Raw genomic sequence first — 115088 nt, 5'->3', positions numbered from 1 at the left:
TGGCACATATATAATAAGTTACTGGCACGTATTTATTATTTAAATGGCGGAACCATCACGCCATTTTTTATTTTGGGGGTGGGGCAATGCGAATTCATCATCTCAACTGTGGCTGCATGTGTCCGCTCGGCGGCGCATTATTCGATGGTTTCAGCAAGGGCCCGTTCGCTGAACTGGTGTGCCACTGCTTACTGCTGGAAACCGATCGTCACGGCCTGATCCTCGTAGATACCGGTCTGGGCAGCCAGGACATGCGGCAACCTGACCGTCGCCTGTCGGGCTTTTTCCGCGCGCTGAATAATATTCGCTATGATGAACAGCTCAGCGCGCTGGCACAGATTCAGCTGCTGGGTTTTCGCCCGGAGGATGTGCGCCATATCATTCTGACCCACCTCGATTTTGACCACGCCGGCGGCATCAGTGATTTTCCGGCCGCCCGCATTCATCTGCTGCAGCGTGAACTGGACTCTGTAACCCAGGCGGACAATAGCAGCTGGCTGGCGCGTCAGCGATTCCGGCCGCAGCAGTGGACGGCGCACGATGGCTGGCGCGGTTACGCCAGTGGCGGCGAGCGCTGGTATGGTTTTGATGCGGTGAAGGCAGTCGACGATCTCAGTGATGAGATCCTGCTGGTGCCGCTGCCCGGACATACGCTGGGTCATGCGGGCGTGGCGATTCGTCATCAGGGCGGCTGGCTGCTGCACGGCGGCGACGCCTGGTTTTATCGCGGTGAAATGTACCACAGCCAGCGCCACTGTACGCCCGGCCTGCGCGCCTATCAGCGCCTGATGTGCAGCGACCGTGCCGCCTGGCACACGAATCAGCAGCGGCTGCGTGCGCTGTCACTGCAGCACCCGCAGGAAGTCCAGCTGTTCTGCAGCCATGACGCGCAGGAACTTCGCCAGTTCCGGCGTCACGGTTAGCTTTTTGTGCGGGCACTGCGCATTACTCTTTATCTTTACTAATATTTCTCAGGCGTGCGAAGCGATGCCTGGCCGGATCGCTCTTGCCTGAAAAAACTGTAAAAGGGAGAGTGCGATGTACCATATCTCGGGACGATCGGTTGTCGGCGTGACGCTGTTTACTCTGCTGGAGCCGCTGCCGCTGGGCTTTTTCTTCGCTGCCTGGCTGTTCGATATCATCTACCTGCAAACCTTCATCGTGATGTGGACCAAAGCCGCCAGCTGGCTCATCGCCATCGGACTGGTGCTGGCAATCCTGCCGCGACTAATCAGCCTGATTCATTTATTCCGCGGCGCGCCGCCGGCCGAGAAAACCCACTTCTGGCTGTCACTGCTGGCGATCGTGCTGGCGATCGTTAACGCGTTCATCCACAGCCGCGATGCGTATGCCGTGGTGCCGATGGGTGTCACGCTGTCCACAGTGGTGGTGGTGCTGTTGCTGGTCGCGAATCTGCAGCTGGCGCTGCGCGAGCGCCGTTTACAGGGAGGTCGCCCATGAAAATTCGTGTAATGAGTGTGCTGGGGCTCGCCGTGCTGCTGAGCGCCTGTGACAGTGGATCGGACCTGGATCCTCAGCGTCAAATCGGTCCTGATCCGGAATTGCCGCAGGCCAAAAACTTCTTCATGCCACCGATGCAGGTGCCGGAAGGCACCGCGTGGAAAGAGGGTGAGAAGCCGAAAGTGGCTGACGGCCTGAAAATCGAGAAAATCCCGGCCAGCCTGATGCATCCGCGACAGCTGTATGTGCTGCCGAACGGTGACGTGCTGGTAGCAGAAGCCAACGGGGTGAAAAACCCGGTGACGGCACCGAAAGAGCTGATCATGAGCCTGGTGCAGAAATCATCCGGCAAAGGTGGCCCGGGCGGTAACCGCATCACGCTGCTGCGCAACGTCAACGGCAAGTGGCAACAGCACCGGTTTATCGAAAATCTCAACGCGCCGTTTGGCATGCAGCTGGTTGGCAATACGCTGTACGTCGCTAACGCCGACAGCCTGGTGAAATTCCCTTATCAGACTGGCGAAACCGAAATCCGCACGCCGCCGGAAGAGGTGACATCGCTGCCGGGCGGTGAGCTGAATCACCACTGGACCAAAGCGCTGCTCGCCAGTCCGGACGGCAGCAAACTGTACGTCGGCGTCGGCTCCAACAGCAACATCACCGAGAACGGCATTGGCGCAGAGTATGGCCGCGCGGCGGTATGGGAAGTGGACGCCGCAACCGGTGCCAGCCGCATCTATGCCAGCGGCATCCGCAATCCCACCGGGCTGCAGTGGGAACCGCAAAGCGGCAAGCTGTGGGCCATCGCCAACGAACGTGACGAGATTGGATCGGATCTGGTGCCGGATTACCTCACCTCGGTGCAGGACAAGGGCTTCTACGGCTGGCCGTACAGTTATTATGGTCAGCACGTCGATCCGCGTGCGCAGCCGCAGCGGCCGGATTTGGTCGCGAAAGCCATCAAGCCGGACTATGCGCTGAGCTCACACGTGGCACCGCTCGGCCTGCTGTTCTACGGTGCGGACAACATGCCGCAGTATCGCGGCGGCGCGTTCATCAGTGAACACGGCAGCTGGAACCGCACGCCGCTTAACGGCTATAAAGTGATCTGGGTGAAATTTGAAAACGGCAAACCGGTCGGGCAACCGCAGACGGTGGTGTCCGGCTTCCTCACCGACGATCAGAAACAGGTGCGTGGCTTGCCGGTTGGACTGGCGACGGATAATCAGGGCGGGGTATTGATTGCGGATGATGCCGGCAACGCGATCTGGCGTATCAGCGCCGCGCAGTAGGGGAATCGCAGGCAATAAAAAAGGATTTGGCGACGTGGCCAAATCCTTTTTTTATGTTCGTCACCCGGCTGGTAACCGCGCTCGGAACGGGGTGCTCAGCACTCCTCACAAAAGGAATGATAAAATGTGCAGCGAAAGATTTCAAGTTTCGCTAAAATACTGTATGGTTATACAGGTGTTGAGCGTGGCGGATGCGCATTGTTTTCTGATGACTCCAGGGGCGCGGATAGTCAAACCCCGGCAGGTTTCAGGTGGTGCTGGCCTGTGGCTTTCACAATGAGTGCCGCTCAGCGCTCCTCACAGATGTGCTTAGGCGGTCGGCGGGTAGAGTCAGGGCCCCGAAAGCTGAACAGCGCGCTCCTGTCAGAGGAGAAGGAAAGTGATGGAACTTGTTCGATTACTCCTGGACCTGGTCCGGGTGATCCTGCAAATCATCGTTGCCCTTTTGCAACTGACCGGTCAGGCGCACTGACCGGAACTTGAAACAAGGCGGAGCTCACCCCTCCGCCTTTTTTCGTCTTTCTGCGTCAGCCGCCGGCACCGCATTTCGGCCTGACGCCTCAGCGTTTAAACGCCCAGCTCAGCTTACCGTTATCGGCGCTAAGCTTTTTCAGCGCCTTCTGGTTCACCACGTCTCTGGCACCGAGCGACTGCGCCGTTAGCGGACCACTATCACTCTGCGCAATCACCGTATCCTTCGGCACGCTCACCATCTTCTCCGCCACCTTTTTCACCGCTGCGGCATAGCCGTCGCGGTCGCGCAGATTAAAATCTTTCAGCGGCAGTTCCCGGCTCAGCCACTGTCCCCAGAAGAACTCCAGGAACGGCGGCGGGTTGTCTGGCTTATCGAAGCCGATGTCGCGCACAAAATAGATCAGCGAACGGTACTCATCATCCTGCAAATGCTGGCGACCCAGCTCCTGCGGCAGCGCCTCGGGGGCGATTTTACCGTTTGGCGTCTCCAGCCACACCAGATGTGCTGCCGCCATTTTCTGCCAGAAAGCAGCCTGGCTTTTCAGCGGGCGGAAATCATCGGTAATGCGTACCTGTACCGGCGTCGACAGGCCGGCAATGTCCGCGAAATTGCTGAACGTATGGTGACCGTCAGTCAGATACAGCTGATTATCCGGGCCAATCACCGCCGTCTTCATCGGGCCGGGTTCGCTACCGACCGGCGCCTTACAGCTGAAACTGGCCGGATCGTGCAGGGTGGAGCGCGGCGTAAAGCTTTTCACCCCTTTTTGCCCCATGCTTTCGCAATAGTCATCGAACAGCTTTTCCGGATCGGCCTCATAACGGTGCTGCTTATAATCCAGCTGGCGATAACCAATGGCCGCCTGAGTCGGATGCAGCTGCGCCAGTTCGACCTGCACAATCTCCCCGGCTTTGATGGCGGGTGGCAGGGCGGCAAAGGCAGAGGATGTGGTGAACAGCAAAGCTAACAATGGCAGGGACGCTTTCATTCCATTTTCTCCTGAAGATCTCCCGGTGGAGCATCACGATAGCATTCCTGTCATCTTCCCGCTCTAGTGTTGTGGCTCGCCGTTGCCTTCAGGCAACCCCTTATCCAGACATCTGACCACATTGGAGCACCGCGTCATGTCCCTCACCGCACAGCATCCCGCTAAACTGCAACACACCGCAATCGATCCCAGTGTGCGCCTGCGCGACACGCAGATTGGCCAGCAGTGTGAAATTCTGGCGCACAGCTACCTGGAATACAGCGAGCTGGGTGATTTTTCTTATCTTGGGGAACACTGCTGCGTGGCGGATGCGCAGATTGGCCGCTTCACCGCCATCGCCAACCAGGTACGCATCGGGGCGCCCAATCATCCGATGGATCGCGCTTCACAGCATCGCTTTACCTACTGCCCGGAGTATTACGACAGCCGCGCGCAGCGCGACGGTGGTTTCTTTGCCGGACGTCGTGCCGATCGGGTGATCATTGGTCATGATGTGTGGATCGGTCACGGCGTAATCGTGCTGCCCGGCGTGACGGTCGGTGACGGCGCGGTGCTGGCGGCCGGTGCGGTGGTGAGTAAAGATGTGCCGCCTTACACCATCGTCGGAGGCGTGCCGGCGAAACCGATACGTGCCCGTTTTAGCTCGGACATTGCCGCCCAGCTGCAGGCGATTGCCTGGTGGAACTGGCCGCTGGAGAAGCTGATGGCGCATCTGGCGGATTTTCAGTCGCCGGACATCGCCGCCTTCTGCCAGCGGCACGGGCGCTAACCCTTAAACAGCCTGCTGCGCGGCGGGCTGCGGCGCATCGGCCTGCAGGCGTTTTTCCGGCTGCAGCAGCGTCATGGCCAGCATGCTGCCAAAGGCGATACACGCCGTAACGGTAAACATGGCGTTATAACCGTAATATTGCGCCAGCCAGCCGCACAGCATCGGTGAAATGATCGAGGCGAGGTTGGCGATGGCCAGCGTCATGCCGCTGAAGGTACCGACCGATGCCTTCGGCGTCACGTCAATCACGACCGACCAGTAAACGTTATTGACCAGCGCATTGAGTGCATTGCCGAGCGTCATCAGCGCGATAATCCCGGCAGCAGATCCAACCCAGGGAATGGCCATAAAGCAGCAGGCGGTGGCGCACAGCGTCACGGCGGCAAACAGGTTGCGCGCCAGCCGCAGATTGTTAAAGCGCGCCAGCAGGCGATCGGCGATGCGGCCACCCAGCAGCACCGTCAGGCAGGCACCGCTCCAGGGAATCATCGCCACATACCACAGCGAGTGCAGGTCGTAGTGAAAGTTATCCTGCAGATATTTCGGCAGCCAGGTCACGAGGGTAAACGTGATGTAGAGGAAACTGAAATAGCCCAGCGCGTTACACACCAGCGTGCGGCTGGTAAAGAAACGCCACCACGGCAGCGCACCGTCTTCCTGCGCCTGCTGACGTTGCCCGGCAATGATCAGCTGACGCTCCGCGGCATTGGTGCGCGGGTGCTGCTGCGGCGTATCGGTAAAGTGACGGGCAAACAGCAGCATCGCCAGCAGCGAAAAGGCACCGAGCAGCATAAACATCATGCGCCAGTCATTGGTGAGCAGCAGCAGCCCGACGGCAATCGGCGCGGTCAGCAGTGAGCCCACCTGGGTGCTCAGCAGGCCAATCCCGAGCGCAAATCCCCGTTCATTATCCGGCGCCCAGTGGGCGATGGTTTTGTTCATCAGCGCATAGGCCGGTCCTTCGCTGAAGCCAAACAGCACGCGCAGCGCGGCAAATCCCATGATCGCCGAGCCGCCAAACAGCGCCATGCCCAGCTCTCCGGCCCACGCGGTGGCGATCTCCAGCAGTGACCACAGGATACCGGCCATCAGCCAGACTTTTTTGGTGCCGAGCCGGTCGGCGAGAAAGCCGCCGCACAGCGACCCGAACAGATAACCAAAGCCGAAGTAGCCGAGTACGGCACCGAGCTGAACCTTCGTGAAGTGAAATTCCTGTGAGATGGCGTTGGCGGCAAACGACAACGCACCGCGATCGATGTAGTTAATCAGTGCGATGAGAAACAGCAGCGAGAAAATGGTGTAGCGGGTTGAGGACGCTTTCATCATGCGACTCCTGAAAATGAACACAGGAATCATTAAGCAAAGGTAATGCCAGATTGCTAAGGCTGCTAACTAATCGTTGTTCGGCGAGGCACTGCGCGCTGGCCATCACCGCGCCAATCATCGCGCTGGCTAATAAATAAACGGCCATCTGAGCGCGCTGCACCAAACCGATCGCCGGCGCGACCGGTTACGGTGCGGCGCATCATACTACCGGCTGAGTCACCACCGCGGCGCTGCGCAGCGGCTCCTGACCTAAACCGACGTGCAGCAGAATCTGGCTACGATAATGCGCATCCATTTCACGCTGCTCGTCACTCTGTAACACGCCGACCTCATTCACATTTTTCCCCGCGACCTGCACTTTGGTGCGCGCCGCGCTGCGCATCCACTCATACTCGATATCGATATGGCCGGTGTCGATGCAGCGAATGCCGTGCTGACTCAGGTCGTAGGCCAGCACGGTGGCCGTCGGGCCCAGCGAGATCAATACCATGTCGAACTCGCAGGCGTGCGTCAGTACGCTGCTGTACAACTCGTTATAAACGGAAAATGCGTTTCGGTTCAGGGTAGTAATACGCTGGATCTGCCGCGCGCCATCCAGCAGGTCGTTACCGATACCGAGGCGCGTGCCGCTGCCTTCCACAATCAGAATTTTTTTATCGTGAAACAGCTGTTTAAATTTGGCAAAAATACGCGCCGCTGGCTGTTTATCTTTGTAATCATGATAAGGCCGCGTCACCGACGTATTGCCATAGCGATAGCCTTTCTTTAATAACTGCTCGTAGTGGCGGAAGAAAAACGCCTTATGAAAAAACCAGAAAAGTGCTGAGCCAAAACGCATATTACCGGTACCACGAAAAGCATCGGGCATACACAGCAGACAGTGATTATCGTCCTGCGTACCCCGGCGCATGATCTCTTTCAGCCGGATAGAAAGGCGTTCATCAAAGGACTGAAAACCAATATTTTTGAATAACGTCATTTCCAGTTCCCCATCGCCATAGCGACACACCGAGAGCCGGTCATTACTGAGCAACAGATCGATGGTTTGCTCCGCTGACAGCACCTGATATTGCCGGGCGTGCGCATTGGCCAGTGGAAATTTAACGGCAGCATGTGTGAGTTTAAACGGAAAACGTAATTTGCGATAAAAAGCGTCTGCGCTGATCATAATAACCTTCTTGTTATAAGCGGCCTCGCCGCAGAGCAGTAAAAGGATTTATATCATCGTTTAATTGCCTATACAGGCTGAGGAAACTCTCAAAATAACAAACGCCGTTTTCTGTTTATCAATTTAATCCAGCTGAATTTAACGCAATTATCACGGCAAAGCGCATCAGCGCCTGTTTTTTCCGCACATGGCGACGTTATTGCCAGGAGAAATCGCAGCCGGATGCAGCGATTCAATTAAATAATTTCACCAGAATAAGCGGTGCTGAAGATTATCCGCTGCGGCGTAGCGATACCGGCCAGAACAAAGCCAGCCTTCAGCGCGTTATCAAAAAATGCGGATTTTCATGATGATTGATTAATTTCCTCTAACAAAATTGAAACGTGATTTTACTCACACTCCGAGCGAAGCGGGGCGCAGCGTGGAGGAGCAGAGCTACATTGATAAGCGGCACTAACGACACGCCGCCAGGCAGATTTTTAACTAACGGTTACGTAAGTTAAGATTTTGTTGAGTTTATGTGTCTTTAGTTTGGGGTGGTTAATAATGATGAGCGTTGAGGGATTCGCATGATAAACAAGCTGACCAGTCTGGTGCTGGCGATTCTGGGTATTGCACTGCTCTATATGGGCGGCAGGCTGCTGATGATGGGCGGCAGCGCATTTTACGCACTGATGGCGGTGGGTTTACTGATTACCGCCATTTTACTGTTCCGCAATCAGCGCAGCGCGCTGAGCCTGTATGCGGTGCTGATGTGGATTACGCTGGCATGGATGATCTGGGAAGTCGGCTTCGACAAGTGGCAGTGGATCCCGCGCGGCGATCTGTTTGGCGTAATTGGCCTGTGGCTGGCGATGCCGTGGGTGGTAAAACCGCTGTATCAGGGACAGCGCCGCTTCCACGGTCTGCTCGGTACTACGGTGGTGCTGATGATCGTGCTGGTGATTGGGTTATGTTTCTACGATCCGCTGCCGCAGGCCGGCACCATCACCAATGCGCGTGAGCAAAACAGCGAGCAGGGCGCGGCCGCCGACTGGACCGCTTACGGCGGCACTGCCGACGGCCAGCGTTTCTCCAGCCTGAAACAGATCACCAAAGATAACGTCAGCAATCTCGAAGTGGCCTGGACCTATCACACCGGCGATCTGCGTCAGGATAACGACGCCACCGAATACACCTTTGAAGCCACGCCGCTGAAAGCCAACGGCATGCTCTATTTCTGTACGCCGCACAACGAAGTGCACGCGCTTGATCCGCAGAGCGGCGCGGTGAAGTGGAAATACACGCCGGCGAAGGATCGTTCTTACCTGCAGCAGCATCAGACCTGCCGTGGCGTTAGCTATTACGCGGGTGCGCCGGTTGCCGCACAGGACACGGCGGCAACGCCAGCGATGTGTCGCAAGCGCATCTTTAATGCCACCACCGATGCGCGGCTGATTGCGCTGGATGCCGACAGCGGCAAACCGTGCGCCGACTTTGGCAACAACGGCGTGGTGGATCTGCATGCCAACATGGGTGACGTCCGTCCGCACGCGCTGATGCAGACCGCCGCGCCGCTGGTGGCAGGCAATCTGGTGATTGTCGGCGGCTCGGTAATGGATAACGGCTTCAACAGCGGCAATCCCTCTGGCGTGATTCGCGCCTATGATGCGCAGAGTGGTCGCCTGGTATGGAATTTTGATCCGGCGAATCCGCAGAACACCGCACCCATTGCCGCCGGTCAGACCTATCCGCAGGATACGCCGGTCGCGTGGGGTACGCTGAGCGCCGACCTGAAAAACGGCCTGGTATATGTGCCGTTTGGCAACGCCTCGCCGGATGAAGTCGGCATTGAGCGTGACGCCAATAGCAATACCGAGAAATTCCGTGATGCGTTAGTGGCGCTCGATCTGCAGACCGGTGCGTTCAAATGGCGTTACCAGAGTTCCCATCACGATCTGTGGGACCGCGATAACCCGTCGCAGCCGTCGCTGGTGGATATCGATTATCAGGGCCAGAAGCAGCCGGTGGTGATCCTTCCGACCAAAACCGGCAACCTGTTTGTGCTCAATCGCCTGACCGGCCAGCCGGTTTATCCGGTTAACGAGGTGAAGGTTTCGACGGAAGGCGGCGTGCCGGGCGAGAAATTTGCTGCCACTCAGCCGGTGTCCAGCCTGAACTTTATTCCGCAGCCGCTGACCGAGAAGTCAATGTGGGGCATCACGCCGTTTGATCAGATGGCCTGCCGCATGGATTTCCGCAGCCTGCGCTATGACGGCAACCCGTGGACGCCAGCAACAGAGGGCGGCTCGCTGGTATTCCCGGGCAATATCGGGGTGTTTAACTGGGGATCGGTAGCGGTTGATCCACAGCGTCAGATGCTGATTGCCGCGCCGGTGCGCCTCGCCTACAAATACAACCTGATCAAGCGCACGCCGGCCACGGCGACGGAGCGCCTGTTTACCAAAGATGGCCAGCCTTACTGGAACGAAAACTTCCACGGTGATTACGCCATCCACATCCAGCAGCTGGCTTCCGGCCTCGGCATTCCGTGCATTGCACCGCCGTGGGGCCGCATGGTCGGCGTGGATTTGAAAACCGGTAAAACTGAATGGCTGCGTCGTGTTGGCACCACGAAAAACCTGAAAACCAGCTTCCTGCCGGGCCGCTTCCCGATTGGCTTCCCGATGGGCATGGTAGCGCACGGCGGGCCACTGCTAACGGCGGGCGATCTGGTGTTCCACGGTGCGACTGCAGACAATTACATTCGCGCCTATGACAGCACCACCGGTAAGCTGCTGTGGCAGCAGGAGCTCAGCGCGGGTGCGCAGGCAACGCCATCCACTTATATGGGCGACGACGGTAAACAATATGTGGTGATTGCCGCTGGTGGTCACGGCTCGCTCGGCACCAAAGCGGGCGACAGCGTAGTGGCGTTCCGTCTGAAATAATCCTGTCGATGCAACAAAGGCGCCCTAGGGCGCCTTTTTTATAGCTCTGATATCAGCGCGTTAACGCTTTGCGCGCTCGGTTTGCACCCGCTGGGCAATGCGATCGCCAATTGTCTGGTCGATGTTGCGCCAGTATTCAAACGCGCGCGACAGCACCGGCTCCTCGACGCCATTCAGCAAATGGCCGCTGACGTTGTTGACCAGCCGGTCACGCGCCGCCTCATCCAGCACTTTATTCACCAGCGTATTGGCCTGGCCGAAGTCATCATCATCCTTACGCAGCGTGTAGGGCGCGCGCACCATGTTGCCGTGCGCTTCCCAGGTGGAGTCCGTGGGATAGCGCTCGCCGTCCGCCACCGGACCGCCTTTGGAGTTGGGCGCATAAACCGGATCGCTCACCGGATTGATGCGCATCGCGCCATCCTTGCTGTAACTGTGCACCGGTGCCTGCGGGGCGTTGACCGGAATCTGCTTGTAGTTGACACCCAGACGGGCACGGTGGGCGTCAGCATAGGCAAACACCCGGCCAATCAGCATCTTGTCCGGGCTCAGCCCGATGCCGGGCACCAGGTTGTTCGGCTCAAACGCGGCCTGTTCAATCTGCGCATGGTTGTCGGTCGGGTTGCGGTTGAGCATCAGTTTGCCGACTTTAATCAGCGGATAATCGCTGTGCGGCCAGACCTTGGTCAGATCGAACGGGTTGAAGCGATAGGTTTCCGCCTCGGCGAACGGCATGATCTGCATGTACAGCGTCCAGCTCGGGAAGTCGCCGTTTTTGATGGCGGTGAACAGATCGCGCGTATGATAATCGCCGTCCTGGCCGGCCAGCAGATCGGCGTTATCCTGCGTCAGGAATTCCACGCCCTGATCGGTTTTGAAGTGGTATTTGACCCAGAATTTTTCCCCGGCAGCATTCACCCACATATAGGTATGGCTGGAATAGCCGTTCATGTGACGCCAGCTTTTGGGAATACCGCGATCGCCCATCAGCCAGGTGACCTGATGCGCCGATTCCGGCGACAGCGTCCAGAAATCCCACTGCATATCGTTATCGCGCAGGTTGTTATCGGCACGACGCTTCTGCGAGCGGATAAAGTGCTGAAACTTCATCGGGTCACGAATAAAGAACACCGGCGTGTTGTTGCCCACCATGTCGTAGTTGCCTTCGCTGGTGTAAAACTTGATCGCGAAGCCGCGCGGATCGCGCCAGGTATCCGGACTGCCACGCTCGCCGGCCACGGTGGAGAAACGCATCACCACATCGGTTTTGGTACCAGGCTGGAATACCGCCGCTTTGGTGTAGCGGCTGACATCTTCTGTCACCTGAAAATAGCCAAACGCACCGCTGCCTTTGGCGTGCGGCTGGCGCTCTGGAATACGTTCGCGGTTAAAGTTGGCCATCTGCTCGATCAGGTAGTGATCGTGCAGCATCAGCGGACCATCAGGACCGACGGACAGCGAATGTTCGTCGCTGGCTACCGGAATGCCAGCATCCGTGGTGGTCGGCTTGCGATCGTCATTGCTCATAATATCTCCAGCTTTTGTAAGGATAATCCAACCACTAAGCGTAGCAGCGAGGCGCAGGCTTGCCGGAATAATTGCGCCTGCATCACGCGCTGCGATGTTAAGCGATGCGGCACAGCTCGCAAATTTGTGGTTTATTTCTGCCACGGACTAAGCAGATTTATCCCGCCGGAAAAAGCGCCATTCTGCGAATTAGCTCGTAAAAGAAAAATTAATTCCTGAATATTTTGAGACAAGTCGCAGAGGATTTTTTTATTCAGGCAAAAAGAGAGGGGCAATTAACGGATCTATTTATAACTTCATGTAAATTATCACTTTTTACATTCATGATATTGATCAAAATAAACCCAAAACAGCTTATTTATGCTCTCGCTGCGTTAACGGTAAATCCGTTATTACACATAAATGGACATAATAAGAGAGATAAATATGGTGATGCATGAGGCAAAAACCACGCGCCTGGCACTGGCTATCGCGTTGGTTATTTTTGGTGGCGGAGCGGTGGCGCAGCCATTGACGCTGGAGCAGCGTCTGGCGCAGCTGGAAGAGAAAATCGCCCGCGATGAGCAGCAGCAAAAGCAGGCCACATCTGACGTCAGCAACACATTTCGTTTTTCCGGCTATGCGCGTTCCGGGCTGCTGATTAACGATAAAGGACGCGGCGGACGAGCCGGTCCGGGTATTTCGCCTGCCAGCTCCATCGGCGGTGATGCGCATATTGGCCGGCTCGGTAATGAAAAGGATCACTATATCGAGCTGGGGTTCCACAATCAGACCCGGTTCAGTAATGGTTCGTGGGCCAATTTCAAAGCGCTGCTGGCGGACGGTTCGTCCAGCCCGGATCCGTGGGTGCAGAATAACGATAACAATCTGAATATCCGCCAGGTGTGTGTGGAGATGGGGGATCTGTCCAGCTTTGGGGGTGCCGCGCAACATGCCTCGCTGTGGGCAGGCAAACGCTTTGACGGCAACAATTTTGACCTGCACTTTACCGATACCGATATCGTGTTTCTCGGCGGCACCGGCGGCGGCATCAGCAACCTGACGTGGAACGATCAATGGCGCAGCGATTTCTCCTTTTACGGCCGCAGCTTTGGCGACCTGGGCAGCAGCCGCTACGACGATAACAACGTGCAAAACCTGCTGCTGACCTCCAACCAGTTTTATGGCAACTGGCAGTGGATGCTGACCGGTATGAGCGCAAACGGTAACGACGAACTGAAAGGGCGCGAATCGACCACCGGTAGCTATGCGCTGCGCAGTGACGATACGGCAAAGCACGGCGTATTTACCATGCTGGCCTGGCACGATAAAAACCGCTTCTACGGTCTGGCTCCGGGCAGCAGCACCCATGCGATTCAATGGGGAAAAGGGCTGGGCGCAGAAACGCGGCAGATCGGCGGCGACGGCGACTTAACCCGCAACGCCAGCGCGCTGCGACTGGCCACCTTCGGCGTGGTGCCACTCAGCGATCGCTGGTCTGTCGCCCCGTCGCTGCTGGCACAGCATAGCGAGGATCGCTACCGCAAAGGCGACCGTTACGACTGGGCAACGATCAACCTGCGCGCTTCCCAGGCAATCACCGAAAACTTTGCGCTGCAGTACGAAGCGTCGTGGCTGTATATGGACCTCAAACCCAATGGCCGCAGCTATCAGGATGGCGGCAGCATCGTGACGTACAACGCGGTGAAGGGCGACGTGTATAAGCTGACCTTTGCGCCCACCTTCAAAGTTGGCAACATCAACGACATGCTGGTGCGGCCGGAGATTCGCCTGTTTGCGACCTGGATGAACTGGTCTAAAGCGCTGGACAATTATGCGCTGAATGATGATTTCGGCAGCGCCGGCTTCACTGCTGGCGGCAACTGGAACTTCGGCGTGCAGGCAGAAGTGTGGTTCTGAGGTCGCGCTTGACGTGGATCGGCTGAAGGAGAGCGGCACGGTGCGAGGCGCTGAAAATGCCTCGCACCGCATCCGGCGAAGCCTGATATGCAGCGCTAAAGCTGCATTCAGCCACCGATTGCGGCTATAGTGCAACGTACTGAACCTGAAGCGATAAGGAATCGTTGTGACCATTGCCTGCCTGCATACCGCCGCCAGTAATATTGCTGTTTTTGATGACGCCGCGCAGTCGCTCGGCATTCCGCCGGAGCAAATCAGCCATCTGGTGATGCCACATCTGCTCGCTGAAGCGGAACGCAGCGGTGGCATGACGCCAGCGCAGCAGCAGCGGCTGGAGCAATGGTTACTCAGCCTGACGCCGTGGTTCGAGGCGATTCTGATTACCTGTTCTACCCTGGGTGCCGCCGCGGATAGCTTTCGCGATCCACAGCAGCGCTGTGCGGTCTATCGCACTGACCGCATGCTGGCAGATGAAGTGCATCGCCGTGGCGGACCGGCGCTGGTGCTGTGTGCCGCGGAGTCCACGCTGCACAGCACGCGCCTGCTGTTTTGCCCGGAGAGTCTGGCACCCGACCAGCGTCCGCAAGTCAGGTTGATCCCCGACGCATGGACCGCCTTCAAAGCTGGCCGGCTGGACGAGTATTACGTGCTGATCGCCGATGCGGTGCGCGCGGGCCAGCAGCAGGGCGCTTGTCAGGTGGCGCTGGCTCAGGTTTCGATGGCCGGCGCAGCTTCACATTTTCCTGAGCAGCAGCGTCCACTTACCAGCCCGCACCTGGCGCTGCGCTTTGTGCAGCAGCAGGCGTAAGTCGCAAACGGCGATCGTTCAAAATCGCTGATTTAAGCCAACAAAAAGGCCTACTGTTACGCAATTTTGCAGCCTTTATGATGGTCATCAGAACCTGATTTTTGAGGAAACCCCTGATGAACGTGATTAAAGCGCAGCGTGACCAGCTGTTTGAATACGGCCCCTTTACCATTCGCCGGCAGCGGCCGGGAGAACAACTGGGCGCGCTGGCGATTGTCGACCAGATGACGCTGAAACCCGGCGCGGTAGTGCCGATGCACCGCCATCAGGATGATGAGATTTTTAGCTACGTCTGGCGCGGCTCGCTGCAGCATCAACGCGACGACGGCGCCACGCTTGCCCTCAATGGCAAGCGCGCGCTGCTGGTGAATGCGGGCAGCGGCGTGCGCCATGAAGAGTCAGCACCGCTGATTGAAAGCGAAATGCTGCAGGCGTACATCCGCCCGGCCCACGGCGGCGGTGAAGGGCAGGTGCAGAGTGTGTACCGCGCAGAGGGCGCAGCGCTTAACCAGTGGACGCTGCTGGCCGGTCCGCAGCACAGCGAGGCGCCGCTGACGCTGCGTCAGGCGGTGTTTATCTATGACATCAAACTGAGCCGCGGTGCGCAGGTGGAAGTCCCGCATCTGCCCGGCTATGCCAGTTGGGTCACGGTGCTGGACGGCATTGTGCGTACCGGCGATGTGCGGTTGCAAAAAGGCGATGCGGTGAGCGATTGCGCTGCCTTGCCGGCGATCAGCGGCGAGCGCGACGCGACACTGGTGGCCTTTCTGGTGCAGCAGGATGCGCCTGCAGTGCTGAGCGGCACGCTAAGCGGCAGTTGACACTGTAAACTGAAACGCCGGATGAGGCGTTTCAGTATTTCACTGATACGTTCACGCGCAAAAGCGGACCGTCCAGCATCCGCGACGCAATCGGCTATTTAGCGTGTGAAACCTGTTCGTAGTAACCGATCTTCTCCACTTTAGCGGTTGAACCGCCGCCTTCAAACTCAGAAGCCAGCCACGCATTGACGATGTTTTTCGCCAGTTCCGGCCCGATCACGCGTGAGCCCATGGTCATGATCTGCGCATTATTACTCTTGCGCGCGCGTTCGGCAGAGAAGGTGTCGTGACACTGCGCGGCGCGCACCCCTTCCACTTTATTCGCCACGATCGCCACGCCGATCCCGGTACCACACAGCAAAATGCCGCGCTCAAACTGTTTTTGCTGCACCGCTGTTGCCAGCGCAAACGCCACGTCCGGGTACATCGGGCGGTCATTGTGGGCATCGTTAGTGTAATCGGTGACCTGGTAATCCTGCTCTTCCAGCAGCTTTTTAATGATATTTTTCAGATCGATAGCCGCATCATCGGCACCAATAGCAATCGTTTTCATCACGTCTCTCCAGCGATACAGGGTCTGCCACCTGCACATATGTTCGGCAGGTGATTAGATGTTCAATGACAGCCTGCCACATAATCAATCATATGTTCAATAGGTGTTCATATGATTTAGCGATCGGCCACGCAATATCCTCTATGCGAAGGCAGCAAAATGCGCTGCGGCTGCGAAAAATCCGGAAAATCACCCTGAAATCAAATCTCATGCGCACAGTCACACTTTTATCAGTTGCGCTTGAGCTCTGTGCAAATATCCGTGTAGTGTTCATATGTTCGCCTGACCCTATCCATGTACAAGAAGACCCATTGAGGACTCGAACATGTGTCATTTCCGTCATACCTCGTACCCCGTCTGCCGTCAGCGCCGGCTTCGCGCCTGGCCAACATCCCTGTGCTGCGCCCGTACTGGAGGTGCGTTATGAGCCACTCTGCCGGCAGCGCGGTTGAGCAGGCCGCGATACGCAAAATCTCCTGGCGTCTGGTGCCGTTTGTGGCGCTGATGTTCTTTATCAATTTCCTCGATCGCACCGCCATCTCGTTTGCTGGTCCTAACGGCATGACGCAGGACCTCGGCCTGAGCGCGCTGCAGTTTGGTCTCGCCTCCGGCATCTTCTTTATTGGCTACATCCTGCTGGAAGTGCCCAGCAACCTGGCGCTGCATAAGTTCGGCGCACGGCGCTGGCTGGCGCGCATCATGATCAGCTGGGGCATCGTCTCGCTGCTGTTTACCTGGGTCAGCAGCGTGGAAGGGCTGTATACGCTGCGCCTGCTGCTGGGCATTGCGGAAGCCGGCTTCTTCCCGGGCGCCATCCTCTATCTCAGCCTGTGGGTGCCAGCGCGCCACCGCAGCAAAATTTTGTCGCTGTTCTACCTGGCGCAGCCGCTGACAGTCGTGTTTGGCGCACCGCTGGCCGCCTCGCTGATTGAGCAGCACGGCCTGTTTGGTCTTGAAGGCTGGCGCGTGATGTTTATGGGCGTGTCGCTGCCGGCGATCCTCATCGGGATTGCGGCGCTGTTCTGGCTGGTCGATTCACCGCGCCAGGCAAAATGGCTGAATGAAGAGGAGAAAAACTGGCTGATGGCCGAGCTGGAAGCGGAACATCAGCACAAGCAGGGGCAGCATCAGCACAGCGTACGTTCGGTGATGGGCAACAGCCGCGTGTGGCTGCTGTGCCTGATCTACTTTGGCTTTATCTACGGTCTGTACGCGCTGGCATTCTTCCTGCCGACCATAATCGCCGGCTTCCAGCAGCAGTTCGGCACTACCTTCAACGTGATGCAGAAAGGGCTGATCACCGGTGTACCGTACCTGATAGCCGCCGTGGTGATGTTTTTCTGGTCACGGGATGCAGCACGGCGCGGGTGTAAAACCTGGCACATCGCCATTCCTGCCGTTGCGGGCGGCGTCAGCGTGCCGCTGGCGCTGTACATGGATTCGCCGCTGACCACCATCATGGTGATTGCGGTAACGGCCAGCGCCATCTTCGCCGCATTACCCAATTTCTGGACGTTGCCGACGCAGTTCCTTACCGGCGCGTCGGCGGCCGCGGCGATTGCGCTTATCAATACCCTCGGCAACGTGGCCGGCTTCTCCGCCGGTTACATCACCGGCGCACTGCATGATGCGACCCAAAGCTACACCTTACCGATGTTCGTGGTTGGCGGCTTCATGCTGCTCTCCGCCGTGCTGATGCTGTTCCTTAATCGCCGTCGCGTGCAGCCTCAGCCAACCTCATTCGTACAGGAGCAAAAACATGACGTACCTGTTTAACCAGCCATCCGCGTTTGCGGCGGAGCTGATCGAAGGTTTTGTGGCCGCCAACGCCGATAAAGTGCGTCAGGTGAGCGGTGGCGTGGTGCGCAGCACGCGCAGCCAGCCGGACACCGTGGCGGTGATTGTCGGTGGCGGTTCCGGTCACTATCCGGCCTTCGCCGGACTGGTCGGCCAGGGCCTGGCGCACGGCGCGGCGATGGGCAACCTGTTCGCCTCGCCGTCGGCGCAGCAGATTTATAAGGTGGCGCGGGCGGCGCATAACGGCGCGGGCGTGCTGCTGCTGTTTGGTAACTATGCCGGTGACGTACTGCATTTTGGTCAGGCGTGCGAGCGACTGCGCGCCGAGGGCATTGCCTGTGAAGTGCTGGCGGTGACGGATGATGTGTCCAGCGCCAGCCACGATGAACGCCTGAAGCGACGCGGTGTCGCCGGCGATCTGTGTGTGTTTAAAGTGGCGGCCGCAGCAGCCGAAGCGGGTGACGATCTGGCTACGGTGCTAAAAAAAGCGCAGCACGCCAACGATCGCACCCGCACCTTTGGCGTGGCATTTTCCGGCTGTACGCTGCCGGGCGCTTCGCATCCGCTGTTTGAGGTAGAGAAAGGGCGCATGGCGCTCGGGCTGGGCATTCACGGCGAGCCGGGTATCAGCGAAACGACGGTGCCACGTGCCGACGAGCTGGCAGAAATCTTTGTCGACAAGTTGCTGAGTGAGCGGCCAGCGGATGTCGCGCAGGTGGCAGGACAGCGCGTGGCAGTGATCCTCAACGGCCTGGGTTCCGTCAAGTATGAAGAGCTGTTTGTGGTGTATCGCCGCATCGCCCAGCTGCTGTCGGCAGCGCAGCTGCAGGTGGTGGAGCCGGACGTCGGTGAATTCGTCACCAGTTTTAATATGGCGGGCGTCTCGCTCACGCTGATGTGGCTGGATGATGAACTGGAAACGCTGTGGCGCGCCCCCGCTAACGCGCCGGCCTACCGCAAGGGCAGCGCGTTGATCGCCGAACCGCTCAGCGCCACCGGGTGTGAAGAGCGTCATGAAGAGACGCTGCCGCAGGCCAGTGCGGAATCACAGCACAGCGCCCGGCGTGTGCTACAGCTGCTGGAAGCAGTAGCGGTGATGCTTCAGCGTCATGCTGGCCAGCTGGGCGACATTGATGCGGTGGCCGGCGACGGCGATCACGGCATCGGCATGGAGCGCGGTGTACTCGGCGCGGTGGAGGAAGCGCGGGACATTGCGGCACGTGGCGCCGGCGCCGGCAGCCTGTTGTGTCGCGCTGCCGATGCCTGGGCAGATAAAGCGGGCGGCACGTCCGGTGCGCTGTGGGGCGTTGCCCTGACGGCGCTCGGCACCGCGCTCGGCGACAGCGCGCCAGCGGATGCGCAGCGCGTTGCCGCCGGGGTCCGTGACGCCAAAGAGGGCATTATGCATTTCGGTAAAGCGCGCGTCGGTGATAAAACCATGGTTGACGTGCTGGTGCCGTTTAGCGACACGCTGAGCGCTGCGGTGGCGCAGGGCGCGTCACTCACCGAAGCCTGGCTGCAGGCGGCCGCAGTGGCGGATCAGGCCGCGCAGGCTACCGCGCAGCTGGTGCCCAAAGTGGGTCGCGCGCGTCCGCTGGCAGAAAAAAGCGTCGGCACGCCGGATGCCGGTGCGGTTTCACTGGCCATGATCGTCAACACCGTTGGCAATCTGTTAAAAGAACACAGTGCATCTGAACAGGGAGCGTAATTATGGCTCAGCCTAAAATCTGGCTTGGCGTCAGCCTGAAAATGTATTTCGGCTATCAGCAAACGCTGGCGTGGTGTCGCGAGGTCGCGACGCTGGCGCAGCATCCGGCGGTGCAGCGCGGTGACGTCGGGCTGTTTGTGCTGCCCGCTTATCCGGCCATCCCGGCGGTGCGGGAGATTTTTGCCGGCACGCCGGTGCGCGTCGGTGCGCAGGACGTGTGTCAGGCGGAAAACGGCGCCTGGACCGGTGAGGTCAGCGCCAGCATGCTGCAGGAACTGGGGTGCTCGCTGGCGGAGATCGGCCACGCCGAACGCCGCCGCCATTTTCATGAAGATAAAACACAGATCGCCGCCAAAGTGGCGATGGCGCTGCGCCACCATCTGACGCCGGTGCTGTGCATCGGTGAACCACAGCAGGGCATGCCGGAGCAGGCAATCGCGCTGTGCCAGCAGCAGCTGCAGGAGGCGCTGGCGGAGGCGGTACAGCACAATCTGCACGGTGACGTGTTGTTTGCCTATGAACCGCAGTGGGCGATCGGTGCGCCGCAGCCAGCACCGGACAGCTATATCCGCGCGGTGTGCAGCGGACTGCAGCAGCTGAAAACGCCTGACGGCATCTCGCTGCGGGTAATCTACGGCGGCAGTGCCGGGCCGGGACTGATTGAGCGCCTCGGCGGTGACGTCAACGGCCTGTTCCTGGGGCGCTTTGCTCACGATCCGCAGGCGCTGGCGCAGATTATACAAGAAGCCAGTGTACTGGCTGAGGAACTGCTGTCATGAGCCGCATCGGACTCAGTACCTACGCGTTTTTCTGGCGCATGTCGCCACAGGTGCCACAGCCGCTGACGCTGGCGCAGATGCTGCAGCACACCGCCGATCTCGACGTGTCAGTATTTCAGATCTGCGACTACCCGGCGATTGAGCAGTGGTCAGATGAACAGCTGCTGGCGCTGCGTCAGCAGGCGGACGCGCTCGGCATTACGCTGGAGCTCGGCACGCGCGGTCTCGGCAGCGCGCACCTGCGCCGCTATCTGCACATCGCCGCTATCCTCGACGCTCGCGTGGTGCGTTCAATGTTCAACACCGCCGATCACCGGCCATCGCTGGATGAAGCGGCCAATCTGATTGCTGCCGTGCTGCCGGATTTTGCCCGCCAGCAGGTGCGGCTGTGCCTGGAAACCTACGAGCAGGTCAGCAGCGCGGCGATGATGTCGGTGATCAACCGCTTTCTCTCGCCGTGGCTGTGCGTCTGTCTCGATCCGGCCAACTGCGTCGCCGGGCTGGAACTGCAGGAGCAGGTGATCGCCAATACCGCTGCGCGCGTCGGCAATCTGCACATCAAAGATTTCGCCTTTACCCGCCGTGCCGGCTGGGTCGGTTTTACCCTGGCCGGCTGTCCGATGGGCGAAGGGAAGCTGGATTATGACCGGCTGATCGCCAGCGTGCGGCCAGCCGATCGCGACATCAACCAAATCATCGAACACTGGTTGCCGTGGCAGGACGATGCCGCGCAGACCTGCGCGCGGGAAGCCGAATGGACCCGCCGCGCCGTTGAATTCCTACGCAGTAAACAAGATCAGGAGTCGTTAACATGAGCAAGGCATTGAAAACCATCACCGTGATCGGCGCAGGCGGCAAAATGGGCATGCGTATTTCCGCTAATTTGCAGCACAGCGCTTATCAGGTGTTTTACTGCGAGAATTCACCGCAGGCGCAGCAGCAGGTGATTGCACAGGGACGCGAGCTGTCGGATGCCGCGTCGGTGGTGCCGCTGAGTGACGTGGTGATCCTCGCCGTGCCGGATATCGTACTGGGCAAAGTCTCGCAAAGCGTGGTGCCACAGATGCAAAGCGGTGCGGTGCTGCTGACGCTCGATCCGGCCGCGGCCTATGCCAACCTGATCGCCCAGCGTGACGGCATTGAATACGCAGTTGCGCATCCGTGCCATCCGTCGGTATTTCTGGCCCGCTACACCAAAGAGGAGCACGCCGATGCGTTTGGTGGCGTCGCTGCCGTTCAGCACGTCGCGGCAGCCTGGGAAAGCGGCAGCGCTGAACAGAAGGCAGAGCTGAGTAAGGTGATCAGCGTGATGTACGGCCCGGTTGAACAGGTGCACTGGGTCACGGTGACGCAGCTGGCGTATCTGGAGCCGACGCTGGTCGAAACCGTCGCCTGCATGGTCGGTGCCTTCATGAAAGAAGCGCTGGATGAAACGGTGAAACACAGCGGCGTTCCGGAAGAGGCAGCGAAGGCCATGCTGTACGGCCATATTCAGATTGCGCTGGCGGTGGCTTTCCGCGCCACCAACCCGTTCTCAGATGCCTGCATGATCGCCATGGAGTATGGCCGCGAGAAGATCATCAAGCCGGACTGGAAACAGATCTTCGATCAGCAAGAGCTGGATACTGTCATTGCCCGCATGCTGAAGATCGACGCCATTCAGCGCTGAGCGTGAGATCAGCCGCGACTCGCGGCGTCGCTGGCTGGCGAAGCGAGTCGCATCAATGATATAACTCCCTGCTGAGCACTCCGCACGACGATACAAGACAGGTAACGGATGGAAAAAAACACGCTTTCTCAGGACTCCGAGCTGCTGACGGAAATTGCCGTCGCCTATTATCAGGACGAAATCACCCAGGAGGAGATTGCGCGTAAGTTTGGAATTTCCCGTATCAAGGTGGGGCGGCTGCTGAAACGCGCGCGCGAAGAGGGCATCGTTGAGATCAACGTGCGCTACCATCCGGTGTTCAGCACGCGGCTGGAACAGCAGCTGCAGGCGCGCTTTCCCCATCTGCAGCGTGCGCTGATTGCGCTTGATTCGCCAGACAGCGACGAGCAACGGCGTCAGGTGGCCGCGCTGGTCTCCGCGCATCTGGCACAGTCGCTGAAAGACAACGCCATTGTCGCTGTCGGCCAGGGGCGCAATGTGGCGGCCGTCGCCGATTATCCCGGCCAGGTGCCAACGCGCAACTGCCTGTTTATCAGCGGGATTGGTGGCACCCATCGCCCGGGCGATGCCATCAACGCGGACCACATCAGCCGCCGGCTGGCGAAGAAGTTTGGCGGCATCAGCGAAACCCTGTACGCCCCGGCTTACGTCGAAAACCGGGCGCTGCGCGACGCCTTCATGCAAAACGGCACCATCAAAGAGACGCTTGACCGCGCGCGCAAAGCGGATGTTGCACTGGTGGGCATTGGTGACATGAACGAAAACAGCTATATGGTGAAGCTCGGCTGGTTCACGCCGCACGAGATCATTGATGCCAGCGTCAATCAGGGCGTAACCGGCGACGTGGCCGGCTATGATTTTTTCAACGCCCAGGGCCAGCACGTGGATACGGTGATGAACGATCGGGTGATTGGCCTGAGTATCGACGAGCTGCGTAAAATTCCCTGCGTGATTGCCATCGCAGCAGAAAACACCAAAGCCATGGCGATCCTCGGCGCGCTGCGCACCGGTGCCATCGACATCATCGCCACCACGGCGCAGAACATCCGCACCATTCTCAGCATGTCGCAGTAACGCATCAACGCCTGCCTGGCGCGGCCTGAAGCTGCGCCGGGCTGCGGATTTTTGCCGCCCATCATTCAACCGTCACGCCAGCGCCATAAATCTTTCATCCGCCTCAGCTAGCTTACCGCCATTCTGATTTCAGGACTGCGGATGCATGAGCCATCTCTCGCTGCAACACATCACGAAAACCTGGGGCGACCACATCGCGCTGCGGGATATCAGCTTCGACGTGGCACAAGGCAGCTTCGTCGCGCTGCTCGGCCCCTCAGGCTGCGGCAAATCGACGCTGCTGCGCACCATCGCCGGGCTCGAAACAGCCGACAGCGGCTGCATCCATTTCAACCATGCCGACGTGACGCAGCTGCCTCCGGCGCAGCGCAAACTGTCGATGGTGTTTCAGTCTTACGCGCTGTTTCCCCACCTGAGCGTGCGGGAAAACCTGCTGTTTGGCCTGAAGGCGCGCGGTGAAGATAAGCAACAGTTTGCCGCCCGGCTGGCGCAGGTCAGCGCGTTACTCGAACTGGAACCGCTGCTGGCGCGACTGCCCGCGCAGCTTTCCGGCGGCCAGCAGCAGCGCGTGGCACTGGGCAGGGCGGTGATCGCCAACAATACGCTGTGCCTGATGGATGAGCCGTTATCCAACCTGGATGCCAAACTGCGTCAGAGCATGCGGCGCGAAATCCGCGCGCTGCAAAAGCAGCTCGGTCTGACCCTGCTGTACGTTACGCACGATCAGACCGAAGCGATGAGCATGGCCGATCACATCATTCTGCTCAACGATGGCCGCATTGAGCAGCACGGCACGCCAGATCAGCTCTATAACCAGCCGGCAAGCTGCTTCGCCGCGCAGTTCATTGGCGCACCGCCGATGAACATCCTGCCGCTGCACAGCAAAGGCGCGCAGCACTATCTCAGCCATCTCAGCACGCCGCTGCTGAGCTACGCCGGCGACACGGCGCTGAGTCTTGGCCTGCGCGCGGAGGATATCCAGCTGGTCGCCCCGCAGCAGGCTGCGCTAAGCGCGCGGGTGGTGAGCTACGAATACATGGGCGCGGATACGCTGCTGGTGTGTCGGCTGCCCGGTATCACGGAATCACTGACCGTCAAAGTGCCCGGGCTGCAGCGCTTCACGGATGACAGCCTGGTCGGCCTGCAGTGGTCCACCAACCGGCAATACCTTTTTTCCACCACCAGCGGCCAGCGCTGTGTCGCGGCTGAAGGCCAGATGCTGCCCGCTGAGAAAAAATACGCTGTTTAACCGTTGTCGTTTATTCAAGGGAAAATCATGTCTGCGATCCGTTTCTCGCCTCTGGCCTGTGCCGTTATGTTGTGCGCCTCCGCGTCGGTGTTTGCTGCCGAGCCGGTGAAGTTACAGATGTACTATCCGATTGCGGTCGGCGGTAAAGTCAGCCACACCGTGGAAGCCCTGGTGGCGGATTTTGAAAAACAGCACCCTGAGATCAGCATTCAGCCGGTCTACACCGGCGATTACGCCACCACCGTGACCAAAGCGCTGACGGCGTTTCGCGGTGGCAACGCGCCGCAGCTGGCGGTGATGGGCGATATCGAAGCCTGGTCGCTAATGGATGCCGGTGCCATTGTCGCCGCCAGTGATTTAGCCACGGGTGAAGAGGGGAAAAAATGGATCGACAGCTTCTATCCGGCCTTTCTGCGCCACATTGATGGCAAAGTGTGGGGTGTGCCATTCCAGCGTTCAACCGTGGTGATGTACTGGAACAAACAGGCGTTTGAGAAAGCCGGTCTGGATCCGAATACGCCGCCCGCCACCTGGCAGCAGGTGGTGGCATTCAGCAAAAAGCTGACGCTGAAACAGGCCAGCGGTGTCAGCCAGTGGGGCATTGAGATCCCGTCCACGCCAAACGGCTACTGGAATTTCCAGGGGCTGGCGGCCACCAATGGCGGACGGCTGGATAACGGCAAGGGCAACGCCGTGTATTTCAACACGCCGGGCAACGTGGAAACTCTGCAGTGGCTGACCGACCTCGGCCAGAAAGAGGAAGTCTCGCCGAAGGGGGCGATTGCCTGGGGCACCACGCCGCAGGATTTCATCAGCGGCAAAACCGCCATGATGGTCACTACCACCGGCAACCTGACCAACGTGCGTGACAACGCGACCTTCCCGTTTGGCGTCGCGATGCTGCCGGAGAAAACCCAGCGCGGCAGCCCGACCGGCGGCGGCAACCTGTACGTATTCAAAAGCGCCTCACCGGCGCAGCAGCAGGCGGCAATGCGCTTTATCCGCTGGGTCACCGCACCGGAACAGGCCGCGCGCTGGAGCATCGCCACCGGCTATGTCGCCACCTCGCCAGCGGCATGGGACACAGCGGCAATGAAAGCCTATGTGCAGCAGGTGCCACAGGCGCTGGTGGCGCGTGAGCAGCTGAAATATGCCCAGCCGGAACTGTCAACCTACAATAGCGTGCAGATTCAGGACGCGCTCAATCACGCCATCGAAGCAGCGGTGACGCAGAGCAAAACCCCGGCTCAGGCGCTGGCCGATGCGCAGAAACAGGCTGACCGCCTGCTGAAAGACTATCAGTAGCGGCCGCGCCATGAGCTCCTTTTCTGTCAGCACCGCCGCGCTGCGCCCGCGGGGGTGGTCGCTGCAGCTTGCCGGTTATTTGCTGTTACTGCCGGCGCTCAGCTTCCTGCTGCTGTTTACCCACTATCCGGCGCTGGCCACGCTGTGGCAGAGCCTGTTCAGCGCCGCGCGCGCCACGCATCCGGCCCATTTTGTCGGGCTGGATAACTATCGCGCGCTGCTGGATGACGACATCTTCATGCAGTCGCTGTGGAATAACCTGCTGTATGCGCTGATCACCATTCCGCTGGCGGTAACGCTGGCGCTGCTGATGGCGCTGGCGGTCAATCGCCGGCTGCGTGGCAACGCACTGGTGCGAGCGGCGTTCTTCATTCCGTCGCTGCTGCCGATGATCGCCATCGCCAACCTGTGGCTGTTTTTCTACACGCCGCAGCTTGGCATCCTGAATAGCCTGCTGGCATGGTTTTCGCTGCCGGCGGTCAACTGGCTTGGCGAGCCGGGCACCACGCTGTACTGCCTGATGGCGGTTTCGGTGTGGCGCGAGGCGGGCTTTTTCATGATCTTTTATCTCGCCGCGCTGCAGCAGATCGATCCGCGCCTCAGCGAAGCCGCCGCCATTGAAGGCGCCTCGCGCAGCTACTTTTTCCGCCGCGTGCAGTGGCCGCTGCTGCTGCCGACCACGCTGTTTGTGCTGATTAACGCCTCGATGAACGCCTTTCGCATTGTCGATCAGGTGATTGCCATGACCAACGGCGGCCCGAACAACAGCAGTAGCCTGCTGCTGTTTTATATCTATCGCACTGCGTTCAGCTTCTGGGACATGCCTGCTGCGGCGGCCATGACGGTGGTGCTGCTGGTGATCCTCGGATCCATTGCGCTGATCAAATTCCACCTGCTGGATAAGCGAGCCCATTACCAATGAAAGCTGCATCCTCACCGGGCCGTTTTGCGCTCAACCTGCTGATTTGGCTGGCTGCGCTGCTGTGGAGCTTACCGATGCTGGTGGCGCTGTGGATTGCAATCCATCCGGCTGCCGGGCAGGGCCACTTTGCGCTGCTGGCACCGCTGACGCTGGAGAACTTTATTACTGCCTGGCACGCGGCACCGTTTGGCCGCTACTTCATTAACACCTCGCTGCTGGTGCTGATGATTGTGGTGGTGCAGCTGGTGCTGGCCACGCTGGCCGCTTACGCGCTGGTGCGCTTTCGCCTGAAATTTTCCGGTTTCCTCTTCGCGCTGATTCTGCTGCAGCTGATGATCAGCCCGGATGTGCTGATCCTGAATAATTACCGCACCATCAGCGCGCTGGGGCTGCGCGACACCCTGACCGGCATTGCGCTGCCGTACTTCGCCTCGGCGTTCGCCATCTTTCTGCTGCGGCAAACCTTTAAAAGCATTCCGCTGGTGCTGGAAGAGGCGGCGACTGTTGAGGGCGCCAGCCGGTTGTACATTCTGCGCCACATCTACATCCCGCTGGCAAAGCCCATCTACGTGGCGTTCGCGCTGGTCTCGATCAGCTTCCACTGGAACGATTTCCTCTGGCCGCTGGTGATCACCGACTCGGTGCAGGTGCGTCCGTTGACCGTCGGGCTGCAGCTGTTTTCTGCGCCGGAGCAGGGCGTGCAGTGGGCGCTGATCGGGGCAGCAACGCTGATGACTACGTTGCCGTTGCTGCTGCTGTTCCTGCTGTTTCAGCGCCAGTTTATTCAGTCGTTTATGCGTGCCGGTATTCGCTAAGGAGGGCTTTTGATGGCTTATGCTCATGCGCTGACGGCGGCGCAGCGCCTGCGGCTGGGGGATGTCGCTGAACTGTATCAGCGGCCGGATTTGCGCGCTGCACCGCTTGACGCGACGCTGCGTTTCGGGCTGATCGCCGATCCGCAATACGCGGACGTTGAGGCCGATGTGGCAGCCAATCTCTTCTATCGCCATGCGCTGCACAAGCTGCCGCAGGCGATCACCGCACTCAATAAGCAGCCGCTGGATTTTGTCGTCACGCTCGGCGATCTGGTGGATCGCCACTGGTCGAGCTATGCCGCGCTGTTGCCGCTTTACGATCGGTTAGTCCATCCGCATGCGGTGGTGCTGGGGAATCACGACGCGCAGACCATCGCGCAGCAGCTGGATGACGCGCTGCCGCTGCCAAAAAGTTACTATGCCTTTCAGCTGGCGGGCTGGCGCTTTATTGTCTACGACGGCAACGATATCAGCCTGTACTGCAATCGACACAACGGCGACGATCGCCAGCGCGCGGCCGCGCTGCTGGCTGAGTTACAGGCGCGCCAGCAACCGCAGGCGCAGCCGTGGAATGGCGCGGTCGGTGCCACGCAGCTGGCGTGGCTGGAAGCGCAGCTTATCGAAGCCCGGACCTGCGGCCAGCAGGTGATTGTGTTCGGGCACTATCCGCTGGCACCGTGTTACAGCCATAGTTTACTTAACGGTGCACAGCTGGCAGAGCTGTTCTGCCGCTACGGCGTGCGCGCCTGTTTTGCCGGTCACGATCATCGCGGCGGCGATCATTACCAGGCTACGACGGCGTTTATTACCCTGCAGGGCATGCTGGATGGCCCATCGCGCGTTCCTTTTGCGGTGGTGGAACTGACGGGCGAGACGCTGCGGCTGCAGGGATGGGGCGGCGAAATCAGCCGCGAACAGCGAAACGCTGCAGCGCCGATCGTTATCCGGCCAGATTAAAACTGTTGTCGATGCGCAATAAAATCTCAGCCGTGGGGATGGAATCATCCAGACAAAGCGTGACCCAATGTTTTTTGTTCATGTGGTAGCCGGGGAATATCGTTTCTCCATCGACCAGGGCCGCCATCTCCTGCGGCGAGACTTTGACATTGACGATTTCAATCGGGCTGCCATCGGTTCGGCCCAGCTTGCTGCTGTCAATGTTCAACAGGGCACCGAACCACTTGTCATTGTCTTTGCGGCGGAAGATGGCGTTTTCAGGAAAGCGTGGCCACAGGAATTCCAGTTCACTGTTGTAGCGCTGTTTTATGTGCTGCACGATCGCATCCGCCTGGCGCGTTTTGAAATGCTTCTGCGGGAAACAGTTTTGCGCGATATCCAGCATCACAGCGTCATGTTCTTCCCGCACCTGACCGACAAAGGCACCGGTGGCAGACGCGATACGATGCAGGATGTACTCTTCTTTTGTCACTTTATCGATGACGCTGGCAGCAATTTCGCCCTGAGAGGAGATTTTTACCTGCAGCGTAAACTGATTATTCATCACATCGCAGCGGTACCAATAATCCTGATCATCCTTGCGGAAACCGTAAGCCAGCAGGGTTTTATCATTGATTTCCCGGCTGGAGAAAAAGTGCGTTACATCGTACATTTTTAGGCCTGGTTTGGGGTGAGATGTTCCCAGTTAACGTGGCGGAATCAGGTGAACGAAGGGATATGTTAACCGACAAGCCAGCAATTTTCGTGTCCTAAATCAGTAATACCGCCGGTGGGTATTTGCTGCCGCCGCTGCGCGTACCCTCTGGCTGAAACACGCGGCGCAGATGTTTAACCGAGCCTTACGCAACGTGCGCACATGCTGTATAGTCCGTTTTTTTTCGGAGGAACCATGCTGCCCAACTCATCCACGCGCCTGAATAAATACATCAGCGAGAGCGGAATCTGCTCGCGCCGTGACGCCGATCGCTACATCGAACAAGGCAACGTTTTCATTAACGGCAAACGCGCCAGCGTCGGTGCGCAGGTGTTCGCCGGGGATGAGGTTAAAGTCAACGGGCGGCTGATTGAACCGCGCAACGAAGACGATCTGGTGTTAATCGCCCTCAACAAGCCGGTGGGCATTGTCACCACCATGGAAGAGGGCGAGCGTGACAACATTGGTGACTTCGTCAACCACAGCAAGCGCGTGTTTCCGATTGGCCGGCTGGATAAAGACTCGCAGGGGCTGATTTTCCTCACTAATCACGGCGATCTGGTGAATAAAATCCTGCGCGCCGGTAACAATCACGAGAAAGAGTACGTGGTCACGGTAGATAAGCCGATCACCGACGAGTTTATTGCCGGTATGGCGGCGGGCGTACCGATGCTCGGCACAGTAACGAAAAAATGCAAAGTGAAGCGGGAGTCGACCTTTGTGTTTCGCATTATCCTGGTGCAGGGACTGAACCGGCAGATTCGCCGCATGGCTAAACACTTCGGCTATGAAGTGACGAAGCTGGAGCGCACGCGGATCATGAACGTGAGCCTGAAAGGCATCCCGCTCGGTGAGTGGCGCGATCTGACGGACGATGAACTGATCGATCTGTTTAAGCTGATTGAGGACTCATCGTCAGAAGATCAGAAAACGCAGCAGGCGCAGGCGAAGAAAAAAGCGGCAACGCCGGCCGCGAAGAAACCGGCCGTCAGCGCGCCCAAACAGAGTGACAAAGCGGGTCAGGGCGCTAATCGCAAGCGCTTTACCCAGCCGGGACGCAAGAAAAAAGGGCGCTGATCGCCCTGACTTGCCGCCGCACCTGAAATGCGGCGGCACAGTGACGTTACGCCACTTTTACCACGGTTTTGCCGAAGTTTTTGCCTTTCAGCATGTCGATAAACGCCTGCGGCGCATGCTCCAGCCCTTCTACCATGTGTTCGCGGTACAACACCTTTTGTTGCTCGACCAGCGGCGTCATCGCCTGCACGAATTCCGGGTAGCGATCGCCATAATCCTGGAAGATGATGAAGCCCTGCATGCGGATGCGGCGTTTTAGAATCCCGCCCATGATCAGCGGCGTGCGATCCGGGCCGGGGGGCAGTTCGCGACTGCTGTAGCCCGACACCAGGCCACACACCGGCACACGCGCGGCGGTGTTGAGCAGCGGGAAGACGGCATCGAACACTTTGCCGCCGACGTTTTCGAAATAGATGTCGATACCGTCCGGGCAGGCGGCCGCCAGCTGTTCTGCGAAATCGTCACGATGATGATCGATACAGGCGGAAAACCCCAGGGTATCAATCGCGTAGCGGCACTTCTCCTCGCCGCCGGCCACGCCGACGACGCGGCAACCATTCAGCTTACCGAGCTGACCGACCGTGGCACCAACCGGTCCGGTGGCGGCGGCGACAACCAGCGTTTCACCAGCTTTGGGCTGACCGATATCCATCAGGCCCATGTAGGCGGTAAAGCCAGGCATACCCAGAATGCCCAGCGCCCAGGATGGATGGGGCAGATGACCGAGTTTAGTCACGCCTGTGCCATCGGACAGGGCATAACTCTGCCAGCCGCTGGCCGCCAGCACCCAGTCGCCGGCGCTGAAATCCGGATGCTGCGATTCTGCCACCTGGCACACGGTGCCGCCGACCATCGGCTGGTCGAGTTGCGCCGGCGGCGCGTAGGATTTGCTGTCATCCATGCGGCCACGCATATACGGGTCGAGCGACAGATAGTGAGTGCGCAGCAGCATCTGTCCCGCCTGCACCTGCGGCAACGGTTGTTCGACAAAGCGGAAGTTCTCTTTCACCGGCTCGCCGTCCGGGCGTGACGCCAGCAGCCAGGCGTGATTGAGTGAAGCGTGTTGAGTCATAGCATTTCCTTGTTTCTGCGCGGGTAAAGCAGCAAGTGTAGCCAATGATCGGGCAGGGAATGGATGATTGATGCGGGGCCGGATGTACTATCGCGCCCTGAGAGGCTTTATCCTGAACGGTGTTTGCGGGCCAACATGCCCGCTCTTTTGCTGGTAACCGTGGATTAAGCAGCGAAAATTTTTTCTTGCTTTCTTGCCTGAAAGGAAACAGCATTGTCCTGCGTCCCGGGACACAGGACAGGGTGAGGTTAGCCGATATGAAAGGTCAAGACATTTTATTGCTGCTAAAACTGGTATCGCTGCAGCGCCAGGAAAAAAATTTAAACGATAGTGAAGGCCTCAAAACGGACGTACTATCGTGGCAGGACTGGGAAATCACGGAAGAAGATGAGTTGAAGCAACAAGGCATCATTGAGTCAGGGGGAATTGAAGCTTATCGGGAAAGCCTTTATACCGTTCGTGGCCTGGAAAGAACCACGGGTATAAGCAAAACCCAAATCGCCGATTCAATCAGGCGATGTACAGATATTGGTCTGGTCCGTAAAGACCGTAAATATGGCGTGCCGAGAACCAATAAGAAATCCCTGCTGGAATTTTTTATCTACGGAATCAAATATGTTTTCCCTGTTAAGATGGGAGAGTTGACACGCGGAATAGCCACCTCTTTCTCTGCACCAGTGTTGAATGAAAAATTATTCAGCGCAGGTGAACTGGTGGCTGTCTGGCCTGATGAACGTGCAAAAAGCAAAGGTTTAAAAGTAACACCTTTGTTTCATTCCGTACCCTATGCTGTCAGGCAGGACGGCGACCTCTATGCAATGCTTGCACTCGTGGATGCTATCCGGCTTGGAAATCCACGTGAAGTGGGGGTTGCCGCCAAAATGCTGGAAAATATGTTTACGGAGATGTGATCATGGAAGCTACCCAACAACATCGTATGCTGGTAGAAGTGGCTCGTGCTCTGGGTGCTGATTTGGTAAATTAGGTCACTTTTGTCGGGGGATGCACTACGGCGCTTTTACTGACAGATGAAGTTACGGCAGAGCAGGTACGGCATACAGACGATGTGGACTTAATTGTTCATGTAATTAGTTATACAAAATATTATGCTCTTCAGGAGGAGTTACAAAGAAGAGGATTTAAAATAACGGCACCGGATCCAGATGAAGACATTCCCATTTGTGCAATGCAACTCAATGAACTGCGTGTGGATATTATGCCGGATGATGAATCTATCCTTGGATTCAGCAACAGGTGGTATAAAAAAGCCATGCAAAACGCCATTGATTATAGGTTATGTGAAGATATCACCATAAAGCTCGTTTCCCCGGATTATTTTGTTGCCACCAAACTCGAAGCCTGGCTTGGCAGGGGTAAGGGAGATGCATTGACCAGTCGCGATATTGAGGACATCATCAATTTGATTGATGGCCGTGAGGAACTTATCGATGAACTGAGCAATACCGCAGATGCGGTTAAAGCATTTATCTCCGAGCAATTTAGCCGACTACTGGAAGATAGTAATTTTGAATATGCAGTAAGCAGCCAAAGCAATAATAACCCTCAGCGTGAGCGTATTATATTTGAACGCATTGAAGAAATAGTTGCCAGGACTTCATGCTAATGCAAATTTCATGGAAAAGTCAGCAAGGCGTCTCTCGTAGTGATAATAATGATTATGTCGCCATCAGTGCTAGTGACGGCCGCTTTATTGCAGTTATCGTCGATGCCTTAGATAAAGGCAGGGCGCCTCGTCGCCTGGCTGAATATTGGGCGAAAGCACTATCAAGGCAGTATACAAAGCACAAACATGCATCAGTTGTGTCGCTTCTGAAAGAGATTCACCGCACACTCATTCCTGACTATCTTACCGAAAGTGCCAGCTATACACTTATTGATTTAGACATAGAAGGGCGAAGCGGAAAGGTCATTTATGTCGGCGATTGCAGGTTAGGTATAAGCAATAATGGCAAAACTAACTGGGTGAATGAGCCCCATATTATGGTTAACACTTTCCCCGGGCTGGGTGACGGCTATGCTAACATTCTCACCCGCGTGCTAAAAGCCCGGCGCTTTACATTACCAAATCAGATAAGTTTTGAATGGCGAGATGGAGAGATGCTACTGCTTTGTACCGATGGTTACTGGCGCTCCGAAAGCGATAATCAAGAATTCGCTCATGATGATACCAGTGTGCTTATAATGAGGCCTGAAAATTCAGATTTAACCATTACTATTGATTCGGATTGTGACAACTTTTCAGTGATCGATTAAAGCTGAAAGCCAGTTGCATTGACCGTTAGTAATTCCCGCTCCTCGTACGCCAACAGAGCAGATGAGCCAGCTCATAAACCCGCAGAAATTGATGCGGGTTGCGCCTACATCAGGATGATGCCAAACCGCTTCAGCAATAACGCCCAAAGGGCGAACAGCACCACGGTAATCACGCAGGAGAGTAGCAGCGTGAGCCAGAAGCCGATGCGCTGGTAAAAAAACGGAAACAGGATAAACATCGGCAGAGTCGGCACCACATACCAGAACGTATACCAGGCGTGGGCGGCAATCTTCTCCTGCGTTTGTCCTTCTATTTTCATCCAGATAAGCACCAGCAGGGTGACCAGAGGTAAAGCGGCGAGCAGGCCGCCCAGACGATCGCTACGTTTCGCTGCTTCAGAGATCAGTACCACCATAAAGGCGGTTAACGCGTATTTTGAGATTAGCCAGAGCATCGTTATTCCCGATAATTATCATCAAGCCGGCTGGGTGCCTGAGGTTCTATTTTAGGTAAGACCGAATGACCGCCACGATCTCTTCCAGATCCTCACTTCGCGCCTGCGGCGTAGCCTCTGCATTCATCAAATGTTCGCGTATATGGCCCTCAAGCAATTCGCTCATCAGGCCATTGATAGCACCGCGCACTGCCGCGACCTGCTGCAGTACCTTGAGGCACTCTTCACCCGATTCGACGGCGGTTTCCAGCGACGCCGCCTGACCTTTTATGCGTCGAATGCGGGTGAGCAAGCTTTTCTGATTTTTCAGGGTATGGGCCATGACTGTCTCCAGTTGATCATGTTCTATACTGGGGTATAGTATAAAACTCACTTTACGGCGCTTTCGGGTTGCCTGCAACTGATTACCCCGCCATCGACATCTGAATCCCAGGAGGCTGGATATGGCCGCAAAATCACCGTGCATTGATCTCTGTGTATTTGATACGAAAACCGGCTGGTGCGAGGGATGCGGACGCACGCGTGGGGAAACCCAAAGCTGGCGCAAGCTGTCGCCTTATCATCGCAAAGCGACAGAGCGGGCGCTTCCGGCGCGCCTGAAAGCGCTTAAAACCAGAGAGGCGTAGTCTTGCCCGTCGGGGTGAGGCGACGCATACATGGAAGGTTGACGCTGCTCCGGAAGACTGAAACCTGACGGTGCAGCGGGACATTTGTGATTAACATCTTACTTACATCATTAACATCCCCTTTTTGCTGGCTATCGGTTATGTGGTGAATCTATAGTCAATTTACTATGTAAAACTGTGTTTTATCTGGTGCAACTCATAGGTTTTACGATGAGGCATGCCAGCAGCGTTTCAGACCTGATTTAAATCAGGCAGTTAAGAGGGGATACTATGGAGATTGTTAACGCACCGCATCTGCCTGTCAGAGAGCACTGGCTGGCACTGCATCATGAACCCGCGTTGATGCCCGACCTGCCGATGGTCGATGCGCATCATCACTTATGGGATCGCCAGTCAGGGCGTTATCTGGCGCCTGAATTCAGCCACGATATCGAAACATCCGGCCACCGGATACTCTCCACCGTCTACATTCAGTGCCGTTCAATGCTGCGCCGCAACGGACCAGAGGCCTTCAAACCTGTCGGTGAAGTGGAGTTTGCCAGCGGCGTTGCGGCGATGTTTGACAGCGGTCATTACGGCGCGGCAGCAGGCTGTGAAGCGATTGTCGGCGGTGCCAGCCTGCTGGCTGGCGATGATCTGCTGCCGGTTATTGAGAGCATGATGGAACGTTCAGGGGGACGATTACGCGGGATGCGTAATCCGCTGGCCTGGCATGATGACCCACGCGTGGTATCCAGCCCCGTGACGCCGCCCGCAGGTCTGGCGGCCAGTGCCGCATTCCGGCGCGGCGCCGCATGCCTGGCCCGCAAAGGACTGTCGCTGGATGTCTGGGTTTATCACACCCAGCTTGATGAAATTGCTGCGCTGGCACGGGCGCTACCCGATCTGCACATCATTGTGGACCATTGCGGCGGGCCGATCGGTACCGGTTCGTATGCCGACAAACGGGATGCCACCTTTCAGGAATGGAAAAAGGCCGTCAGCGCGCTGGCTGCGTTGCCCAACGTCAGCATCAAAATCAGCGGTTTCGGCATGACCGTCATGGGCTATTCCTTCGCTCAGCATGCCATGCCACCGGACTCTCAGACGCTTTCGCAGGCCTGGCGGCCGCAGTTTGAAACCCTGGTTGACGCGTTTGGCGTCGGGCGCTGCATGTTTGCCAGCAACTTTCCGGTCGACAAAGGGATGTTCAGCTACGGCGTATTCTGGAATGCCTGTAAAAGGCTGGCTGCGCAGGCTTCGCTCGCTGAAAGAGAACAGCTGTTCTGGCGCACCGCGGCTGCACGCTATCGCTTATCCTCCCTGGAGAATATGGATGAATATCAAATCAAGACTGCATGAAACGCATTCCCTGGCGCAGGATGAGTCCGCTGCAACGATCTCGTATACATCGGCAGAAAAAAGGACGCTGGCGCTGGGCGGGTTAGGATGGACGTTTGAAAGCTACGACTCGTTTTTGCTCTCGCTGTTATTACCGGTGCTGGGCGTAGTATTTGATGTCAGCAAAACAGAACTTGGCGTGTTTATCAGCACCACGGCTGGCGGGCAGATTATTGGTGGCATTCTGTTTGGGTTGGTTGCCGATAAAATCGGACGCGTCAGAACGGCCTTCATCTGTATCGCGATCTATTCACTTTTCTCCGGACTGCTGGCGTTCTCCCATAATCCTCAGGCGTTTGCTTTGCTGCGCTTCTGCGGTGCGCTGGGTATGGGCGGCATGTGGACGTCAGGAGCGGCACTGATCGCCGAAACATGGCGTCCGGAGCGTCGCGCACGCGGCGGCGCGCTGATGCAAATGGGGTTGCCGGTGGGGGCGATTCTGGCGATTGGCCTGACGGCGCTGGTGACGGCCCTGACCGGCGGACTGGAAAACGGCGGTTGGCGTTATCTTTTCATGATTGGCGCACTGCCGGTATTTATCATGATGGTCATTGCTTATATCACGCCTGAATCACCTGTCTGGCTGGCGCGCCAGCAGGAACGCGCTCACCGCCAGAGCAAAACGGCAGGTACCGGCAAAATCAATCTCAGAGGATTGCTGCTGGCGTTTACCTTTATTTTTTTCATTCAGTACCTGTTCTGGGGCGTATTCACCTGGACGCCAACCTATCTTCGTGAAGTTAAGCATCTCGATTTTCTTCATAGTCTGAAATTTGTGCTGGCGCTGCAAACCGGTGCCATTGCTGGCTTCCTGGTGTTTTCCCTGCTGGCCGATAAGTGGGGGCGCAGGCCGATGTTTCTGCTCTACCTGTTTATCGGTGCGGTGGCGGTCGGCATGTATCTGGCGACCACGCAGCCGCTGATTCTGATGATCGCCATCTTTATGGCAGGTTTTGGCGTAAACGGTATTTTTGCCGGCTCCGGGCCTTTCCTTGCCGAGATCATTGGCGACACGCAGTCACGCGGCTTTTTGATGGGGCTGGCGTATAACGGCGGGCGCCTGGGCGGCTTTATCGCGCCGCTGCTGATTGGCTTTGTCGCCAGCGTTGGAGGATTCACCGCCGGGCTGGCCACCACGGTGATCGCCTTTCTTGCCGCGATGGTGGTGGTCTGGTTAGCGCCAGAAACCAAAGGCGTGAAGTTGCAGTAAGCTTTGCGCCCGTCGCGCAATCGGCAGGCTAAAACCTGTGACACGGCTGAATACCTGACGCGCTGTCAGGTGTTCAGCCGGTTTCATCTTAGGGTTACGATTGAGATACGGAATGTATTTTACGTTGGGTGCTTTTTTGTATTCAGGCGTACTAGCGGCAACCTGAAGCCGATGATTTTGGTTAAGTCATGATTAAGATATGATGCGCTGACTTAATAACCACTTCATTCATGAGGGATTATGGCAACGGGATTTTTTCTGTATCACCTGGATAAAACTACCTGCGGAGGACGGATCCTTTCAGGTGCGTCTGACGACACCTACGAAATCGGTGGCATTGTGCGGCAGCAGGTCAGGGAGGGCGACCCGGTGACGTGCGGGAAGCATGAGGGGCGCTTCCGCGTGTGCGGCGGCACTGGGGACACCTATGAGGTGGGCGGAGAGCTGAAAGAGTGGGCGGGTTCGCTGGACAGCTACAGCTCCTGCCCATGCCGCGCCCGTTTTATTCCATCAGTCCAGACGCACACCTACGAGAGCGACTGCAACGCCGGACGGGTGGCCGAACGGGCCGAGACCGCGAGGAAAAAAGCGCAGGAGTCAGAGCCTGAACAGCGAGCGCAGGCCGCGAAGAAGAAACGGGAAATCACGCTGACCATCGGCGTGTTCTTTGATGGCACAGGCAACAATGCGAATAACAGTGGTGACCGTCAGGCCGCCTGTTCCGGTGAACATTACGGGATGAATGATGCTGATGCTGGATCTGCGTATTCCCAGTGCGTGAGACTAAAACGTGGCTACAGCGGCACTGCTGCAGGGAGCTATATCGGTTACTACAGCAACGTACACTGGTTGAATACACTGTATAGACAGGATATCAGGCCCGATACAGGAGCCGGTCAGTACGCTATTTATATCGAAGGTATCGGTACGGAAGACGGGGCTGGCGACAGCACTTACGGAATGGGAACAGGCCGGGGCGATACTGGCGTAGTGAGAAAAACCGATAAAGCAGTTGCAGCACTGGCTTCCGGTATTCAGGGTTATTTACTCCAGCATGCCAGCACCAGTTCCTGCACCATTAAAGAGCTGCAGTTTGATATTTTTGGCTTCAGCCGGGGAGCAGCGGCGGCACGCCACTTTGCCAATCGGGTGTTCAGCCAGGATCACGCCATTATCACGGCGATTAAAGCAGGTCTGAATGGTATTGAGTTTTCCGGGACGCCCGGAGGAAAAACCCGCTTTCTGGGTATATTCGATACCGTAGCCGCCATCGGGACACCCGTTAACGGCCTAAACCCGCACAGCGCCGACACCGGGGATGTCAATCTGGTGCTGCGTCCGGGTGTGGCAGACAAAGTGTTCCATATCACCGCCCAGCACGAATGCCGCTTTAACTTCGCGCTGAATAGCGTTAAACCGGCGTGGCCGGAGCTGGCGCTGCCCGGTGCACACTCCGACATTGGTGGTGGCTACAACCCCGACGAACACGAAGCATACTTCCTTACCCTACCAGAGTTTGAAACCGTCCCTCACTCCACCCCTGATACGGAAACACGGATTTATCGGCAGGCCTGCGCGCAGCTTACAGCACTCGACGGCTATCCGGCGATAGCGCCCTTGTTGAATGCGGTAGAGGTGAATGTTGCTACCTGGTATGACGACAGAATGCCCGCCGACCGTTACGGAACGCTACAGAAACGTAGCGGTGCCGCACTGGTTATCAACCGTCCGACGCGTAACGACTGGTCGAAGGTGGTATTGCGGGTGATGCTCGATGCGGCGCAGGATGCCGGGGTCGAATTTTCCCTTATTTTGCCTAAAGACGACAACCTGTCACTCAAGCCAGAACTGAACAGCCTGTGTGAAAAAGCGATTGTAATGGGCCGTGCCATAAGGAGAGGGCAACCTGCCCCCGGCTTTACCACGCCAGAAATTCTGATGCTGGCCGAAAAATATATTCACTGCTCAGCCAACTGGAATAGCGTGGTGAGAGACGGCCAGGGGAGTATCAGCGGTGCAGTCAAACCAGCGAAGCTGGTAACGTTCACCAACCGGCCAGACGAGCGCTGGCAACGTACAGTTTATGATATGGACGGGAATAAAATATGGAAATAATCCGTGCAGCCTGGTTTTTTCCGTTGCTGATTCTGACGGCCTGTCAGGGGAAATCTTTGTCCGACACCGCCGCGCAAAGCAATGTACCGGCAGAGTGGACTTTTAACTTTTTCACACCTAAAGCGTTGCCAGCAGTGGTGACGTTTGCCGCTATTCTTGACTCTGATGGAAAGGACTATCGCTTTAACACGCTGAACAGTACGCCCGACCTGCCCGAAGTTATCGGCGAGTGGAACGACAAAGACCGTGCGCCTGGTGGCTACTGGAATCACGTTAAACGGCCTCCCAGACATATTATTTTTTGCTGGGACTCCATTATCGATAAAAAAGTGTATGAAACTCACCTGACGATCCCTAAACCTGTACTGGAGAAAATGCTCAGGCCGAGTGAGTACAGGGATTATCGGGGAAGAACTGCGTATTACGACAGAGTACAAATTGGTCTGGCTCCGGAGGGGAAAGTGGCCGTCTGGTTACAGGGAAGTGGTTCTGAGCCTAATTATCGCGTCACCCCGTCAGTCCTGAAAACCGTATCAGGGGATAAATTAGATATTTGCAAAGGAATAACGCGGTTTTCTAATGGCTATGAGTACGGAAAAGATACCGAGGATTTTATCAAAGGGAAAAAATATCCCTACGGTAGTTGGTAAGAAACCTATTTACCCCTGAAGGATCTTCCCAGGATCCTTTGGGATTTGGTGGTCAATTTTTAGTCTTAACGTACAATATTTTCCGTTTACCAAACTGACTCTTTTCATATCCGCACCGGCTGCACCTTTCCCGTCCTGTCCGGGTGTTTGCAGACTGGCTGACCTTACTGCTGCAGGAAAAGGTGCATCTTAGCCCGGAAAAATAGCGCAGCCATCAGCGGCATCACCGCAAAATCCTGCACCACATCGCGGCCACGCCAGGTGAGCCCGCGCACAAACCCGGACAAAACATCAGGTTCGCCGGCGCGCTAGTTGCCTGATTAGCCTGGCTTGCTGGAGAAGTGCCCAGGTGACGTCGGGCAATCTCACATAACAGGCGCGTGCTTTACTGCGTATAACCGGGTCTGATTACCCCTCATCAAGGAGAACGACATGATAAACAGCCTGCGCACCGTTACGCTGCTGGCGGCAATGACGGTGAGTGCGCCACTGCTGGCGCAGACCTTTGTTTACGTATCCGCCGCCGACGACGGCACCATTGCACGCTATACGCTGGACGAGCACAGCGGCGCTTTGCAGTTGCTTGGTCAAACGGAGGCCGGGGGCAAAGTGATGCCGATGGCGCTTAGTGCGGATCACAAAACGCTGTATGCGGCGATTCGCAGTAAACCGCTGCAGCTGGCGAGCTGGCAGATTGACCCGCAGAGCGGCGAGCTGAATAACCGGCGCACCGTGCCGGCTGCGGCCAGTTACCCTTACATCAGCACTGACCGTCAGGGGCGCTTTCTGCTAGGGGCCTCTTATGACGGCGACGTGGTGCAGGTTTACCGTCTGACAGCCGGCGGTACTATCGCTACGCCGCCGGTCAGCAGCTACAAAACCGGCCATGCGGCACATTCGGTGATTGTCGATGCCAGCGGTCGCCACGCTTATGTGGGCAATCTCGGCACCGACCGCGTGCTGCAGCTCAGACTGGGCGCAGACGGCACGCTGAGCGCCCTCGGTAAGGGTGAGGTAGCAACAGCCGCCGATAACGGTCCGCGCCACTCGGTGTTGTCGCCGGATAATCGCTATCTCTACAACGTGGGCGAGATGGGCGGCATCATTACCCAGTTCCGGCGCCAGGCCAGCGGCGAGCTGGTGAAAGTGGCGGAAACGCCCAACGCGGTGGCCGCGCAGTATCATCTGCAACCCGGTCGTGAACGGCCGCCGGGTTACAGCGACAGCACGCCGCGCATCTGGTCAGCGGATATTCAGCTGACGCCAGACGGGCGTTTCCTGTACGTCAGCGAACGCACCAGCAGTACCGTCAGCGGTTATCGTGTTAACCAGCAGGATGGCAAACTGACGCTGATCGGCAGCTGGCCGGTGGAGAAACAGCCGCGCGGCATGGCGATCAGCGCCGATGGCCGCTGGCTGGTGGTGAGCGGTGAGAAAAGTGCGGTGATTGGCAGCTACGCCATTGAGGCGCGCAGCGGGGCGTTGCAGCGGGTGAGCGAAGCGCCAGCCGGTCGTGACGCCAATTGGGTGACTCTCGTCAGCTATTGAAATGATCGGGCGCAGGAAACTGCGCCTTATTGCGCGAAATTATTTTATGGATAGCCAACCCCTGGCGGAAAGTGTGATCTGCGACACATTTCTGCCGCTGAAGGCAGATTGCTGCTTTCTGCGCCAGTGACAGCGCAAATGTCGTGCCGGCATCGTGTCGCTCGCTGCGTTCGATTAATTTATCTAAAGCATTCTGCGCCGGACGTCAGGCGCGTATGAACACGGTTTTCGATTACGAAACAATTTGTCGTAGTTATCGGGATGAGCGCCCGCCAGTTTCTGGCAGGATACGCCGCACTTAGCGCCTTCTGGTCTCCGTGACATGCAGTGGTTTTCAAAAAACGCCGTTTTTTTTGCTGTAAAAACCTGTCTGGCCGCCTTTCTGGCATTGTATCTGGCACTTGAACTGAATCTCGATCGTCCCGCCTGGGCGCTGACCACGGTGTTTGTGGCGTCACAGCTTTATTCGGCCTCCACCATTTCGAAATCGCTGTTCCGCCTGCTGGGCACGCTGCTCGGCGGCGTATTTACTTTTTTTATCTTTCCGCTCACCGTAGCGCATCCGCTGTTGTTCAGCCTGTGTATTTCCCTGTGGGTGAGTCTGTGCCTCTATCTGTCGCTGCATGACCGTACACCCAAAAGCTATGTCTTTATGCTGGCGGGCTACAGCGCCGCGATCATGGGCTTTCCTGAAGTGACGACGCCGCTCGGCATCACCAGCACCGTGCTGTCGCGTATTGAGGAAATTACGTTAGGCATTGTGTGCAGCAGTCTGGTGCACGCGCTGTTGTTTCCGGTCTCGATGCGCAGTCTGCTGGAGCAGAGCGTCAGTCAGTGGTATCTCACCGGGCGCAAGCTGTGCCGCGATTTGCTCTCCGGTATTCCGGCTGACCGCTCGCCGGAGCGCGATGAAATTCTCAGCCGGATGGCCACCAATCCGCAGCAGGTGGAAATTCTGATTACTCACTGCGTGTACGAGGGCGACGCGGCCCGGCGGCTGATTCGCCTGGTCAGCACGCAGTATCAGCATCTCTCTTATCTGATCCCGACGCTGACGGCGATTGAGATGCGCCTGCAGCGGCTGGCGGCGCGCCAGATTGCCTATCCTGCTTATGTTGAGCAGACCCTGCAACAGTTCCTTCTGTGGCTGAATGATGGCGAAGCGGTGGGCGATGTTATCGGCATCCAGCTGGAGCTGAGCCATTGTCAGGATCGGCTGAATGCGGCGTGGCGCAACAACGCGTTATCAACCGAACACTGTCTGCTGTTTACCGGCCTGCTGGAACGGCTGGTGGACTTTGTGCGCATCGCCGGGGCGTATCAGAGCGTGGGCGGGCTGGTAAGCGATCTTTCCGGCGACACGACGCTGGCGCGCGGTAAACGCACGCACCGCTTTTTTGATAAGGGGCTGATTCGGCTGTCCGCGCTGACCGCGTTTTGCGCCACCTTTGGTTCCTGCCTGCTGTGGATGGCAACCGGCTGGCGCGACGGGGCATCAGCGCCAGTGATGGCCGCGATTCTCAGCTCCTTCTTTGCCAGCCTTGATACGCCACTGACCTCCATGAAATTGTTTATTCGCGGCGTGATCGTGGCGATCTTCATCAGCGTAATTTACGTCGCGCTGCTGCTGCCGCAGGCAACGTCATTTGAAGCGTTAATCCTCTGTCTGGCACCGGGCTTGCTGCTGCTCGGGCTGATGATTGCGCGCCCGGCCAGCAACATGATCGGTTTGAGCGTGGCGATTCAGATCCCCGGCTTTATCGGGCTCGGGCATCATCTGAAACCCGATCTGGTGCTGCTGGTGAATAACGCGATTGCTTCAATGACCGGCGTTCTGTTTGCGGTGATCCTGACCGCGCTGATGCGCAACAAGCGTCCGTCATGGACTGCCCGCCGCGCGGTGCGTCACGGCCTGCGAGAACTGCTGCGCTTTATCAAGGAGATTGAGCGTAACGGCTCATCGCTGCTGGGACGCCAGCGCTTTATCAGCCTGATGCTGGATAAAGTTAACGTGGTGCTGCCGCGCCTGCATCTTGATCCGCAGTCCGATATGGCGCCGGCGGGAATGCTGCTGACCGAAGTGTGGCTGGGGGTCAACAGCTTTGACTACTATGCGCGCCATCAGGGGCTTCTTAGTCGCTATCAGCTGGACAGCGGGCAGATGTTCCACGAGCTGGGACTGTTCCTCAAGCGCAAGCTAAAAGCGCTGCAGACGCCGCCGCATGACGATTTGCAGGACGAGATCGATCTGCTGCTGATGCAGCTGGAACAGCTGGCGCAGAGTGATGATGCGCTGCTGCTGCCGCTGTTTCATCTGTTCAGTATCCGGCTGTACCTGTTCCCGCAGCAGGGCTGGCCAGTGGCCACGCCGCGCCAGACGGAACGCCTGCAACAGCATCGTTACCGGCTGCAGACTTAGCCATACCAGCTGTAGCCTTTAGGCACGCGGGAAAAGCCGATGCCCTTCAGGGCCGGCAGCAGCGATGACTGGCTGGCCGGCTGATCGTCCACCCGTTCAAGGATAAAGCTGTGGGTCTTTTCGCGACGTAATGCCTGGCCCAGCGCCATGACCGCCGCCTCACGTTGTTCCGCACTGGTTTCGCCAAAGGTTAACAGCTCTTTGCCGCCCGGCGGCAGCCACAGCATAACGCGCCCATTGCCAATCACCACCAGTGCGCCGCTGCGGCGGGTAGGCCGCACACCACCGATACTGAGCGACCACGCCAGCTGTACGCCAAAAGGATTGGCGGGATCCAGCACCGACAGCGCGATTGGCGGATGCGCGGCTTGCGAACTGCCCAGCTGGCGCAGACGGTCGATGGCTGGATTCTCAGCAAACTGCGCGCCGCCCATCCCGGCAACAAAGCGGCCACGCAGCAGCCGTCCGGCATCTTCCATACCGCGCAACAGCGGCTGTAGCGCCGGAAAGCCGCCGGGAATCTGCTCTGCCACGGCAGCTCCGCGCGTAATGACGCCGAAGCGGTCGAGCATATTTTCAGTCAGCGCCAGCGCGCGTTCGGTATCGGCCAGCGGCTGCCGTACAATCAGCGACCAGCGTCCGGCCATGCTGTTGAGTGAGGGCTGCGCAGTCGAGCCGCGGCTGGCCGCGAAGCTGGCGCGACTGTGGCGGCTACGGGCAGGGCGAACCGGACGCGCACGCGGTGTAACGCTGGTGGCGCTGAGCTGACGCAGCGCAGCCCAGGTATCCATGGTCAGATAGCCGCGCCACACCAGTTCCCACATTGCGGCAAAGACCTCGCCGGGATCGACAGGGTGTTCAGGCTGCGCCATCACGCGCGGCAATAGTTCGCGGGCGAACCAGCCGCCGCCATCCTGCAATTGCGCCACTATCGTCTGCTGCAAAGGTGACAGCGTCACATTATTACCCTCATCAGGCACAGGTAACGTTTCGCTGGCAAACTCACTCAGGTGCAGGGAGACCAGTCCGTCCTGCGCGCCAGGGGCCCGCTGGCCACTCCAGATGACTTCACCGGAAGAGAGCAATTCATCCAGCATCGCCGGCTGATAGTCACGCACCCGCGCTGGCAAAATCTGGCTTTCCCACAGCGAAACCGGCAGCGCCACGCCCGCCAGCTGTTCGATCACCCGCAGCACGCCGTTGATACCGGCAAAGGCGCCCTGTGCCGCGGATGCCGCGACGTCGCTCAGCAATCCCTGACGCTCAAGCAGAAACGCCACGTATGCCGGCGCGTCGACCGGTCGGGTGGCCTCGCGCGCCGCCTGTAGCGAGCGCACGCGCAGACGCCGAAACACGCTTTCTGCTACCCACTGCGTTGACGCATCGGCCGCAGGCGAGAGGAAATCACCTTTCAGTACGCGTTGCTGCTGACGCAGCGCTTCCAGCGTGTCATCGACCACGGCCCGGCCCAGGCCAAAGCGGGCGGCGATTTGCAGACTGGTGGCAACGGCATGGGTGCGCAGGTAACGGTTGAGCAGATCGTGCAGCGGACGGGCCACCGGCGCGCGCAGTGCAGCGGGCAAATCAGCAGGCAGCGCGGTGCCCAGCGCGTCGCGCAGCCGCACGCCATCTTCTGCCACTGCCCAGCGCGGCTCCGCCGCAATCGTAACCTGAATAATGCGTTGCGCCTGCTGCAGCGCCGTGAGCAGCGGCGGTAACGCCGCCTCGCCGCTGTAGCGCGCCGTGATTTCCGGCAAGTTGAGCGGCCCCAGCTCACGCAGCAGATCAACCACGGCTTCCTGCGTGCTGGCCTGATATTCGGGGACGGTGCGCTGCAGCTCCTGCTCAACGCGTGCCACCACCTCGGGCGCCAGCAATTCGTGCATTTCAACCTGGCCCAGCAGATCGCGCAGCAGCGTGCTGTCGAGCGCCAGCATTGAGGCGCGACGCTCCGCCTGCGGTGCATCGCTGGCATACATGAATTCGGCGACATAGCCAAACAGCAGCGGCGCAGCAAAGGGCGAGGGCGTGTCGGTGGTGACTTCAGCCAGCTTCACCTCGCCCTGGTGTATCCGCGCCATCAGCTGATGCAGCGCTGGCAGGTCATACACGTCCTGCAGGCACTCGCGCGCGGTCTCGATCAAAATCGGGAAATCGTCGAACTGACGTGCGACTTCCAGCAGCTGGCCGGCGCGCAGTCGCTGCTGCCACAGCGGCGATCGTTTACCGGGATTACGGCGCGGCAGCAGCAGGGCGCGCGCGGCGCATTCGCGGAAACGGGCGGCAAACAGCGCGGAATGGCCCACGGCTGCGGTAACCAGCCGCTGCAACTCGTCGGGCGGAAACAGAAACAGCTCAGCGCCCGGCACCCGGCCTTCACTGTCGGGGAAACGCGCGACAATGCCATCATCGCTGGCGACCACGGCCGGATCGAGGCCCATCAGGCGGCCAATCCGTTCCGCGATCGCCAGCGCCCACGGCGCATGGACGCGCTGACCATACGGCGAATGCAAAATCACCCGCCAGTCACCGGTTTCATCACGACAGCGCTCAATCAGCAGCGTGCGATCGGTTGGCAATACGCCGGTGGCGGCGATCTGCTCATCGATCAGCGCACGAATGTTGTGTCGGGCATTGGCGTCAAGGTTGTCGCCGCTCAACGACGCATCGCTGGCGGCATGGCGCAAATAACGGCCAATGGCTGCGCCCAGTGTCGCCGATCGCCCGGGACTGTCGCCGTGCCAGAACGGCAGGCGCGCCGAGCGCCCGGGCGCTGGCACCACGACTACCTGATCGTGGGTAATTTGCTGGATACGCCATGAGGTGGCACCGAGGGTGATGATGTCGTTAATCCGCGACTCATACACCATTTCCTCATCCAGCTCGCCAACCCGGCGTGCACCGGACTGTTCTTCGCCCTCCGGCAGCATTACGCTGAACATGCCGCGATCGGGAATGGTGCCGCCGCTGGTGACGGCCAGATGCTGCGCGCCGGGGCGACCACTCAATGTATGGTTGACCCGATCCCAGATAATGCGCGGGCGCAGAGTAGCAAACTCGTCCGAAGGGTAACGGCCAGACAGCATATCGAGCACCGCATCGAAGACGTTACGCGGTAACGTTTTAAAGGGATCGGCACGGCGCACCTGCTGATACCATTCCTCAACCACAAGTGTATCCATGGCCGCCGCCGCCACCGTATGCTGCGCCAGAATATCGAGCGGATTGTGCGGCAGCGCGATGGCATCCAGTTCACCTGCCAGCATCGCATCCACCGTCACGGCGGCATCAACCAGATCGCGGCGCGTGCGTGGCCAGATAATGCCTTTCGGCGTACCGCCGACCTGGTGACCGGCACGGCCGACACGCTGCAGCGCGCTGGCTACCGAAGGCGGCGCACCCACCTGAATCACCAGATCGATATCGCCCATATCAATGCCCAGCTCAAGACTGGATGTCGCCACCACGCAGCGCAGTTCGCCGGCTTTAAGGGCGTTCTCAATCTCCAGCCGCTGCTCTTTCGACACCGAGCCATGATGGGAACGAGCGATATACTCTTCAGCAGGCGTGGCGCGTTTCTCCGTTCCGCCGCTGAAGGAGCCATAGGCCAGCGCCGGTTCGGTCACGCCACTTTCAGGCGCTGAGCGCCGTGCATATAGTTCATTGAGCCGCGCGGTGAGCTTCTCCGCCAGCCCGCGCGAATTGGTAAACACCAACGTCGCGCGGTGGCGCAGCACCTCATCCAGAATGCCGGCTTCGATGTGCGGCCAGATGGAACCGGCGGCAAGGCTGGATTCCTGTGCAGCCCGTGCATCGGGACGCTGCTGGATGTCCGTCATGTCCTCCACCGGCACGGTGATGGTCAGCTGAAGCGGTCGCTGCGCCGGAGGATTGACGATGCGCGTGGTGGCCGCGCCACCGAGGAAGGCGGCGACCGCTTCCGGCGGCCGCACCGTTGCCGACAGGCCAATGCGCTGGGCGGGCTGAGACAGCAAAACATCCAGCCGCTCCAGACTGAGCGCCAGGTGCGCGCCGCGTTTGCTGCCGGCCACCGCATGCACTTCATCGATGATCACGGTTGAGATACCGCGCAGCGTTTCTCGTGCCTTTGAGGTCAGCAGCAGGAAGAGCGATTCCGGGGTCGTGATCAGGATGTCCGGCGGACGGCGCTGCAGCTTTGCCCGTTCGGCGCTGCGCGTGTCGCCGGAACGCATGCCGACCTCGAGGGTGATATCAGCCTCGCCCAGCGCCTGTCGCTGTGCGGCGACACCGGCCAGCGGCAGGGCCAGGTTGCGCTGCACATCCGCTGCGAGCGCTTTCACCGGTGAAATATACAGGATGCGCGTCTTATGCGTACGCGCCACGGGTTCGTCACGGCTGCGCTCGCGGAACAGCGCATCAATGGCGTGCAGGAAGGCTGCCAGCGTTTTGCCGGAGCCGGTCGGCGCAATCACCAGGCAGTGTTGGCCGCTGGCAATCGCGCGCCAGGCTTCCTGCTGCACGGGCGTGGCCGCGCTAAACGTCTGGCGGAACCACTGTTGCGTGGCAGGGGTAAACAGTGAAAGCGCTGAGGCTGGCATCCATGGCTCCTGCATTATCGAAAGGGCGATCAGCAGTGTAGCCTGCCGCAGCGTTTACGGCATTATCAGGATATTACTGCGGTGAGGGCGGCGCAATGTCGCGCCGCCCTCAGCAGGTTAGTGACAACGTCACTCAGGATAGATCGACTGCGCGAGTGCACCACGGCGGTCGAAACGACGCGCCCCCAGCCACAACAGCGCGGTTACGAACCAGCCAATGATCCATGACACATCGTTGCCGGCGAAAATCCACGTCAGGGAGCCGTGATGCAGCGGGTTGTCAATGAAGGGCAGCTGCACCAGCACGCCGAGGAAATACGTGATGATGCCTGCCCAGTTCCAGCGACCGTAGCGGCCATCCGGCTGCGACAGCGCAGGCACATCAACTTTACCTTTGGTAATCAGATAAAAATCCGTCAGGCTAATGGCGCTCCACGGCACAAAAAAGGCCAGCAGAAACAGCAGGAAGTGGGTAAATGATTTGAGAAATGCCGGTTCGCTGAGCAACGCGATGATGCAGGAGAGCGTCACCATCAGCACCACAAACAGGATGCGTCCGCCGCGACTGATCGCGGTTTGCTGACGAAAACCGGACACGATGGTGGTCAGCGACATAAAACTACCGTAGGCATTGAGCGTGGTGAAGGTGATTTTGCCAAAACAGATGGCGAAGTAGATCACCATCGCCATGGTGGCGCTGCTGCCCAGCCCGACGATATAGCCCACTTCGTTGCCGGAGAACGCGTTGCCGGCGATTGCTGCCACGATCACGCCCAGCGTCATCGATGCCTGCGTGCCCAGCACGGTACCAAAAAACACCGAACTGAACAGTTTATTCGCGGAGACATTCACCGGCAGATAGCGCGAGTAGTCTGAAACATAAGGGCAAAACGCAATCTGCCACGACGAGGAGAGCGACACCGCCAGCAGAAAACTGGCAACGCTAAAGTGCTGATTTTGCCAGACTGTCGCTAAATCGTGGCGGGAGAGCAGGGTGATGAACAGGTAAACGAAGGCCAGCACGCCGATCACGCTCGCCACTTTGCCGAGTTTATGAATGACCCGATAGCCGAGCACCGCAATCACAATAATGATGGCGCTGAAGATGATCATGCCGGCCGCGTTGCTGACGTTCACCAGCTTCGCCAGCGCCTGTCCGGCCAGCACCGTGCCGCTGGCCGAAAAGCCCACGTACATAATGCACACCAGCACCAGCGGGATCACCGCGCCAAACACGCCAAACTGCATTCGGCTGGTAATCATTTGCGGCAGGCCGAGGCGCGGTCCCTGAATCGCGTGCAGCGACATGATTGCCGCGCCGACAATCTGACCCACCAGTAAACCCACAATCGACCACACCACGTCGCCGCCCAGAACCACGGCCAGCGCACCGGTAACAATCGCTGTGATTTGCAAATTGCCACCAAACCACAGCGTGAACTGGCTGAACGGCTGCCCATGACGCTCGTTGAGCGGGATGTAATCAATAGAACGTGTTTCTGACAGGCGCTGTTTCTCTGCGCCTGAATACTCTGCGGCAGGTATCTGAGCGGACATAGTTTCCTCGCTGGAACGGCTAAAGGTGGTTAGTCATTGATTTTTCTTGTTAGTCAGTCGTAAATGTCACGAAACATACATGTATATACATGTAGCGATATTGTCACGAGGTTGCTGTGGTTACAAGCTGACCGGTCATTGGAAATTGTGATGACGCTGGCAATGTTGTCCGTTAATGTCAGCAGATTGGCCGACAACGGACGCGCACACAGGTGATGATGTGCTCAATGCCGCGTCACCACCGGTGGCGACCAGGATAACCCGCGGAAGGAGTGATGCAGACAGTGATTGAAACAGAACGCTTACGACTGGAACCGTTCGCGCTGAGCCATCTTGCGGGCTTGCGCGCGATGGATGATGATCCGGAAATTATGCGCTATATCAATGCGGGCCAGGTGAAAAGTGCCGACGAAACGCTGGCGACCATCGAACGCGTGCAGCAGCGCTGGCAGCGCTACGGTTTTTCCTGGTGGGCGCTGCGCGAGAAGAGCAGCGATGAGATCGTCGGCGCAGCCTGTCTGCAGCATCTGGCGAATCAGGAGCAGGCGCCGCTGGAAATTGGCTGGCGCTTGTTGCGCAGCGCGCAGGGCAAAGGCTATGCCACTGAAGCGGCCCGGGCGATTGTACGTTACGCCAGCGAGCAGGTTGGCACTGATTATCTGGTTGCGGTGGCGGATCCGGAAAACCTGCCATCACATCGGGTAATGCAGCGGCTGGGTATGCGCTATCGCGGTATCGAGCAGCATTACGACCAGCCCTGCGTGGTTTATGAGCTGAAAATGAAGAGCGCCCCGGAACATTCGTGATGCAGAGCGCACATCCCTGGTAGCGGCGCGATTAATCGCCGCTACTAAACATGCCATTACGGGTTACCCGGTAAGGGCGCGCTCAATACCCTGGCACCTGCGCGGCTTTCATAATCAGATTCGCCACCGCCTGTGGCTGGGAGATCAGCGACACATGGCTGGCCTTCAGCTCGATGGTCTGTGCATGCATGCGCTTCGCCATGAAGCGCTGCAGATCCGGATTGATAGTCCGATCCTCCGTCGACACCGCATACCAGCTCGGTTTGCTGTGCCAGGCCGCCACGCTGGTTTTCGCCATCGTAATGGCTTTACCCATTGGCTGCTGTACCGCGTAATAAGCCCGGGCTTCGCTTTCCGGCAGGTCGCCGGCAAAGTCGTGGATAAACGCCGGTTCACTGAGCGCCCCAAAGCCGTCGTCACGCCACTGCACGCCAGCGGCAACCGGTGCCGCAGGGAACTTTTTGGTCAGCGCCGGATAATCTTCACCGGCCTCCGGCGCGCGCGCCGCGATATACACCAGCCCCATCACGTCAGGTTCATCGCCCGCCTGGCTGATAACCATGCCGCCGTAAGAGTGCGCAACCAGAATCACCGGTCCGTCCTGCTGTGCCAGCGCGCGTTTCACCGCTGCCACGTCGTCATTCAGCGACGTCGTTGGGTTTTGTACCGCGGTGACGTGCAGACCTTTCGCCTGCAACAGTGGGATGACTTTGCCCCAGCTGGAACCATCAGCGTACAGGCCATGGACCAGCACAATATTTTTTACTTCCTGCGGCGCGGCAGCACTGTCCGCGTGGGCCAGGCTCACGCTCAGGGCAGAAAGCACTAACGCCGTAACGGCAGTGAATTTACGTAATGTCATGATCGGTCCTCATAATTCATTGGGGTTCATGCGCTACTGTAAGCGCCGGGGACCAACAATCCGCTGACGTGGACATGACAAAATAATGACAGCGGCATACTGTCGCTGCAGAAGATTTAAAATTAATAAAAGCAGCGCATTAGCCGACAGTGGGACGACAGCCGCTATGCTTGATACAGACGATGTCCTATCAACCCGTGTGTATCAAACAGGAGTGCTGAATCGACTATGCTGTTGCGCAAAAAGAAAATCCGTTCTCACAGCGAAGACCGACTGCTGGCGTTAACGCTGGCCACCACGGCCGGTATTCTCAACGCTATGGCGTTCGGCGCATTTGGTTTTTTCCCGTCGCACATGACCGGCAACACCTCGCAGATCTCGGCAGAGGTGAACGGGTCGGATCTGCACGACCTGCTATTTCTCGCCGTCCTGATTCTTGCTTTCGTCTGTGGCGCCATGCTGGCGCGATTAACGGTGGCTTATGGGTTAAAGCGCAATCTGCGCACCATTTATTGCCTTGTATTACTGGGTGAGGGCATTTTGCTGCTGCTGACCTCCCTGGTTGAAATCCTGTGGTATTCCGAACGTAACAACGGCGAAATTCTGGTTACGCTGAGTCTGCTGATGGGCATCCATAACTCAACCTCAACCCAGCTTTCTTCCGGTCGCGTTCGCTCCACGCACGTGACCGGCACACTGACCGACGCCGGCATCGCACTGGGATCCTGGCTACGCGCATCCTTCAGTCAAAGCGAGGCCGCCGATCGCGATGGCCACCGCACCGTGCTGTTTACTCACCTGGTCACCATCTTCTCGTTTCTCTCCGGTTGTGTAGTGGGCTATCTGCTGTTCAAACGTTTCGGATTTGAAGCCATGGCCGGGCTGGGCGTGGTGCTGGCGCTGGTTGCCGCCGGCGGCATCGCCAGAACCCTGCATTTAACCGGCATGCGATTTTGGTGAAAGCTGAAGAACAGTTTTCCAATTTGAAGGGGCTAAAGGTACCTCTTTGAGGCTATGTTATGACGGCAATCGGTTTAGCGAGGACCTGGATTTCGCCGACGGCATCAACTTTTCCGGTGCGGATTTAAAAAACATCAAGGTCTGTATCGAAGACTATCTCGGCACGCGTTACGGTTTAGCAGTTACGGTCAAAGAGCCTGCAGAACTTCGCCGCCAGCCCGGCTATGAAGAGATCAGAAGAGCAGGGGACGGGCGCTGTCAAGCGGGCTGCACGCTCAGAGAGCGGATTTTTTTGTTAATTTGCCGTCTGGTTTTCTCACAGACGCTATAACTTACTATTCCTGCTTCAACAAACTGCTGATGAGGTAAAACAATGGATAACACCATGATAACGGATGAATTTTCCAAAGATTTGTCTGCGTTTGTCGGGACGCATTTCGTTTATACCTATGATAATGGCTGGAAATATGAGTGGTACGCGCGCAACGCCACGACCTGTGATTATCGTATCCATCAGGGATTGGTTGGCGGCCGCTGGGTGACCAACCAAAGCATGAATGCGGTGCAGTTCGCACCGGGCATTTATAAAGTTGACTGGCACGAGCCGACCGGCACCTGCGTCAGTCTGCTGTTTGATATCAACCGCGAGGTGATTCACGGCACCATCTTTTTTCCGCAGTGGATTGCTGGCGAAGGACAACATCCGGAAAAAACCATCTGCTATCAGAATGAATTTATCGAAGATATGCATCGTTTCCGTGATGAAGGGCCAGCGTATCCGTACGTGGTGATTCCTGAGTTTGCCAAAGTGACCTACATGAAGAATGAAGGCCCGGATAATGATGCAGTGATCAACATGCCGCCAGGACAAATGCCGGAAGATTATTTTAAAGATAAATAAGGGTGGCAATCCGCAGACGGCGCCGGATTAGGTCGCCATGAATGGCGACCCTACGATTGCGCTACGTGAAATCTGACAAAAGCGCGGAGGGATTCCCGAAAAGTTTTCGCGTAGCGTTGTCATGCTGGATGAGCTAAAGACATGATTAAAGCTGCAAATTGCGAAGCTGACTGTGCAGCCAGTTGTAGGGTGCGCATTGATGCGCACCAGGATAACGCTATGGTGTCCATGAAAAATCGATAGCGTAAGTTTTCGCGTAGCGTTGTCGTGGTGGAATGATGTGGGCGAGTTGAGGGCCGTGAAGGGCGAAGCTGGGAAATTGAGATACGTGATCAGATATCTTATTTAACATAATATACATTATGCGCCATTTGATTGTAATGGCTAAATTCAGATGTCCGCCCCTGGCCAGATGCATGAACTGAATATTCAGGCTATCTGTACCAATACCCGTTCTGCCAAAGGACTCGTGTATCAATTATGGGGCTGAGTTTTAACACGCGTCAGTGTCTCAGCCTGTAATCGATTTACTCATATTGACACCTGTAACCCCGAATCCGCTGGTTTCATAACCCGTAGTTTGATTCGATTTCACAGGCATAATCATTCACAAAGTATTCGACATAAGCAGGATACTCATCTTTTGTCATCGGTCGGAAAGAAATCACATTGGGCCTCTCAGTTTTATAGTAGAAATAGATTCACAGGCACGACGTTATGAGACTTTACGTAGTTAATCCTGCAATGCGCAGAGAACAGCAATATTTGACGGGTAAACGACGTCGCGAGTATTTCTCAGCTCATCCAGATCCCACCACCGATAACTATCAATGACTGACCTCTCATTTTCAGTCCATCCACTGGTACAGATATCTTCATCTCCTGTTTTAATTAAATAAAATCGCTCATTTGCCAAAACCACCTCACCACTGGGAAGCGTCATTTCAAAAATTCGCTCAGTTAACGGTTGACCCACATCATCAACATAAAAGCCTGTTTCCTCTCTGAGTTCTCTGATGGCTGCCTGTTCAAAAGTCTCTCCCGGTTCAACGCCTCCACCGGGAGTAGCCCAATATACTCTGCCTGACAGCGCATTATTTTTATGCTTAAACAAAAATAATAAAACCTGATTAAGGGAATTTATAATTAGCAAACGAGCCGAATTGCGGATGCGCATCTGATAACGCCTTAATGATTTCAAATACAAATTAGCATAACTGATTGGGACCAGAAAAACAAAATAAGCAGAGACAGCGTGTCGGTCATCTCAGGTCTTAGCCTGCACATTGGTTAGCATCACTCAATGCGCTAACGCGTCTATGCGCAGTAAGCGCGCTGTCGAGACAAATTCATTACCCTCAGTGATAGCTTATCGTGAACATCGCCTTGCTATTTGCTTTACCCGGCGTAACAGTTGTGCCTGTCTGGATATAGCGAGCTAATAAGACTATGGCTTGCGTACTTTCACCTGTTGAGAGAAATTCCTGCTTAATAACTTTACTTAGGTCAATCGGCGTCGCTTGCTGTCCCGTTGCCATTTGGATAGCAATACCTGAGGCGGAATTCTCTTCATTACTTAAATTAAAAATACCATTAGCGACATCAACAACCCCAAATGTCGGTAAAATTTGGACTTCAAAATAATTTCGCGCCATAAGTCCAGCCTGTGTGCTTCCACCAATATTGTATAAAGGAGGACTATCGATATTGGTGTAAGTACCGTGAAACACCGGGCAGTCATGTAGATAGATCAAGAAGCCTTTCCATGGAGTATTTGATGTTTTACCATTAAAATACTTATCCAGCCCATAACTCCCCATCGGCACATTTACATCGGAAGTCTTACACGTGCCCGCAACAACGTTAATCGAGCCAGCAAAGTTCTCCCGGAATACTTCTTTCGGTAATCCTGTCACCGGGCGGTTGCTGCTCACATTTAATACCACCGTCGGTAATTGTGTACCGTTGATAATGCCAGGTCCGATTGGCCCGGTTTTAATGAAAGCGAGAGAAAACTGATTTCTGATTAATGTTGCTTTATCACCGTATTCTGTTGAAGGATACTCCCATTTTTGCAGAGGTACGCCATTAATGGCTTTATCTTTGGATTGGTCATAACCATCCTCATTGATTACCGCCACGCCAATTCCCGGTACTGACGTTTGATAGACTGCGCCGGGATAATTTCCCGTCCAGCCAGGAACAAGCGGCTGAGTATTAGTTAAGCTCACAAATTGCTGAACCGGAAATGGATTATTGCTATCTGAAGTATGGCACACCAGTTGAGGTGTGAAACTGTCTGCCGACCTCAGTCTCTGACGATGAATAATGGTACCCACTGGCACATCAGCGCCAACCGTAATATTAGGCGTGATCAGATTGATGGTGAAATTTTTATGCCCGTTGTTTGCAGGAAAATCACAGTCATCCGCCTGCGCCATCCCACTCACTAATCCACTCGCCAGGCTGAGGCTAAGCGTTAATAAGATCTTTTTCATTGTCGGTCGTCTGGAAAGGTTTGCAGTGAAAATGTCACACCTGCACCTTCGCATGAATCAGACACGCCGCCACAGGCTGTAGGAACCGGACGACAGGATAGACATCCCTCCCCGGCTCGCTATATAGTAAACGCGCATCTCACTTCTGATTGCCGTAGGCGTTACCGTCATCCAACGCGCCCTGAACCGGAATGGGCCTCTGCGCAGAGGAAAACCGGAACAGCGCCACGGCATCATTCACTCTTCATACGCATCCTGTCTCACCGGGATCGATTGCAGTGCGTCACCGCACGTGGCCTTTCATTCTCTGATTGATAAGGCACCACCATGAAACTGACCAACAACACCCTGCTCATCACCGGCGCTACCAGCGGTATTGGCCGCCGGCTGGCCGAGGCTTTTCACGATCGCGGTAACCGCGTCATTATCACTGGCAGACGTCAGGCGCTGCTCGATGAAATCACCGCCCAGCGTCCGGCCATTACCGGCTTTGCTCTGGACGTTAACGACGCCAGCGCCCTCGCCCGCTGTTCCGCGGCGATTCACGCGCAGTTCCCGCATGTCAACGTGCTGATCGCCAACGCCGGTATCTCGCAACCGGAAACGGTGACGGCGGACGAATGGACCAGTGATATTGCTGAGCAAATAGTGATGACCAACATCCTCGGCGTGATTCGCATCACCGCCGCTTTTTTACCGCTGCTGCGCCGTCAGCCGCAGGCCACGCTGATGGCAACCAGTTCCGCGCTGGCCTTCCTGCCGCTGGCCAGTTTTCCCACCTACTGCGCCAGCAAAGCTTTTCTGCATTCCTGGCTGGTTTCGCTGCGTCATCAGCTGCGTGACACGTCGGTCGAGGTGCTGGAAATGCTGCCGCCGTATTTACAGACGGCGCTGACCGGTAATCAACAGCTGAGCGATCCGCGTGCCATGCCGCTGGACGACTACATCGGGCAGATCATGCAGATGCTGGAAAATGGTCCGGTTGCGCGCGGTGAACTGCTGCTGGAGCGCGACCATGCGCGGCGCTGGGCCGAACGGGACGGCAATTTTGACGCGATATTTGACATGATGAATCCGCGCTAATCCGCTTTGACCCGGTGCGTCCGGCAGCGCACCGGGTCTATCACGATGTATGTAAAGTCGCGCCGTGGCTGAAGTGCGCCAGCACCCGTTCTACCGCGGGATTGGCCTGCGCCTGAACCGCATAGCAAATGCCAACGCGCCGCATCAGCGTTCGGCCCGGTGGATGCACTGCTTAACATTGCGGGCGTGATGCTGCTGGGCGCGATTGAACAACAGGATGCCGGCGAATGGGATAAGATGTTCGATGTCAACGTGAAGAGCCTGCTCAATGGTATGCATGCGGTCATTTCAGGCATGATTGACCGTAAAAGGGGCACGATCATGAATATCAGCTCAGTGGCCGGACCGAAGACGTTTACTAATTATTTTTGTATGTTGGCACTAAATTCGCTGTACATGTCTTGTCGAAAAAACTGCGCGAAGAGCTGTCGCCGCATAATGTACGCGTGATCGTCATCGCGCCCTGCTTGCCGCAACGCTCTCCAACCTGATGAGTGCCACCATTGCCGGCTTCTTTATCGGTATCGGCTAAAGTGCCATCCGGGCATTACGCCTCTGTGCGTCCCTGCCCGGTTTTCATCGGTGCCACCACCACATTCACGCCCAACTCCTGCATGCGACGCAGCACCGGCACCGGCGTGCCCTGATTCACGATCACCACATCAAACTCACTCAGGTGGGCAAAGCGATGCAGCGCACGCCGCTCAAACTTGGTGTTATCCATCATCAGGATGCGCTTCTGCGCCGCCTCGAACATCGCGCGTTTAGTTTCCACCGTTTCGGCCGACTGATGAAACACCGCATCATCAATGATCGCCGACATGCTGACAAAAAACACATCGGCGCGCAGGCTGGCGATTTCGTCTCGCGTCATGCGCCCCATAAAGGCGTTACACCAGTGATGAAACTGGCCGCCGAGGCCCATCAGGGTAATATCGCGTCCGTTGCGCAGCTCATTCATTAACGTCAGCGAATTGGTGATCACCGTAAGAGGCGCTTTGGCAGCCAGCAGCCGCGCCATCTGCAGCACGGTGGTGGAATCATCCAGAAACAGCGCCTGCCCCGGCTCCAGGTAACTGGCGGCGACGTCGGCGATCGCCTGCTTCTCTTCGAGCTGGCGCGTTGCGCGGTAGAGATCGCTGGATTCCACCAGGCTGGTCGGCGTGGCGGAGACCACACCGCGCGATTTATGCAGCAGCCCGCGCTCAACCATCTCGTCAATATCGCGATGGGCGGTCATCAGGCTGATACCGAAACGCTCGGTAATATCTTCGATCCGCACCGCGCCTTCAGCCATCACGGCTTCGGCGATCAGCTGACGTCGTGCCAGCTGGCGCGCCTGACGGCTGTCGCCCGGTAGGGTTTCATTCAGGAAGTGGCCTGCGGAGGGCTCTTGCGGGTTATGCGCCATGTTTCGTCCGGAAAGTGAAGCGGAGATGCAGTTTCGGCTTTGATTACAGCGCGTAAACGTTCTTTTTGCAAATCAGGCGCGTATCTGGCGCTATAGCAACCGATGACGGCCTCAGCGCCGCCATCGGTGATCTGACTTACTGCTTCAGGACAAACGGCGAGACGAAATCACCGGCGTTGTCTTTGGTGATCAGGATGCAGTCAAACAGCTGCTTTTCCTGCGCCACGCCGGTTTTGCCGGTTTTGAGGAAGGTGTCGGCCTGCTCTACCGCTTTCTGCGCAAACTGCGCCACGGGCTGCATCACGGTATAGGCCAGCGTACCGGCTTTGACCGCGTCGACTGCATCCGGCGAACCGTCAAAACCCCCCACTTTCACCTGGCTGAGCTTACCGGCTTCCTTCAGCGCGGCGATAGCCCCCAGCGCCATTTCATCGTTACCGCTGATCACCCCTTTGATGTTGGGATTGGCCTGCAATAGCGACTGCATTTTATTGAAGCCCTGGGTGCGATCCCAGTTCGCCACTTCCTGGCCAACTTTCTTCAGCGTCGGATACTGTGACAGCACGGTATCGAAGCCGTTAGCGCGCGTGGCGGCGTTATTATCCGAAGGCGGCCCCACCAGCTCGACATAGCTGGCGCTGTCACCTACCTGCTTCACCCACTCCATCGCGCCCACCGCCGCGCCCTGCGCGTTATTCGATACCAGTTGCGCTTTGGCCAGCCCGCTCTGGTTCAGCTCGGCGTTGATGACAAACACCGGAATGTTGGCGGCGATGGCCTTTTTCACCGAGCCAATTGAGCCGTCGGCGTTAGCCGGATCGAGAATAATGGCTTTGGATTTATTGGTGATCGCCGTGTCGATCAGCTGGCTTTCGGTGTTGGTATCCCCTTTATGCGCGCTGACTTTGGCGCTGTAGCCCAGCTTCTCCGCCGCCTTCTGCGCGACCTGGCCCTCAGTCAGCCAGTAAGGGTTGGAAGGGTCGTTGACGATAATGGTCATCAGGCCGTTATTGGCCCAGCTGGGTAAGGCAAAGGTGGAAATGGCCATAGCGGCGGCGGCGATAAACAGACGTTTAGTGAACATAAGTGCTCCGTTATTATTAGGGTACAGGTTTTACGGTTACTCACGCGCCAGCCTGCCAGCGCGCGCAGGGTTAGCGACCGCGTCGGCCGTATTGCAGGGTGTTGAGCAATACCGCCAGCACAATCACAGCGCCAGTGAACACCGTCTGCCAGTAGGCAGAAACGCCGATAATCACTAGGCCATCCGAGAGAAAGCCAATCACGAACGCGCCGAGCAGCGTGCCGCGCACGTTACCGCGTCCTCCGGTCAGCGCCGCACCGCCGATCACCACCGCAGCGATGGCGGTCAGCTCGTAAGTGGTGCCGGCGGTCGGACCGGCGGAGGTCAGCTGCGATGAGAGCACCAGCCCGGCCATCGCCGCACAGATACCCGACAGCACGTAAACGCTGATCTTGATGCGTTTCACCGGCACGCCGGAGAGATCGGCGGCGCGCTCGTTGCCGCCAGACGCATACAGCCAGCGGCCAAACGCTGAGCGACTGAGCAGGAAACCGCAGGCCAGCGCCACTGCACCCAGCACCAGCACGCCGACCGGAATATTGAACAGGCGGTTAAAGCCGAGCCAGTCGAAGCCGGTATTGCCCAGCGCTTCGCTGCCGGAGAGTTTGTTGTAAGTCAGACCGTTGGTGATCAGTAGCGCAATGCCGCGCGCCACATACATGGTGCCGAGCGTGGCGACAAACGCCGGGACGCGAAAAATCGCTATCAGCACGCCGTTGACCAGCCCCACCAGCGCGCCCAGCACCAGCGTCAGAATCGCCACCGCCCACACCGGCAGATAAAGCACCACGCCGAGCGCTTCAAGGTTGATGCCCTGCATCATGAAGCCGGCCATGACGCCAGCCAGTCCCAGCGTCGAGCCGACTGACAAATCAATTCCGCCGTTGAGGATCACCAGCAGCATGCCGATCGCCGGCAAACCGAAGATCGCCACGTGCGACGCCATGGTAAGGAAGTTCGCGCCGGTAAAATAATTGGGCGACAGCAGCGAAAAGGTGGCGATGATTACCAGCAGCGCGATAAACGCGCGCCCTTCCAGCAGCAGCCGCGCCAGATTAAGGTGCCTGCCGCTGGCCGGCCTGGCCACCACCGGTGCGCTATCCAGCGTTTGAGTTCTGTCTGTCATACCGTTTGCTCCGTTTTTCATGTCATGCCACCAGAGACTCGCCCGAAGCGGCCATAATGCGTTCTTTACTCACGCTGGCGTCGAAAATGGCGGAGATGCGCCCTTTGCTCATCACCACGATGCGATGCGCAATACTCAGGCACTCGCCCACTTCCGAGGTGGTGTAAACCACCGCCAGCCCTTTGCTGGCGTTTTCGGCCAGCAGACGAAACACTTCTGCTTTGGCACCGATATCAATACCGCGGCTCGGTTCATCCAGCAGAATCACTTTGGGTCGGGTGGCGAGCATCTTGCCGATCACCACTTTTTGCTGATTACCGCCGGAGAGCGAACCGATGGCCGCCTCGCCGCCGGCAGTCTTGACCGTCACGTTACGGATGCTGTCGCCAATCAGCTGCTTCTCACGCCGCGTTGACAGCACCAGCCCGCGCACAAACTCGCTGATGCTGGCCAGCGACAGGTTCTCGCCCACCGTCATGGTCTGTACCAGCCCGTCGCGCTGGCGATCTTCAGGGACCAGCGCCAGGCCAATTTTGATGCGCTGCGACAGCGACAACGCAGAGACCTCGGTATCCTGCAGCAGAATCTGTCCGCTGCTCTGCTTCAGCCGCCCGGCGAGACACTCCAGCAGCTCGGTGCGCCCCGCGCCCATCAGGCCATAGATACAGACGATCTCGCCGGCCTTTACCGTCAGCGACAGCTGATCCACCAGCCGGATGCCGGTTTTGCTTTTCACCGTCAAATCCTGCACCGTCAGCGCGTCGCCGCCAAACGGGTAGCCGTCAGGCGGAGAACCAAGATCAAAGTGCTCGCCCACCATATTGCGCACGATCCACTCCAGATCGATTTCGTCGCGCCGGGCATAGGCGGTCATCACACCGTCCCGCAGCACCACCGCACGGTCGGTGATCTCCAGTGCTTCCTCCAGATGGTGTGAGATATACACAATCGCCACGCCCTGACTGGTGAGATCGCGTATCACCTGAAACAGCACCGCCACTTCCGCTGCGCTGAGTGCCGAAGTCGGCTCATCCATGATCAGGATTTGCGAGTTAACCGACAGCGCGCGGGCAATTTCCACAATCTGCTGCTGCCCGAGACGCAGGTTCTCCACCGGCGTCAGCGGATCGATGTCCTCTTCCAGCGCCGCCATCAGATGGCGCGTCAGGCGCGCCTCTTCGGCATAGTCCACCCCGCCGGGCCGCATAATCTCGCGTCCCATGAAGATGTTGTCGCGCACGTTCATGTTGGGCGCGAGATTCAGCTCCTGATGAATAATCGAGATCCCGCAGTCGCGCGCCTCGGTGGCTGAGCGAAACACTTTGGTTTCGCCGTTTAACAGAATTTCCCCGGATGTTGGCGTAATCACGCCAGAAAGAATTTTCATCAGCGTCGATTTACCGGCGCCGTTTTCGCCGAACAGCGTAGTGACTTCGCCACGGCGGATTTCAAAATTGACGCCTTTCAGCGCATGCGTGGAGCCATACACTTTGCTGACGTTGCGCGCCTGCAGAATCACTTCTCCCTTTAGCAGCGCCGGATTGACGTTGAACGGTTTCATTGCACCTCCACGCGCACCGGCGTAATCAACCAGTTGGTCGGACTGAGCAGGCGGAACACGCCGACCACCTGCACGGTTTTGCCCGGCAGCGCGTCGCGATCCAGTTTCTCCAGTACTGCCGCTTTCATGGCGCGGTTAATCGCCGCCCCGGCATTCTGGTATTCGATCTGATTGGTAAAATCACCAAACTGAATTTTGCCGCTGGCGTCACGCAGATCGGTGCCGGTGATCGCCGGACCGGTTTGCAGCCGCAGCTGGGTGCCCGCCGGCAGACCGGCGACCTGTAACGGGAAGATCCCCATCTGACCCGGCTGAACCACGCCCTGCAGTTTGACCGGCAGCACCGGCAGCGGCGAGCCGACACCGTATTTGGCCACCGCCTGCTGCCGATCGCTATTCAGTGCGGCCGCCAGCGTGGCGGCATCCACCGCGCGCGCTTCGACATCCTGCTGGATGCCAGGAAAGGTTTTCTGCCCGTAGCTGTCTGCGGAAAACCCCTGCTGGCGTGCGTCATCCGCCGAACCGATGCGCACCACTTTGGTGTCCAGCGCCATGGCGGCGACCAGCGCCACGATCAGCACGCCGCTGAGCGTGTAGCGTCGCCGACGTTTGCGCGCCAGCTGCTGCGTTAAGATTGAGACCTCGGACATAACGTGACCTCTCAGGGTGAACAGCGACGATCAGCATCGCCCTGCAATGTTATAAATGTGATAACTTGTGTGATGAGGATTGTGCTGTTGTGACTAAATTGTCAACAGGCGGCGCGCAATTTTTCGCACAGCGCGATCTGGATCGCTTATTTGCCCTTCCTGACCAATCAACCGCAGAAAAATCCATTTAATACAATCATTAAAATCCTTTCACTGTTGCAGTTACGCTCTGCATCATGCGCTTTTTTTGTGACCGAACTCGCCATCCGGAGTGAAATTTATTATTTTTATCGAAAAATAATACATCAGATATGTTATCTCCATGAGAAGTGGTGTAAGACATTAATTAGCAAATTCATCACAGCTAATTAACACGGCTGCAGGTTAACCAAACACGGGTTCCCGGCGGGAGCAGCGAACGGAGGTGTATGTGGAGAGTGGCGATATCATTCTGGGTCTGGATTCCGGCACCTCGGTGGTCAAAGCGGTGGCGTTTGACCTGGAAGGCAACCAGCTGGCGTGCGCGTCGGCGCGCAATCGCTATTACCGCAGTGCAGGCGGTGCCGCGCAGCAATCCATGACGCAAACCTGGCAGGATGCGGTCAGCGCGATTCGCAAGCTGAGCGACCGGGTGGAGAACCTGGCGGCGCGCGTGGCGGCCGTGGCGGTGACCGCGCAGGGTGATGGCAGCTGGCTGGTCGGTGCTGATAATCAGCCGGTGGACGATGCGTGGATCTGGCTGGATGCCCGCGCGGCGGCCACGGTGGAAAAACTCAATCAGCAACCGCTGGCCGCTGCACGCTTTCAGGCCACCGGCACCGGCCTTAATACCTGTCAGCAGGGTGCACAGCTGGCGCATATGGACCAGCACTATCCGCAACTGCTGGCGCGCGCCGAAGTGGCGCTGCACTGCAAGGACTGGCTCTATCTCAATCTGACCGGCGTGCGCGCCACCGACCCGTCTGAGGCCAGCTTTACGTTTGGCAACTATCGCCACCAGCGCTATGACGACACGGTGATCGACGCGCTCGGGCTTAACCATCGTCGCCACCTGCTGCCGGAGATCATCGACGGCACGCAGGTCACCCATGGCCTTACCGCTGCCGCCGCCCGGGAAACCGGCCTGCTGGCCGGCACGCCGGTATGCCTCGGCTATGTCGATATGGCGATGACCGCGCTCGGTGCCGGGGTGCACACCGGTGAAGCCAACACCGCCTGCTCGATTGTCGGCTCGACCGGCGTGCATCTGCGCAGCGTCACCATTGACGAGGTATGGCTCAATCCGGCGCAGACCGGCTACGTTATTCCGCTGCCGTGGCCGGGTTATGTCACTCAGGTGCAGACCAACATGGCATCTACCCTCAACCTCGACTGGCTGCTGAACGTGGCCAGCGATCTGCTGAGCAGCTTTGGTTGTGAAACCGATCATGCGCGGCTGGTGCAGCAGATCGACCGCTGGCTCAACGACGCGCAGCCGGGCACCCTGCTGTTCCATCCTTACATTTCACTGGCTGGCGAGCGCGGGCCGTTTGTTAATGCCGACGCGCGCGCCAGTTTCACCGGTCTCAACTACCAGCACAACTTTGGCGATTTGGTGCGCGGCGTGATTGAAGGCATCGGCATGGCGGCTCGCGATTGTTATCAGGCGATGGGCGCCACGCTACCGGGAGAAATCCGGCTTACCGGCGGTGCGGTGCGTTCGCAGCCGCTGCGGCAGATCCTCTCAGCTTGTATCGGCGCGCCGGTGCGCATTAGCCAGCGCGAAGAAGCCGGCGCTGCAGGCGCGGCCATGATGGCGGCGGTGGCGATTGGCGCGTATCCGGACATGGCGCACTGCGTTGAACGCTGGGTGCGTCCGCTACTGGACGACGCCGAAGCGCCATCGCCTGCCCTGATACAGCGCTACCAGCAGCTGTTCCCCCAGTATCAGCAGATCCGCCGCGATCTTCCTGCCGCCTGGCAGGCATTAAACAGTTTTAAGGAGTAACGCATGAGTGACAACACGTTGGATCTGTTTGTGATCGGCGGCGGCATCAACGGTGCCGGTATCGCGCGCGATGCCGCCGGGCGCGGGCTGTCGGTGATGATGTGTGAAAAAGACGATCTCGCCGCAGGGACCTCCTCGCGCTCCGGCAAGCTGGTGCACGGCGGCCTGCGCTATCTGGAGTATTACGAATTCCGCCTGGTGCGTGAGGCGCTGATTGAACGCGAGGTGCTGCTCAATGCCGCGCCGCATATCATCTGGCCGATGCGCTTTGTCCTGCCGCACAGCCCGTCCGATCGCCCGGCGTGGCTGGTGCGGCTCGGCCTGTTTCTGTATGACCACCTTGGCGGACGCAAAAAACTGCCGGGTACGCGCGTGCTCGATCTGACGCGCGACCCTGAAGGCGCGCCACTGCTGGACAGCTACCAGAAGGGCTTTGAGTATTCCGATTGCTGGGTGGACGATGCCCGGCTGGTGACGCTCAATGCACTCGATGCCGCCGAGCGCGGTGCCACTATTCTGCCGCGCACCCGCTGCGTGGCAGCGCAGCGCCTGGCGGGCAAATGGCAGATTACCCTGCAGGATCAGGCCAGCGGCGCACAGCGCATAGTGTTCGCCCGCGCGCTGGTCAATGCTGCCGGGCCGTGGGTGCTGGATATCGTTAATCAGGTCAGCCACACCAAAAGCCAGCGCAGCGTGCGGCTGGTAAAGGGTTCGCACATCATCGTGCCGAAATTCTGGGAAGGCCAGCAGGCCTATCTGGTGCAAAACACCGACAAGCGGGTGATTTTTATCAATCCTTATGAAGGTGATAAAGCGCTAATCGGCACCACCGATATTCCGTGGCAGGGCAAAGCGGAAGATGTCAGCGCAGATGACAGCGAGCAGCAGTATCTGATTGACGTGGTGAATCGCTACTTCAAGGTCAAACTGCGCGCCAGCGATGTGATTACCCGTTTCTCCGGCGTGCGCCCGCTGTTTGACGATGGCAAAGGTAATCCGTCGGCGGTCACGCGTGACTACGTGTTTGAGCTCGATAACCAGCAGGATGCACCGCTGCTGCATGTGTTCGGCGGTAAGATCACCACCTTCCGTAAGCTGGCCGAACATGCGCTGCAACAGCTGGCGCCGTTTTTCCCCACCATGGGCACCGACTGGACGCGCAGCGCCACGCTGCCAGGCGGTGAGATCGCCCACGCCGATTTCGACAGTTTCCTGGAAGAGGTCAAAACGCGCTGGCCGTGGCTGCCGCAGCCGCTGCGCAAGCACTATGCGCGACTGTACGGTGCGCGGATGAGCACGCTGCTGGGCACCGCCAGCGCGCTGAGCGATCTCGGTGAACATTTTGGCGGCCAGCTGTACGAGGCCGAGGTGCGCTATCTGGTGCAGTACGAATGGGCGCAGCAGCCGGAAGATATCCTGTGGCGTCGCACCAAACATCAGCTGCACCTGAGCGCTGCACAGCGCACCGCGTTCAGCCAGTGGTTCGAACAGACTTTCCACCCTGCCGCGCCGCTGCGCGCCCACGCTGGCTGAGAGGTGCCGCATGCCATTAACGCTTTCGCTGAATACCAATCCGCTGGTGAACCGCTTCGCCGATCCCGGCGATCTGATTCTCACCGTGGCGCAGCAGATCCGCATTCGCGATCTGCAGCTGACGCATGAATTTATCAATCCCGGCTGGCCCGCTGCCATCCTCAGCCACATGACGCGCCGCATGCAGCAGGCGCTGCGTGCCACCGGCGTGCGCGTAACCTCCGGCATGACCGGCCCGTATGGCCGCCTCAACCATTTTGGTCACCCGGATGCGGCGGTGCGCCGCTACTACATCGACTGGTTCAAAACCTTTGCCGACATTACCGCAGAACTGGGCGGCGTTGCGGTAGGCTCGCAGTTTGCCATCTTCACCCAGCGGGATTTTAACGATGCGACGCGGCGTGAAGCGCTGATTGAAATCGCCATCGACTGCTGGGCGGAAGTGGCGGAACACGCCAAAGCGGCCGGTCTGCGTTATCTGTTCTGGGAACCGATGAGCGTCGGGCGTGAATTTGGCGAAACCATTCCCGCCTGTATGGCGCTGCAGCAGCGGCTGAGCGCGGCGAATTTTGCCCTGCCGATGTGGATGATGGCGGATATCGATCATGGTGATGTCACCTCGGCCGATCCGCGCGACTACGACCCTTACGCCTGGGCTGAAGCCGTGCCGCGCTTTTCACCCATCATTCATATTAAGCAGAGCATGATGGATAAAGGCGGCCACAGGCCGTTTACATTGCAGTACAATGCCGGCGGTCGCATCCAGCCGCAGCCACTGCTTGAGGCGCTGGCGCGCGGCGGCGCGCAGGATAACGAGATTTGCCTTGAGCTGAGCTTTAAAGAGCGCGAACCCACCGACAGTAACGTGGTGGCGGAAATTGCCGAAAGCGTGGCGTTCTGGGCCGATCATATTGATACCGGGGTGCAGGATTTGCATCTGGCGTAAGCATAACGGGATGCGCGACGTTGCCAGCATCCCTCAACCTGACAGGGACAATCCGATGAAATCCGCACCGACTTCCGCTGAACGCGATGACTCCCTGGCCCTGCGCGCGGCCTGGCTGCACTATGTCGGCGGCCTGACGCAGGCTGAAGTGGCGAAACGGCTGGGGCTGCCGTCGGTGAAAACCCATCGCCTGATTGCGCGCATGGTGGCCGAAGGCGCAGTGAAAGTCAGCATCGACGGCGCTATCGTCGCCTGCGTAACGCTGGAAGAGCAGTTACGCAGCCGCTTTGGCCTCAATTTTTGTCACGTGGCGCCCGATCTTGGTGAAGAAGGCCTGCCGGTGCGCGCGCTGGGCATGGCCGGTGCTGATTATCTGCGTAATCTGCTGGCCTCCACGCCGGCGATCACGCTCGGTCTCGGCCACGGTCGCACGCTGTCGGCAGCAATTCACCAGCTGGCGCGCATCGACGCGCCGCAGCTGCGCTTTGTCTCACTGCTCGGCTGCCTGACGCGCAACTATGCGCTCAATCCGCATGACGTGATGCACCGCATCGCTGAAAAAACCGGCGCGCAGGCCTACATGATGCCGGTGCCGTTTTTTGCCAATACCGAAGAGGATCGCGATGTGCTGCTGGCGCAGCGCGGCGTCAGTGAGGTGTTTAGCATGGCCGCCCACAGTGAAGTGAAGCTGGTGGGCATTGGCACCGTGGAACCGGCCGCTCAGCTGGTGGAAGCCGGGATGATCGATGAAGCCGAGATCCGCGCCCTGTCGGATGCCGGCGCGGTGGGTGAACTGCTGGGGCACTTTTTTGCCGCCGACGGGCAGATGATCCATAACTCACTGACCGCGCGCACGCTGTCGGTGCCGCTGGATCTGGCCCAGCGCGCGGAGATCGTCGCGCTGACCGGCGGGCCGAGCAAAGTGGCGGCGATCCGCGCGGTGCTGGCCAGCGGACTCGTCACCGGTTTGATCACCGACGAGCTGACGGCGCAGGCGCTGCTCAGCGTATGAATCAGGTTAGACCAGACTCAGCTGCACCGCCTGCGCACGCAGCTGCTGCTGCCAGCTGGCGGCGAGTTCTGCGTCGGTGATCACCTGCTTAAACGGCTGTAGCGGTTCCAGCGCATAGGGATGAATCTGGCCAAATTTGGAGGAGTCGGTGAGCGCGATGGTGTGCGTCGGCTTTTCCATGATGGCGTTCACCACATCGCAGCGCAGCATGTCGCGGCTGGTGAAGCCGGTCGCTTCATCCCAGCCGTCAATGCCAATAAACGCCTTATGGAAGTTGAGATGCTGAATGCACAGCCGCGTTAATGGCCCAACCACCGACTCACTGCTTTTCTGAAACAGCCCACCAAGGATAATCACATCGCCGCCCTGCTCGCGCAGCAGTCCGGCGATGTAATGGCTGACGGTAATGATGGTGATGTCCTGACGATGGCTGAGCTCTCGCGCCAGCAGCGCATTGGTGCTACCGCCTTCGATAAACACCGTTTCGCCAGGATTAACCAGCGCGGCAGCGTACTCCGCCAGACGCTTTTTCACCGCAAAGCGGGTTTGCATGCGCGCGCCGACATCATCACTCTCCGCCGCCACGGCGGAACCGTGCACGCGGCGCAGAAAGCCGCCCTTCTCCAGCACATTCAGATCCTGACGCACCGTGACTTCCGAAACGCCGGTGGTGTGCGCCAGCTCGCTGACGCTGACGCTGCCGCGCTCGCTGACCAGTTGAATAATGTGCTGATGCCGTGCGTTCATAGAACCTGCTGTGAAAAAGTTTTTGCCCAGCTTAGCAGAAATCACGCCATTCCCAGACTGCGCCGGCCGTTTTCATTCAGATCCTGTGGCGTAAAGCGCCCGCGCCAGCTGGCTTCATAATCCTCTCTGGGAAAATCGCCCGGCGAGACACCGGTCGCCAGCGCCTGTGCCACCTGCTGCGCATAGTCGGCGTTTTTGTCGCACATCGGCGCGGCGGGAATGTACATCACGTTGCCCCAGCCCTGCTGATTTTCTACCGGCGCCACGGCGTGAATCACGTCGCAGTGCCACCACACCGAATCGCCCGCCTGCAGCGCCGGAATGGAACACAGACCGGCGATCAATTCCGGATGCCAGCGCTCGGATACCGGCAGTACCTTGCCCGGCGCTACGCCGCACAGTTCATCCTCCGGCACATCCTTCAGTAACGGACGCAGCAGCAGATAGGCCATCGCTTCCGGTACCGGCACCACGTGCAGCAATCCCTGGCCAGGCTGCATGTCGGACAGCGCGGTCCAGCCCTGGAAGGTGCGGAACACCGAACATTTGGTGGTGGTGCCAGACTGATACTCCTGCACGGCCGTGCGGTGCGCCGCATCCCACGGATCGTACTGATCAAACTGGTTAGAAAAGATCTTGCTGAACACCTGCTGATAGGCCGGTAACAGCCAGCGCTCCAGCGCGCCGGAATCCGTATGCGCGCCCAGCCCTTTGGAAGTGGTGCCCGGCAGCCGGCGGCGGATGCGATCCGGATAGATAATGCTCACATCGGGATCAAACCAGCGCGTGCCGGCGGATTCGAATTTCCACAGGCGATTGAGGAACGCCTGGGTTTGCGCCATGGCCTCGCTCTGGCGGGCCGACATCTGCGCATCGCTCCAGTAGATGGGATAGATCTCCGGCCGCGAGGCGTCGAGGTTGCCAAAAAAGTTGTCGCCCGGCCCCTGATAGACGCGGTCAAAGTCGTTGTCGTCGAGGTAGTTGAGCATGTCTGCATCCCACGCCAGCGCCTGCTCGCGGCTGAAGGTTTGCTTCACCACCACGCAGCCGCGGCGGCGGATGTGATCTCTGGTCTGCTCGCTGATACGTCCGGCCGCCAGATCCGCGAAGCTGACCTGTGGCCACGCCGTGCCGTGCTGCTTCTCTTCGGCGCGTGCGGCGGCGATTTCACTGACGATCTTGCTTCTGACCTGTTCAAACAGACCTTCGACATCACCGATCTGCGCTCTCAGTACACGCTTCATCAGGCGAACGTGCTGTTTAAAATCGTCGGGTTGTTGTTCTGAAGTAAAAGTCGTGTCCATCTCGCTCTCCGTTCGTTTACGCTTTAGTTTCATTCGAAACACATCACGCATTCATTCATAACATCAGGCGAACAAAAAGACAGCACACATGCAAAGAAGAGCGAGACAGGTCACACTTATTTTTTGCCGTGGTTTTCGTTTGAAAGTGAGCCGGGAGGAAGAGTGGAAACAAAAAAAGTGGGATTGCGGGTGCAGGTTAAGCAGACACGTTGGATCGCCATCCCTGGCGACCCGCAGGAAAATCACGCCTGATCAAGTAAATGACGGTACTGCACAAAGTCGGTTTGTTGCGCCAGCCGGTCATACAGCGCCTGCGCGTGGCTATTAGACGCCTGCGTCAGCCAGTAAACGCGCGAACAACCCAGTTTCTCCGCCTGTTCATAGACCGCCAGAATCAGCGCTTTGCCGGCACCGAGACCGCGCGCGGCTTCGCTGACGTAGAGATCCTGCAAATAGCAGTAGTCGCCCTGAGTCCAGGTGGAGCGATGGGTAAGAAAATGCACCAGCCCGACCATCGCGCCGTCCTGCTCGGCCACCAGACAGTGCATGGGTTCTGCGCGGGACAGCAAGCGGCGAAAGCTCTCGCCGGTGGTGTTATCGTCAATGGTGGTCTGATAAAAGCGCTGATAGCCCTGCCACAGCGCCAGCCACGGCATAAAATCTTCTGCGCGCAGCGCTCTGATGGTGATCATTCGCCCTTCCCGATGTTGCTGATGATTTTTTCCGCAGCCACCACCCGATCGTCATTCGGGAACCACTTATTTGCCAGCATAATCAGCGCAACCCGCTGCGACGGGATAAACACCGCGTAGGTGGAAAATCCGTTGGTGGAGCCGGTTTTGTTGTACCACGCCTGCTGCGGCGCAGCCTGCGGCGGTGAAATCAGCGTGGCTTTCATGCCCTTCATGATGCGCGCGCCGCTGTTGCCGTCCACCAGCTGCTGCGTGGTGACCGGCAGCGGATAATACTCCCACATCATCGCCTGAGTGAACGCCGCCTCGGTGTGGTAATAGCCCTGATGCGTGGCGGCTACCGCCTGCTGCCACGCGGGCGCAACCGGCTGCAGCTGCAGCTGGATCGCCAGCCAGCGGATCAGATCGGCAGAGGTGGATTTCAGGCCATACGATTCCGCATCCAGCGGGCCTGGCGTCACCCGCACCGGACGATCCTGCTTGTTATAACCCTGCGCGTAACGCCCCATCTGCGATGCAGGCACCTGCACATAGCTGTGGGTCATACCCATTGCCGGCAGCAGCTGCTTTTCCATCGCGCTGATGAACGGCTGCTGCAGACTTTTGGCCGCAATCATGCCGAGCATACCGATACCGAGATTGGAATAAACGCGCACCGTGCCCGGCTGTGCCGCTGGCTGCCACTGTTTATACCAGTGCATCAGCTGGCGGGTATTGGTCACCTCATCCGGTACGAACAGCGGCGTGCCGCTGGTGTGCGTCGCCAGATTGAGCAGCGAGACGCGATCAAAAGCGCTGCCTTTCAGCTCCGGCAGCCACTGGCTGGCGCTGTCGCTGAATTTCAGTTTGTTCTGCTGCGCCGCATAGCTGGCTAAGGTGGCGGTAAACGTTTTGCTCAGCGAACCGATTTCAAACAGCGTCTGCTCGTTGATCGGCTGTCCGCTCTCTTTCGATGCCACGCCGTAGTTATAAAATTCGGTTTTACCGTCGTGCAGAATCGCCACCGCCATACCGGGAATCTGATACTGCTGCATCAGCGGTTTGATAATACTGTCTGGTGAGGTTGTTGCCAGCGCACTGCCACTGACCAGCAGCGCCAGAGCGCTAAATTTAGCCCATGAAAACATGAAAATTCCTTTTCCTGCAGGTTAACCATGATGTCTGACCGGCAGTATATCGTTACCCCTGCCAGGCTTCCCGACAATTCTTGTTTGAAGTGAACAAAATCACATCCTGCAGGACCTGATTTGCCGTTTCCGGCGCGCGCTCCTATACCTTTGACCATTACGCGTTCATCGCAAGGAGCTGACAATGGAACAGGTTTTGACCCGCGAACAACGGCTTAGCCGCCTGCGCGCGCGCAGTTCGCTGCCGGTGCTGATCGTCGGCGGCGGCATCAACGGCATCAGCACTTTTCGTGAGCTGGCATTGCAGGGTATTCCTGCGCTGCTGGTGGAGAAAGGCGACTGGTGCCAGGCGGCCAGCGGCGCGCTGTCGCGCATGATTCACGGCGGCCTGCGCTATCTGGAGACCGGCGAGTTTGCGCTGGTGAAGGAGTCGGTGATCGAACGCGATCGTCTGCTGAAAAACGCCGCGCACTATGTGTCACCGCTGCGCACCACGGTCCCAATCGACAATCTTGGCGGTGGACTGGTTAACGCCACGCGCCGCTTTCTGCGCCTGAGCGACCAGCCCACCCGGCGCGGCGCGCTGCTGATCAAAACCGGCCTGAGCCTCTACGATCTTTATACCCGTCAGTACGGTGACATGCCGCGCCATCAGCTGCGCAATGAAGCCGCCACGCGCGATCGCTGGCCTGGCTTCGCGCCCTGGGTGAAATACAGCGCCAGCTATTACGATGCGTGGATCAGCGCACCGGAGCGACTTGGGTTTGAGCTGATTGAAGATGCAGAGCGCGCCTGCCCGGAAGCGCTGGCGCTCAATTATGTGCAGGTGGTTAGCGCCAGCGAGGAAGCAGTGCTGCTGGAGGACACGCTGAGCGGAGAGCGCTTCAGCCTGCAGCCGCACGTGCTGGTGAATGCCGGCGGCGCGTGGATCGATCGGCTGAACCAGCAGCTGGCCCCGCACTCACAACCCGGCAAACTGATCGGCGGCACCAAAGGATCGCACCTGATCCTCGACCATCCGCAGCTGTTGCAGATGCTGGACGGCGAAATGGTCTATTTCGAGAATCAGGAAGGCCGGGTGTGCATCATGTTTCCGTGGTTCGGCAAGGTGCTGGTGGGCTCCACCGATATCCGCGTTGACGATCCCGACAGCGTGGTGTGCGAAGCCGAAGAGCAGGATTACATTCTGGCCTCGCTGCGTTTTGTGTTTCCTGACATCGTGGTGCCGGCATCCGCGGTGGTTTACACCTTCTGCGGCGTGCGCCCGCTGCCGGCCAGCGAGGCCAAAGTCAATGGCCAGATCTCGCGTAACCATTCGCTGGTGATGCTGCCGCCGGATCGCACGCGCGCCTGGAGTACGCTGTGTCTGGTCGGCGGTAAGTGGACCACCTTCCGCCGCTTTGGTGAAGAGGCCGCCGACCGGGTGCTGCGTCTGCTGGGGGAAAAGCGTCGCGTCTCCAGCAGCGATCTGCCGATTGGCGGCGGTCGGGATTTTCCGGCACCTGCCGCGCAGCCCGCCTGGTTCAGTCAGCTGGCGCAGCACTATGATCTTCCGCTGGCGCGCGTCACCCAGTTAGCCAAACGCTACGGCAGCCGTGCCCTGCCGCTGCTGCAGCAGATTCAGCAGCACGGCGAACAGCCGTTACAGCATCATGCCGGTTACAGCGCCACCGAACTGCGCTATCTGATTGCGCATGAGCAGGTGTGCCAGCTGGAAGATGTGCTGGTGCGCCGCACCTCGCTGGCCATCTGCGGCGAAGTAACGCCGCCGCTCATGCAGGAAATTTCGCAGCTGCTGGCCGAATCCCTCGGCTGGCAGGACAGCCAGCGTATTCAGCATCTGCAGCACAGCGCCCTCAGCCTCGCGCAGCGGCATGGGCTGCACGCGCTCGCATCCGCGTTTTCACAGGAGGAAGGTCAGGATGTCACTCACCCCTAAAGTTCGCCTTAACCGGCTTTTTCACCACGGCAAATGTCTGGATGTGGCGATCGACCACGGCATCGCCAACGAACCCGACTTTCTGCTGGGGCTGGAAGATATTGAAAGCGTGATGCGCAACCTGATTGCCGCACAGCCGGATGCGATCCAGGTCAATTACGGGCAGGCCGATCTGCTGCAGCGCGTTGCCGGCCGTAAACCGGCGCTGGTAATGCGCACCGACGTCGGCAATGCCTATAACGCGGCGCGCCATCGCGAGATGTGGGCGGTGCTGCACAATCCTGAAGCACCGATTCTTGCGGCGCTGCAAATGGATGCCGCCGCCGTGGTGGTCAATCTCTACCAGATCCCGGATGAACCGGGCATTTTTCGCATGTGCGTGGAGAACATTGGCCGCCTGCGCCAGGCCTGCGATCGCTATGCCATGCCGCTGATGGTCGAACCGCTGGTGATGGCCCCGGCCGGCCAGGGCGCGGCGTACGGCTCGCTCGGTGACGTCAGACAAATCGTGCCGCTGGTGCGGTTAGCCAGAGAACTGGGTGCGGACATCATCAAAGCCGATCCCACCGATAACACAGAAGATTTCCATCGCGTGGTGGAGGCGGCGCGCTGTCCGACGCTGGTGCGCGGTGGCGGCAAAGGGGAACTGGGCGCGGTGCTGGCGAAAAGCGCTGCGCTGATGGCGCAGGGCGCCAGCGGCATGGTGTACGGCCGTAATGTCTATCAGCACGATAATCCGTCGCGCGTGGTGAAAGCGCTGATGGCGATTATTCATCAGGGTGCCAGTGGCGCGGACGCGCTCGACATCTACCAGCAGGGTTAAGCTTCACCTGCACCGGCGCTTACGCGGTGCGCCGTCTTCGCCTGCAACGGAGTCGGATATGAGCCAGATTCTCGGCATTGATGCCGGAAATACCATGATCAAAGCGGTGCTGTTTGACCTGAGCGGCCGCGTGCTGTCGGTAGCGGAGTGCGCCGGTGAAACGCAGCAGCCGCAGGAAGGCTATGCTGAACGGCCAGTAGAAGATATCTGGCGCGGCGTCAGCAATGCGGTGAGTCGCTGCCTGCAACAGGCCGGCACGCGTGGCAGCGATGTGATTGCCGTCGGGGCCGCCGGACACGGTAACGGGTTGTATGCACTGGACCGTCAGCAGCGCCCGCTGTTTGGTATCCAGTCGATTGATCATCGCGCCAGCACCACGGTGCAGGCGCTGGAGGCCAGCGGTGCGGCGCAGCAGATTTACGCGCTGTCGTTGCAAAAACCGTGGCCCGCCGCCACGCCGGTGCTGATCAGCTGGATGCGTCAGCATCAGCCGGAACGCTGGGCGCAGATCGGCCATCTGCTGTGTGCCAAAGATGTCATCGCCCATTTTCTGTGCGGTAACGTCAGCGCAGACTTCTCAGATGCCGCCGGTGCCGGGCTGATCGATTATCGCCGGCGCGGCTACAGCCGCGACTTACTGGCGCTGTACGGTATCGAAGAAGCGCTCGCCCTGCTGCCACCGCTGCGGGAATCCTGTGAGGTTACCGGCGTTGTCACCGCTCAGGCAGCACAGCTCACTGGTTTACCCGCCGGCATTCCGGTGGTGGCCGGCATGTTTGATGTGGTTGCCAGCGCGGTGGGTTCGGGCGTGGTGAACTGCGGTGACGCCTCCATCGTTGCCGGTACCTGGAGCATCAATCAGGTGGTGGTCGACAAACCCGACTATCTGCGCCCGGTATTTATGAATTCCATCATCGAACATGACCGCTACATGGCGATCGAGGCCAGCGCGACCTCTGCGGCCAATCTCGACTGGTTCCTGCGCGAATTTGACGATGGCCGCACCGGCCTGGGCGCGGCGCGCAGCAGCGACAGCGTGGCGCAGGTGCAGCCTGATGCTCAGCTGCCGCTGTATCACCCTTACCTCTATTCAGGACGAAAATCCGAGCCGGCCAAAGCGGGCTTCTACGGCCTCGGCGGCTGGCACACGCGCGCTGACATGCTGTTTGCGCTGTTCGAAGGCGTAACCTTTGCCCACCGGGCGCACATCGACCGGCTGCGCGCGGCGGGCATTACGGTCGACCAGGCCACGCTCTCCGGCGGCGCGACGCGCAGCAGTGTCTGGCCGCAGATGTTTGCCGATGTGCTGGGGATACCGATTCGTGTCGCCACCTGCCATGAAACCGGTGCGCTCGGTGCCGCGCTGTGTGCGGGCGTTGGCGTCGGCCAGTGGCCGAATCTGGCCGCCGCCGCACAGCAGGCGGTCACTCTTGCGCCGGAGGCGCTGCAGCCCCGCGCGGCGCGCCAGGCGTTTCACGCGCCGCGCTACCGGCTGTTTAAAAAACTCGAACAGGCAATGAGTGACATCTGGCGCAGCGCCAGTTAACCGCGGCGCGGCGCGAACAAACCATGACACCGGCGGGGAAATGCGGTACACTTGATGCATAAAAATGTTCATCTGAACATTATCAGGAGGTTGTGATGTCAACAGCATCGGCTTTTAACCCCGCCAGCGGATCGCGCGTCTTCGATCCATCGCTGATTCCGCACGCCCGGCCCTCTTTTATGGACCAGATGGGGCTGCCGCGTAACCGGCTCAAGGCGCATAAACTGATCACCGACGGCATGGATGTCGGCATTGTTGAACGTGCCGCCACCATCCTGAAAGCCACGCCGATCGATATCGCGCAAATGGTTTCGATTGACCGTAACACCTACCGCCGTCGCGAGAAGTCCGGATCGCAGCTCTCCGTTGAACAGGGCGCGCGCATCTATCAGGTGTTTGAAGTGCTGGATGCGGTGATCCAGCTTTTTGCCGGCGATCCGGAAGTGGCGATGCACTGGATGTATCAGCCCGCGCTGGCGCTCGACAATGCGCAGCCCATCAACATGCTGAGCACGCCCGCCGGCTGTGATGCGGTGCTGACGCTGATTGGCCGCCTGGAGCACGGAGTGATTGTCTGATGACACGACGGAAGGATCCGGCCGCGCCCGTCAGGGTGTTTTATCGTATTGTTAAAGCGGAGTACGCCAGCCAGGCGTTTAACGGTGCTGGCGCAGAAAAATGGGGTGGCCGCTGGAATCCGCCCGGGATGAAAGCGGTTTACCTCAGCAGCTCGAAAGCGCTGGCGATGCTGGAACTGGTGGTGCACGCCGGAAAAACCTTGCTGGAGCAGAGCCGTTTTGTGGTGTTTGCCCTGCCGGTGCCGGAGTCCGATATCATCGCCCTCGACAGCAGTAAACTGCCAGCCGGCTGGGAAAAATATCAACAGCAGGAGGAGACGCAGGCCATCGGCGCGGCGTTTCTCGATCTGCATAACGGCTTTCCCCTGCTGATGACGGTGCCGAGCATCCTCACCGGTGAGGATAACGCGCTGTTTAACCCCGATCACCCGGCCGCTGCCGCGCTGATTGCTCAGGCGACCTCAGCGCCCTTTGCCATCGATCGCCGCATCAAAGACGATCCGTAAACGCTCTAGCGACACTGGCTGGCACAGTTTTGTACGCAAATTTGTGCCAGCGAGCCACAGCCGCCGCCGTTGTCATTTTTGCACTGAGACTGCTGCACATAGCAGTTCTGCTGACAGGAAGAGACATCACACTTCGCCGCAACCGGCGTGAGCTGCGGCACATCCCCTTTTCTCTCCGGCTGCCACGTCGTTTGCGCCGCAGCACTCAGGCTGCCCAGCAGCAATAACATCATCATCCACTTCATCATTCGGTCCTCGCAGGTTGAATGGATAGAGTATGAATGCTGGGCGGATGATTGCCAGCCTGAAACCTTTGGTTCATCTGCCACGCTGTGATGCCCTGTTAAGGTGCAGCCCCTGCGCCTATTGCTGAAGCAGCGCCTGAGCCAATCAGAACAGAAATCATTATTTTCAATATCTTAAATCACTCTCACCTTGCCACTGCAAGCTGGTACAAAAGTTGCAGGGATTTATGTGCACAGTAAAGGAGACAGTAATGAAAGCGATTGTGATTGGAGCGGGTATCGGCGGCATGAGCGCGGCGCTGGCGCTGGAAAAAGCGGGTTTCAGCACCGCGGTGTACGAGGCGGTCAAAGAGATGAAACCGGTGGGCGCCGCCATTTCCATCTGGCCGAACGGCGTGAAATGCCTCAATGCGCTGGGCCTGAAGGCGCCGCTGCGCGCGCTCGGCGGCAATATGGCGTTTATGGCCTATAACGACGGCCACAGCGGCAGCACCCTGACCCGCTTCAGCCTGTCACCGCTGGTGCAGCAGGTCGGTGAATATCCCTATCCGGTCGCACGCGCGGAATTACAGGCGCTGCTGATCGACAGCTACGGCCGCGCGCGCATTAGCTTTGGCAAACGCGTCACGCGGGTCGAGCAGCATGCCAGCGGCGTGACCGCCTGGTTTGATGACGGCAGCCAGGCTGAAGGGGATTTCATGGTGGCCGCCGACGGGACTCACTCGGTGATTCGCCATCACGTACTGGGTGAACACGTTGAGCGCCGCTACGCGGGCTACGTCAACTGGAATGGCCTGGTCACTATCGATGAGAGCATCGCGCCCGCCGACCAGTGGACCACCTTTGTCGGCGAAGGCAAGCGCGTCTCGCTGATGCCGGTGAGCGGTAACCGCTTTTACTTCTTCTTTGATGTGCCGCTGCCGAAAGGGCTGGCGGAAGATCGCGCGACGTTGAAAGACGATCTGCGCGGCTATTTTGCTGGCTGGGCCGCACCGGTTCAGCGCCTGATTGACAGCATTGATGCGCAGACCACCAATCGCGTCGAGATTCATGATATCGAACCCTTCAGCCGCTTTGTTAAAGGACGTGTGGCGCTACTGGGCGATGCGGCGCACAGCACTACGCCGGATATTGGCCAGGGCGGTTGCGCGGCGATGGAAGATGCGGTGGTGCTGGCACAAACCCTGGCCGCCCATTCGCTGGGCATTGAAGACGGGCTGCTGCGCTATGAAGCGCGCCGCGTCGGGCGCACCCGCGATCTGGTGCTGAAAGCGCGCAAGCGTTGTGATGTGACGCACGCCAAAGATGCGGCGGTCACCGCCGAATGGTATGCCGGACTGAAAGAGGAAACCGGCGAGCGCGTGCTGGCCGGCATGTGCGACACCATTGAAGGCGGTCCGCTGGGATAAGCGCTACGTAGCCAGCCAGCGCGCACCCTGCACATCTGGCTGGCCGCATTTACGCCAGCTTATGCGTCGTCGAGGCCGCGATGTTTCAGCATCGGTCCGATATCCGGCGCCTGACCACGCCACGCCAGCCACAGGTGCTGCAGATCGCTGCTGTTACCGCGCGACAGAATCTGTTCGCGGAAGCGCTGGCCATTTTCCCGCGTCAGACCACCCCGCTCGACAAATGCCTGATAACCATCGTCGGCCAGCATCTGCGTCCAGATATAGGCGTAATACCCGGCCGCATAGCCGCCGCCCCAGATATGGCGGAAGTAGCTGGAGCGATAGCGCGGCGGCACCGCGCTCAGGGCAATGTTTTCCGCCGCCAGCGCCTGCTGCTCAAAATGGCTGACATCCTGCGGTTTGTCGTGTACTGACAGCGAATGCCACTGCAGATCGAGCAGCGCCGCCGCCAGCAACTCGGTCATGTCGTAGCCTTTGTTGAATTTTGCGGCACGCACCATTTTGTCGCGCAGCGCGGCGGGCATGGCTTCACCGGTCTGATAATGGCGCGCGTAATGGGCAAACACCTGATCCTGACTGGCCCAGTGTTCGTTGATTTGCGACGGAAACTCGACGAAATCACGCGGCGTGGCGGTGCCGGACAGGCTGGCATAGCGCTGGGTGGCGAACAGGCCGTGCAGCGTATGGCCAAACTCATGAAACAGCGTGATCACTTCATCCCAGCTGAGCAGTGCCGGCTGGCCGGGCTGCGGCTTGCTGTAATTGCAGACGTTGTAAATCACCGGCCGGGTTTCCAGCAGCGTCGACTGGTCGACAAAATTGCCCATCCATGCGCCGCCGCTCTTATTATCCCGCGCGAAGAAATCGGTATAGAACAGCGCTAACGGTGCATCATCGGCATCGAAAATCTCGTAAACGTTGACGTCCGGATGGTAAACCGGCAGATCGTGGCGCTGTTCAAAACGGATGCCATACAGCTGGCTGGCGCACCAGAACACGCCCTTCTCCAGCACATTATTCAGCTCGAAATAGGGGCGAATTTGCCCTTCGTCCAGCGCGTATTGCGCGGTGCGCACCTGCTCTGCATAGTAATTCCAGTCCCAGGCCCGCAGCGGGAAGCTATGGTGTTGATCGGCGATCAGCTGCTGAATATCCGCCGCTTCGCGCTCGGCACGCGCCCGCGCGGCCGGCACGATGTTGCGCATGAAGGTCTGAGCGGCTTCCGGCGTTTTTGCCATCTGATCCTGCAGGCTCCAGGCCGCGTAGCTGCTGAAGCCGAGCAGACTGGCCTGCTGCGCACGCAGTTGCGCCATACGCGAAACGATGGTGCGCGTGTCGTTGTCGTCGCCCTGCTCGCTGCGCGTCAGCGCCTGCTGGAACAGCGCCTCGCGCGTGGCGCGCACCGTCAGCGACTGCAGCACCGACTGCTGAGTGGTATTTTGCAGGGGAATCAGCCATGCGTCGTGCAGCCCGCGCGCCTCGGCAGCGGCCTGCGCCTGTGCCAGCGCCTCCGGCGACAGGCCATCCAGCGCCGCTGCGCTACTGACAGTGTAAGCCGCCGCTTTGGTTGCTGCCAGCAGCCGGTTACCGAAGCGCGTGCCCAGGCTGGCCAGCTCCTGATTACAGGCGCGCAGACGCGCTTTATCGCTCTCATTCAGGCTGGCACCGGCCAGCTGAAAGCGCTGCCAGGTCACTTCCACCAGCCGCATCGCTTCGGCATCCGGGCACTGTGAACCGCGCTGCTGGTACACGCTATCGAGTCGCGCAAACAGCGCAGCATTCAGATAGATTTCGTCATTGAGCGCCGTCAGCTGTGGGGTGATCAGCTCGTCAATTTCCTGCAGCCGATCGCTGGTGTTGGCAGAGGTCATGGCACCAAAAACGTGATAAACGCGGTTTAACAGGCTGCCGCTGCGCTCCAGCGCTTCATAGGTATTGGCAAAGGTGGCCGGCTCAGGGTTGCTGGCAATGGCTGCCACTTCCTTACGCTTTTCGGCAATGCCGGCTTCCAGCGCCGGCAGGAAATGCGCGTCGTCGATCAGATCAAACGGCGGGGTATGGTACGGCAACGGGCTGACGTTAAAAAACGGATTGGCACGTGAAGTCATTATCGCTCCTGATAATCAGCAACGCCGCAGCCACCTGCGGCGGGATGCTTTTATCCTGGCAGCTTCGTCGTCTGGCAACAACCTTGCGTGTGCGGATGACTCTCCCGCTGCCATGCGCATTTGCCGTTGACCCAGGTTTGCGCAATGTTCCGGTCATCGCCCAGCGTCATCAGTACAAACAAACGCTGATGGATATCGTCGCTGTTGGCCATGCGCAGCTGCTGCAGCGGAGAGACGGCGGGATCGAGCACCACAAAATCCGCCTCTTTACCGGGGTTGAAGTTACCGATTTTGTCGTCGAGGTCCAGCGCATGGGCGCCACCCAGCGTGGCGTGATAAATCGCTTCGGCGGCGCTGAGCTTGTACTGCTGCAGCTGGCCCACCTTGTAAGCTTCTCCCAGCGTCTGCAGCAAATTGAAGGTGGTGCCGGCGCCGACATCGGTGCCGATGCCCATGCGCACGCGCTGCTGCCAGCGGCGTTTGAGATTGAACAGTCCGCTGCCGAGAAACAGGTTTGAGGTCGGGCAGAAGGCAATTGACGAATCGGTGTCGTGCAGGCACTGCCATTCATTCTCTTCCAGATGCAGACAGTGAGCGAACACGCTGCGTTTGCCGGTGAGCTGATGCTGATGGTACACATCCAGATAGCCGGCATGGTCGGGAAACAGCGCTTTCACCCAGGCGATCTCCTGCTGGTTTTCGCTGAGATGGGTGTGCAACCAGGTATCAGGAAACTCCGTTTTCAGCTGCTGCACTTTTTCCAGCAGCTGCGGTGACGAGGTGGGCGCAAAGCGCGGCGTCAGCGCATAACCAAGACGCCCGCGCTGGTGCCAGCGCTGAATCAGTTCACGCGTCTGCTGATAACTTTGCGCCGGCGTTTCGGTCAGTTCCGGCGGCGCATGGCGATCCATCATCACCTTGCCGGCGATCAGCCGCATCTCCAGCTGTTCGGCGGCGCTGAACAGCGCGTCTACCGACTGCGGGTGCACCGTGCCAAACACCAGCGCGCTGGTCGTGCCGTTGGCCAGCAGCTGTTGCAGGAAAAACGCCGACATGCGCGCCGCGTGCGCCGCACAGTGATACTGGCTTTCGACCGGAAACGTGTACTGATTGAGCCACTCCAGCAGCTGCTCACCAAACGCACCGATCATTTCAGTCTGCGGATAGTGAATATGGGTATCCACAAACCCCGGCAGGATCAGCTTGCCGCGCAAATCGATAATCGCCGTTGTCGCCTGATGCTGGTGCGCCGGCTGCCAGGGTTCCAGACTGACCACCTTGCCGTCGCGCAGCGTCAGCAGACCATCTTCAATGTAGCGCGCCTGGTCGGCGAGGCCGTCGGGCTGGTCGGCCAGCGCAGGGAAATCAAAAAAGCTGGCGCGCAGCCGGGTGGTAACGGAGTCAGACATGACGCTTCCTTCAGGGTGGTAATGACAGGTGTCAGGGTGTTATAGCAAAGATATTGCAAACCGCATGCCAGCAACCTTACCCAACAATCACTTTAAATTCAGACAAATACAGAAATTCAGTGCAATTATCGCCGCAAAAATTGCAGGCAATCGTGTGCGTAATCGTTTGCTCGCTCGCCAAAATTTGCTAGCACATTGCGCTGACATTTTGCGTCGGAAAAACGCGCTTTATAGGCACGACAACGGTGCAGGCCTGCACCGTGAACGTGCAGGAAAGATTCTGCAACACGCCGCTCACGCTTTTCATGAGCGCCGCTGCAGGGTTAATGCTAAGGTGTGGCAGAGAACCTGAAATCGTATAAGGAACAGTGAGATGATTATTTTTGTTACCGGTGCCACTGCCGGTTTTGGTCAAAGTATCACCCGCCGCTTCATTGCTACAGGTCACAAAGTGATCGCCAGCGGACGCCGTGCTGAGCGTTTGCAGGAATTAAAACAGGAACTGGGCGACAATCTGTATACCGTGCAGCTGGATGTGCGTAATCGCGCGGCCATCGAAGAAGCTATCGCCGCCCTGCCCGCCGAATGGCGTGATATTGATGTGCTGGTTAACAACGCCGGGCTGGCGCTGGGCGTCGAACCGGCGCATAAAGCGAGCGTTGAAGACTGGGAAAACATGATCGATACCAACAACAAAGGGCTGGTGTACATGACGCGCGCGGTGCTGCCTGCCATGGTGGAGCGCAACGTGGGTCACATCGTCAACATTGGCTCTATTGCCGGCAGCTGGCCGTACGCCGGCGGCAACGTGTACGGCGCGACCAAGGCGTTTGTGCGCCAGTTCAGCCTCAATCTGCGTACCGACCTGCACGGCACTGCGCTGCGCGTCACCGATATTGAGCCTGGCCTGGTGGGCGGCACTGAGTTTTCTAACGTGCGCTTCAAAGGTGATGATGGCCGTGCGGATGCAGTGTATGAAGGCACCACCGCGCTGACGGCGGAAGACGTGACGGAAGCGGTTTATTGGGTGACCACATTGCCGAAGCACGTCAACATTAATACGCTGGAAATCATGCCGGTGACGCAAACCACCGCCGGACTGAAAGTGTTTAAAGAATAAGCAAGCGTCTGCAAGCGTCTCGTGGCGGCCCGTCGGGTCGCCGTTTAAGGCCGGTTCAGGCCTTGCCCCAGCCGATCACGATAATCAGCATGCCGCTGAACGCCACCAGCGCACCGACCCAATCCCACGCGCTCAGCCTGACGCCATCCACCAGCCGCAGCCAGATCAGCGCCGTCAGCACATATACGCCGCCATAAGCCGCATACACCCGGCCGCTGGCTGCCGGATGCAGGGTCAGCAGCCAGACAAACAGCGCCAGGCTGGCCGCAGCCGGCAACAACAGCCAGGCACTCATGCCGCGCTTCAGCCACAGCCACGGCAGAAAACAGCCGGTAATCTCGGCGATCGCGGTGATAAAAAACAGCAGCGCGGTTTTCACCAGCATATAAAGTCTCTCAAATATTTAAACAAACGGCTCACCGCTGGTGAGCAAAGAAGCAGCGATGATATACTGACAGACAGTGTTGTGACAGCCGCCCTGCGCGCTGTGCTGGAGTTAACGAAAGGAAATGACGATGAAAAAACTGTTTTCCGCCCTGCTGGCTACCACGCTGACCGCCAGCGTGCTGCTGACTGCCCCGCTGGCTAATGCTAAGACCGATCGCCTGATTATTGAAGATGGCAACAACGCGGCCAGCAACGAGGCGGCGCGTCAGAGCAAAGAGCAGTGGAACGACACGCGCAATCTGCGTAACAAGGTAAATACCCGCGTGGAGAAAGAGTTCGACAAGGCCGACCGCGCGTTTGATACGCGAGACGCCTGCGAAAAAAGTTACAACGTTAACGCGTACTGGGAGCCGAACACCCTGCGCTGCCTCGATCGCCGTACCGGCCGCCCGCTGGCACCGTAACGCGCTGCAGCTGCTATAGTTTTCACGGGAATGACGCAACAAGGAGTAAGTGATGAAAAAACGTAATGCGGTTATGTTGCTGATGGCGCTGGCGTTACCGCTGGCGGTGCAGGCATCCTGCGAAAGTGTGCGCGCCGACATCAGCAAAAAGATCATCAGCAATGGCGTGGCGGAATCGGATTTTACGCTGGATATCGTACCGAATGACCAGGTGGATCAGGCCGGCGGTCAGGTGGTGGGCCACTGTGAAAACGACAGCCAGAAAATCGTTTACAAGAAAAACGGCCACGATGCGGACAGCAGCGTGCCGGACAGCGCGGGCAGTTCACAGGACGCCCCCGCACAGTAACCCTTCGGGCGGCCAGCGTGCCGCCCTGCTTTTACTCCGCCTCCGGCCGCTGACGCGGCATCAGCCACGCAATCCACAACGTCAGCAGCGCAATCAGTAACGCCACCACAAACACCCAGTGCAGCGAATGGGCAATCTGCCCGGTCCAGAAGTGTAACTGCTCCTGCGGCAGCGCCTGACGGCTCTCCGGCGCCATAATTTTCTGCATCGGATCGCTGGCCTGCGGCAAACGCAGCGCCAGGTTGAGGTTGAGCACCGCCCCCATTATCGCCGTGCCGATCGCCGAACCCAGCATGCGGCTAAACATGATCGAGGCAGTACAGATGCCACGAATCTCGTAGTGCGCATGATTTTGCACCGATACCAGAAAGGTGGTGCTGGTCATGCCCATGCCGGTGCCAATGACAAACGCCGTCAGCCCGGCCTGCATGATGCTGCTGTCGGCGCGCAGCAGCAGTAACAGCGCGCTGCCGGCAATCAGTAAAAACGCCCCCAGCTGCGCGGTGAAGCGATACGAGGTGATCAGCATCAGGCGACCGCTCAGGGTGCTGGCCAGCGGCCAGCCAATCGACATCATCGCCAGCGCGCTGCCCGCCTGCAGCGGCGTACCGCCGGTGATGCCCTGAATCCACGTCGGCAGAAACGCGCTGATGCCCATCATGGTGGCCCCGATAATCAGGTTTCCGGCATTACCGGCAACAATCAGGCGGCTGCGCCATAGCGCCAGCGGGAACAGCGGCGCATCGGCGCGCTGCTCGTGGTGTTTCAGCCGCCAGCCGGCCAGCAGCGCCAGCGCCAGGAACGGCACCAGCCAGAAACCCAGCGCTTCCGCCTGTAACAGCGCCACCAGCAGCGCGGTCACGCTGATCATCAACCAGCAGCTGCCGGTCAGATTCAGCGTCGCGCCCTGATGCTGGTCACGTGCCGGCAGGAAACGCGCCAGCAGCAGCATCGAGAGCAGGCCAATCGGCACGTTTACCCAGAAAATCACCGACCAGGTAAAGTGCTGTACCAGCCAGGCACCGCTCAGCGGCCCGATGACGGCCGCCACGCCCCATACGCTGGAGAGCCAGCCCTGCACGCTGGCGCGTTCGCGCGGCGAGTAGATGTCCGCGACGATGGTGGTAGTCAGCGGCATAATCGCCCCGGCGCCCAGCCCCTGAAAAGCGCGAAACACGATCAGCCACGTCATACTGTGGGCAAAACCGCATAGCAAGGATCCCAGCAAGAACAGTGATACGCCGATAAAAAACAGGCGCTTACGTCCCCAGATATCCGCCAGCCTGCCGTACAGCGGCACGCTCACCGCCTGCGTCAGCAGATAGATGGAAAACACCCAGCCAAACTGCGCAAAACCGCCAAGATCGGCAATGATGGTCGGCATCGCCGTGGCGACAATGGTGACCTCAATGGCGGCCATGAACATCGCTAACATGCAGGCGATAAGGATCCAGTGGCGATGTTCCGTGTGTAATTGTGCGCTTTCAGTCATACGTCTCCCTTTTTCTTTCAAGGCTAGTCGAAATTTCACCGACTCAGTTTCCTCTGCGTGCGCCCATTTGTGACAATGTCACCTGTTTTGATGAAAATTTTTTATTGTCGGCCCACACCTTATTTCATGCGGGTTTCGCTTAGTTTTGCTGCTTTTGTATCTCACTGATTTTGCCGTGAAAACTGGCAATGATTATCAAGCGTTGCTATAGCTCTAAAGGCAGTTTCTGGTTTCTCACTGATAAAAAGCCGGGAAACAGTCATTTTAACTGCAATTTGACAGCGTGCTGGATTTTCGTCTGCGTATTGCACCGCACAACGCCGGCGCGCTGAAAATAACGTCATAAAATCAATCGATTTTTTCAATCAGGGAGACGCACGCTATGCACAATGCATCGCTCGCCCGCCGGGCCGGGCTGGCACTGCTCGCCATCATTGTGGTGATTGCCCTGCTGGTATGGGGATTAGGGCTGGATACGCTGCGCGAACGCAAGGTCGATTTACTTTACCTTGGGCAGCAGCATCTGTACTTGGTGTTCTGGTCGATGTTATGCGCGTTACTGGTCGGCATTCCCAGCGGTATCCTGCTCAGCCGTCCCTTCGCCCGCCGCTGGGCAGAATATGTGATGCAAATCTTCAACGTCGGTAACACGCTGCCACCGCTGGCCGTGCTGGCGCTGGCAATGGTAATTGTTGGCATCGGCGACCGTCCGGCGCTAATCGCGCTGTTCCTCGCCTCCCTGCTGCCGATTGTGCGCAATACCTACGCCGGTTTGAGCGCGGTACCGCCGTCGCTGATCGAAGCGGCCAACGGTATCGGCATGACCAAACTGCAGCGCCTGCGTCGCGTCGAGCTGCCGAATGCGCTGCCGGTGATCCTCGCCGGGGTGCGCATTGCAACCGCCATCAACGTCGGCACCGCGCCGCTGGCCTTCTTAATTGGTGCCAGCAGCTACGGCGAGCTGATTTTCCCCGGCATCTATCTCAATGACTTCCCGACGCTGATCCTCGGCGCAGTGGCCACCGCCCTGTTTGCCCTGATCCTCGACATGCTGCTGGCAGCATTGGGACGCGTCCTCAGCCCGCACTCTGCGGCTTAACCCGGAGCATTTAACTATGGCCACTGCTAATTTGCTGGCGCGCTGGGTCAAACGCACCGCGCTGGCCCTGACCGCCACCTTGACTCTCAGCCACGGCGCGCTCGCCGCCACGCCCATCGTGATGGCGACCAAAAGCTTCACCGAGCAGCACATCCTGTCTGCCATGACGGTGATGTGGCTGCAAAAAAAAGGTTTCCAGGTTATCCCCAAAACCAACATCGCCACCACCATCGGGCGTAACGCGATGATCAATAAACAGATTGATATGACATGGGAATACACCGGTACCTCGCTGATCATTTTTAACCACATCAACAAGCCGATGTCGTCTGAAGAGGCGTACAAAACGGTTAAACAGCTGGACGCGAAGCTGGGGCTGGTGTGGCTCGATCCTGCCCCGATGAACAACACCTATGCGTTTGCCATGCAGCGCCAGCGTGCTGAGGCGGAAGGCATCAGCACCATGTCACAGCTGGTGGCGAAGCTGGAACAGGTGCGCAAAACCGACCCGGATCACAACTGGAAACTTGGTCTGGATCTGGAGTTTGCCGGCCGCTCGGATGGCCTGAAACCGCTGCAGAAAGCTTACAACATGCCGCTGGATCGCCCGCAGATTCGTCAGATGGACCCCGGCCTGGTATATAACGCGGTGCGTGACGGCTTTGTCGATGCCGGACTGATCTACACCACCGATGGCCGGGTTAAGGGTTTTGAACTCAAGGTACTGGAAGATGATAAGCACTTCTTCCCAAGTTACAACGTCACGCCAGTGGTGCGTCAGGATGTGCTGGCAAGCCATCCCGGCCTTGAGGCTGCGCTTAATCAGCTGTCACCGCTGATCACCGATGAGGCGATCACCGAGATGAACAAGCGCGTCGATATCGATCACCAGTCGCCGCAGCAGGTGGCGCGTGATTTCCTCAAATCCAAAAACATGCTGTAAGGAGGCGCAATGGATACCCTGCATTACATCATGGATAACTGGAACACGCTGCTGGCGCTGACCTGGCAGCATACCTGGCTGGTGCTGGTGGCAGTAGGTTTTGCCATCCTCGTCGGTGTGCCGCTGGGGATTTTAATTGTCCGCTTTAAATGGCTGGCGACGCCGGTGCTGGGCATCGCCACCATCGTGCTGACCATCCCGACCATTGCGCTGTTTGGCCTGATGATTCCGCTGTTTTCGATGATCGGTCAGGGCATCGGTGCCCTGCCGGCGATTACTGCGGTGTTTCTCTACTCGCTGCTGCCGATTGTGCGCAATACCCATACCGCGCTGGAAAACCTGCCGCCCGGGCTGCGTGAAGCCGGTCGCGGTATCGGCATGACCTTCTGGCAGCGCCTGCGCTGGGTGGAAATTCCCATGGCGCTGCCGGTGATTTTTGGCGGCATCCGTACCGCGGTGGTGATGAACGTGGGCGTGATGGCGATTGCGGCGGTGATCGGTGCCGGCGGCCTTGGCCTGCAGCTGCTGGACGGCATCAGCGGCAGCGACGTGCGCATGCTGATTGCTGGCGCGCTGATGATCTGTTTACTGGCGATTATTCTTGACTGGCTGCTGCACCGTCTGCAGTCGGCGCTGACTCCTAAGGGGATTCGATAATGATAAAACTGGAAAACCTGACGAAAACCTTTACGCAAAAAAACGGCACCACGTTTAACGCGGTCGACAATGTCAGCCTGGAAGTGCCTGCCGGGGAGATGTGTGTGCTGCTCGGCCCTTCCGGCTGCGGCAAAACCACCACGCTGAAGATGATTAACCGCCTGATTCCGGCCAGCAGCGGGCGGATTTTGATCAACGGCGAAGACACCAGCGGCCAGGATACCGTCACGCTGCGCCGCAACATCGGCTATGTGATTCAGCAGATTGGTCTGTTCCCGAACATGACCATTGAAGAGAACATCACCGTGGTGCCGCGCATGCTGGGCTGGGACAAAAAGCGCTGTCGTGAACGGGCGACGGAGCTGATGAGCATGGTGGCGCTCGACCCGACGAAATTTCTGCATCGCTATCCGCGCGAGATGTCGGGCGGCCAGCAGCAGCGCATCGGCGTGATCCGCGCGCTGGCGGCGGATCCACCGGTATTGCTGATGGATGAACCGTTCGGTGCCGTCGACCCGATTAACCGCGAGGTGATTCAGAACGAGTTTCTTGATATGCAGCGCCAGCTGAAGAAAACGGTGATGCTGGTGAGCCATGATATTGATGAGGCGCTGAAACTCGGTGACCGCATCGCGGTATTTGGCCAGGGTAAAATCGTGCAGTGTGCCAGCCCGGACGAACTGCTGGCGCAGCCGGCCAATGAGTTTGTCGGCTCGTTTGTCGGTCAGGACCGCACGCTGAAACGTTTGTTACTGGTGCAGGCCGGCGACGTCACCGATCAGCAGCCGACCATCACCGTGCAGCGCAGTACCCCGCTGCAGGAAGCGTTTGCCACGATGGATGACAACGATATGCGATCGGTCACGGTGGTCGACGAAGATGGCAAACCGCTGGGCTTTGTGAAGCGTCGTGAAGCGCGCGGCGTTAGCGGCCGCTGCGAAGAGATGTTGCACACCTTTAAAGTGACCGGCAAAGCGGAGGAAAACCTGCGCGTGGTGCTGTCGAAACTGTATGAGCACAACACGGTATGGATGCCGATTGTCGATGAGGAAGGCCGCTACAGCGGCGAAATTTCGCAGGATTACATCGCGGATTACCTCAGCTCCGGCCGCACGCGCCGTCGTCTCAATCCGTAACCCTGACTGCACCGCGCCATGGAGGGCACGGTGCAGAAGAACGCCTGCGCGGTTAGTTGCTCTCTTCGACCGCGCCGACCGCAGCCACCGTTTTAGCTTCATTTGGCAGCACAACGTTCAGCAGCATGGCGAGAATCCCGCCGGTGGTGACTGCATGACCAAACAGATTGCTGATCAGCGGCGGGAACTGTTTCAGCACCTCCGGCACCGCCTCCACGCCCAGACCGATACCAAACGACACTGCCACAATCAGCATCTCACGGCGTCCCAGCGGGGCCTGCGTCATCACGCGAATACCGGCAGCGACCACGCTGCCAAACATCACCAGCGTAGCGCCACCCAGCACCGGCGGCGGAATCTGCTGCAGCAGATTGCCGACCAGCGGGAAGACGCCCAGCAGCACCAGCATCAGACCAATCACCATCCCCACGTAGCGACTGGCCACGCCGGTCATCTGAATCACCCCGTTGTTTTGCGCAAAGGTGGTGTTGGGAAAGGCGGAGAACAGCGCCGCCAGCAGGCAGCTGAGGCCATCGGCCAGAATCCCGCCCTGCAGCCGGCGCTGAAACCCTTCGCCTTCCAGCGGCTGGCGTGAAATCAGACAGTTGGCCGTCAGATCGCCCACCGCCTCAATCACGCAGATCACCGAGACCAGCGCAATCGGCACGAACAGCGTCCAGCTGAAATCAAAGCCAAAATGCAGCAGCGAAGGCAGCACCAGCCAGTGCGTTTCCGCCATCGGTTTCAGCGGCAGATGGCCGCTCAGCGCCGCCGCGATGCAGCCCGCGCCAATGCCGGCCACCACCGCGACCAGCCTGGCCCAGCGCGAGTGCGACCGGTTAAGCACAATAATCACCAGCAGGGTGAGCGCACCCAGCGCCAGGTTGCCCGGCGCGCCAAAATCGCGGGCGTTATGACCGCCAGCCCAGTCGGTGATGCTGACTTTAATCAGGCTGATGCCAATCAGGGTGATCACCGTGCCGGTCACCACCGGGGTCAGCACTTTACGCAGCGGTGCGATACAGCGGCTGATCAGCATCGGGATCAGCGCTGCCACCAGGTTGCAGCCAAAGATCATGGCAAGTATAGCCTCTGGTGAGCCGCCCTGCGCTTTCACCGTCATTCCCGCAGAGAGAATCACGCCGAGAAAGGCGAAGCTGGTGCCCTGCAGACAGATCATGCCAGCGCCAATGCCGCAGAAGCGGCGCGCCTGCAGGAAAGTACCGAGTCCGGAAACCAGCAGCGACATGCTGATCAGATAGGGGATCCACGCCTGCAGCCCCAGCACGGAACCGATAATCAGCGGCGGCGTGATGATGCCGACTACGCTGGCGAGGACGTGCTGCAGGGCGGCAAAGAACGCCGGTGCAGGACCGATGCGGGCATCCAGCCCGTACAACAAACCTTTCTCTTCTTCTGGGTGCGACATAGCAGGGCTCCGGCAAAAAATTTATCAGTTTGCCTGATGCATGAAACGCGCCAGAGCAGCACCACGTGGGAAAAAAGCTGGCAGGTTATTGAATTGGTGAGTATTTATTAAAGAAAAAAACAGCCGATCCGTGAAACTTCGGATTCAGCTGTTGGTGATATGCCGCATTTTGTTTCATCAGGCGGCGGGCTTTGCACTCTCACTGTGCAATAGATCCTTATCCAGTAAAGCAATATCCAGATAACCGCTCAAATCACGCTGTTCGGCGCGCGGCAGATACGGCAGTTCTCCCAGCAGCGGCGCGCTCAGCTTATCACGCAGAACATCAATGATTTCAGCATAGTGCGCCAGGCCCGGATTGATGCGGTTAGCCACCCAGCCCGCCAGCGTCAGGCCGTCTGCGGCAATCGCTTCGGCGGTCAGTAAAGCGTGGCTAATACAACCCTCTTTAATGCCTACCACCAGCACCACCGGCAGCTGCGCCTGCTGCACCCACTGCGACAGCGGACGCAAATCGTTCATCAAACTGCGCCAGCCGCCAGTGCCTTCTACCACCACGCGCGCCGCGCGATCCTGCAGGCCAGCCAGACCGCGACTGAGTAACGGATAATCAATACGCTGTGCCGCGCTGGTGCTGATTTCATCCTCTTCCAGCGTAACGGGATTAACGTCGTTATAGCTTAGCGCCAGGCCGGATGCCTGCTGCAGCAGTACGGCATCTTTATTACGGAGCCCTTCCGGCGTGTGCTGCGCGCTTTTGGCAACCGGCTTATAGCCAGCCGCACACAGATTCGCTTTGGCAAAGCACTGTAACAGTGCGCGGGAAACCACGGTCTTACCCACCGCGGTGTCGGTACCGGTGACAAAAATCGTTTTCACCTTTTTCCTCCTTCATTAAAGCGATGTGTAACCTGCAAAGGAGGCAGTTTAAGGATTTGTCCCAGGCGAGAGCTTGCGTTAGCGCAAACTTAAGGCGGGCTGGCGTTAGCCCTGCAACAGTTTTATCAATAAATGGCCGCTATAGAGCGCATCTTTGATCAGCGCCGCGCCGCCGAGCGTACCGGGATCGTTGAAGGCAGCGGGTGCCAGCTGGATATCGTGGCTGTATGCCGGTAAGGCCTGCTGGCGAATGGTACTGCTGACCGCCGGGAACAGCACGTCAGCGGCCTGATTGAGCGGCGAACCGATAAGAATTTGTTGAGGATTAAAGATGTTGACCATCATCGCCAGCATACGACCAATATGATGACCGACGCCGGCAATCACATCGCGCGCCAGCCTGTCGCCCTGCTGCGCGGCAGTACACAGCGAGGCCAGCGTCAGCGGCTGCTGATGCAGCTGGCTGTCCGGCTGGGAGGATAAACGCTGTGCCGCCAGTGACAGCAGACTGCCGGTGCTGGCCACGGTTTCCAGACAGCCGTGGTTGCCGCAGTAACACTGCTGGCCGTAAGGATCGATTTGCGTATGGCCGATCTCGACCAGTGCGCGTCCGCTCTTGTGCAGCAGCTGACCGCCGCTGATCACCCCGGCGCCCACCGTTTCGTCAATGACAATCTGAATCACGTCCTGTGCACCGCGTGAAGCGCCAAACAGCGCCTCTGCCAGCGTCCAGGCCGAGATATCGTGTTGCACAAACACCGGCAGCCCGGTGCGCTGTGCCAGGGTTTCGCCCAGCGGCATATCCTGAACGTCGTAGCCCGGCATGCGGTGTACCACGCCGGACGCGGCGTTGATCAGCCCAGGCAAGGTGATGGCGATAGCGGTCAGACGCTCGAGTTTTTGCTGATGGCGAATAAAAAAGGCGTTGACCAGATCCTGCAGCGTCTGCAGCAGCGGCGTGTCGGCGCTGGCAGGCAGCGGCAGGCGATCTTCCTGCAGCGCGCGACTGCTGAGATCGCGCAGCGTCAGCGTAATGAAACCGGGCTGAAGGCGAACGGCCAGGTAGTGCCAGGCTAAGGTATCGAGAATCAGCCCTATCGCCGGACGACCGCGACTGCCCGGATCCTGAAACTCGGTCTCCTGCACCAGATGGGCATCCAGCATTTCACGCACAATTTTGGTGATGCTGGCCGGTGCCAGCTGCGCACGCTTCGACAGCTCAATACGCGAAATCGGACCGTACTGGTCAATCAGACGATATACCACACCGGCATTGGTCTGTTTTATTTGGTCAATATGGCCAGGCTGACTGTCCAGATTCACGCCCTGCTCCCGGATATTTTCGCGCTTCTAAATAAACAGCAGCTATGGTGATGCAGATTCACCGGCAGCGTCAAATATTTGATTAGAAATGTGATTTATCGCACACAAACAGGGCGGTTTTCCGCACCAGCTGGTTCAATCCTGCGTATCGTGCAGCAGCAGCGCCATCATATTACGCATCTGCGCACTCGGCGGGCGCAGCGCTGACCACACCAGCCACACTTCAGAAATCGCATCGCTCTCCTGCAGCGGAATCCACACCACTTCCGGCAGCCGCGCGCGGGCAAACGAGGCGGGTAAAATCGACACGCCGAGGCCAGTGGCGACCAGGCCTATGATGGTCATCGCTTCACCCACTTCCTGCGTAATATAAGGTTTGATGTGGTAGCGATGCAGGATGGCCAGAATCTCGCCGTACAGCGCCGTACCGCCCTGCGCATCGAAGAAAACAAAAGGTTCGCTGGCCAGCGCCTGAATGCTGATGGCGCTCGCCTGCGCCAGTGGATGCGCATGGTGCACCACCGCACACAGCGGTTCGCGCAGCAGCAGGCGGTACTGGAGATCTTCCGGCAGCGGCGTATTACGCATCACGCCCAAATCAAGTCGCCCCTCATGCAGCGGAGCCAGCTGCTGTCGCGTATTGTACTCCTGCATCTGGATATGCACGTCCGGCCAGCGCTGGCGATAGTGATACAGCGCATCCGACACCAGCCCGGTGAAGGGTGCCGAAGAGGTAAATCCGATGCGCAGTTCTCCCTGCTGACCATGATGGATGCGCGCCGCGCGTTCCGCTGCCTGTTCAACCTGCAGCAGTACCGCGCGCGCGTCCTGCAAAAACGATCGGCCCGCCGGGGTGAGCTGCACGCTGCGGTTGGTTCGGGTAAACAGCTGTGCGTCCAGCGTCTGTTCCAGCTGCAGGATCTGCTGGCTCAGCGGCGGCTGAGAGATGTGCAGTCGCTGCGCCGCCCGGCCAAAGTGCAGCTCCTCGGCGACGGCGATGAAATAACGCAGATGGCGCAGCTCAATCATATTTTAAACGTCTCATTTGAGATTATTAATATATTGTACAACCTAATCAGGCTTTTCTACAGTATTCAGACATTTGCTAAATCGAGGTTCGCTTGTGAGTCGCTCTTCCCAGGCTGTGACGATTGATGAGGACAGATTGTCCGCGAAGCCTGTTACCGCCGATACCGCTACTGAATGGATTGAACGTGGATCGCCGCAGTTTATGCGTGTGACGCTGGCGCTGTTCTCTGCCGGTCTTGCCACATTTGCCTTGCTGTACTGCGTGCAGCCCATTCTGCCGGTGCTGTCGCAGCAGTTTGGCGTAACGCCCGCCGAAAGCAGTATTTCGCTGTCGCTCTCCACCGGGCTGATGGCGCTTGGCCTGCTGTTTACCGGTCCGCTGTCAGATGCGATTGGACGAAAATCGGTGATGGTCACCGCGCTGATGCTGGCGGCGATCTGTACGCTGATCTCCGCCACCATGAGCAGCTGGCACGGCATCCTGCTGATGCGCGCGCTAACCGGCCTGTCGCTCAGCGGCGTGGCGGCGGTCGGCATGACCTATCTGAGCGAAGAGATGCATCCGCGGGTGATCGCTTTCTCGATGGGGCTATACATCAGCGGTAACTCAATTGGCGGCATGAGCGGCCGTTTACTCTCCGGTGTGCTGACCGATTTTTTCTCGTGGCGCATCGCGATTGGCGTGATCGGCTGCTGTGCGCTGGCCGGCGCGCTGATGTTCTGGAAGATTTTACCGGCGTCGCGGCATTTCCGCCCTGCCTCGCTGCGGCCACGCAGTTTGCTGATTAACTTTCGCCTGCACTGGCGCGACAAAGGCCTGCCGCTGCTGTTTGCCGAAGGTTTCCTGCTGATGGGCGCGTTTGTCACGCTGTTCAACTACATCGGCTATCGCCTGCTGAGCGCGCCCTGGTCGCTGAGTCAGGCAGTGGTTGGTCTGCTGTCAGTGGTGTATCTCACCGGCTCGTGGAGCTCGCCCAAAGCCGGCGCGATGACCAGCCGCTTTGGGCGCGGTCCGGTAATGCTGGTCGCTACGGCGATCATGCTGGCCGGCCTGCTGCTGACCGCCTTTACTTCGCTGTGGCTGATTCTGCCCGGCATGATGCTGTTCACCGCCGGCTTCTTTGCCGCCCATTCGGTGGCCAGCGGCTGGATTGGGCCGCGCGCGCGCCGGGCGAAAGGCCAGGCATCTTCACTCTACCTGTTCAGCTATTACGTCGGCTCCAGCGTAGCCGGCACGTTAGGCGGCGTGTTCTGGCACAGCTTCGGCTGGCCGGGCGTCACCCTGTTTATCAGCACCCTGCTGGTCCTGGCACTGCTGGTCGGCCTGCGTTTACCGGGCCGCAAACTGTAACCCCCTTCACCTGCGGCGCGGGACCACTGTGTCCCGCCCGCCTGTTCTCTGGCCGGAAAATCGGCCGATCGCGCAGTACCACTTAAAACAAAACAGCAATTCGTCGCTATAATTCGTTCTATTCCAATAATACGTAGACTTATTTTTTACACAGCAATGAGGTAGTCAGATGGAGCTTTACTATTATGTCGATAAGCATGCCGGCTATAACGATAATCATGTGGTGCATGCAAAGGGCTGTCCGTTCCTGCCATCCGACGGGGCACGCCGTTTTCTTGGTACTTTTTATACACCGGGTGCCGCTATTCAGCAGGCGCGTAAATTTTACAGCACCGCGCTGGGCTGCGAGCACTGCTGCCCGGTGGGGGTAAAAAAAAATCCGACCCACAACTTTAGTGTGGCCCTGAAACACATGGCGTGACTCTGATAATGCTGGCCTGAACTGCGCCGGTTTTCGCCGCGATAGACTGCATGACGGCTAAGCCTGTTTTCTGTGACCCGTGACGGCCGGCTTAGCCCGTGACGCAGCGGCGAACCTGCTAAGCTGGACGTCGGTAAAATCAGTAATAACCTCAGGCTATTAACCACTGCCCGCGCGATAAAAAAATATTCAGTGATAAAACCTGGCTTAACGGTTTTCATCAGCGCATTAATGCTCCACAATAGCGGCAATTTGTGATCAATATCACGTTACCGGGTGCGTTTCGCCCCTCTCACTCGCCGTTTAGCCGATTTGAATTCAATGCAATCAACAACCGTTTCCCGTAAAACAGCCTGGCTGCGCGTGGTACTGCTGGCCATCGCGGCTTTTGTCTTTAACACCACCGAGTTTGTGCCGGTGGGTCTGCTGTCTGACATCGCCAGCAGCTTTGCGATGAAAACCGCCGATGTCGGTATCATGCTGACCATTTATGCCTGGGTGGTGGCGCTGTTGTCGCTGCCGCTGATGCTGTTGACGCGCAACATCGAGCGCCGCCTGCTGCTGGCGATCCTGTTTATGCTGTTTGTTGCCAGCCATGTGCTGTCTGCCGTGGCATGGGACTTCACCTCGCTGGTGGTATCGCGCGTGGGCATCGCGCTGGCGCACGCGGTGTTCTGGTCGATTACCGCCTCGCTGGCCATTCGCGTTGCGCCAGCCGGTAAGAAAACTCAGGCATTGAGTATGCTGGCCACCGGCACGGCGCTGGCGATGGTGCTGGGCGTGCCGATCGGGCGCATTGTCGGTCAGTATCTGGGCTGGCGCACCACCTTTGGCATCATCGGTTTGTCAGCGCTGGTACTGCTGATTCTGCTGGTGCGGGTGCTGCCACGTCTGCCGAGTGAGCACACCGGTTCACTCAGCAGCGTACCGATGCTGTTCCGTCGCCCGGCGCTGGTGGCAATGTACGTTCTGGTCACCGTGGTGGTCACCGCACACTATACCGCTTACAGCTACATCGAGCCGTTCATGCAGGCGGTCGCCAGCGCCGATGACAATTTCACCACCCTGCTGCTGCTGCTGTTCGGCTCTGCCGGCATCCTCGGCAGCATCCTGTTCAGTACGCTGGGCAATAAATTCCCGTCAGCGCTGCTGGTTGCCGCTATTGCGCTGATCACCCTGTGCATGGGGCTGCTGGTGTTTGCCGCGGTGCGTCCGGCAGCGATTACCGTGCTGTGTATTATCTGGGGTATGGCGATGATGATGATTGGTCTGGCGATGCAGGTGCGCGTGCTGTCGCTGGCCCCGGATGCTACAGACGTCGCGATGTCGCTGTTTTCCGGTATCTACAACATCGGCATTGGTGCCGGCGCGCTGCTCGGTAACCAGGTCAGTTTGCATCTGCAAATGGCCGACGTCGGCAACGTGGGCGGAATCATTGGCCTGGCGGGTCTGTTCTGGTGCATCGCCATTTTCCGCCGTTATCCGCAGCTGCGCTCTAACGGCTGACGGGTTTGACTGGCTGTGAGCCCGGACAGACAGCGGCGCGATCGGCTGCGCCGCTGCTTCGCTCAGCGGTTAAGGCAGAAAGAACATCGGCTGCAGCGCTGTGCTCACCGGGCTGTTGTCGGGATTTGCTGGCATCAGGTCACGCATTGATGCCCACCAGCGCTGACACACCTCGGTTTTCGCCACAGCCTGCCAGCGCGCTTCGGATTCAACCTCGACGCTGGCAAACAGCAGGTTGCGTTCGGCATCCAGCCAGATCGCGTAGTTATGCGCGCCATGCGCTTTCAGCGTCCGTTCCAGCTCCGGCCAGATCGGCGTGTGACGGCGCTGATACTCTGCATGGCAGTGCGCGTAAACCTGCATGACGAACGCTTTACGCAACATCGCTGCGCTCCGCCTGCAGCGCCGCCGGCCACGGCGTCACGTTAAAGCGCTCGCCCAGCGCAACCAGCTGTTCGGTGGTGATGCTCTGACGAATGCCGCCCATCGACAGCGCCATGACCACCACCTGCGATGATTTTTCAGCGGTATCAATCAGACCAAAGGTTTCGTCCAGCGTCGGGCCGGCACCGAAGATACCGTGGAAAGGCCACATCACCAGGCTATGACGGGCCATCGCCTCCGCCGTCGCCTGGCCTATGCCATCGGTGCCCGGCACCATCCACGGCAAAACCCCAACGCCATCCGGGAACACCACCAGACATTCGGTGCTGCCCTCCCACAGCAGGCGGGTAAAGCGCGCCGCATCCAGATCCACCACATAGCTGAGCGCCATAAAGTGGGTAGCGTGACAGTGCATAATCACCCGGTCGGCCCCCTTGCTCAGCACCTTGCGCACGCTGTGCGACTGGAAATGCGCCGCCAGCTCAGAGGTCGGCAGTCCGCCGTTAATCAGCCCCCAGTGAATTTTGTATGACAGCCCTTTGTCATCCACCTGCAGCAGCACCAGGCTGTCCGCCGGGTCGAGCTGGACATTGCGGAAGAACTTGCCGGAACCGGTGACCAGGAACCAGTCATTGGCCAGCTCGGGTGCCGGTGCGCTCAGTTCAATGCAGCGCGGCTGCGGATAAAAATCACCGGCATACGGGCTGACGTCTTCCGGTAACAGGCGCAGGCTGATGTTGCCGCCGTTACGCTCATCCCAGCCCTTGAGCCACATATCGCTGGTGGCTTTCACCATGTCGCGCACAAACCACGCGGAGAGAATTGTTTGCATGAGTCTTTTCCTTAGCGTTGACGCAGCACATGTTGTTCGTAATGACGCACTTCGCTCAGCCAGCTGGCATCCGCTGGCACATCGTGGCGCAGGCACCACGCTTCCCACACGGCCTGCCACGGCAGCGACTTGTGCTCTTCAAGCAGCGCCAGTCGCGCGGTGTAATCGCCCTGCTGCTCCAGCTGACGCAGTTGCGCGGTCGGCTCCAGCAGCGCGCGCAGCAGGGCCTTTTTCGCATTGCGCGTGCCGATCACCCAGGCGGCAATGCGGTTGATCGAGGCATCAAAGAAGTCGAGTCCAATGTGCACTTTGTCGAACACATTCTGACGGGCGATCTCACTGGCAATCGCCTGGGTTTCATCATCCAGCAGCACCACGTGATCGCTGTCCCAGCGCACCGGACGGCTGACGTGCAGCAGCAGGCGCGGCACAAACAGCATGGCGCTGGAGATTTTGTCAGAGATCACTTCGGTGGGATGGAAATGGCCGGCATCCAGCGTCAGCGCGGTCTGGCGGCTGGTGGCGTAACCGAGGCAGAACTCACTGGAACCGACGGTGTAACTCTCCGCGCCAATGCCAAACAGTTTGCTCTCTACCGCATCAATGTGGTGCTGCGGATTCAGCGGTTCATGGATGATGTCATCCAGCGCGCTGGCGAGACGCTGACGCGGCGCAAAGCGATCGACGGTGAGATCTTTCATGCCATCCGGCACCCAGATATTCATTACCGACGCCGTGCCCAGCTGTTCACCAAACCAGGCTGAAATACGGCGGCTGGCTTTGCAGTGATCGATCCAGAACTGGCGAATACCGTGATCGGCGTGCGACAGCGTAAAGCCGTCCGCGCTGAGCGCATGGGAAAAACAGGTCGGGTTAAAATCCAGCCCCAGCTGTCTGCTTCTGGCCCACTCCACCCAGTGGCTGAAGTGCTGCGGCTCAATGGCATCGCGCGCTACCGGACGGTCGCTCTCAAGATAGATGGCGTGCAGGTTCAGGCGTTTGGCGCCGGGAATCAGCGACATCGCCTTGTCGAGATCGGCACGCAGTTCCACCGCGTTGCGCGCCCGCCCCGGATAGTTACCGGTGGCCTGAATCCCGCCGGTCAGCGCCCCTTGCGGATTCTCAAACCCGCGCACATCGTCGCCCTGCCAGCAGTGCATCGACACCGGAATGGTGTCCAGTTGCGCCATCACCTGTTCCACATCCACGCCGATGGCAGCGTAGCGTTGTCTGGCCAGTTCAAAGGCCTGTTCAATCAGCTTTGTCATATGCAAGTTCCTTAGCAGGTAGGCTCAGCGCCGCAAAGCGAGCCTGGTGGGCCGCATAGGCGCGGTTATTCAGCGGTTCAAATTTTTCCAGCGGGAAATTGTGGCGAATGCAGCGACGTAAATCGGCCACGTCGCGCAGTTCACCCAGCGCCATCAGCTGGCAGCCGACGTTACCCAGCGTCGACGCTTCAACCGGGCCGGCCAGCACCGGCAGCTGGCAGGCATCGGCGCACAGCTGGTTGAGCAGCGGGTTCTGACAGCCGCCACCGACGATATGTAGCTGGCGCAGCGCGCTGCCGCGCAGCTCGCTCAGCTCCTGCAGCGTCTGCGAATAGAGCAGCGCCAGGCTGTCAAAAATGGTGCGCGCCAGCGCCGCCGGGCTGTGCGGTATCGGCATCGCCTGTTCAGCGCAGGCATTCTGAATCTCCTGCACCATGCTGGCAGGATTGATGAAGCGGTGATGATTAGGGTGGATCAGCGCGCGGCAGGCCGGTTCTCGCGCGGCATCGGCGATCAGGGCCTCAAGATCGTGGATGTCCAGTTCGCTGCACACCCGCTGCAGCAGCCACAGCCCCATGATGTTTTTCAGTACCCGATAGCCTTCCGCGCCGCCCTCATTGGTGATGTTGGCGTGCAGCGCCGCCTCGCTGACGCAGGGCTGCAAACTTTCGATGCCGATCAGTGACCAGGTACCGGAGCTGAGATAGGCAGCATCGTCCTGCTGCAGCGGCGTGGCCAGCACCGCGCTGGCGGTATCATGGGTGGCGACGGCGATCACCGGGATGCGCTGGCCGGCGGCGTTGTGCCAGTATCCGACGGTATTGCCGGGCGCGCGCGGCGTGCCGAACCAGCTGGGATCGGCACCGGCCCAGGCCAGCAGCTCGCGATCCCACTCGCCGCTGTGGATGTTCAAGAGCTGCGTGGTGGTAGCGTTGGTGTATTCCCAGTTGCGTTCACCGGTCAGACGATAGTGCAGATAATCCGGCATCATCAGCGCGTGCTTCACCTGCGCCTGCCAGTCCGGCTGCTGCAGATGCAGCGCGCGCAGCTGATACAAGGTGTTGAACGGCAGGAACTGAATGCCGGTACGCTGATACAGCGCCGAGGTTCCCAGCTCGCGCATCGCCTCGGCCATCAGCCCGTCGGTGCGGCTATCGCGATAGCTGACCGCTTCGCCTACCCGTTCACCGTGCGCGTCGAGCAGCACCAGATCGACGCCCCAGGTATCGATGCCGATGCTGTCCGGCACAATGCCTTCCTCATCCAGCTGCTGCAGCCCGGCGCGGATCTCCTGTTCCAGCCGATCCACGTCCCAGCAGTCATAATCGCCGCGCCGCACACGCCGGTTGGCGAAGCGCCGCACTTCACGCAGGCTGAGCTGCTGGCTGTCAGCCTGCCAGCGCGCCAGCATTACGCGCCCGCTGGATGCGCCTAAATCAATGGCAACAATATTACGCAGAGTCATGGCCTGTTCTTCCTGTGATGACAGGGTGACAGAGTAAAAAGCCTGCGCCGTTGTCACCTTCCCGCGACTGCCAGCGGGTAAGCGTGGCTGGCAGGTTTGCAAAGGTATTCGCGAGAGAGCTCACAGAACCACGCAACGGCAGAGTTGTGAGCCTTGCCGCAATTCCATCAATCACTGAACAGATCTTGAAAAATTGGCGATTTTCCTGCGCAGCCCGGTGCAAAATTCAAGGTAAGGTGCACCACGGCTACGTAGACTCGGTTACGATTTTGTTAACTGAGGGCGCATGATGACGGTATTACACAGTGCTGATTTCTTCCCGGCCGGCGATTACGCGATCGCTATTGAACCGCGCGTGCCACAGACGGCATTTCCGGAACATCACCATGATTTTCATGAAATAGTGCTGGTGGAACAGGGTTCGGGCATTCACGTGTTTAACGGTCAGCCGCAAACGCTGAGCGCCGGCTGCGTCTGCTTTGTCCGCGATCACGATCGCCATCTGTACGAACAAACCGACAATCTATGCCTGACGAATGTACTGTATCGCAGCCCGGCGGCGTTCCGCTTTCTCTCTGGTCTGCAGGCGCTGCTGCCGCGTGAGGAACAGGGGCAGTACCTGTCGCACTGGCGCATTAACCACAAAGTGATGGCGCAGGCGCTGCAGCTGGTGACGCAGATGAAGCAGCCGGCCAGCTGGTCGCTGGAACGTCAGGCGCAGCAGGAACAGCACTTTTTGCAGCTGCTGGTGCTGCTGCGCGAGGCGGCGCACAACGATCAGGCGCAGGATCAGGAAGCCCGCCTGCACCGCTTGCTGGACTGGCTCAGTGCACACTACAGTGAGGAGATTGCGTGGGAAGCCCTGGCCGATCGCTTCTCGCTGTCGCTGCGCACCCTGCATCGCCAGATGAAGCAGCAGACCGGCAGCACGCCGCAGCGCTATCTTAACCGGCTGCGGTTAGTGCAGGCGCGGCATCTGCTGCGCCACAGCGATATACGCATTACGGACATCGCCTATCAGTGTGGATTTGGTGACAGTAATCACTTCTCCACCCTGTTCCGGCGGGAATTTGGTTGTGCGCCCCGCACGGAGCGCCAGCAGATGGGTTAACCGGAGAGCTGACATGCCGCTCATACTGACGCGTGAAGATTACTTCCCGGCCAGCAATTTACCGATTGCCGTGGCGGAGCGCATGCCGCAACCCTCTTTTCCGCCGCACCAGCACCAGTTCAGCGAAATTGTCATTGTCTGGCGCGGTAATGGTCTGCATATCCTCAACGACCGCCCGTGGCTGATTACCTGCGGCGATGTGTTTTACATCCGCGACACTGATTGTCACAGCTTCGATAGCGTCAACGACCTGGCGCTGGACAACATTCTCTATTGCCGCGATCGCTTCAGCCTGGCGCTCGACTGGCAGCAGCTGCTGCCACCACAGCATGAGGACGCGCCCGCCAGCTGGCGCCTGACCACGCGCGGCATGGCGCTGGCGCGCGGCGTGATTAGCCAGCTGGAGCGTGAAAGTCGTAAAAGCGATTCGCTGTCGATTCAGCTGTCGGAAGCGCTGTTTTTGCAGCTGGCGCTGATTCTGCGTCGTCACGGTTACGCCGCCGACCGCCCGTGGGTGCTGCCGGAAGGCGAACAGCTCGATCTGCTGATGTCGGCGCTGCTCGGCGATATCAGCCGCCCCTTCGACCTGTCCCATTTTTGTCAGCAAAACCAGCTCAGTGAACGCGCGCTGAAACAGCTGTTTCGTCAGCAAACCGGTATGACCATCGGCCACTACCTGCGTCAGCTGCAGCTGTGTCAGGCCAAATATCTGTTGCGCAGCCGGCAGGGACTGATTAGCGACGTCGCGGCGCGCTGCGGTTTCGATGACAGCAACTATTTTTCTGTGGTGTTTACGCGGGAAACCGGGATGACGCCGAGTGCCTGGCGCCAGCAGTTTTTGTCGCCGCGCGAGCCGATGGCAGACAAAGAAAAAGCCTGACGCGCGTAACGCGTCAGGCGCTGTGCGGTCAAACCGCGTCAGGCGGCCATACCGAGCCCGACAATGTTGGCAGCAATGATGATCACCACGCAGCCAATCGACAACACGCCGACCGGACGACGCCCTGCCGCTTTCCACTCCTTCAGCACCAGCCCCACCAGGCCACCGCACAGCACGTACAGGCTCATGTGCAGCATCCAGCTGATGAAGTCATACTGCGGGGGAATTTTCGCGTGGCCCCAGGCATAGAAGAAGAACTGCAGATACCACATGGTACCGCCGAGCACGGCAAAGGCGGTATTCGCCAGCAGCAGCGGTTTTGCCACCGAGAGATCGCGGCGCAGCGACAGCTCCGGCTTTACCGCCAGGCGGATAACGCAGTACGCCAGGTTGATCAGCGCGCCTCCGCCCATGATCACCACGTAGCTCGGCAGCGCCACGTACAGCGGATTGATGCCCAGGCCGGCTGCGGCTTCATGCATCGGCTTTGCCGCATCCATGGCAAACGACATGCCGGCGGAGAAGATGCCGCACAGCACCGCCAGCAGCAGGCCTTTTTTCAGATTGAACTCCTCGGCGTTAATGCCCAGCGCCCGCTCCCTGAGCAGCCCGGCACGTGACACGATCGCCACGCCCAGTAGCGCCACCAGTACACCCAGCAGCGTCATCCGGCCGCCGGCGGAACTGAACAGTTCGACGAAGCGCCCCTGCAATAGCGGCGTCATTAGCGTACCCACCACCAGCGTAATGCCGATAGCAATGCCGATGCCCATCGACATACCGAGATAGCGCATGGTCAGACCGTAGTTAATGTTACCGATGCCCCACATGGCACCAAACAGAAACACCGGCAGCAGCTGCGACAAACTAAAACTGCTGTAGTAGGCCCAGAAGTTCGGTAACAGCACGGCGCTGACGGCCCAGGGCAGTATCAGCCACGACATCACGCCGCCCACCGACCACATGGTTTCCCACGACCACTTTTTCACCTGTTTAAACGGCGCGTAAAAACAGGCGGCACTGGCGGCACCCACCAGATGCCAGAAAATACCTGCAAGGATGGCACTGTTCATTGTTATTCCTTCGTAAGGTTGAGGCCAGACGGGAGACGCAGTGGTTCCCGGTTAGCGGCAGTCTACGGTGAGCGGCCTGACCTCAGCCTTTGAATGGTTGCCGGAAAGCCAGGCTGACTGGCAAAATCGGGTGGATATACAACATAAGGATCACAAATTCGCATTTGCCGCTGTTTTGCCGGTTATTTTAGATAAGTCACTTATTATTCAGTGTATTTTTGATTTGTGCTGTGTTGAGCGACACAATTTTTCCCGCCTTGCCAGCCTGCCGCGTAACATGGCAATCACACAAAGCCACGTGAAGCGCTTCCCCCGCCGGGCTTAAATCCGTATAACGTGGGAGAAATCATCGGAACCAGGGATTGAGATGAAGAGCAAACGGTTAACGCTGGTGTTGTCGCAAACGGTGAGTCGCGTCATGCTGGATGACATTCGCGCCATCGTGCCGCCCGCCGCGCTGAATGTGTTCATTAATGGCTTAGATACGACTCACTACGCCACGCTGGACTGCGTGCAGAGTGAAGAAAACTGTGCGCTGCTGGCGTCGGCGATTGTGGTGTGGCGTCAGCTCGGCCATGTACATCAAATTCAGTATCAGAAAGGCGAACATCTGCGTCAGGTCGATGATGCCTCACAATTTCAGCTGTTCAGTATGATGAAAACCCATCGCGCGCTGATCCAGCTCGCATAACTTTCAGGATGATTATGAAAATCGGTCTGCTGTTCCCCATCGCCATTATCGTTGCCGGCGTGAGTTTTCTGGTCTGGTTTATTGCCAGCGGCGCGATGATGCCGGGCTCCTGATGCCGCCCCCGGCACAGAATGTCGCCTCTGTCGCGTCATTCTTGCCTTGACTGCCAGCGCCAGCCCGGCGCTGGCAGTGATAAAAAGGTGCGCTGCGTCCATCTGCTTCACTCTTCCTTCACATCAGTTTAACAAAACCGAGCGTGGAGCCCCTGCAAATGACCCTTCATCATCAACACTACATTAATGGCGCGTTTGTCGACGCGCACAACGATAAATGGATTGAGGTAATGAATCCGGCGACGGAGGCCCTGCTGTCGCGCGTGCCGCAGGGCAGCAAACAGCAGGCATCGGCAGCGATTGCCGCTGCTGAAGCCGCTCAGCCTGGCTGGGAAGCGCTACCGGCAGTGGCACGCGGTAGCTGGCTGCGCCGCATCGCCGCCGCGATTCGCCAGCGCGAGCCCGAGCTGACCGCCACGATTGTCGCGGAGGGTGGAAAAACCCAGGCGCTGGCGCAAACCGAAGTGCTGTTCACCGCTGACTACCTCGATTACATGGCGGAATGGGCGCGCCGCTACGAAGGCGAAATCGTCAACAGCGATCGCCCAAACGAAAACATCTTTGTGTTTAAGAAAGCGATTGGCGTAACCACCGGCATTCTGCCGTGGAATTTTCCCTTCTTCCTGATCGCCCGCAAGGCGGCCCCGGCGCTGGTCACCGGCAACACCATCGTGCTTAAACCGAGCGAGCTGACGCCTAACAACGCTGCCCTGTTCGCCGCCATTATCGACGACATCGGCCTGCCGGCTGGCGTAATCAACATCGTTTACGGCTATGGCCCGGAAGTGGGACAGGAACTGGCCGCCAACCCTAAAGTCGGCTTAGTCAGCCTGACCGGCAGCGTTAACGCCGGCATCGCCACCATGGCTGCCGCGGCGCAGAATGTGACAAAAGTGTCGCTGGAGCTGGGCGGTAAAGCGCCGGCGATAGTCATGGATGATGCCGATCTCGATCTGGCCGTAAAAGCGATTGTCAGTTCGCGCATCATCAACAGCGGCCAGGTGTGCAACTGCGCTGAACGCGTGTATGTGCAGCACGGCATCTACGATCGCTTTATCAGCGCCCTGACCCGCGCCATGCAGCAGGTGACAATGGGCGATCCGGCGCAGCATGCTGAGCTGGATATGGGACCGCTGATCAGCGCGGAAGCGCGCGAGCGCGTGGAGCAAAAGGTCGCTCAAGCCGTGGCGCAGGGTGGCAAGGTGGTGCTGGGTGGCAAGCGCGCCGGTGAACGCGGCTTTTATTTCGAACCGACCATCATCACCGGGGTGCATCAGCAAATGGCGATCATGCGTGAGGAGATTTTTGGTCCGGTGCTGCCGGTGATGCGCTTTGACACGCTGGATGAAGCCATCGCGCTGGCCAACGATTGCGACTATGGCCTGACCTCGTCGCTGTATACCCGCGATCTGAACACCGCGATGATCGCGCTGCGCCGGCTGAAATTTGGGGAAACTTACATTAACCGCGAGAATTTTGAAGCGATGCAGGGTTTCCACGCCGGCTGGCGCAAATCCGGCATCGGCGGGGCTGATGGCCGCCATGGACTGGAAGAGTATCTGCAAACGCACGTCGCCTATCTGCAGTTTGCCTGATGGGTGAACACCGGTGCGCAGCGCGCGCACCGGTTGCCCCTTAGCGTATCCGTTTCTGACTGCGCAGCAGCGCCATTCCGCTCAACAGTGACATCGCCATCAGATAGTAACCCGGTGCCAGGCTGGTGCCGGTGGCGCTGATCAGCAGCGTACAAATCAGCGGCGCAAAACCGCCAAACACCGTGACCGCCACGTTATAGCTAATGGCCATACCGCTGGCGCGGGTGCCCGTCGGGAACAGATCCGCCATGACGGAGGGCACGGTGGAAAAATAGACCGATTTCAGCAGCGCCATCCAGCACACCAGCACGATCAGCGTGGTCGGCGTGGTGTGATTCACCACCAGCCGGAAGGCCGGATAGATAGTGACCATCAGCAGGATCAGCGAGCCCCACATCAGCGGCAGGCGGCCAATCCGCTCCGCCCATAATCCCATCAGCGGCGTCACCACTGTCAGAATCACCCCGGCCAGCAGCGTGGCGGTAAAGGCCACCGAGCCGGGCAGATGCAGGTTTTTGGTTGCGTAGGTCGGCACGTAGTTGAGCATGTAGTTGACCGCCGTGGAGATCACCATCAGGCCGATCGCCAGCAGCATCAGCGCTTTCTGCCGGCCAAACAACCGCTTCAGCGGGGCCGCTTCCGGCGTCTGGGCGGCAAAGCTGGCGGGCTCATGCACGTGGCGACGGATATACAGCCCGAGCGGGCCAATCAGCAGGCCAAAGGCAAACGGAATACGCCAGCCCCACGCCTGAATCTGACCCTCGCTCAGAATCTGCGTCAGGCCGAGACCAAACGCCGAAGCCATCAGCGTGCTGGCGCCCTGGGTGGCGAACTGCCAGCTGGCGATAAAAGCTTTGCGCTCGGGAAAATGCTCGACCAGAAACGCCGTGGAGCTGCCAAATTCGCCACCGGCAGAAAAACCCTGTATCAGGCGCGCCAGCAGGATCAGCAGCGGCGCGAGCAGGCCGATGCTGTCGTAGCCCGGCATAAATGTGATGATGGCTCCGCCAAGCATCATCAGGTTGATGGAGAGCAGCAGCGCTTTTTTACGCCCGTGGCGATCGGCATAGTTGCCCAGCACCACCGCACCCAGCGGGCGAATCAGGAACGAGACGCCGAAGCTGCCAAAGGTCAGCAGCAGCGAGACCGACGCATCGCTGGTGGGAAAGAAGGCGTGGGCGATATAGCTGGCAAAAAAGCCGTACACCGCAATATCGAACCACTCCAGCGCATTACCGATGCAGGTCGCAAACAACGTTTTGTGCAGGTTAGGCTTCGCCCCGCTCAGCGGCGCGCTATGGCTGATGCTGCTCATGCATCACCTCCGGCATGGGCGCGATGTTGTGCTACCAGCTCCGTGCCGCGTTCCCCCAGCTCCCACAGCAGCTGCGTCATGATTTGCAGCCCTTCGCGGGCAATCGATTTCAGCATGTGCTCATTCACGCCGTGCTGACCGCAGGCAGGATACGAATGCGGCACCCACAGCGTCGGCAGCCCCAGAATCCCGGCGAACACCTCATTGGGCAGCGATCCGCCGAGGTTGGGCAGCAGCGCCGGTTTTTTGCCGCTGGTTGCCGCCAGGCTATTCAGCACCCAGTGCACCAGCGGATCGCTGGGATCGAGACGCGTGGCGGGTGAACCGCGCAAAAATTCAACCTCAACATCATGGAAGCCGTGCTGCGCCAGATGCGCGCTGACGTGCTGTGCCAGCCGCTGCCAGTCGGTACCGACCACAAAACGCAGCTGACATACCGCCGTGGCGCTGCCGGGGATGGCATTCATCGGCTGCGCCGGGTTGCCGGTGAGAAACGACAGCACCTCCAGCGTGTTCCAGCCGTACAGCCGTTCAGCGGGCGTCAGGCCCGGTTCGCCCCAGTTGGTGTCAATCGCGGGATCGCCTGGCATACCGCCGACCTCAATATCGCTGAGAATGGCGCGCACCTGCGGCGTCAGCGAGTCGGGCCGCAGCGCCGCAACCTGCAGCACACCCTGCGCGTCCACCAGCGTGGCGATGGCGCTGGCCAGCCGGGTGCCGGGATTGGTCAGCAGTCCGCCCCAGTTGCCGGAGTGATAGGCATTGTCGCGCGCGTTAATCGTCAGGCGAAAATTCACCGCGCCGCGCGAACCGAGGAACAGCGTCGGCCGCACGGCGTTAAGCCGCGGACCGTCTGAGGCAATGAACAGGTCAGCCTGCAGCAGCCCGGCCTGCTGCTGACACAACTGTGCCAGCCCCGGCGAGCTCACCTCTTCCCCCATCTCAAACAGCCATTTGCAGTTAAAACCGAGACGGCCGCCGCGCGCCTGGTATACCTGCTCGAGCGCCGCGAGATTGACGCAGTGCTGACCTTTGTTATCGGCGCTGCCGCGCCCGTACCAGCGATCGCCCTCTTCCACCAGCTGCCACGGCGACAGCCCGCTGCGCCAGTTTTCGTCATCACCGAATACCACATCGCCGTGGCCGTAACTCAGCAACGTCGGCAAAGCGGGATCTTCGATGCGCACCGCCACCAGAAATGGCCGACCTTCGGCATGTGGGTTGTCGATAAAGTGCAGCGTGAAGCCCAGCGCCTGCAGCTGGGGCGCAATCTCCTGCTGCAGATAGTCCTGCAGCGCCGCATCGCGATCGTCACGCTGGCTCTCGGTGCGCTGCGCCACGCGGCGCGCCAGGATACGTTGAAATTCCCCGCTGTCAAAATATGCGGTGGCCTGCCGGACCGCCTGTTGTGCTGTCATGTTTGCCCTGCCTGTTATTGGTATGGTGTTTTTTCATCTTTGCGGAAAGACAGCTTTGCCACAATTATCAATTTATCGAGTAAGATTTGCTTTTTAAGCAAAGCTGCGTTGCCCGATTTCGAGGCAGGCACGCAAGAGAGGCAGTGGCATGTTAAGCACCGAAATGCGTTATTTTCTCGCGGTGGCGGACTGCGGTTCGCTCAGCGCGGCCAGCGCTCAGCTGTTTGTGGCGGTCTCAGCCATCAGCCGTCAGATTCAGCGGCTGGAGCAGCAGCTGGGGGTAACGCTGTTTGCGCGCCACGCGCGCGGCATGGTGCTGACCGAAGCCGGCGAGATCTTTGCCCATCACGTGCGCAAAAATCTGCTGGATATGGAGTATGCGCTGGCGGAGATCAAAGGACTGAAGGCGGTGCGGCGCACGCTGATTCGCGTTGCCTGCACCGACGGGCTGGCGTTTACCCTGCTGCCCCGGCTGGTGGCGGCTTTTCGCCGCGATCATCCCGGCGTACTGTTTGACGTCCGGGTGGCGAGCGCGCAAAGCGTGGCTGAACTGCTGCGCAGCGGCGAGTGCGATGTAGCGCTGCAGTTTAGCCTGCACGCCGAGCGCGGCGTTGAGGTGGTGGGCTCATGGCCGGCACCGGTGCTGCTGGTGATGCATGACAGCCATCCGCTGGCGAACGCGCCGCAGGTGGCGCTGGCCGATCTCAGCCACTATCCGCTGGCGCTGCCGCAGCAAAATACCACGGTACGTCAGCTGTTCGAACTCGCCAGCCACATGAGCGGCCATGTGATCGAACCGGTGCTGACCTGCGACAACTTCTCCACCCTGTTCCATTTCCTGCTGCGCACGCCGCTGGCGGTGACCATCTGCAGCCGTTTCACCCTGCCGGAAGAGGCGCAGCAGCACGGTCTGGTGATGCGCGCGGTGAATATCGACCAGCTGAGCCAGCGCACGCTGCAGCTACAGATGCCATCAGGGCGGCACCGCAGCGCCGCCCTGAACCTGTTTCTGATCTTTTTGCAGCAGCAGCTGAGCGCGCTTACCGGGTGATATCCACCGGATAGAAGATGTGCTTGCCGAACGGATCCACCTGATAGCCGCTGACGGATTTACGCACCGGCTCAAAAATCGTCGAGTGCGCAATCATCACCGCGGGCATCTGGTCGTGCATCATCTGCTGCGCCTCGCGATACAGCGCCACGCGCTTGTCGTGATTCTGCTCGGCGCGCGCCTCGGTGATGATTTTTTCAAACGGCTGGTAGCACCATTTTGACGAGTTGGAGCCGCCGTTGGCCGAGGTGCAGCTGTACAGTGGGCCGAAGAAGTTGTCCGGATCGCCGGTGGCGGTGGTCCAGCCCATCAGCGCCGCCTGATGCTCGCCGCCCTTCACGCGCTTGAGGTATTCGCCCCATTCGTAACTGACGATGTTGGCTTTGATGCCCACTTTTGCCCAGTCCGCCTGAATCATCTCCGCCATACGACGGGCATTAGGGTTATACGGCCGCTGGACCGGCATGGCCCACAGCGAAATTTCGGTGCCTGGCTGAATACCGGCCTGCTGCAGCAGCGCTTTCGCCTGTTGCGGATCGTACGCGTAATCCTGCAGGTCTTTGTCCGCGCTCCAGACATCCGGCGGCAGAATATTTTTCGCCACCGTGCCGGTGCCCTTGAAGATGGCATCAATGATCGCCTGTTTGTTGATCGCCATTGCCAGCGCCTGGCGCACTTTCACGTTGTCCAGCGGCGCTTTGGTGGTGTTAAACGACAGGAAACCGGTATTGAGGCCGGATTTCTGCTCCAGCGTGATGTTCGGGTTGCGGCGCATGTTGTCGAGGTCGGCCGGGTTGGGGAACGGCATCACCTGGCACTCGTTTTTCTCCAGTTTGGCATAGCGCACCGAGGCGTCTGGCGTGATGGAGAACACCAGACGATCGATTTTGGCTTTGCCCTGCCAGTACTGCGGGAAGGCTTTGTAGAGAATGCGCGAATCTTTTTGATACTGCACCAGCTCAAACGGTCCGGTGCCAATCGGCTGCATGTCGACTTTTTCCGGCGTACCGGCTTTCAGCATCTGGTCGGCGTATTCCGCCGAGTGGATTGAGGCGAAATACCACGCCAGATCGGCGAGGAACGGCGCTTCGGCGTGGGCCAGCGTAATCCGCACCGTCAGGTCATCCACCTTATCAATACGGGTGATCAGTTTTGCCAGCTCCAGGCTTTCGAAGTTGGCATAGTTACCGCCCGAAACGGTGTGATACGGGTTTTTCACGTCGAGCTGGCGCATAAACGAGAAGATTACGTCATCGGCGTTGAGATCGCGCGACGGCGTAAACAACTTATTGCTCTGAAACTTAACCCCCTGGCGCAAATGGAAGGTATACACCTTGCCGTCCGGGCTGATTTCCCAGCGCTCCGCCAGGCTGGGCACCAGCTCAGTGGTGCCCGGTTTGAAATCCACCAGGCGGTTGAAAATCGGCACGGCGCTGGCGTCCACGCTGGTGCCCGAGGTGTAAAGCTGCGGGTTGAAGTTCTCCGGCGAGCCTTCAGAACAGTAAACCAGCGTCTTTGCCGAGACGCCGCCTGCAACCGCTAACCCCAGTGCGCTAAGCGCCAGTTTTCCTATCATCTTTTTCATCGTCTTCTCGCTTTTTATTGACTTCCATGAGCCAGCATCGGTATTTATTTCATAAATAACATGATTTAGCCGTCTGGCGAATCGCCAGGGGCACATTGCTAATAAGGAATTGTGATGACAGACCAACTTGCCCGGCAGCTGACCCAGCGTTTTTACCGTTATCTGGCGGTCTCCAGCCAGAGCGATGCCAAATCCAGCACGCTGCCCAGCACCCCGTCGCAACACGCCATGGCGGAACTGCTGGCGCAGGAGCTGCGCGATCTCGGTCTGCAGGATGTGGTAATCGATCAGCATGCCACGGTGACCGCCGTGAAACCCGGTAACCGGCCAGGCGCGCCGCGCGTTGGCTTCATCACTCACATTGATACCGTGGATGTCGGCCTGTCGCCGGATATCCATCCGCAAACCCTGCGCTTCAACGGTGACGATCTGTGTCTGAATGCCCAGCAGGACATCTGGCTGCGGGTGGCGGAGCATCCGGAGATCCTGCCGTATGTCGGACAGGAGATTGTGTTCAGCGACGGCACCAGCGTGCTGGGGGCCGACAACAAAGCGGCGGTCAGCGTGGTGATGACGCTGGTAGAAAACCTGCGTGGCGAACACGGTGATGTGGTAGTGGCGTTTGTGCCGGACGAAGAGATTGGCCTGCGCGGCGCCAAAGCGCTCGATCTGGAGACGCGCTTTAACGTCGATTTTGCCTGGACCATCGACTGCTGCGAACTGGGCGAAGTGGTGTATGAGTGCTTCAATGGCGCGTCCGCCGAGATTACGTTTACCGGCGTGCCGGCGCATCCGATGTCAGGCAAAGGCGTGCTGGTCAATCCGCTGCTGATGGCACACGATTTCATCGCCCGCTTTGATCGTCTCGCCACGCCGGAACATACCGCGGGGCGCGAAGGCTATATCTGGTTCAACGACATGCACGCCAACGCCAGCCAGGCGGTGCTGAAAGCATCGATTCGCGATTTTGATTTGCCGGGCTTTGAAGCGAAGAAGCAGCAGCTGGTGGACGTCGCCGGGGCCATCGCCACGCAGTATCCGACTGGCGACGTGGCGCTGAAAGTCAATGATATCTATAGCAATATCAGTAACGCGATTGGCGAAGACCGGCGGGCAATCGATCTGATTTTTGCGGCGCTGCAGCAGGTGGGCGTGGAGCCGAAAGTGATTCCGATGCGCGGCGGCACCGATGGGTCTGCGCTGTCGGCCAAAGGGTTACTGACGCCGAATTTCTTCACCGGCGCGCACAATTTCCATTCGCGCTTTGAATTCCTGCCGATCCCGTCGTTTGTGAAGTCGTATCAGGTGGCGGAAGCGCTGTGTTATCTGGCGGCTAAATAAGCGCGGTTGCCGGGAATCGGCGAAGATGCCTGACCGGCGGCTGCCGGTCAGGCTGATACACGCTTATTTGCTGACGCTGACGTCGATACCCGGGAAGAATTTCGCTGCCAGTTTGGTGACGGTGCCGTCGGCCTGAACTTTGGCAATGGCCGCATCCAGTTCACCTTTCAGCTTGCTGTCGCCCTTGCGCAGACCGAAACCGATGCCGGAGCCGAGAATGGTGTCGTCTTCGACCGGCTTACCGGCGAAGGCGAAACCTTTGCCCTGTGGCTTATCGAGGAAACCGGACTGACCGGCAGCGGACATCACCAGCGTACCGTCAAGACGGCCGGCGACCATGTCGTTGTACACCTGGTTCTGATCCTGATACGACGTGACCGTCACGCCCTGCGATTCCCAGTGCTTTTTCGCGTAGGTTTCCTGGATTGAGCCCTGCAGTACGCCGATGTTTTTTCCTTTCAGCGACGCCGCCGTCGGTTCCAGCTTCTCGCCCTGCTTCACAATCAGCATGGTAGGAATGCGGTAAATCGGGTTGGTAAAGTCGATACTTTTGGCGCGCGCTTCGGTGATGTTCAT

The 115088-nt window shown here is 58.7% G+C and carries 104 protein-coding genes and 3 pseudogenes (1 of these 107 running past the window's edge); 66 read left to right on the top strand and 41 right to left on the bottom strand.

The features are described from left to right. The first annotated feature begins 86 nt into the window (after positions 1-86). From MXF20_RS04445 to MXF20_RS04435, 3 genes are all read left to right on the top strand, one after another. Positions 87-923, top strand: a complete 837-nt coding sequence (locus MXF20_RS04445; RefSeq protein WP_325967833.1) for an MBL fold metallo-hydrolase — start codon at positions 87-89, stop codon at positions 921-923. A gap of 115 nt (positions 924-1038) precedes the next feature. Next, positions 1039-1461, top strand: a complete 423-nt coding sequence (locus tag MXF20_RS04440) for a DUF2231 domain-containing protein (protein WP_325967832.1) — start codon at positions 1039-1041, stop codon at positions 1459-1461. Further along, positions 1458-2753, top strand: coding sequence for a sorbosone dehydrogenase family protein (locus MXF20_RS04435; RefSeq protein ID WP_325967831.1), 1296 nt, complete (start codon positions 1458-1460; stop codon positions 2751-2753). The genes MXF20_RS04440 and MXF20_RS04435 overlap by 4 nt, the downstream gene beginning before the upstream one ends. Before the next feature lie 560 nt (positions 2754-3313). Here the strand turns inward: MXF20_RS04435 and MXF20_RS04430 are convergent. Further along, entirely contained in the window at positions 3314-4216 is a 903-nt protein-coding gene (locus MXF20_RS04430) for a ParB/Srx family N-terminal domain-containing protein (RefSeq protein WP_325967830.1), read from the bottom strand. 136 nt (positions 4217-4352) lie between these two features. Between MXF20_RS04430 and MXF20_RS04425 the strand changes: the two genes are divergently transcribed. Then, positions 4353-4985, top strand: coding sequence for a DapH/DapD/GlmU-related protein (locus MXF20_RS04425; protein WP_325967829.1), 633 nt, complete (start codon positions 4353-4355; stop codon positions 4983-4985). Between the two features lie 3 nt (positions 4986-4988). On the opposite strand, the gene MXF20_RS04420 is transcribed toward MXF20_RS04425, so the two are convergent. After that, positions 4989-6308, bottom strand: a complete 1320-nt coding sequence (locus MXF20_RS04420) for an MFS transporter (RefSeq protein WP_325967958.1) — start codon at positions 6306-6308, stop codon at positions 4989-4991. Between the two features lie 202 nt (positions 6309-6510). Continuing rightward, positions 6511-7479, bottom strand: a complete 969-nt coding sequence (locus MXF20_RS04415) for a GT-D fold domain-containing glycosyltransferase (protein WP_325967828.1) — start codon at positions 7477-7479, stop codon at positions 6511-6513. Between the two features lie 569 nt (positions 7480-8048). Here MXF20_RS04415 and MXF20_RS04410 point away from each other — a divergent pair. Further along, the gene (locus tag MXF20_RS04410) at positions 8049-10409 is read left to right on the top strand and encodes a membrane-bound PQQ-dependent dehydrogenase, glucose/quinate/shikimate family (protein WP_325967827.1); all 2361 of its coding nucleotides are present in this window, start codon (positions 8049-8051) and stop codon (positions 10407-10409) included. Between the two features lie 60 nt (positions 10410-10469). Here the strand turns inward: MXF20_RS04410 and MXF20_RS04405 are convergent, their stop codons facing one another. Then, positions 10470-11936, bottom strand: coding sequence for a catalase (locus MXF20_RS04405; RefSeq protein WP_325967826.1), 1467 nt, complete (start codon positions 11934-11936; stop codon positions 10470-10472). Positions 11937-12362: 426 nt separating this feature from the next. Between MXF20_RS04405 and MXF20_RS04400 the strand changes: the two genes are divergently transcribed. From MXF20_RS04400 to MXF20_RS04390, 3 genes are all read left to right on the top strand, one after another. After that, positions 12363-13835: a carbohydrate porin gene (locus tag MXF20_RS04400; RefSeq protein WP_325967824.1), complete on the top strand. Its 1473-nt coding sequence runs from the start codon at positions 12363-12365 to the stop codon at positions 13833-13835. Between the two features lie 166 nt (positions 13836-14001). Continuing rightward, complete coding sequence (locus MXF20_RS04395; RefSeq protein ID WP_325967823.1) at positions 14002-14643, top strand: glutamate racemase; 642 nt, start codon at positions 14002-14004, stop codon at positions 14641-14643. Between the two features lie 116 nt (positions 14644-14759). After that, positions 14760-15464 (top strand): pirin family protein, encoded by a 705-nt coding sequence (locus MXF20_RS04390; protein WP_325967822.1) that lies wholly within the window; start codon positions 14760-14762, stop codon positions 15462-15464. A gap of 94 nt (positions 15465-15558) precedes the next feature. Here MXF20_RS04390 and MXF20_RS04385 read toward each other — a convergent pair whose 3' ends face one another. Continuing rightward, a complete protein-coding gene (locus MXF20_RS04385; RefSeq protein WP_325967821.1) occupies positions 15559-16017 on the bottom strand; it encodes an RpiB/LacA/LacB family sugar-phosphate isomerase in 459 nt (152 codons plus the stop codon). A gap of 423 nt (positions 16018-16440) precedes the next feature. Here MXF20_RS04385 and MXF20_RS04380 point away from each other — a divergent pair, with 423 nt between their 5' ends. The 11 genes from MXF20_RS04380 to MXF20_RS04330 all read left to right on the top strand — a co-directional run bounded on the left by MXF20_RS04380 (position 16441) and on the right by MXF20_RS04330 (position 28292). Then, positions 16441-17793 carry an MFS transporter gene (locus MXF20_RS04380; protein WP_325967820.1) on the top strand — a complete coding sequence of 451 codons (1353 nt, stop codon included), beginning with the start codon at positions 16441-16443 and terminating at the stop codon, positions 17791-17793. Next, a complete protein-coding gene (locus MXF20_RS04375; RefSeq protein ID WP_325967819.1) occupies positions 17777-19522 on the top strand; it encodes a dihydroxyacetone kinase family protein in 1746 nt (581 codons plus the stop codon). The genes MXF20_RS04380 and MXF20_RS04375 overlap by 17 nt, the downstream gene beginning before the upstream one ends. 2 nt (positions 19523-19524) lie before the next feature. Beyond that, the gene (locus tag MXF20_RS04370) at positions 19525-20301 is read left to right on the top strand and encodes a triose-phosphate isomerase family protein (protein ID WP_325967818.1); all 777 of its coding nucleotides are present in this window, start codon (positions 19525-19527) and stop codon (positions 20299-20301) included. Beyond that, positions 20298-21116 carry a sugar phosphate isomerase/epimerase family protein gene (locus MXF20_RS04365; RefSeq protein WP_021506005.1) on the top strand — a complete coding sequence of 273 codons (819 nt, stop codon included), beginning with the start codon at positions 20298-20300 and terminating at the stop codon, positions 21114-21116. The genes MXF20_RS04370 and MXF20_RS04365 overlap by 4 nt, the downstream gene beginning before the upstream one ends. Continuing rightward, positions 21113-21970, top strand: coding sequence for a phosphogluconate dehydrogenase C-terminal domain-containing protein (locus MXF20_RS04360; protein WP_325967817.1), 858 nt, complete (start codon positions 21113-21115; stop codon positions 21968-21970). Before MXF20_RS04365 ends, MXF20_RS04360 begins: the two co-directional genes overlap by 4 nt. A 108-nt stretch (positions 21971-22078) precedes the next feature. Beyond that, complete coding sequence (locus MXF20_RS04355) at positions 22079-23044, top strand: sugar-binding transcriptional regulator (protein ID WP_309787069.1); 966 nt, start codon at positions 22079-22081, stop codon at positions 23042-23044. 145 nt (positions 23045-23189) lie between these two features. Further along, the gene (locus MXF20_RS04350) at positions 23190-24293 is read left to right on the top strand and encodes an ABC transporter ATP-binding protein (RefSeq protein ID WP_325967816.1); all 1104 of its coding nucleotides are present in this window, start codon (positions 23190-23192) and stop codon (positions 24291-24293) included. A 27-nt stretch (positions 24294-24320) separates the two neighbouring features. After that, positions 24321-25598 carry an ABC transporter substrate-binding protein gene (locus MXF20_RS04345; protein WP_325967815.1) on the top strand — a complete coding sequence of 426 codons (1278 nt, stop codon included), beginning with the start codon at positions 24321-24323 and terminating at the stop codon, positions 25596-25598. Positions 25599-25608: 10 nt separating this feature from the next. Next, on the top strand, positions 25609-26520 hold the full coding sequence (locus MXF20_RS04340; protein WP_325967814.1) for a sugar ABC transporter permease: 912 nt from the start codon (positions 25609-25611) through the stop codon (positions 26518-26520). Then, positions 26517-27335, top strand: coding sequence for a carbohydrate ABC transporter permease (locus MXF20_RS04335; protein WP_325967813.1), 819 nt, complete (start codon positions 26517-26519; stop codon positions 27333-27335). Before MXF20_RS04340 ends, MXF20_RS04335 begins: the two co-directional genes overlap by 4 nt. Before the next feature lie 12 nt (positions 27336-27347). Then, complete coding sequence (locus tag MXF20_RS04330; protein ID WP_325967812.1) at positions 27348-28292, top strand: metallophosphoesterase; 945 nt, start codon at positions 27348-27350, stop codon at positions 28290-28292. On the opposite strand, the gene MXF20_RS04325 is transcribed toward MXF20_RS04330, so the two are convergent. Beyond that, positions 28276-28944 (bottom strand): MmcQ/YjbR family DNA-binding protein, encoded by a 669-nt coding sequence (locus MXF20_RS04325; RefSeq protein WP_325967811.1) that lies wholly within the window; start codon positions 28942-28944, stop codon positions 28276-28278. The two genes, MXF20_RS04330 and MXF20_RS04325, sit on opposite strands and share 17 nt — an antisense overlap. A gap of 237 nt (positions 28945-29181) precedes the next feature. On the opposite strand from MXF20_RS04325, the gene rluF reads away from it, so the two are divergent. Continuing rightward, complete coding sequence (gene rluF / locus MXF20_RS04320; protein WP_021506014.1) at positions 29182-30063, top strand: 23S rRNA pseudouridine(2604) synthase RluF; 882 nt, start codon at positions 29182-29184, stop codon at positions 30061-30063. A 46-nt stretch (positions 30064-30109) separates the two neighbouring features. Here rluF and MXF20_RS04315 read toward each other — a convergent pair whose 3' ends face one another. Then, positions 30110-31135: an NADP-dependent oxidoreductase gene (locus MXF20_RS04315; RefSeq protein ID WP_325967810.1), complete on the bottom strand. Its 1026-nt coding sequence runs from the start codon at positions 31133-31135 to the stop codon at positions 30110-30112. 257 nt (positions 31136-31392) lie between these two features. Here MXF20_RS04315 and MXF20_RS04310 point away from each other — a divergent pair, with 257 nt between their 5' ends. From MXF20_RS04310 to MXF20_RS04300, 3 genes are all read left to right on the top strand, one after another. Continuing rightward, complete coding sequence (locus MXF20_RS04310; protein WP_325967809.1) at positions 31393-32046, top strand: hypothetical protein; 654 nt, start codon at positions 31393-31395, stop codon at positions 32044-32046. Between the two features lie 155 nt (positions 32047-32201). Further along, a complete protein-coding gene (locus MXF20_RS04305) occupies positions 32202-32759 on the top strand; it encodes a hypothetical protein (protein WP_325967808.1) in 558 nt (185 codons plus the stop codon). Continuing rightward, entirely contained in the window at positions 32759-33409 is a 651-nt protein-coding gene (locus MXF20_RS04300) for a hypothetical protein (RefSeq protein WP_325967807.1), read from the top strand. Before MXF20_RS04305 ends, MXF20_RS04300 begins: the two co-directional genes overlap by 1 nt. A gap of 104 nt (positions 33410-33513) precedes the next feature. Here MXF20_RS04300 and MXF20_RS04295 read toward each other — a convergent pair whose 3' ends face one another. Together MXF20_RS04295 and MXF20_RS04290 are read right to left on the bottom strand one after the other, a co-directional pair. Then, positions 33514-33864, bottom strand: coding sequence for a DUF3147 family protein (locus tag MXF20_RS04295; RefSeq protein ID WP_325967806.1), 351 nt, complete (start codon positions 33862-33864; stop codon positions 33514-33516). A 46-nt stretch (positions 33865-33910) separates the two neighbouring features. Beyond that, positions 33911-34186 carry a metal/formaldehyde-sensitive transcriptional repressor gene (locus MXF20_RS04290; protein ID WP_325967805.1) on the bottom strand — a complete coding sequence of 92 codons (276 nt, stop codon included), beginning with the start codon at positions 34184-34186 and terminating at the stop codon, positions 33911-33913. 121 nt (positions 34187-34307) lie between these two features. On the opposite strand from MXF20_RS04290, the gene MXF20_RS04285 reads away from it, so the two are divergent. The 7 genes from MXF20_RS04285 (at position 34308) to MXF20_RS04255 (ending at position 43812) form a co-directional block, all read left to right on the top strand. Continuing rightward, positions 34308-34490, top strand: coding sequence for a DUF1289 domain-containing protein (locus MXF20_RS04285; protein ID WP_021506023.1), 183 nt, complete (start codon positions 34308-34310; stop codon positions 34488-34490). A gap of 270 nt (positions 34491-34760) precedes the next feature. Then, the gene (locus MXF20_RS04280; RefSeq protein WP_325967804.1) at positions 34761-35831 is read left to right on the top strand and encodes an amidohydrolase family protein; all 1071 of its coding nucleotides are present in this window, start codon (positions 34761-34763) and stop codon (positions 35829-35831) included. Further along, a complete protein-coding gene (locus MXF20_RS04275) occupies positions 35806-37080 on the top strand; it encodes an MFS transporter (protein ID WP_325967803.1) in 1275 nt (424 codons plus the stop codon). The genes MXF20_RS04280 and MXF20_RS04275 overlap by 26 nt, the downstream gene beginning before the upstream one ends. Positions 37081-37320: 240 nt before the next feature. Continuing rightward, on the top strand, positions 37321-39195 hold the full coding sequence (locus MXF20_RS04270; protein WP_325967802.1) for a phospholipase effector Tle1 domain-containing protein: 1875 nt from the start codon (positions 37321-37323) through the stop codon (positions 39193-39195). After that, complete coding sequence (locus MXF20_RS04265; RefSeq protein WP_058769809.1) at positions 39186-39845, top strand: DUF2931 family protein; 660 nt, start codon at positions 39186-39188, stop codon at positions 39843-39845. Before MXF20_RS04270 ends, MXF20_RS04265 begins: the two co-directional genes overlap by 10 nt. A gap of 432 nt (positions 39846-40277) precedes the next feature. Further along, a complete protein-coding gene (locus MXF20_RS04260; protein ID WP_325967801.1) occupies positions 40278-41393 on the top strand; it encodes a lactonase family protein in 1116 nt (371 codons plus the stop codon). Between the two features lie 322 nt (positions 41394-41715). Then, on the top strand, positions 41716-43812 hold the full coding sequence (locus MXF20_RS04255) for an FUSC family protein (protein WP_325967800.1): 2097 nt from the start codon (positions 41716-41718) through the stop codon (positions 43810-43812). On the opposite strand, the gene MXF20_RS04250 is transcribed toward MXF20_RS04255, so the two are convergent. Then, the gene (locus tag MXF20_RS04250) at positions 43809-48407 is read right to left on the bottom strand and encodes an ATP-dependent helicase (RefSeq protein ID WP_325967799.1); all 4599 of its coding nucleotides are present in this window, start codon (positions 48405-48407) and stop codon (positions 43809-43811) included. The genes MXF20_RS04255 and MXF20_RS04250 overlap by 4 nt on opposite strands. A 114-nt stretch (positions 48408-48521) precedes the next feature. Continuing rightward, positions 48522-49949: a cytosine permease gene (locus MXF20_RS04245; RefSeq protein ID WP_325967798.1), complete on the bottom strand. Its 1428-nt coding sequence runs from the start codon at positions 49947-49949 to the stop codon at positions 48522-48524. 275 nt (positions 49950-50224) lie between these two features. Here MXF20_RS04245 and MXF20_RS04240 point away from each other — a divergent pair, with 275 nt between their 5' ends. Beyond that, positions 50225-50755 (top strand): GNAT family N-acetyltransferase, encoded by a 531-nt coding sequence (locus tag MXF20_RS04240; RefSeq protein ID WP_325967797.1) that lies wholly within the window; start codon positions 50225-50227, stop codon positions 50753-50755. An 82-nt stretch (positions 50756-50837) separates the two neighbouring features. On the opposite strand, the gene MXF20_RS04235 is transcribed toward MXF20_RS04240, so the two are convergent. Further along, a complete protein-coding gene (locus MXF20_RS04235; protein WP_325967796.1) occupies positions 50838-51617 on the bottom strand; it encodes an alpha/beta hydrolase in 780 nt (259 codons plus the stop codon). A gap of 228 nt (positions 51618-51845) precedes the next feature. On the opposite strand from MXF20_RS04235, the gene MXF20_RS04230 reads away from it, so the two are divergent. The 3 genes and pseudogenes from MXF20_RS04230 (at position 51846) to MXF20_RS04220 (ending at position 53478) form a co-directional block, all read left to right on the top strand. Then, positions 51846-52577, top strand: a complete 732-nt coding sequence (locus tag MXF20_RS04230; protein WP_325967795.1) for a YoaK family protein — start codon at positions 51846-51848, stop codon at positions 52575-52577. A 22-nt stretch (positions 52578-52599) separates the two neighbouring features. After that, a pseudogene (locus MXF20_RS04225) lies at positions 52600-52815 on the top strand (nucleotidyl transferase AbiEii/AbiGii toxin family protein); the annotation flags it as partial. A 147-nt stretch (positions 52816-52962) separates the two neighbouring features. Next, on the top strand, positions 52963-53478 hold the full coding sequence (locus tag MXF20_RS04220; RefSeq protein ID WP_325967794.1) for a phenolic acid decarboxylase: 516 nt from the start codon (positions 52963-52965) through the stop codon (positions 53476-53478). A 733-nt stretch (positions 53479-54211) separates the two neighbouring features. Here the strand turns inward: MXF20_RS04220 and MXF20_RS04210 are convergent. Next, positions 54212-54655 (bottom strand): NUDIX hydrolase, encoded by a 444-nt coding sequence (locus MXF20_RS04210; protein WP_325967793.1) that lies wholly within the window; start codon positions 54653-54655, stop codon positions 54212-54214. A 181-nt stretch (positions 54656-54836) separates the two neighbouring features. Next, positions 54837-55976 carry a fimbrial protein gene (locus MXF20_RS04205; RefSeq protein ID WP_325967792.1) on the bottom strand — a complete coding sequence of 380 codons (1140 nt, stop codon included), beginning with the start codon at positions 55974-55976 and terminating at the stop codon, positions 54837-54839. 327 nt (positions 55977-56303) lie between these two features. Here MXF20_RS04205 and MXF20_RS04200 point away from each other — a divergent pair, with 327 nt between their 5' ends. From MXF20_RS04200 to MXF20_RS04190, 4 genes and pseudogenes are all read left to right on the top strand, one after another. Then, complete coding sequence (locus MXF20_RS04200; RefSeq protein ID WP_325967791.1) at positions 56304-57059, top strand: SDR family oxidoreductase; 756 nt, start codon at positions 56304-56306, stop codon at positions 57057-57059. 189 nt (positions 57060-57248) lie between these two features. Further along, positions 57249-57422, top strand: a pseudogene (locus tag MXF20_RS23385) (SDR family NAD(P)-dependent oxidoreductase); the annotation flags it as partial. 5 nt (positions 57423-57427) lie between these two features. After that, positions 57428-57550, top strand: a complete 123-nt coding sequence (locus MXF20_RS23380) for an SDR family NAD(P)-dependent oxidoreductase (protein ID WP_418936826.1) — start codon at positions 57428-57430, stop codon at positions 57548-57550. Beyond that, positions 57517-57591: pseudogene (locus MXF20_RS04190) on the top strand (hypothetical protein); the annotation flags it as partial. The gene MXF20_RS23380 and the pseudogene MXF20_RS04190, both read left to right, overlap by 34 nt. Before the next feature lie 15 nt (positions 57592-57606). Here MXF20_RS04190 and MXF20_RS04185 read toward each other — a convergent pair. From MXF20_RS04185 to MXF20_RS04165, 5 genes are all read right to left on the bottom strand, one after another. Next, the gene (locus tag MXF20_RS04185; protein WP_325967789.1) at positions 57607-58470 is read right to left on the bottom strand and encodes a DeoR/GlpR family DNA-binding transcription regulator; all 864 of its coding nucleotides are present in this window, start codon (positions 58468-58470) and stop codon (positions 57607-57609) included. Positions 58471-58606: 136 nt separating this feature from the next. Then, a complete protein-coding gene (locus tag MXF20_RS04180; RefSeq protein ID WP_058758551.1) occupies positions 58607-59554 on the bottom strand; it encodes a D-ribose ABC transporter substrate-binding protein in 948 nt (315 codons plus the stop codon). A gap of 70 nt (positions 59555-59624) precedes the next feature. Next, positions 59625-60680: an ABC transporter permease gene (locus MXF20_RS04175; protein ID WP_325967788.1), complete on the bottom strand. Its 1056-nt coding sequence runs from the start codon at positions 60678-60680 to the stop codon at positions 59625-59627. Positions 60681-60702: 22 nt separating this feature from the next. After that, positions 60703-62241, bottom strand: a complete 1539-nt coding sequence (locus tag MXF20_RS04170; protein ID WP_325967787.1) for a sugar ABC transporter ATP-binding protein — start codon at positions 62239-62241, stop codon at positions 60703-60705. Beyond that, positions 62238-62891: a DUF2291 domain-containing protein gene (locus MXF20_RS04165; RefSeq protein ID WP_325967786.1), complete on the bottom strand. Its 654-nt coding sequence runs from the start codon at positions 62889-62891 to the stop codon at positions 62238-62240. The genes MXF20_RS04170 and MXF20_RS04165 overlap by 4 nt, the downstream gene beginning before the upstream one ends. 430 nt (positions 62892-63321) lie before the next feature. Between MXF20_RS04165 and MXF20_RS04160 the strand changes: the two genes are divergently transcribed. From MXF20_RS04160 to MXF20_RS04145, 4 genes are read left to right on the top strand one after another with little or no spacing between them, the layout of a single operon-like run. Then, positions 63322-64878, top strand: a complete 1557-nt coding sequence (locus tag MXF20_RS04160) for an FGGY-family carbohydrate kinase (RefSeq protein ID WP_325967785.1) — start codon at positions 63322-63324, stop codon at positions 64876-64878. A 3-nt stretch (positions 64879-64881) separates the two neighbouring features. Beyond that, positions 64882-66411: a glycerol-3-phosphate dehydrogenase gene (locus tag MXF20_RS04155; RefSeq protein ID WP_325967784.1), complete on the top strand. Its 1530-nt coding sequence runs from the start codon at positions 64882-64884 to the stop codon at positions 66409-66411. Between the two features lie 10 nt (positions 66412-66421). Continuing rightward, positions 66422-67357 carry a sugar phosphate isomerase/epimerase family protein gene (locus tag MXF20_RS04150; protein WP_325967783.1) on the top strand — a complete coding sequence of 312 codons (936 nt, stop codon included), beginning with the start codon at positions 66422-66424 and terminating at the stop codon, positions 67355-67357. 55 nt (positions 67358-67412) lie between these two features. Then, entirely contained in the window at positions 67413-68369 is a 957-nt protein-coding gene (locus MXF20_RS04145) for a sugar-binding transcriptional regulator (protein WP_325967782.1), read from the top strand. 6 nt (positions 68370-68375) lie between these two features. Here MXF20_RS04145 and MXF20_RS04140 read toward each other — a convergent pair whose 3' ends face one another. The 4 genes from MXF20_RS04140 to ampC all read right to left on the bottom strand — a co-directional run bounded on the left by MXF20_RS04140 (position 68376) and on the right by ampC (position 72239). Further along, positions 68376-69116, bottom strand: coding sequence for a DNA-binding transcriptional regulator YciT (locus tag MXF20_RS04140; RefSeq protein WP_325967781.1), 741 nt, complete (start codon positions 69114-69116; stop codon positions 68376-68378). Between the two features lie 41 nt (positions 69117-69157). After that, on the bottom strand, positions 69158-70420 hold the full coding sequence (locus MXF20_RS04135) for a DUF1479 domain-containing protein (protein WP_325967780.1): 1263 nt from the start codon (positions 70418-70420) through the stop codon (positions 69158-69160). 242 nt (positions 70421-70662) lie between these two features. After that, positions 70663-71112 (bottom strand): GNAT family N-acetyltransferase, encoded by a 450-nt coding sequence (locus MXF20_RS04130; protein WP_325967779.1) that lies wholly within the window; start codon positions 71110-71112, stop codon positions 70663-70665. Beyond that, complete coding sequence (gene ampC / locus MXF20_RS04125; RefSeq protein ID WP_325967778.1) at positions 71109-72239, bottom strand: class C beta-lactamase; 1131 nt, start codon at positions 72237-72239, stop codon at positions 71109-71111. Before ampC ends, MXF20_RS04130 begins: the two co-directional genes overlap by 4 nt. Before the next feature lie 184 nt (positions 72240-72423). On the opposite strand from ampC, the gene MXF20_RS04120 reads away from it, so the two are divergent. From MXF20_RS04120 to MXF20_RS04100, 5 genes are all read left to right on the top strand, one after another. Then, positions 72424-74178, top strand: a complete 1755-nt coding sequence (locus tag MXF20_RS04120) for a glycerol-3-phosphate dehydrogenase/oxidase (RefSeq protein ID WP_325967777.1) — start codon at positions 72424-72426, stop codon at positions 74176-74178. Further along, a complete protein-coding gene (locus MXF20_RS04115) occupies positions 74162-75001 on the top strand; it encodes an aldolase (RefSeq protein WP_325967776.1) in 840 nt (279 codons plus the stop codon). Before MXF20_RS04120 ends, MXF20_RS04115 begins: the two co-directional genes overlap by 17 nt. Positions 75002-75059: 58 nt before the next feature. Next, positions 75060-76547, top strand: a complete 1488-nt coding sequence (locus MXF20_RS04110; protein WP_325967775.1) for an FGGY-family carbohydrate kinase — start codon at positions 75060-75062, stop codon at positions 76545-76547. A gap of 95 nt (positions 76548-76642) precedes the next feature. Beyond that, positions 76643-77125 (top strand): antitoxin Xre/MbcA/ParS toxin-binding domain-containing protein, encoded by a 483-nt coding sequence (locus MXF20_RS04105; protein ID WP_325967774.1) that lies wholly within the window; start codon positions 76643-76645, stop codon positions 77123-77125. After that, the gene (locus MXF20_RS04100) at positions 77125-77631 is read left to right on the top strand and encodes an RES family NAD+ phosphorylase (protein WP_325967773.1); all 507 of its coding nucleotides are present in this window, start codon (positions 77125-77127) and stop codon (positions 77629-77631) included. The genes MXF20_RS04105 and MXF20_RS04100 overlap by 1 nt, the downstream gene beginning before the upstream one ends. Positions 77632-77636: 5 nt before the next feature. On the opposite strand, the gene MXF20_RS04095 is transcribed toward MXF20_RS04100, so the two are convergent. Beyond that, a complete protein-coding gene (locus MXF20_RS04095; RefSeq protein ID WP_325967772.1) occupies positions 77637-77879 on the bottom strand; it encodes a hypothetical protein in 243 nt (80 codons plus the stop codon). Between the two features lie 248 nt (positions 77880-78127). On the opposite strand from MXF20_RS04095, the gene hpxO reads away from it, so the two are divergent. Further along, complete coding sequence (gene hpxO, locus MXF20_RS04090) at positions 78128-79285, top strand: FAD-dependent urate hydroxylase HpxO (RefSeq protein WP_325967771.1); 1158 nt, start codon at positions 78128-78130, stop codon at positions 79283-79285. Positions 79286-79344: 59 nt separating this feature from the next. Here hpxO and dcp read toward each other — a convergent pair whose 3' ends face one another. Beyond that, positions 79345-81396 (bottom strand): peptidyl-dipeptidase Dcp, encoded by a 2052-nt coding sequence (gene dcp, locus MXF20_RS04085; protein WP_325967770.1) that lies wholly within the window; start codon positions 81394-81396, stop codon positions 79345-79347. A gap of 50 nt (positions 81397-81446) precedes the next feature. Continuing rightward, positions 81447-82805, bottom strand: coding sequence for a guanine deaminase (gene guaD / locus MXF20_RS04080; protein ID WP_325967769.1), 1359 nt, complete (start codon positions 82803-82805; stop codon positions 81447-81449). Between the two features lie 373 nt (positions 82806-83178). Here guaD and ydfG point away from each other — a divergent pair, with 373 nt between their 5' ends. Continuing rightward, the gene (ydfG, locus tag MXF20_RS04075; RefSeq protein WP_058774694.1) at positions 83179-83925 is read left to right on the top strand and encodes a bifunctional NADP-dependent 3-hydroxy acid dehydrogenase/3-hydroxypropionate dehydrogenase YdfG; all 747 of its coding nucleotides are present in this window, start codon (positions 83179-83181) and stop codon (positions 83923-83925) included. Between the two features lie 55 nt (positions 83926-83980). On the opposite strand, the gene MXF20_RS04070 is transcribed toward ydfG, so the two are convergent. Next, positions 83981-84307: a YnfA family protein gene (locus MXF20_RS04070; protein ID WP_325967957.1), complete on the bottom strand. Its 327-nt coding sequence runs from the start codon at positions 84305-84307 to the stop codon at positions 83981-83983. A 133-nt stretch (positions 84308-84440) separates the two neighbouring features. On the opposite strand from MXF20_RS04070, the gene MXF20_RS04065 reads away from it, so the two are divergent. Both MXF20_RS04065 and MXF20_RS04060 read left to right on the top strand, forming a co-directional pair. Continuing rightward, on the top strand, positions 84441-84776 hold the full coding sequence (locus tag MXF20_RS04065) for a DUF1283 family protein (RefSeq protein ID WP_325967768.1): 336 nt from the start codon (positions 84441-84443) through the stop codon (positions 84774-84776). Positions 84777-84828: 52 nt separating this feature from the next. Beyond that, a complete protein-coding gene (locus tag MXF20_RS04060; protein ID WP_325967767.1) occupies positions 84829-85125 on the top strand; it encodes a DUF1161 domain-containing protein in 297 nt (98 codons plus the stop codon). Positions 85126-85156: 31 nt separating this feature from the next. On the opposite strand, the gene MXF20_RS04055 is transcribed toward MXF20_RS04060, so the two are convergent. Beyond that, positions 85157-86617, bottom strand: coding sequence for an MDR family MFS transporter (locus MXF20_RS04055; protein WP_325967766.1), 1461 nt, complete (start codon positions 86615-86617; stop codon positions 85157-85159). A 382-nt stretch (positions 86618-86999) separates the two neighbouring features. Between MXF20_RS04055 and MXF20_RS04050 the strand changes: the two genes are divergently transcribed. From MXF20_RS04050 to osmV, 4 genes are read left to right on the top strand one after another with little or no spacing between them, the layout of a single operon-like run. Continuing rightward, a complete protein-coding gene (locus MXF20_RS04050) occupies positions 87000-87716 on the top strand; it encodes an ABC transporter permease (protein WP_325967765.1) in 717 nt (238 codons plus the stop codon). A 16-nt stretch (positions 87717-87732) separates the two neighbouring features. Further along, complete coding sequence (locus tag MXF20_RS04045; RefSeq protein ID WP_325967764.1) at positions 87733-88659, top strand: glycine betaine ABC transporter substrate-binding protein; 927 nt, start codon at positions 87733-87735, stop codon at positions 88657-88659. Positions 88660-88668: 9 nt separating this feature from the next. Continuing rightward, positions 88669-89316, top strand: a complete 648-nt coding sequence (gene osmW, locus MXF20_RS04040) for an osmoprotectant ABC transporter permease OsmW (protein WP_325967763.1) — start codon at positions 88669-88671, stop codon at positions 89314-89316. Continuing rightward, on the top strand, positions 89316-90452 hold the full coding sequence (osmV, locus tag MXF20_RS04035; protein WP_325967762.1) for an osmoprotectant ABC transporter ATP-binding protein OsmV: 1137 nt from the start codon (positions 89316-89318) through the stop codon (positions 90450-90452). Before osmW ends, osmV begins: the two co-directional genes overlap by 1 nt. Positions 90453-90504: 52 nt before the next feature. Here the strand turns inward: osmV and MXF20_RS04030 are convergent, their stop codons facing one another. From MXF20_RS04030 to MXF20_RS04015, 4 genes are all read right to left on the bottom strand, one after another. After that, on the bottom strand, positions 90505-91881 hold the full coding sequence (locus MXF20_RS04030; protein ID WP_325967761.1) for a nucleobase:cation symporter-2 family protein: 1377 nt from the start codon (positions 91879-91881) through the stop codon (positions 90505-90507). Positions 91882-92058: 177 nt separating this feature from the next. Further along, a complete protein-coding gene (gene bioD, locus MXF20_RS04025; RefSeq protein WP_325967760.1) occupies positions 92059-92760 on the bottom strand; it encodes a dethiobiotin synthase in 702 nt (233 codons plus the stop codon). Positions 92761-92865: 105 nt separating this feature from the next. Further along, positions 92866-94083 carry an ROK family transcriptional regulator gene (locus tag MXF20_RS04020; protein ID WP_325967759.1) on the bottom strand — a complete coding sequence of 406 codons (1218 nt, stop codon included), beginning with the start codon at positions 94081-94083 and terminating at the stop codon, positions 92866-92868. A 135-nt stretch (positions 94084-94218) separates the two neighbouring features. Then, entirely contained in the window at positions 94219-95112 is an 894-nt protein-coding gene (locus tag MXF20_RS04015; protein WP_325967758.1) for a LysR family transcriptional regulator, read from the bottom strand. Between the two features lie 94 nt (positions 95113-95206). Here MXF20_RS04015 and MXF20_RS04010 point away from each other — a divergent pair, with 94 nt between their 5' ends. From MXF20_RS04010 to MXF20_RS04000, 3 genes are all read left to right on the top strand, one after another. Then, on the top strand, positions 95207-96463 hold the full coding sequence (locus MXF20_RS04010) for an MFS transporter (RefSeq protein WP_325967757.1): 1257 nt from the start codon (positions 95207-95209) through the stop codon (positions 96461-96463). Between the two features lie 169 nt (positions 96464-96632). After that, complete coding sequence (locus tag MXF20_RS04005) at positions 96633-96884, top strand: hypothetical protein (protein ID WP_325967756.1); 252 nt, start codon at positions 96633-96635, stop codon at positions 96882-96884. 321 nt (positions 96885-97205) lie between these two features. Next, positions 97206-98390 (top strand): sugar transporter, encoded by a 1185-nt coding sequence (locus tag MXF20_RS04000; RefSeq protein WP_325967755.1) that lies wholly within the window; start codon positions 97206-97208, stop codon positions 98388-98390. Between the two features lie 69 nt (positions 98391-98459). Here the strand turns inward: MXF20_RS04000 and rhaM are convergent, their stop codons facing one another. Genes rhaM through rhaB form a run of 4 tightly spaced genes read right to left on the bottom strand, consistent with a single transcriptional unit; the run spans position 98460 to position 102339 of the window. Then, entirely contained in the window at positions 98460-98774 is a 315-nt protein-coding gene (gene rhaM / locus MXF20_RS03995; RefSeq protein ID WP_325967754.1) for an L-rhamnose mutarotase, read from the bottom strand. Further along, complete coding sequence (gene rhaD / locus MXF20_RS03990) at positions 98764-99606, bottom strand: rhamnulose-1-phosphate aldolase (protein WP_325967753.1); 843 nt, start codon at positions 99604-99606, stop codon at positions 98764-98766. The genes rhaM and rhaD overlap by 11 nt, the downstream gene beginning before the upstream one ends. A gap of 11 nt (positions 99607-99617) precedes the next feature. Then, positions 99618-100874, bottom strand: a complete 1257-nt coding sequence (locus tag MXF20_RS03985) for an L-rhamnose isomerase (RefSeq protein WP_325967752.1) — start codon at positions 100872-100874, stop codon at positions 99618-99620. Next, positions 100858-102339, bottom strand: a complete 1482-nt coding sequence (gene rhaB, locus MXF20_RS03980) for a rhamnulokinase (protein ID WP_325967751.1) — start codon at positions 102337-102339, stop codon at positions 100858-100860. The genes MXF20_RS03985 and rhaB overlap by 17 nt, the downstream gene beginning before the upstream one ends. Before the next feature lie 289 nt (positions 102340-102628). On the opposite strand from rhaB, the gene rhaS reads away from it, so the two are divergent. Together rhaS and rhaR are read left to right on the top strand one after the other, a co-directional pair. Next, on the top strand, positions 102629-103450 hold the full coding sequence (rhaS, locus tag MXF20_RS03975) for an HTH-type transcriptional activator RhaS (RefSeq protein WP_325967956.1): 822 nt from the start codon (positions 102629-102631) through the stop codon (positions 103448-103450). A gap of 13 nt (positions 103451-103463) precedes the next feature. Next, the gene (gene rhaR, locus MXF20_RS03970; RefSeq protein WP_325967750.1) at positions 103464-104330 is read left to right on the top strand and encodes an HTH-type transcriptional activator RhaR; all 867 of its coding nucleotides are present in this window, start codon (positions 103464-103466) and stop codon (positions 104328-104330) included. Between the two features lie 38 nt (positions 104331-104368). Here rhaR and rhaT read toward each other — a convergent pair whose 3' ends face one another. Continuing rightward, complete coding sequence (rhaT, locus tag MXF20_RS03965) at positions 104369-105403, bottom strand: L-rhamnose/proton symporter RhaT (RefSeq protein ID WP_325967749.1); 1035 nt, start codon at positions 105401-105403, stop codon at positions 104369-104371. Between the two features lie 67 nt (positions 105404-105470). Here rhaT and MXF20_RS03960 point away from each other — a divergent pair, with 67 nt between their 5' ends. The 4 genes from MXF20_RS03960 to aldA all read left to right on the top strand — a co-directional run bounded on the left by MXF20_RS03960 (position 105471) and on the right by aldA (position 107802). Continuing rightward, a complete protein-coding gene (locus MXF20_RS03960; protein WP_325967748.1) occupies positions 105471-105728 on the top strand; it encodes a hypothetical protein in 258 nt (85 codons plus the stop codon). Positions 105729-105770: 42 nt separating this feature from the next. After that, positions 105771-106094 (top strand): hypothetical protein, encoded by a 324-nt coding sequence (locus MXF20_RS03955; RefSeq protein ID WP_325967747.1) that lies wholly within the window; start codon positions 105771-105773, stop codon positions 106092-106094. Between the two features lie 14 nt (positions 106095-106108). Then, on the top strand, positions 106109-106207 hold the full coding sequence (locus tag MXF20_RS03950) for a YoaK family small membrane protein (RefSeq protein WP_021313714.1): 99 nt from the start codon (positions 106109-106111) through the stop codon (positions 106205-106207). A 158-nt stretch (positions 106208-106365) separates the two neighbouring features. Beyond that, on the top strand, positions 106366-107802 hold the full coding sequence (aldA, locus tag MXF20_RS03945) for an aldehyde dehydrogenase (protein WP_325967746.1): 1437 nt from the start codon (positions 106366-106368) through the stop codon (positions 107800-107802). 40 nt (positions 107803-107842) lie between these two features. Here the strand turns inward: aldA and MXF20_RS03940 are convergent, their stop codons facing one another. Both MXF20_RS03940 and MXF20_RS03935 read right to left on the bottom strand, forming a co-directional pair. Next, positions 107843-109117 carry an MFS transporter gene (locus MXF20_RS03940; RefSeq protein ID WP_325967745.1) on the bottom strand — a complete coding sequence of 425 codons (1275 nt, stop codon included), beginning with the start codon at positions 109115-109117 and terminating at the stop codon, positions 107843-107845. Further along, entirely contained in the window at positions 109114-110535 is a 1422-nt protein-coding gene (locus MXF20_RS03935; protein ID WP_325967744.1) for a M20 family metallopeptidase, read from the bottom strand. The genes MXF20_RS03940 and MXF20_RS03935 overlap by 4 nt, the downstream gene beginning before the upstream one ends. A 148-nt stretch (positions 110536-110683) precedes the next feature. Here MXF20_RS03935 and MXF20_RS03930 point away from each other — a divergent pair, with 148 nt between their 5' ends. Then, positions 110684-111586, top strand: a complete 903-nt coding sequence (locus tag MXF20_RS03930) for a LysR family transcriptional regulator (protein ID WP_325967743.1) — start codon at positions 110684-110686, stop codon at positions 111584-111586. Here MXF20_RS03930 and MXF20_RS03925 read toward each other — a convergent pair. Continuing rightward, a complete protein-coding gene (locus MXF20_RS03925; protein ID WP_325967742.1) occupies positions 111576-113171 on the bottom strand; it encodes an ABC transporter substrate-binding protein in 1596 nt (531 codons plus the stop codon). The two genes, MXF20_RS03930 and MXF20_RS03925, sit on opposite strands and share 11 nt — an antisense overlap. Positions 113172-113285: 114 nt before the next feature. Here MXF20_RS03925 and pepT point away from each other — a divergent pair, with 114 nt between their 5' ends. Beyond that, the gene (gene pepT / locus MXF20_RS03920) at positions 113286-114512 is read left to right on the top strand and encodes a peptidase T (protein ID WP_325967741.1); all 1227 of its coding nucleotides are present in this window, start codon (positions 113286-113288) and stop codon (positions 114510-114512) included. A gap of 63 nt (positions 114513-114575) precedes the next feature. Here pepT and MXF20_RS03915 read toward each other — a convergent pair whose 3' ends face one another. Beyond that, positions 114576-115088, bottom strand: the 3' portion of a protein-coding gene (locus tag MXF20_RS03915) for a transporter substrate-binding domain-containing protein (protein ID WP_021506096.1). 267 nt of this gene lie beyond the right edge of the window; 513 of the gene's 780 nt are visible here — the last part of the coding sequence; its start codon lies beyond the right edge, outside the window; its stop codon occupies positions 114576-114578.

Source organism: Pantoea dispersa (assembly GCF_035783935.1).
Taxonomy (GTDB): Bacteria; Pseudomonadota; Gammaproteobacteria; order Enterobacterales; family Enterobacteriaceae; genus Pantoea; species Pantoea dispersa_C.
Note: the sequence above shows the minus strand (reverse complement) of the source record. Positions and strands in the feature narration are given on the sequence as shown.

Bases quoted from the DNA above. Each gene is read 5' to 3' on its own strand.
- MXF20_RS04445 (WP_325967833.1), top strand. From the start codon at position 87: ATGCGAATTCATCATCTCAACTGTGGCTGCATGTGTCCGCTCGGCGGC.
- MXF20_RS04440 (WP_325967832.1), top strand. From the start codon at position 1,039: ATGTACCATATCTCGGGACGATCGGTTGTCGGCGTGACGCTGTTTACT.
- MXF20_RS04435 (WP_325967831.1), top strand. From the start codon at position 1,458: ATGAAAATTCGTGTAATGAGTGTGCTGGGGCTCGCCGTGCTGCTGAGC.
- MXF20_RS04430 (WP_325967830.1), bottom strand. From the start codon at position 4,216: ATGAAAGCGTCCCTGCCATTGTTAGCTTTGCTGTTCACCACATCCTCT.
- MXF20_RS04425 (WP_325967829.1), top strand. From the start codon at position 4,353: ATGTCCCTCACCGCACAGCATCCCGCTAAACTGCAACACACCGCAATC.
- MXF20_RS04420 (WP_325967958.1), bottom strand. From the start codon at position 6,308: ATGAAAGCGTCCTCAACCCGCTACACCATTTTCTCGCTGCTGTTTCTC.
- MXF20_RS04415 (WP_325967828.1), bottom strand. From the start codon at position 7,479: ATGATCAGCGCAGACGCTTTTTATCGCAAATTACGTTTTCCGTTTAAA.
- MXF20_RS04410 (WP_325967827.1), top strand. From the start codon at position 8,049: ATGATAAACAAGCTGACCAGTCTGGTGCTGGCGATTCTGGGTATTGCA.
- MXF20_RS04405 (WP_325967826.1), bottom strand. From the start codon at position 11,936: ATGAGCAATGACGATCGCAAGCCGACCACCACGGATGCTGGCATTCCG.
- MXF20_RS04400 (WP_325967824.1), top strand. From the start codon at position 12,363: ATGGTGATGCATGAGGCAAAAACCACGCGCCTGGCACTGGCTATCGCG.
- MXF20_RS04390 (WP_325967822.1), top strand. From the start codon at position 14,760: ATGAACGTGATTAAAGCGCAGCGTGACCAGCTGTTTGAATACGGCCCC.
- MXF20_RS04385 (WP_325967821.1), bottom strand. From the start codon at position 16,017: ATGAAAACGATTGCTATTGGTGCCGATGATGCGGCTATCGATCTGAAA.
- MXF20_RS04380 (WP_325967820.1), top strand. From the start codon at position 16,441: ATGAGCCACTCTGCCGGCAGCGCGGTTGAGCAGGCCGCGATACGCAAA.
- MXF20_RS04375 (WP_325967819.1), top strand. From the start codon at position 17,777: ATGACGTACCTGTTTAACCAGCCATCCGCGTTTGCGGCGGAGCTGATC.
- MXF20_RS04370 (WP_325967818.1), top strand. From the start codon at position 19,525: ATGGCTCAGCCTAAAATCTGGCTTGGCGTCAGCCTGAAAATGTATTTC.
- MXF20_RS04365 (WP_021506005.1), top strand. From the start codon at position 20,298: ATGAGCCGCATCGGACTCAGTACCTACGCGTTTTTCTGGCGCATGTCG.
- MXF20_RS04360 (WP_325967817.1), top strand. From the start codon at position 21,113: ATGAGCAAGGCATTGAAAACCATCACCGTGATCGGCGCAGGCGGCAAA.
- MXF20_RS04355 (WP_309787069.1), top strand. From the start codon at position 22,079: ATGGAAAAAAACACGCTTTCTCAGGACTCCGAGCTGCTGACGGAAATT.
- MXF20_RS04350 (WP_325967816.1), top strand. From the start codon at position 23,190: ATGAGCCATCTCTCGCTGCAACACATCACGAAAACCTGGGGCGACCAC.
- MXF20_RS04345 (WP_325967815.1), top strand. From the start codon at position 24,321: ATGTCTGCGATCCGTTTCTCGCCTCTGGCCTGTGCCGTTATGTTGTGC.
- MXF20_RS04340 (WP_325967814.1), top strand. From the start codon at position 25,609: ATGAGCTCCTTTTCTGTCAGCACCGCCGCGCTGCGCCCGCGGGGGTGG.
- MXF20_RS04335 (WP_325967813.1), top strand. From the start codon at position 26,517: ATGAAAGCTGCATCCTCACCGGGCCGTTTTGCGCTCAACCTGCTGATT.
- MXF20_RS04330 (WP_325967812.1), top strand. From the start codon at position 27,348: ATGGCTTATGCTCATGCGCTGACGGCGGCGCAGCGCCTGCGGCTGGGG.
- MXF20_RS04325 (WP_325967811.1), bottom strand. From the start codon at position 28,944: ATGTACGATGTAACGCACTTTTTCTCCAGCCGGGAAATCAATGATAAA.
- rluF (WP_021506014.1), top strand. From the start codon at position 29,182: ATGCTGCCCAACTCATCCACGCGCCTGAATAAATACATCAGCGAGAGC.
- MXF20_RS04315 (WP_325967810.1), bottom strand. From the start codon at position 31,135: ATGACTCAACACGCTTCACTCAATCACGCCTGGCTGCTGGCGTCACGC.
- MXF20_RS04310 (WP_325967809.1), top strand. From the start codon at position 31,393: ATGAAAGGTCAAGACATTTTATTGCTGCTAAAACTGGTATCGCTGCAG.
- MXF20_RS04300 (WP_325967807.1), top strand. From the start codon at position 32,759: ATGCAAATTTCATGGAAAAGTCAGCAAGGCGTCTCTCGTAGTGATAAT.
- MXF20_RS04295 (WP_325967806.1), bottom strand. From the start codon at position 33,864: ATGCTCTGGCTAATCTCAAAATACGCGTTAACCGCCTTTATGGTGGTA.
- MXF20_RS04290 (WP_325967805.1), bottom strand. From the start codon at position 34,186: ATGGCCCATACCCTGAAAAATCAGAAAAGCTTGCTCACCCGCATTCGA.
- MXF20_RS04285 (WP_021506023.1), top strand. From the start codon at position 34,308: ATGGCCGCAAAATCACCGTGCATTGATCTCTGTGTATTTGATACGAAA.
- MXF20_RS04280 (WP_325967804.1), top strand. From the start codon at position 34,761: ATGGAGATTGTTAACGCACCGCATCTGCCTGTCAGAGAGCACTGGCTG.
- MXF20_RS04275 (WP_325967803.1), top strand. From the start codon at position 35,806: ATGAATATCAAATCAAGACTGCATGAAACGCATTCCCTGGCGCAGGAT.
- MXF20_RS04270 (WP_325967802.1), top strand. From the start codon at position 37,321: ATGGCAACGGGATTTTTTCTGTATCACCTGGATAAAACTACCTGCGGA.
- MXF20_RS04265 (WP_058769809.1), top strand. From the start codon at position 39,186: ATGGAAATAATCCGTGCAGCCTGGTTTTTTCCGTTGCTGATTCTGACG.
- MXF20_RS04260 (WP_325967801.1), top strand. From the start codon at position 40,278: ATGATAAACAGCCTGCGCACCGTTACGCTGCTGGCGGCAATGACGGTG.
- MXF20_RS04255 (WP_325967800.1), top strand. From the start codon at position 41,716: ATGCAGTGGTTTTCAAAAAACGCCGTTTTTTTTGCTGTAAAAACCTGT.
- MXF20_RS04250 (WP_325967799.1), bottom strand. From the start codon at position 48,407: ATGCAGGAGCCATGGATGCCAGCCTCAGCGCTTTCACTGTTTACCCCT.
- MXF20_RS04245 (WP_325967798.1), bottom strand. From the start codon at position 49,949: ATGTCCGCTCAGATACCTGCCGCAGAGTATTCAGGCGCAGAGAAACAG.
- MXF20_RS04240 (WP_325967797.1), top strand. From the start codon at position 50,225: ATGCAGACAGTGATTGAAACAGAACGCTTACGACTGGAACCGTTCGCG.
- MXF20_RS04235 (WP_325967796.1), bottom strand. From the start codon at position 51,617: ATGACATTACGTAAATTCACTGCCGTTACGGCGTTAGTGCTTTCTGCC.
- MXF20_RS04230 (WP_325967795.1), top strand. From the start codon at position 51,846: ATGCTGTTGCGCAAAAAGAAAATCCGTTCTCACAGCGAAGACCGACTG.
- MXF20_RS04220 (WP_325967794.1), top strand. From the start codon at position 52,963: ATGATAACGGATGAATTTTCCAAAGATTTGTCTGCGTTTGTCGGGACG.
- MXF20_RS04210 (WP_325967793.1), bottom strand. From the start codon at position 54,655: ATGCGCATCCGCAATTCGGCTCGTTTGCTAATTATAAATTCCCTTAAT.
- MXF20_RS04205 (WP_325967792.1), bottom strand. From the start codon at position 55,976: ATGAAAAAGATCTTATTAACGCTTAGCCTCAGCCTGGCGAGTGGATTA.
- MXF20_RS04200 (WP_325967791.1), top strand. From the start codon at position 56,304: ATGAAACTGACCAACAACACCCTGCTCATCACCGGCGCTACCAGCGGT.
- MXF20_RS04185 (WP_325967789.1), bottom strand. From the start codon at position 58,470: ATGGCGCATAACCCGCAAGAGCCCTCCGCAGGCCACTTCCTGAATGAA.
- MXF20_RS04180 (WP_058758551.1), bottom strand. From the start codon at position 59,554: ATGTTCACTAAACGTCTGTTTATCGCCGCCGCCGCTATGGCCATTTCC.
- MXF20_RS04175 (WP_325967788.1), bottom strand. From the start codon at position 60,680: ATGACAGACAGAACTCAAACGCTGGATAGCGCACCGGTGGTGGCCAGG.
- MXF20_RS04170 (WP_325967787.1), bottom strand. From the start codon at position 62,241: ATGAAACCGTTCAACGTCAATCCGGCGCTGCTAAAGGGAGAAGTGATT.
- MXF20_RS04165 (WP_325967786.1), bottom strand. From the start codon at position 62,891: ATGTCCGAGGTCTCAATCTTAACGCAGCAGCTGGCGCGCAAACGTCGG.
- MXF20_RS04155 (WP_325967784.1), top strand. From the start codon at position 64,882: ATGAGTGACAACACGTTGGATCTGTTTGTGATCGGCGGCGGCATCAAC.
- MXF20_RS04150 (WP_325967783.1), top strand. From the start codon at position 66,422: ATGCCATTAACGCTTTCGCTGAATACCAATCCGCTGGTGAACCGCTTC.
- MXF20_RS04145 (WP_325967782.1), top strand. From the start codon at position 67,413: ATGAAATCCGCACCGACTTCCGCTGAACGCGATGACTCCCTGGCCCTG.
- MXF20_RS04140 (WP_325967781.1), bottom strand. From the start codon at position 69,116: ATGAACGCACGGCATCAGCACATTATTCAACTGGTCAGCGAGCGCGGC.
- MXF20_RS04135 (WP_325967780.1), bottom strand. From the start codon at position 70,420: ATGGACACGACTTTTACTTCAGAACAACAACCCGACGATTTTAAACAG.
- MXF20_RS04130 (WP_325967779.1), bottom strand. From the start codon at position 71,112: ATGATCACCATCAGAGCGCTGCGCGCAGAAGATTTTATGCCGTGGCTG.
- ampC (WP_325967778.1), bottom strand. From the start codon at position 72,239: ATGTTTTCATGGGCTAAATTTAGCGCTCTGGCGCTGCTGGTCAGTGGC.
- MXF20_RS04120 (WP_325967777.1), top strand. From the start codon at position 72,424: ATGGAACAGGTTTTGACCCGCGAACAACGGCTTAGCCGCCTGCGCGCG.
- MXF20_RS04115 (WP_325967776.1), top strand. From the start codon at position 74,162: ATGTCACTCACCCCTAAAGTTCGCCTTAACCGGCTTTTTCACCACGGC.
- MXF20_RS04110 (WP_325967775.1), top strand. From the start codon at position 75,060: ATGAGCCAGATTCTCGGCATTGATGCCGGAAATACCATGATCAAAGCG.
- MXF20_RS04105 (WP_325967774.1), top strand. From the start codon at position 76,643: ATGTCAACAGCATCGGCTTTTAACCCCGCCAGCGGATCGCGCGTCTTC.
- MXF20_RS04100 (WP_325967773.1), top strand. From the start codon at position 77,125: ATGACACGACGGAAGGATCCGGCCGCGCCCGTCAGGGTGTTTTATCGT.
- MXF20_RS04095 (WP_325967772.1), bottom strand. From the start codon at position 77,879: ATGATGAAGTGGATGATGATGTTATTGCTGCTGGGCAGCCTGAGTGCT.
- hpxO (WP_325967771.1), top strand. From the start codon at position 78,128: ATGAAAGCGATTGTGATTGGAGCGGGTATCGGCGGCATGAGCGCGGCG.
- dcp (WP_325967770.1), bottom strand. From the start codon at position 81,396: ATGACTTCACGTGCCAATCCGTTTTTTAACGTCAGCCCGTTGCCGTAC.
- guaD (WP_325967769.1), bottom strand. From the start codon at position 82,805: ATGTCTGACTCCGTTACCACCCGGCTGCGCGCCAGCTTTTTTGATTTC.
- ydfG (WP_058774694.1), top strand. From the start codon at position 83,179: ATGATTATTTTTGTTACCGGTGCCACTGCCGGTTTTGGTCAAAGTATC.
- MXF20_RS04065 (WP_325967768.1), top strand. From the start codon at position 84,441: ATGAAAAAACTGTTTTCCGCCCTGCTGGCTACCACGCTGACCGCCAGC.
- MXF20_RS04060 (WP_325967767.1), top strand. From the start codon at position 84,829: ATGAAAAAACGTAATGCGGTTATGTTGCTGATGGCGCTGGCGTTACCG.
- MXF20_RS04055 (WP_325967766.1), bottom strand. From the start codon at position 86,617: ATGACTGAAAGCGCACAATTACACACGGAACATCGCCACTGGATCCTT.
- MXF20_RS04050 (WP_325967765.1), top strand. From the start codon at position 87,000: ATGCACAATGCATCGCTCGCCCGCCGGGCCGGGCTGGCACTGCTCGCC.
- MXF20_RS04045 (WP_325967764.1), top strand. From the start codon at position 87,733: ATGGCCACTGCTAATTTGCTGGCGCGCTGGGTCAAACGCACCGCGCTG.
- osmW (WP_325967763.1), top strand. From the start codon at position 88,669: ATGGATACCCTGCATTACATCATGGATAACTGGAACACGCTGCTGGCG.
- osmV (WP_325967762.1), top strand. From the start codon at position 89,316: ATGATAAAACTGGAAAACCTGACGAAAACCTTTACGCAAAAAAACGGC.
- MXF20_RS04030 (WP_325967761.1), bottom strand. From the start codon at position 91,881: ATGTCGCACCCAGAAGAAGAGAAAGGTTTGTTGTACGGGCTGGATGCC.
- MXF20_RS04015 (WP_325967758.1), bottom strand. From the start codon at position 95,112: ATGATTGAGCTGCGCCATCTGCGTTATTTCATCGCCGTCGCCGAGGAG.
- MXF20_RS04005 (WP_325967756.1), top strand. From the start codon at position 96,633: ATGGAGCTTTACTATTATGTCGATAAGCATGCCGGCTATAACGATAAT.
- MXF20_RS04000 (WP_325967755.1), top strand. From the start codon at position 97,206: ATGCAATCAACAACCGTTTCCCGTAAAACAGCCTGGCTGCGCGTGGTA.
- rhaM (WP_325967754.1), bottom strand. From the start codon at position 98,774: ATGTTGCGTAAAGCGTTCGTCATGCAGGTTTACGCGCACTGCCATGCA.
- rhaD (WP_325967753.1), bottom strand. From the start codon at position 99,606: ATGCAAACAATTCTCTCCGCGTGGTTTGTGCGCGACATGGTGAAAGCC.
- MXF20_RS03985 (WP_325967752.1), bottom strand. From the start codon at position 100,874: ATGACAAAGCTGATTGAACAGGCCTTTGAACTGGCCAGACAACGCTAC.
- rhaB (WP_325967751.1), bottom strand. From the start codon at position 102,339: ATGACTCTGCGTAATATTGTTGCCATTGATTTAGGCGCATCCAGCGGG.
- rhaS (WP_325967956.1), top strand. From the start codon at position 102,629: ATGACGGTATTACACAGTGCTGATTTCTTCCCGGCCGGCGATTACGCG.
- rhaR (WP_325967750.1), top strand. From the start codon at position 103,464: ATGCCGCTCATACTGACGCGTGAAGATTACTTCCCGGCCAGCAATTTA.
- rhaT (WP_325967749.1), bottom strand. From the start codon at position 105,403: ATGAACAGTGCCATCCTTGCAGGTATTTTCTGGCATCTGGTGGGTGCC.
- MXF20_RS03955 (WP_325967747.1), top strand. From the start codon at position 105,771: ATGAAGAGCAAACGGTTAACGCTGGTGTTGTCGCAAACGGTGAGTCGC.
- MXF20_RS03950 (WP_021313714.1), top strand. From the start codon at position 106,109: ATGAAAATCGGTCTGCTGTTCCCCATCGCCATTATCGTTGCCGGCGTG.
- aldA (WP_325967746.1), top strand. From the start codon at position 106,366: ATGACCCTTCATCATCAACACTACATTAATGGCGCGTTTGTCGACGCG.
- MXF20_RS03940 (WP_325967745.1), bottom strand. From the start codon at position 109,117: ATGAGCAGCATCAGCCATAGCGCGCCGCTGAGCGGGGCGAAGCCTAAC.
- MXF20_RS03935 (WP_325967744.1), bottom strand. From the start codon at position 110,535: ATGACAGCACAACAGGCGGTCCGGCAGGCCACCGCATATTTTGACAGC.
- MXF20_RS03930 (WP_325967743.1), top strand. From the start codon at position 110,684: ATGTTAAGCACCGAAATGCGTTATTTTCTCGCGGTGGCGGACTGCGGT.
- MXF20_RS03925 (WP_325967742.1), bottom strand. From the start codon at position 113,171: ATGAAAAAGATGATAGGAAAACTGGCGCTTAGCGCACTGGGGTTAGCG.
- pepT (WP_325967741.1), top strand. From the start codon at position 113,286: ATGACAGACCAACTTGCCCGGCAGCTGACCCAGCGTTTTTACCGTTAT.